Raw genomic sequence first — 115,343 nt, forward strand, 5'->3', positions numbered from 1 at the left:
CTCTCCCTTTGTAGCTCCATTCTGCCTGATGATAGTATCCTATCGCTTCAAGCTTTGTTACTACTTCAGGAAAAATTTCATAATCTTCTATTACAATATCAATATCTAATATTGGTTTTGCTGCAAGTCCTTTAATAGATGTACTCCCCACATGTTCAATGGATAAAATGCTGTCTTCCATTACATCGTTAATGAGAGTTTGTAACTTATTAAATTCACTTTCCCATTTGATGTTATACTCTTCGATAGTAATTCTCTGTTTCAAAGTATCCCTCTCCTCAAAAGCAACTATAACCTCTGAATATGAGTATCCTTAAAATCCGTCTCATATTTCAATCCATATCCAAACATTCGATCCATTCCAATATGTGCTATCCATATTAGGCCTATCATAATAACGGTATCTATCTTAAAATAAACACCAATGATAACAATTAATATCGATATGATATATGTGTGAAATAAATTATAAATGTTAGCCCCAACATGATTATTTATACCATACGCTAACATTGATAAATCCGGAGCTAAAAGGAACAGAAAAAATATTATCCAACTAAATTCATATAATGAATACGCATAAATCGCAGCTATGAAAACAACTAGCCCTTCAAAATGTACAATACGTTTTTGCATTCTTTATCATTCCTATTTTTCTATATTTACCGATAAAGTTTCATCACTGAAAGTATCCTTTGCATTTTTTGACCAGATGGTTGCTAAAATCGGTCCTGCAATGTTATGCCATACTGCAGCTAATACACTTGGGAGTGCGGCAGCTGGTCCAAAATGTGCAGTTGCTAGCGCAACACCTAAACCTGAATTTTGCATTCCTACTTCTATTGAAATAGCCCTTCTTGTCCCTTCGTCTAGTCTAAGTATGAATGCTGTTATATATCCGAGTAAAAAACCGAAAGCATTATGAAGCATAACGGCAATAAAGATAAGAAGGCCTGAAGAAGTAATGCTACTTACATTCGCTGAAACAACTGCAGAAACGATAATGATAATTGCTACAACCGATATGAAAGGGATAACGGTCATTCCTTTCGTAACAGTTTTAGGGAATAACTTCTTCACTACTAATCCTAAAATAATCGGTATGATAATGACTTGTACGATAGAAAGAAACATGGACATAGTATTCACTGGCATCCACTGCCCTGCAAGTAATAATAAAATAAGAGGTGTAGCAATTGGTGCTAGTAACGTTGATAATGACGTCATTGCAATAGACAACGCTAAGTTCCCTTTTGCTAAATAAACCATAACATTTGATGCAGTGCCACCCGGTACTGAACCGAGCAACACTAATCCAGCCGCTAATTCGGCTGGCAGATTCATAACGTAGGCTAGTACGTATGCGACAAGTGGCATAATAATAAACTGAGCACATACACCGATAATAACTGGTAATGGTTTTGTAGCTATGATTTTGAAATCAACAGCCTTCAATGTTAATCCCATCCCAAACATGACAACCCCAAGTAAAATCGTTATGTAACTAGTTAACCCCAGAAATGGAGCAGGAATAAAATATGCAATAGCTGCAATACAAATAACCCAAAATGCAAAATACTTTCCAGCTATATTACTTATCGCTTCTAGTACTTTCACCCCATCATCCCCTATCCTTTAACTGAAAAACTTTATTCGGATTCAAAATATTTTGCGGATCAAGAGCTTTCTTTATTTTTTCCATTACGAGTAATGCCGCCCCATGTTCTTCTTCCTGATACTTTCGTTTTCCAATACCAACGCCATGTTCCCCTGTACATGTTCCTCCTCGTTTAAGAGCATATAGAACGATACTTTCATTTATTTCATCTGCTTTTTCCACTTCTTCTTTATCGTTTGGATCAACCATTAAGAGCACGTGGAAATTCCCGTCTCCTACATGACCAAGAATACCACCAACAAGCCCAACCTTATCTAATGTATCTTTCGCATGTTGAATTGCCCCAGCCAATTCTGAAATTGGTACACATACGTCTGTACTCATAAGCTTTTTACCAGGATAGCTATGAACGTAAGCGTATGCTAGGTTATGCCGTGCATCCCATAATTTATTTCTCGCTGCAGTTTCCGTTTCAAATGCAACTTCTTTACATTTATGATCAAAAACAATTTCTTTCGTAAACTCAATATCTTGCTTTAGCCCTGCTTCATTACCGTGAAACTCTAAAAACAATGTAGGTTCTTCTCTGTAACTTGTTTCACTGTAATGATTGACTTGTTTCATAGATAGTTCATCAACGAGTTCAATTCTCGCAATCGGAATACCCGCTTGCAATATGTTAATAACAGCTTCTACTGCATCATTTATAGTTGGAAACGATGCTCTTGCAGCCATAACATGCTCTGGTATGCCGTATACTTTTAATGTTAACTCTGTAAAGCATCCAAGCGTACCTTCTGATCCTACGAAAACACCATTTAAATGGTAACCTGATGACGACTTCGCAGCTAAATTCCCAGTATGTATTACTTCTCCATCTGCAAGAACGACTTCTAAATCACGAACTTGATCACGCATTACTCCATACTTAACCGCTGTCGTTCCGCTTGCATTTGTAGCAGCCATTCCCCCTAACGTTGCATCTGCTCCTGGATCCACACTAAAAAACAATCCGTATTTCTTCAATTCTTTATTGAGCTGAGAACGAGTCACTCCTGGCTGGACTTTCACCAGAAAATCTTTCTCTCTTATTTCAAGAATTTTGTTCATTAATGAAAAATCAACCGTAATTCCTTTTTCATAAGGAATTACATGTCCTTCTAAACTAGAACCTACCCCAAACGGAACGACGGGTGTCCCGTGCTCACTCGCTATTTTCATTATCGTGCTAACCTCTTCGGTCGTTTTCGGAAAAACTACTACATCAGGTAAACTACTAGCATGATAAGATTCATCTTTACTATGTAACTCTCTTACTGTTGTATTAATTACTACTCGATCTTCGGGAAGTACACCCTTTAATTCATTTACTAAACGCTCTACCGTTATTTCCATCTTACACTCTCCTACTTTCTATAAATTTGAATTACAAAATATGTTAACTATTTTATACATAATAATCCGAAAAATTAAATAATTCAAGTTTTACATATACGAAATTCATTTCTTACTTTCGAATAAAAAAAGAACTTGCAACAATTACTGCAAGTTCTTTTCTATAAAACTATATTTTAAATGACTTCTTTATTAACAACATAAACCAAATTAAAGTAAATGCCATCAGCGAATGAGAAAACCCAACAATATAAGTTAACCCTTTAAAGTCCGCTCCATTTAACTGAAGAAGCCCTCTTGCTGCCAATGAACCTAACATTAATATTAATGCGATATTATGTACAACAAACCACTTATTAAAACTTTTCGCTTCATGAAACGCGAATACTTTTGCTAATCCTAAAGCAATTAAAAAGAAGAAAAAGCCGAGTACAAGTGTATGTGTATGTAAAAGGTTTAACAAAGTAGATCCTACAATCCCTTTATACTTTCCATACTCCCTAGCGAAAATCCCTGATAATAAACCGATAATCAAATACGTAAACGATGCATTATATAATTTCTTCATTATGTACCTCCTTGAGTAGAATGTGTAGTGTGTCATATTTAGTAATAATGATAGTTATATAGTAAAAACTCCTAGTCACCTAGGAGTCATTGTATAAGCATCTCACTCTTTACAATCAATTCTAATTATAAAATATCCCTTTATGCAAAACAAACGAACTTTATGTGAACAATCCGGGCTCTTGTAAAATATGTTGCGATTTTGTATTACACAATCCATACTAATGATTATAAATGTTAAAGGTGGTGCAGTAGATTGTGATAGTTCTTGAAACGGAACGACTCGTTCTTCGCTGGTTTCATCTAAAAGATGCTCCATTTATTCTCGAGTTAGTAAACGATCCTGCATGGATTCAGTATATCGGTGATAAAAGGATTAAAAACTTAGAAGATGCAAAAAAATACATCTTAAACGGACCCGTTGATATGTATAATAAAATGGGCTTCGGCCTTTACTTAGTAGAACGAAAAGAAGATCTCACTCCGCTCGGTATGTGTGGTCTTATTAAAAGAGATTCATTAGAAGATGTTGATATCGGCTTTGCCTTTTTAGAGAAATTCCGTTCGAAAGGATATGGCTACGAGTCAGCTTCTGCTGTAATCGAATACGGAGTACAAAAACTAGGTCTGAAACGAATTGTAGCCATTACTACTACTGATAACATCCAGTCAGGAAAGCTTTTAGAAAAAGTAGGATTGAAGTTCGAAGAGATCATTTCGAACTCAGGGGAAAATTTAAAATTATTCGGCTATAACGCGTAAAAAGATTTTGAAAGAAAAACCCTTGATTTGTCTACGCTAAGCAGAAAATCAAGGGTTTTATTTATGTTCTAAGAGGCGTAATGATCCAATAGAATGCTCTTCAATATGTAAATCTGTTTCGTGATGTAGTAAACCATCAATGACATGAACGGCATCCCTAGCATTCGGATTAATCACTTTTGTATGAAAGCTAGAGAATTGATCACTCATAAAGCGATAAAGTGAAACTTTAATTAGTGGGGGTTTTCTTCATCCCCCACTGATTATTAGCCTTCACTAATCGGACTTTAATGGTAGCACCTTTACCTGTTCCGTACTGTGGATTTGCGTCTGCATGTAAAGATGAAACCTCCATTTGCATGCCCATCCCATCTGAAGACGAAGTGGTACCATCTCCCCAATAAGAAGCTAAATCTAGTTGGTGCTGGTAATTTACTAATGTTGCTTGTGCCTTATTCATTGAATCTTCACCACTCGTTTTTTATCGGACTTCTTTTTACTGTACTTTTATTTTCTTTATGAGTTATTAGAAAAATAATTGTCTATATAAGTCTTTATTTTTTCAAAATCCTTTTCCATAAATAAGTTTGCTGGTACTTCAATTATTGGAAGATTATTTTCATTATCAAAAGGTGGACACGGTTTGGGAACTACCAAATAGTCAACTGAGTTTTTATCCCTAATATAATTAATCGAAACATCATAATACTCAGAAAAATATCCCTTCAAATCATCCTGATTCCTTAAAAATGGTAGAGAAAATATTGAACCATAATTTATACCAGCGTCGACAATTAATACAAAGCATATTTTTTTCATGATACACCCTCCTAGTATAATAAGTTTTAAGTTAATAACTGTTCCTTGAAAATTAAATAGTTTTTATCTTCAAGAGCTACATCAAAAAATGATGTATGGGTAAAATTTAGTCTTGGATACCAGGTGTTTCCCTAAATAATGGAAGTACAGAAATGGATCCATCGGCAATATGCTTACTCCTCCTGTAGTTCGAGCACGTTAAAAGACTGCGACCCAGACCAAAATGCACTGCATACGCACAAGCTGTATCGGTTTCCTTTTTCTTTATATTCAATTAAATTATATCATTATTTTACATAAATTTACAGAATTTATTTTTTTATTTTATTGGTAAACTTATGCTTAGCGTATAATTTCCGCGTTTCGTCGGCAGGACCCCTTATATGGAATCTTGTACAATACCGTATTGAAATTAAATATGCCTAAATGGACTGCACATATGGTAGCTACGTTATTTTCTCTTGGTAGTGCCTATCAAGCTTTTGTAAATTTTTTTGTATAACACGCAACAAAAAGGTCGCCACTTACGGCGACCTTTTTACTATTTCACTTCTACCGTATAATTCCCTGTTCCCCCGCCATACTGATACACATGTAAATAATATTTCCCTGGATACGTGTAGTAACTTCCTACTAACTTATTTCCTTCTTGCTGGGCATACGTAACATAATTATTTAAATCTGCTTCCGAATAAAGAACCCAGTTTACTCCAATATTATTTTCCTTCGTTACATTAATTTGCAGGTTTTTCGCCGTTTCCACATTTATTTCAAAGTAATCACTCGTATCACCGTTTCCTAAACTAGCACGTAAAATTTGATTTAGCTGCAGTTTATTTGCTGTCTGGAATGAGTTATTCGGCTCTTTTTCTACACTATTATCTTCTTTCTTTTGAACCGTTACATTCGTTGTAACAGTATTCGTTAATCCTTTGTCATCTGTTACTGTTAATTTCGCTGTATATGTTCCTTCTTTTGTATACACGTGAGTCGGATTTTGCTCATTACTTACTGCTCCATCACCAAACTCCCATTTATACGAAGTAATTTTCCCATCTTCATCTTTTGATCCATCGCTTTTAAACGAAATTGCTTCATTTACATTTCCACTATAGGGCCCATTTATAACCGCAACTGGCACTTTATTCACAGCGCCTTCTTCTGTATTAATACCGTGGAATACAACATCATACTCAAATTGTCCTGATGCATTCACACGATAATTCACGAAGTACGCTGTTACTGTTTTATAGCCTGTCCATTCTTTTGCACTTAAACGTTTTAACGTATCATTTACGTTTTGTGTAATTGATTTCCAGTCTTCATATTCTCCTTTTGCAGTCGTACCTGTATATGTTCCTTGTAGTGTAAATGTATGAAAGAACTGTGATTTGTTTTTCTTAACTGATACATTACTTAATTTTGCTTCTGCTGTAATTTCTGCTGCAATATCTGAAACTGGTTTCGGTGCGTGCGTCGCTAAATAATCATCTGATACTAATGGAACATTATATTTCTCACGGTTATCTACTAACATTTGCATATAGTCTTGATACTCTTTATTTAAATTCGCATCTTTACTTAAAGCAGAGCGGTATGCATCATATGCTGTTACATCATTTTTCCTAATAAGATCATGAATTTTGTCAAACATATCATATCCCTTATTGTACATGTACGATTGTAAAGCAAAGGAATAATTATAGAAATCCCACGTCCCATACTTTGCATTTAACGTTCTCTCTGCTGTATAACGTTCTGCTGGATTTGAAGATATGCCTCCTATAATACTCTTTCTCGGTACAACATTATCTGTTCTCGTTGCACCTGCAAAAAACTCCGCATTTCCTTCTTCAAACCAAGATAATCTCTCATTCTCATACATCTTCCCTTGTCCCCAAAGTCCTGGCACTTCATATCTACCTTGTAAATAATGCGTGAACTCATGTCGGAACAATTCTTCCAAACTATAAATGCTTTCTTCTGGCGTACGTTCATAAGTAAAGAACGTACCTGTTCCTTCTATATAAAGACCGCCGTTATTCGTTTCATACCCGTATAATTGACGGTTAAATTGATATTCAGCTGGGCTATTATAAATAACCATCGTTAATACATCATCAGGATTGCCTTTTTCTAACGGCTGGTCACTTTCAACCGTACGATGGAATTGTGCCTTCACTTCTTTTGCCGCCCAATATAGACGTTTTACTTTTTCCTCAGTCACCTTATCTCCAGCTTTTAACACAATTGCTCCATCATCGAACGTATACGTTTTCGGTAAATATTTTTTCTTACCATCTTCTCTTATTTGATCTAGATCAACCACTTTACCATTCGCATCTTTCCCGCCATAATTCGTCGCAATTTGCTCAGCAGCTACGAAATATTGCTCACCTAAATACGGATAGATTTTCATGGCATCTGTTACAACTTGTAATCCTTTCGTTTCTGTACTATGGAACGTACCAAGTCTACCTGTATAATAAATACCATTATTAATTAACCAACCATTTTTCGCTGTCACCGTTCCAATTAAGGCAGAACGACTTAATTCATTAATATAGCTATCAATTTTTTGATACCATATTGTATCTTTCGGTGCTTTTCTCGTATCGTACAAATACGATTGAATATCGTAATCAACACCTTGCATAATATCGTAAATCGCATTTCCAGCTGAAAGATTATCTACCAATGTAGAAAAATTATCATTATATTGTTTAAAAATCTTTGCAGCTGATGTGATCGTTTCCACATCACTTGAAGCATTTCCAATTAATTTTCCATATGATGAGACAACTCTATTTTGTTCTAATGTACCGAGTTTAAAATTCGGGTTATTCGCAATCGTTTTTAGTGCAGGTAAGCATTTATCATGATAGCTTCGCTCATTTAGTTTACTTAATTCTGTATGATAAAATCCTAAATAAAAACCAGATCGTAACACCTCTACTAAAGTCTCAATCCCTTTTGAATCATCTTTCGTATAAGCTTGTCCTTGCTGGTTCAATTTATCAATAATTGCCTGCATTCTACTATCATTTTGATAGAATGCAAGACTATCCTTATTAAACTGAAATAGCCCAGTAATTTGCTCCCAATCAATTGTTACAAGTAAGTCCACTAACTGCTGATTGCTCAATTGATTTAATTCAGCAATTGTATACGTTTTCGCTACAGCTAATTGCTTACTTTCCTTTTTCACTTCAGGCGGTCTTTGTGACAAATCAGCAAATTGTAGCCTTTTCTCAAAAGACTTATTTTCCAACACTTTTGATGAATGAGCTAATTCTTGCACTGGTAATTGTAAACCAATCGGCTCCATTTTGAGCACATTCCGATAGGAAACTTGCTCTCCCTTTGTACCTTCTGCCAATGCGTCCCCTTGAAAACTCCCTAACATGAAACTAGCAAAACTTACCCCTACTAACACTTTTTTTGAATAGCCTTTCATGCTCTCCCCTACCTTACATTTTTTAGTGTACCGCACCATTATTTTACTATTTTTACTTTTTATACTGTATTGAGAAAAAATAAGGTAACGTTCACACGTGTATCCATACCATACAAAATTAACACTTGACTTTATGTGCGTTTTATATCAAAAAAAGATAGATCATAGCGAAATTCCCGCTACATCTATCCTCGTTTTCAAAACTATGATTTTAACTTTATGAATGTAACTTCTGGTAATGTTTGCATATGCTGAATAAACTCATTCTTTTCTTCTGACGATATATTTTTCAGTTGCATCCCTACCTTATAAACAATTTCTATCCCTTGCTGTGAAGCTTCCACTTCATATGAAAGTATTGGAATGCCTTTCATATGAAGTGTTTCTAATATTTGTTGTACTGCTTCACGTTTATTTATACACATTTGCACCATTATATTTTGCGGAAATAAAAATTGCACCTTAAAAATACGACTTACAATCTCTAAACCAATTAAAACGAGAATCGTCGCTCCAATTCCTACTACATACATACCAGCACCAATTGCTAATCCAATTCCTGCTGTAGCCCATAAACCAGCTGCTGTCGTTAATCCTTTCACCGCCTGCTTTTGAATAATAATTGTACCTGCACCTAAAAAACCTACTCCACTAACAACTTGCGCTGCAATACGACTCGGATCTAGTGCCATATGATCTTCATTCATAATATCTGAAAAAGCATATTTCGAAACGACCATTATTAAAGCACTTCCTACCGCTACTAGGAAATGTGTTTTTAAGCCCGCTTCTTTTGATCGAATTTCCCTTTCAATACCGATTATTGCTCCTAACAAACCAGCAACACCGATTCGTATAATGAAATCAATATTTACACTCACGAGCCCTTCCCCCTTTCATTCATTATAGATAGATAAAATAAAAATTATCACACACATCCATGTATCAATATGAAGGAATTTTACTAAAATACACTTAATACCTAGGCCATTTTATGTTAACATTTTAAATATTAACATAAAATAAATAACTTCTAATTTTAAACATCCAATCATTTTCTTGAAAAACAAAGGTGGATAACATGAAATGAGGTTGAGAAAATTAAGAAAACGCTTTCGTTTTGTGTCGTAATTTTTTTATACATACTACATAAATAAAGGAGCTTATTAACAATGAACGTCTCTTTACTTACACCTACTACCGATTTACAAGAAGAATACTTAGATTTTTATAACGAATGGAAAGATAGCGGTGAAACGATGATTCCGTGGGTTATTACAAAGGATCCTTCTAACTTCCCCGCTATGGTACAAGAATTACTCGATGCACATAATGGAATAAATCTTCCTGACTCTTGGGTACCAGATTCTACGTATTGGCTCGTTACAGATCATAATAGGATCGTAGGAGCTGTTAATATACGTCATAGTTTAACCGAACATTTATTTAACGCTGGCGGTCATATCGGTTATGGCATTCGCCCTTCTGAAAGAAGAAAAGGTTATGCTACGAAATTACTAGCATTATCACTGGAAAAAGCGAAGCAATTAAACATCACGAAAGCACTTGTCGTTTGCGATGAAGTAAATACTGCTTCAGAAAAAACAATTTTACATAACGGCGGGCTTCGTGATGATGATTTCACTGAGGAAGATGGAAATGTAGTAAGGCGTTTTTGGATTGAGCTATGAAGAAGTCATCCAATGAACATAATCTTGTTATAGAGAGTTATAATAAAAGTAATGAATTAAAAGTAAAACAACTTATTGATTTATACAATGAAGAATCGTACGTATTTCACTTATTACGATATAATAAAACAAAATGTGCGTATGTTGCCTACTATAAAAAAGATGTAGTAGGCATCTTTTTCACCTGGGGCAGTAACTTCCATCCATACTGCACATACTTTCGAATATATGCGAATCCTTTCTATGCAGAGCTACACATTGAAGAATTTTTATTAAACGAGATTGAAAAGCGAGAAAACTTTAAACTCCCATTACAAACCTCTATATGGGAAACATCAGCTCATTTAAAAACGTTTTTTGAAGAACATAATTTTACGGAAATTCGAAGAACATATATGCCGATATTAGACTTACAAAAAATAGTTTCTATCGATATAGTCCCTAATTCAAATTATCATGGACAAACTTTATCGAACATCGTATCAAATAATAATTTATTAGAAAAACTAGCCTGCTTAGTAAAAGAAAATTATGAGCAAACCCACCTAGCAAATCCCGTTGCCTCATTCCCACTACAAACTTGGCAAGAGATGATTTTAGCTGATGACGTACTACTAGATGGGAGCTTTCTCATTATAGATGAAGAGCATCAAATTATGGCATACTCTTTCCTCCATACATCAGAAAAGGATAATACGGTAGAACTAGGATGGTGTGGGACTCACACTATAGACGATATATCTTTACTGAAATTGCTCGTTTTCAAACAAGCTATGTATGCAAGTAAACACGGTTATTCCTTCATTCAAGGTGAATTCGATTCAACAAGTATATATGCAATGGAGATATTAAAATCCGTTCCTTTCAATCCTTGTGCTACCTGGATTACGTATCAAAAAGAAGCCGGAAGGTAATTATACACCTTCCGACTTCTTTTATGCTGTTTCTATTTCAAACTGTACTGTAATACCACTCGGGTCTACTACAGTAAATCCAGTTAAAATCTCATTTATTCCATGTTGTTTTTCTATTAATCTTTCTTTCACTTCATCTAACGCTTCTTTATGCGGTAATACAATCGTATATACCTTAAGTCCAGTTGCATGTGCTGGTGAATGCGGGTTATTTACTCCGTTCCACGTATTTGCGCCTATATGGTGATGATATCCTCCTGCAGAAATGAATAAGCAGTCATCTTCACGTTGCTGCACTTCAAAGCCTACTGTATCTACATAAAAGTCATGTGACTCTTCTACATTAGCTATTCGTAAATGTACATGTCCAACGACAGTATTAGCAGGTAATCCATCGAACTCATAATCAACAAGCGTTGCTAGTTCTTTTAAATCCAGCGGGGTACTTCCTCCTGGCCCTTCTCCCCATTGATCACGCGGACGATCCGCATATATTTCAATACCATTTCCCTCTAAGTCTTGTAAATAAAACGCTTCGCTATACGTATGATCACTCGCACTATTAAACCTTGAAATTGGTAAAATTTCATTTGAATATGTATAACGCCCCTCTTGCTCAGTCGGACTATCAATTACATTCTTATTACGAATCACACCAAATAATGCCGACGCAAATGCCTCACGAGTCGGAACTAAAAAGGCTACATGATATATACCAGTCGTACGCGGCTCTTGCAGTACCCCGTCCTCTAACTTTTCAAGAACAAGTAATGTATTCTTTCCACCTTTTCCAGATAAATATGCTTTATTCCCCTCTTGCTTAATTACTTCTAAGCCTACAACATTCTCATAAAAGGCAATTTGACGTTCTAAATCTATCACCTTAAATTCAACATGACCAATACGTGTTTTCGGATGAATTTGTACCATGAATAACTTCATCTCCTTATCCCGATATATTTCTATTTCATATAACCGTTACTATGAAGGATACAACTAAAATCACCCTATGTAAATATGAAAAGTCAGAATTTATACACATTTTTATTTTCGTAATAAAAAAGCCACCTCTTCTAGCTTTTAGAAAAGGTGACTTTATAATTCTTATCGCATTTTATGTACTTCAGCAACTAACTTTCCGCCCTGAATGCCCATATAAAGTTTCACAGGTGCGTCGTTCGTGTTTTCAAACACTAAGTCTAAGTATGGATATGCAATTGTAGCATCTCTTCCTTGTGGAACGTAACCTACCGTTTTAGAATGTGTTGTTCTCTCTACCATTTTCAAACCAGCTTGATCTGCTGCATTGTATAATGTTGATGATGTTTGACAAACACCACCGCCATATCCATCTACTAATTTACCATCTACAATTTCTTTTCCTAATTGATATCCTTTATCTGGCGTTGTATCACCAATTAATGCATTGAAAGAGAAACGGTCTCCTTTTGCTAATACAACTCCATTTATGCTCGCTGCTGACAAACGAATATTTTCAATACGGCCACCTGTTGAGCCACCTAAATTCGTTTCATATCTACCAATTACCGTACCACTTCCTTGCGCATCACTTAATGTAGCGGTAGGTTTTTTCTCAACAATAGGTAATTGATAGGAAGAATCCCACATGCCTACGTTTAATAATTTATCTACTAATTCTTTTTCCATTAATTCATAAGAAGGTTTCCCTTCTTGCCAACTTCCATCAGATCCTAGACGTGAAGGGACCATCTTTTTGTCAACATTTTTTCCAACTTCCCTAGCAACCTTCTCAACTGATTTTTTAAATTTCGCTTCATCTTCAAAATAACCTAGACTCGACAAATCTAACTTTTTTACTTCCGTACCTGTACGCCCATCTACTAAACTAATAGAATCCTGTACTTCTGCTTTAGCCTCTACCGTGTGGCCACCAATATCACTTACTAATGCAACATCACTTACTTTTGTACCACAGCCACTCACTACAGCTACACATAAAACCCCAACTAATATACCCTTTACTTTACGGAACAATATACTCTCCCCTTTTCCCCAATACTACTTTTATGTATTATTTCATTTTTATGTATGTTTTGTTACAATCATTTTACAATATATTTATAAATTGTTACAAGTTATTTTTTACTCTATATAAATTACTCTTTTCTTTTCCAAATGTCTATATATATTTACATAAAAGTTTGAGTTTGATAAAATTGTAACCTTTACGTAACCTCTCCCTATTATCCAGTATATACCATAAAACGAACGAAATACAAATGTAAAACTCCATATTCGTATTTATAAAAAACATCCTGTGAACATAAATAGGTATTTGCCGTGCCACACTCCGCTTTTACACATACATTATGGTGAATTAACCTATTTTAAAGAAATGGAGGATGTTTTTATGTACCCCTACAATCCATACGATCCATATAACCAAACTGGTTATCAACCTCAATATGATTTACAAGCACAATACCAACAATATATAGATCCAGTAGAACAAGTTAATCCATATGATCAAACTCGGCAATTCCAACTTCCAATCTCTTTTCCTGGTGCTGGAAACCGTCAATTAGAAAGACGAGTAAATGAGCTTGAACAAAGAGTACGTCAATTAGAAAACACGGTTGAACGTCATACACGTAGATTAAACCGCTTAAACCAACGTTTACGTACAGTAGAAAACAGACTGAACATTCCATTTTCAGCATTAGAAGACGGATTTTAATTTCGGAAATAAAAAATATATGAAGGAAGGGGGCTTCCCCTTCCTTATATAAATTGACGAAAGTTTTTTCCATCTCTATACTGATAAGAGTTAATGAAATGAAACAAGGTGATAAATATGGATTTTGAAATAAATTATCTTTCCTTTTATGTTGTACAAGTAGAAGGAAAAGGTGAAGCTGTTGATAAACGCTACAAACATTTTCAAACATTAGACGCTGAAGAGTATGAAGATAGCTCCTTAAAAGAATTTTTAAATGGAGAATTATTAAAAATTTCAAAGAGAAAAGTAGAACGTCATGCGAAAACAGAACAAGCTCCGACAAAGATCGGTCGCTTTATTGTAGAAGAAGGGCACGAACTTGATTCAAATCCTCATTACAACTTATTTAATCGCATCCGCTTTGCAGAAACGAAGGAAAACTTCAAAGATATGAGCGAACCTCTCGTTTATACATATCTTGACACAAGTGCTGTACGCGGTGGTGTATTTTTAATTGCGCAAGCTAAACTACGCAAATACTTTGATGATCCATTCGTTTTCGTTATGAAATGTGACTTCGAGCCGAAAGTCGCTTCCATTTCCGATGAATCCACACTAATTCGTAACGTTGAAATGGCCATCACAACAAAAAATATGAAATCTATCCAATATCCGTACATGCCCGAAGAAGGTATGGTCGAAGTGGGCGAGCTAAAGATTCACCAAGCATCACACGCCCGTTACTTTGAAGACTTCTTAAAATTCGTCGAATACGAACGCTCTATGCCTGAAATTATGAAAACACAAGTAATGGACATGGTATACGACCAAATTGAAGATGTATTTGAAGAAGGTACGGAAGAGCGCGAACAGTTCGACCAAGCAATGGAAGTATGGGCTGCCAGTCCGAAACGCGAAATTATGGAACAATTTTCAACCGAAGAAGTAATGGAAGCTACCGCTCAAATCGTCGAGCATGCGCCTGAAGTGGAATTGAAGCTAAAAGCGGATCATATCTCTGTGAAAGCCCTACTTGCTGATTTCGGGGATCAAATACATATCGCAAAGGTAAATGACCGATACGTATTAATGATTGAGGCTGATACACTTACATTTGAGAAGGGCTTCTCTCCTATTGAATTTCTGAAGCCGGATGAATTGCAAGATGTGATTGAACGGATTGAGAATAAGCAGCAGTATTCTTATGATCCGAACGGGATTGAATAAACCATTCTATATCCCTATTTTTACAGAGCACTATTAACAAACGATCTTTTATTTGTGACATATTTGAAAGTTATGTAAAAAACCGATTCTACTAAGAATCGGTTTTTCTGCTTTATAATAAAATATGCTTATTTTTGATCCAAGAGGACATTTGTCACAGGATTCAGTAGATTTGTTTTTTGTTGTACAAGTGTATTTCGATTAGAGTAGTCACTATGTATATTGGTAAAATGAAATTTTCACTTTACTACCTCAAATTTATTGTACTCGTAAAAAGATAATTGAAAACGATATTTTGGATGCTCTCTCACCCAATCGTAAGCTTCTTCTAAAATATCCATTTTGTTTTGCAAGTCATTCAATTCACTACATTCGTTCCTTTTCTGTTTGCATAGCGGACAGAATCCATTCACTATTTCAATACCCGTCGCCCTAATCGTTTTACTTTCTAAATCAACTACTAAACGAAGAAGAAAAGAATGCTCTTCTTTTGTAGTCACCGTCATTTCAGCAATCCCATCCTCATTCCAAAAGACTCCGTTTAATTCCATCTGTACGTTGACGTCTTTAATATCTAAGTCTATCACTATCACACCCACCTTGTCTAAAACTCTTATCTTACTCTTCTATTTTAATCTTTAACACACCACGACTTAAAGATATATTAAGCCTTTTCCAATTCTTCTTCTGTGCTATGAAAGGAAGTGTAATAAACGCTAATAGTGCGGTAAATATTATCCCAAAAGCTAAAACGGTTAAAATGTTAAAGATTGCTTCCATTAAACTACACTCTTTTCTATGTACATTCATACTAAAAACAATAAAATATTCCATTACTAATATAGGACAAGCCGTGAATTTTCCAACTAAACTTCAGCAACTTAATCCTGAAGTCTAGTTGTACATATGAATAAAATAGATTACACTGCTAGCTTTCTTCTACTACTTTCTCCATCTCAGCCAAATACCTAATCTGCCTTTCCGCTTTTCGAACCGCCGTACGAAAATGTTTTTTCAGAAGTTCTATTGTTGGTTCACTTATATAATATCTTTCCGTTATACTTTCCCACGTGTCACTACTTTCAAATGTACTCCAAACGAAAGGACGCTCAGTATTTTTTCTCATTTCTTTAAATACCCATTTTCGCATCTTTTTTTTCGCTTTTTCTGTTAGTTTTCCGTCCTTTACAAGCTCGAGTTCACCATGTCTTTTATATCTTTTAGTAATATCTCTCTCACTATATGCTTTAAGAAGTATGTTCGCTGTATTCTCAGCATCCGCTAAAGCACGGTGCTGCTTCCCTTCCCATATTAAACCGAGCTGTTCTACTGCAGATTGTAAACTTGGTGTATGCTCAAACAATTCTTCATACGCTTGAAAAACAAATTTTTGTAAATCAATTCTTCTTTCTTTTTCCATACAAGGGCATTCTACAGCATGTAACGTACAATCATGAGATAGAAATCGATAATCTTCTTTTCCCCATGTAACAAATATAGAATCTTCTCCGATAAACTGAATAAATCTCTCTATAATTTGCGGAAATTTCTCTACATTCATTAAATCTTTCTTTGTAATTCCCGTTAATTTTGTCGTATGACGAGTAAGTCGTGCACCGGGTTTTACTAACTCCGAAAATTCTCCAATTATCTTCATTGTACTTGCTTCTATTTTTACAGCTCCGATATCAACTATCTCTGACGGATCTTCTGATTTATATGGCCTAAAATTTCTCTCTATATCAAACACAATAAAATGTGTAGCGTTTTCCAATTTATTTACCTCTTTCTACATTCCTTTTCACACACATACTTTATTTTCAGTATTTATTTATTCATACACTTTATGCATGTAATACTTCATCTAAAAAACGAAAATTCAATCTCATTATGCTATGTACATAGGAGGTTCTTCAATTAAAACACAAAAAAAAAGAAGGGCAAGCCCTTCTTTTTTCCACAATTACTTCTTGTTAACGTTTGTAGCTTGAGGTCCACGGTTACCTTGTTCTACTTCGAAAGTAACTTCTTGACCTTCTTCTAAAGTTTTGAAGCCTTCGCCTTGGATAGCTGAGAAATGTACGAATACGTCTTCTCCGCCTTCAACTTCGATGAATCCGAAACCTTTTTCTGAGTTAAACCATTTTACTTTACCGTTTTGCATGAAAAAAATCCTCCTACAATGTACCTATATGTACATATTCATTTTCAACCACTTTACAAAAATAAGTCAGACATTAAAAAAACTGCAACTCTGAGGAGATTTAACATTGCTATCCTCCTCGGAAGTTACAGCTCATTTAAATCTCTATATTATTAAAAGTAAAATGGTTTAAATATAATATATCATATCAATATAATAAAAGCAAAGTTTTTTTTACTATACAACTTTTTTCTTCCATTGCATTGCTTTTGATTCACCTGATCCAGCTACAACATAGCCTTCTTTTTCGTTCACGATGCGCCAACCATGCCCTTTAACTGAGTCACATACTGTAACAATTCCTTCTTCTAGAAGTACACGACAAACAGTACTAATCCCCGCCTTATTTTGCGTTGACGTTGTATATAGCACATGTTGATCTACACTTAAGTCTAAATAGCTACTTGCTTTTTGCTCACTTTGACATGTGTGCCAATATGTTTTTTCACTCTCTATACTTTCATCTATTTTACAAAAAGAAATATTACCGCTAATCCCCTTGCACGACCCACTGGCTGCTACTAAATAAGAATTGTGTAACGTCAACGCTGAAATCATCTGATTCATTACGATTTTAATCCTCTTTAATTTACGTGTCTCCAAATTAAAGAGCCAAACACCACCATATTTAGCATGTATTTTCGTACCGATAAATAAGTAATGTTTATATAAAAACAACGATCGAATAGATGGTGCTCCGCCACCATATTCAAGAAATGGATGAATGGTTTCCCATGTCGAACCAAAATCATTCGAATGATACAACGTTTTATCTCCATGAGCAATGACAGTTCCTTCTATATTACTACACACGTTCCAACTCGTTGCCTTTGTTGGAAAACGTTGAACCGTCCAATTCTCTCCACCATTCATACTACGAATAAAAATTCCTTCGTCACCTACACCATACACTACATTATCTTCGCTATGTAAATCCCTAATTCGTTTTTGAAAACCATTTAAAATTTGTTTCCATTCTCCGTCTTGTTCAATAAATAAACCATTATATGTAGTAGCTAACATAAGCTTTCCATCTCTTAACTTTGTAATAGCGGTCGCACTTAACATTGTCTCCACGTTGACACTCCCATTCTTAGAACTTCTCAGCAAATGCAATTGCAAAATTATTGCATTTTTCAACATCCTCTTCATCTTCTGGAGCTAGTTCGATTTTCAACCCTTCTTGTACAAGCTCTGCACCGCGCTCTACAAGTCTTTCTTCAAATATCGTTACCGCTTCACAAAATAGTTCATACGCCGTATCACCTGATCCGAATACCGCTACTTTCTTCCCTGATAAATCTATATTTTCTAAGTCATCATGGAAATCTTCCGCTTCAAATGGTAATTCCCCATCTCCCCACGTATAAGATCCTAAAATGATTCCATCATAAGCTAATAATTCTTCAGCATCCATGCCTTCCATTTCTTGCAATACTACTTCATGATCAAAAGCATCTAAACTAACTTTAATTAAATCAGCAATACTCTCTGTATTTCCTGACATACTTGCATAAGCTATTAAAATTTTTGCCACTTTGGCATCCCCCTCTTACAATAAATGATTCTCATTCTCATTATATTAATAATGAGAATCAATTTCAATTGTATTTTTTATTTTTATTTATTCCATATAAAAAAGCACAGATGACTATACAATCATCTGTGCTTTTTATTACTTTTTAAAAATACCAAACGGCTTTCCAACTGGTAAAACAACTTTACCAAAGTGTGTGTTTAACACTGCTGCTGCTGAACCATAGAAAGATAATAATGAAATAAGAAGTTCAGAATATGCTGCTAAATTATGCATTGCATGCGGCATAACACCTAAAGTACTTAATGAAAGACCGATAAATAAGAAATCAATAAGGACGAAAATCATAAATAATACTTTATGTGTTTCCATTGCACCAATTGTCATAAAGATTGTGAAAATTAAATATCCGATAAAGGCTACACCAAGCTGTTTTGAATCTGCAGCTTGTGCTAATTTTTCGCCAAATACTCCAAGTTGAATTAACCAAGTCATTCCAACACCTAGCCAAAATAGACCGTATGCACCGAATGCTGTTGTACCGAATGTATTGTTATGCTTTGCATCGTGAATGCAAGCAAAGATTTGTGCAAATCCTCCTAAAAAGATTGCCCATGGTAATACTAGTGAAACGCCATCTGTTAAGCCTAACTTTTGAGATGATGCTACAAGTGTTACCATCGCTAATCCAAATAGACCAATTCCAGATGGATCTGCTGTTGTCATTTTCACATGATGTGTAGTTGTTTGATTGCTCATATAAACCTCCTGATTATAAACATACTCGAATACAATACTTAAATCAGAAGACTATGTCAATGGTTTTTTTTGTATGTTGTCAGACCTTATATTTTATAATGTTCTAATATACTTTCAACCACTTCATACGGTTTTATATTCACTTTTTCCAACTCATATATCGGCAACCATAACGGAATATAAATCCCTCTATCTTTCATTTCGAATTCTTCAGCTTTACCACTTCCAAAAACTCCACCTACAATATCGGCATTAAAATAATACTCCGTACCCTTATACTCCACCTTTGCAATTAGATGCTCCACTTTTATATGTACCCCTAATTCTTCAAAAATTTCTCGCTTTGTTGCTTCTTCAGGTGTTTCTCCTTCTTCAATTCCTCCACCTGGAAAAACATAGTACGTTTCATCTTCTCGGATACGTTTTATAAGAGCAATTTTCCCTTCCTGCACAATGATAGCTGCGCCGCGATTTCTTGTCATTTTATTACCTCAATACCGATCGCAACTGTTCCCCACTTTTGTTCTTGTTCTTTCGTATATATTTTGTATGTACTTTCTAACATTTCCTCTAAACTATCATTTTCACAATCCAATAATTTTTTATCAATTTGTTCGTACATTGCTTGAAAGTTTTTATATCGTTTTATCTCCGTTACTTTTACAACCATCGTTGCTGCTGTCGTAAGGTTCGTAAATACAATATGATCGCCTTGTTTTATGAGTTGACGCTTTTTATCGTATAAGCGCACTTCATACACTTTTTTTCCTGATTGAATTGACTGAAAAGGTTTAGTATATAATCCCATTTCATATCTCATACATTCCACTCCCATTTATTTATTTTACCTATTAACACTGGTCACCTTACTACACCTTGCATATAATATTCCACGCTTATTTCTTGATTGAGAAAGAAGGTTGAAGAATCATGTTATATTTAAATCAAAAACCTGAATATAGTAAGTATGATATCGGTGATTATACTTATAGTAAAGTAGGTCCAACTATTTTTTCTTGGAATGATGAAACGAAATTAAAAATAGGTAAGTTTTGTTCATTAGGAGAAGAAGTTGTTTTCATACTTGGCGGAGAACATCGCGCGGACTGGATAACGACTTATCCATTTAACGCTCTTTTCAGCGAAGGAGCCCATATTACTGGTCACCCCTCTTCAAAAGGTGATATTGTAGTCGGCAATGATGTATGGATTGGTTATCAATCCTGCATTTTATCTGGTGTTACGATTGGTAACGGTGCCATTATTGGCGCAAAGAGTGTTGTTACAAAGGATGTACCGCCATATGCAATTGTAGCTGGTAATCCTGCAAAATTTGTTCGATATCGTTTCCCACAAGAAACAATTGACAAACTAGAAAATATCTCATGGTGGGACTGGGACATTTCTGTTATAAAAGGAGCTATTCCATTTCTACTCTCCGACAAAATTGATGAATTTTTCAGCTCACCCGAAAAAGAATCTACTTGATTCATACAGAAAGAGCATCCTTCTCTTACAGGATGCTCTTTCTGCATTTATTTTCTCTTTATTTGCAAGTGATCACACGGAGAACATTGAAAAGAAATTTTCCCTAAACAATTAAGATTCGTTTCGCAAATTTGTTCTATCGTTGGAACAAATGGAATAACAACTATATTACTTTCTACTATTTGTGTAACAGGTGGTAACACTGTGCCTACTTGATGTTCGAAACGAATACTTGCTTGATTTATATAATTCCCCGAACCACTTGGGGCACTCTGAACTACTACTTGGAACGAAACTGTTCGTGCTTCACCTGGATTTAAATTCCCTATAAGAAATCCTGATACCGGGCTTACATTTGGTACTAGTGTATTATCAACCGTTACACTTCCAAGGACAAATCGAACACTACTATCTAACATATCTTGAAAACGAATATTTTGTATGACAGTATCACCCGTATTTGTAATAACTGTCGTAAACGTAATGACATCTCCAATCGTTACTGCCTGTAAATCTGCTGTTTTTACGACTGTCGTTGAGACATTTTGAGAAATAAACGGGATAACAACTGTATTGCTATCACCTTCAACTAATACTGGCGGCTCATTCGGGTTTACAATTGCAAGCCCATTTGCTATAGCAGTATTTGTAACTAAATTATTTATTTGTCCTCCTGTTATTACAACTTGGAAATTAATAATGGCTGCATCATTTGGCTGAAAATCACCTAACGGAATACCAGTATTCGGATTGGCAAATGGAAGAGGTACATCATTTACCGTTACCGTGCCATTTATAAATAACGTATTCGGATCAATGATATCTGTTAAAACAATATTCGTCACAGGAACTGTACTGTCATTTATAACGGCAATTCCGTAAGTGACAACATCTCCTACCATTGCTACTTCAAAGTTTGCTCCTTTTGCAACAAATAAGATTGCAGTATTTACCGTTACAATAACTGTATTGCTCGTGTCTATCACTGTAACTGGCGACTCTCCTGGTACTAAAATATATTCTGCTAACGCTCCAGCAACGTTTACTACTGTTCCACCATCCGGAAAACTTGTAATCGTAGCTTTATATGTTACAAGTGCCGTCTCACCAACTGGTATATCTGGTATCGTAAATCCAATTTGCGGATTTCCCCCCGGCTGCAGAACCCCATTTATCGTTACACTATTTGGAACGAAATCAGCTTCCTGAGATAGCACATCGATAAATTGAACATTCATTGCATCAGCAGTACCAGTATTTAATATACGAACCGTATACGTTACCGTTTCTCCTACGCCAACAGTTGAATGGTCTACTTCTTTTAGCATATCTAAGCTACCTCTATTTACCGGCGTAACCGTCGTATTACTTGAATTTGTAATTGTAGACGGAGGTTCTCCTGGAATCAATTCGAAATCACCCGTTACTCTCGCTGTATTCATAATGCTACTAGAAGACGGAACCGAGATTACATTTACTTCAAATGTAATTAATACGCTATCCCCTACAGCAAGATCCGGTAATGAAAAGCCTACAAATGGATCTAATCCTACTTGCGGAATCCCATTTATTTGTACACTTCCAGGAACGAATTCTAAACTAGGTGACGGAACATCGATAAACTGAACATTCGTTGCTGTTACCGTTCCCGTATTTGTAACTTGCACACTATACGTTAACGTATCTCCTAAACGTGTCGCTTCTTTATTTACAGATTTTATAACGCTAAATCGTCCTCTATTCACTCTTGTTATCGTCGTATTACTCGGCTCTGTTACTACAACTGGTAGTTCTCCTGGCACTAAAGTAAAGCTTCCTGTTATATTTGCAACGTTCGTAATTGTTCCTGATGACGGGATGTTTGTAACTGTCGCTTGAAACGTCACTATAACCGTTTCACCAACTGGTATATCTCCAACTCCAAATCCAGTAATCGGATTTAAGTTTGGTTGCGGGGCTCCATTTATCGTTACACTATTTGGTACAAATGACGCTCCTGCTGAAATGGTATCAATAAACTGAACATCATTAGCTGTTACTGTTCCTGTATTCGTTATTTGCACTGTATACGTCAATACATCTCCAACTAGAGTAGCAGCTCTATTTACTTGTTTAATAACATTAAAGCGTCCTCTATTTACAGTTGTGAGTGTTGTATTACTTGGCTGATTTACTATAACTGGTGGTTCTCCTGGTACTAATACAAAACTTCCAGTTACATTTGCCGTATTGGCAATTGTTCCGTTTGACGGAACACTAACAACAGTTACTTGGAATGTGACTTCTACACTTTCACCTGGATTTATATCTGGAAGCGGGAATCCATTATTCGGATTGAATCCAGGTTGTAACACACCGTCTATCGTTACACTGTTCGGCACGAATGCTATAGAGGAAGGTAGTACATCACTATATTGAATATTCGTTGCTGGCACTGTCCCTGTATTTTGAACTACTGTTGTATATGTGATTGTATCGCCTACTGCAACAACCGGCTGACTTACTGATTTTAAAACATTCAAACCAGGCTCATTGATTTCTGTTAATGTCGTATTACTTGTCGTCGTCTCCGTAATCGGTGGTTCTGTTTCACTTACAGCGAATGTAGCTGTAACGTCTACAAAGTTAACAATTGTACCACCTTCTGGTATGCTCGTTACCATCTCTTGATAGGTGACACGTGCAAAATTATCTACATCTACAGGTATATCTGGAACTGTAAAACCGATGAAAGGATCTAATCCTGGTGCAGACACCCCGTTGATGCTCACACTTCCTGGTACAAATGCTACACCAGCAGAAGTCGTATCGATAAATTGAACATTGGTCGCTGGCACTGTTCCGAAATTAAATATCAATACATCATACGTTAATATTTCTCCTACAGTGGCTACTTCCTTATCTACTAGTTTTAACGGAAAAATAGACGCTATATTAATTGTCGTAACGACTAAATTCGTTAATATCGTTTCTGTAATCGGTGGTTCCTGCGGATTTGGTTGTGAAGTAAATGTAACATCTGCATCATTTAAGATGACTTCATTATCTGGAATTTCCGTAATGGTCACTTGGAACGTGACCTCAATACTTCCACCAGCGATTAATAATGGCGTAACTGTAAATCCTATTTCTGGATTTACACCAATTTGCTGCACTCCACCTATCGTTACACTACCTTCTACAAACGTTGTTCCTTCTGGTATGACATCTTGGAAGAACACATCTGTAACTGGTATAATTCCTACGTTTGAAATGAGCACGGTATACGTTAATACATCTCCAACCGCTCCAGTTGCAACGTCAACTGTTTTTGTTGCTGTTACTTCACCAGGAGGAGGTAATGGTATTGTAACTACCGTTGTATTACTTAAGTTCGTTGTTGTTACAGGTGGCTGTAAAGGATTTAATAAGAAAGTGGCTGTAGCAGATGCTGTATTTAATACTGCTCCACGTGTAGACGGTGCAACTACCGTAACTTGGAACGTTACTTTCACTGATGTTCCAGCTGCAATATTAGGAAGCGGAAAACCAACATTTGGGTCAAATCCTGGTTGTTGCGTTCCATTTATCGTTACACTATTTGCTACAAATGTTGTTTCTGGAGCAATTGGATCAAGGAAAGAGACATTCGTTGCTGTTACTGTACCGTTATTTCGAATGACAACAGAATACGTGTAAATTTCTCCAAGTGCTGCTTGTTGTACAGAAGAAGATTTTTGTATATTTAACTGTGCTGTGTTTACTTGCGTCACCACAAAATTACTATTTGTAACAGTCGTTATTGGAGGATTTGCTGGATTTATAAGAAAACTGGCAGTAACGTTCGATTGGTTTCTAACATTTCCACCGCTCGGAACACTCGTCACTGTAACTTGAAACGTAATCGTAGCCGTTTGCCCGACCGGAATATTTGGTACTGGGAAACCTGCCATAGGATTCGCGCCTTGCTGAACGACTCCATTTATCGTCACACTATTTGCTACAAACGCAGTACCGGACGGAATTGGATCTTGAAAAATAATATTCGTTGCAGGAACAGTTCCTGTATTTTGAATAAGAATCGTATACGTTAACGTATCCCCTACTCCTGCTTGTGGTGTATTTACACTCTTCATTATATTAAGTGATCCTACATTCACTCGCGTCACAACAGTATTACTAATCGTTACAATTGTAATTGGTGGCTGGAGAGGACTTACTTGGAAATCAGCAGTTACATTCGCATTATTCGGAAGAACTCTATTTGGTGGTACACTCGTGATTGTTACTTGGAAAGTAACTGTTACCATCCCTCCTACTGGAATATTAGCAAGTGGAAATCCAGTTGTCGGGTTCAAACCTGGTTGAGGTGTCCCATTTATTGTTACACTATTCGCTACAAAAGTAGTTCCAACTGGAATCGGATCAAGGAATGATACATTTGTCGCTACTACTGTTCCACTATTTTGTATACGAACTGTATACGTTAACGTATCTCCTACACCGGCTTCAGTAGCACTTACACTTTTCATTACATTTAACCCTGAAGAATTCACGACTGTCATAACAGTATTACTTGGTTCTGTTACAGTAATCGGTGGCTCTGTTGGATTTACAAGGAAATCTCCAGTTACATTCGCATTATTTACAACATTGTTTCCTTGAGGAATTTCATCAATTAACACTTCAAATGAAACAATTACATTCGCGCCAGTAGGCAAATCATTTAACGGGAATCCAAGTTCTGGATCTGCACCTTCTTGTAAAATACCATTAACCAATACACTGTTTTCAATAAATAATGTCCCTTGTGGAATTGAATCTTGGAAAAATACATTCGTAGCTGGCACACTACCTGCATTTATGATTTCAATTGTATATACTAAAACATCCCCTACAGTTGCAACATCTGTATTCACTGATTTCACAACTTCAAAGTTACCTGATTGTACAGTTGTATTCACAATGTTACTCGGAACATTGATTGTTACGGGTGGTTCACTCGGATTCACTTGAAAACTTGCTGTTACATTTGCTTGATTTAAAATATCTTCATTTTCTGGATCCTGTACAATTACTACATCAAATGTAACTACGACTGTTTGAGCCGCAGGGATATTAGGAAGAGAAAATCCTGTATTCGGATTCAATCCACTTTGTGGTACTCCATTAATTGTTACAGAATTTGCAACAAATGAAACAGCGGAAGAAATAGCGTCTTGGAAAAATACATTTGTTAACGAAACGTTTCCTGTATTTTGAACGGCAATTGTGTACGTTAAAGTGTCCCCTACTGCGGCTTGCGTTGTATTCACTTCTTTTATTACATTTAAACCGCCTGTATTAACTTGTGTCACAACTGTATTCGTTTGTCTATTAATCGTTATTGGTGGCTGATTTGGAATAACGACGAAATTAGCAGTTACATTTCCGCGATTCGCAATCGTGCCTCCTGATGGCGTCGATGTAACTCGTACTTGAAATGTAACAGTCCTACTTCCGCCGGGAGATATATTAGCTACTGTAAACCCAGTCGCTGGATTTGCTCCAGGTTGTGAAATCCCATCCACAGTCACACTATTTGCGATAAATGTCGTTCCAATTGGGATTGGATCTTGAAAAATAACGTTCGTTGCAAGTACATTTCCTGTATTTTGAATTGTTACCGTGTACGTAAGAACGTCGTTAACCGTTGCAAAAGCTTTATCCACTGTTTTTCTCGTTGTTATATCAGCTATATTAATTGTCGTAACTACAGTATTACTTGTCGCTTGCCCTGAAACTGGTTGTTGACCAGGCACTGGAGTAAAGGTAAATGTTGCACTTGCACGGTTCGGAATTGGATTGACAAGAGGGTTCGATGTTACTCGAACTTGAAAGCGCACTACGGTCGTTTGCGAAGCATTAATACTGCCTAGATTAATACTACTTGCTGGATTCGCTCCTGGACGTGCTACTCCGTTTACCGTAACGCTGTTTGCTACAAATGTTGTTCCTGCAGGAATACTATCAACAAAAATAACATTGTTTGCAGTAACGTTTCCATTATTCGTCACATTAACCGTGTACGTTAATACATCATTAAGCGTTGCCGTCTGTAGATCTACAGATTTTTGCATACTTATAGTTGCTTGATTCACTGTCGTTTGTACTGTATTCGAAGAAGACATACTAGTAATAAGTGGACTACCGACGAAAGGACGGAATTGATATGATACCATTGCACGATTTGGAATAGGATTGGGGTTCGGAAACGATGTTATTCGCACTTGAAAGGTAACAATTCTTTGCGTATTATTTGGGATTGTACCTAAATTAATTCCAGTAGCAGGGTTTGCATTCGGCTGCGTTACTCCCCCTATCGTTACACTACCTGCAACAAACGTCGTTCCGCTCGGAATACTATCACGTAATACAACGTTTTCTGCACTTCCTGTTCCTGTATTTGGGACCGTAATCGTATAAGTGAGAGTATCCCCTACCCCTGCGACTGTTCTATTGACCGATTTAACAGGATTAATAATTGGACCTGTTGCATCAATTTGAACACCAAAACCAGCTGCAGCGTATCCATCTCCATTTGTAACAAATCGAACAGTTGCTGACGTTTGATTGTTTACTAAAGATGCGGAGGCATCTACATTCGTAATATCCCACCCCTGTCTTCGGACAGCCAAAGCTACCCCTAACGGCTGATTTAAATCTCCAAATGTACCGCTCGTATCTAAATTTCCGCTGTCATTACAAATTTGAGACTGGAAGAAATTATTTGCAGGGTTTCTCGGCCCGAATAATGCAACTGTAGCACTCGCATTCGGTCCAAAGCGAAGTTGATCTCCAGAAATGTTAGAATCACCTTCTTGAGCAGTTACAAGTACCCTTCCTGTTACAGCTCCTGTAGCTGGCGTAGCAAATCCGGAAATAGTAGCATCAACTGGTGGTGATGAAGCATCAATAATTTCTTGACCTGCATATACTGACAAATTTCGAAGTGGTAAACTTGCATTTTGATACACAACCTCAAGCGTCCAGCCCGCTGAACGGCTAATTGTTGGGTCAGCTGAAGTTCTTGTAGCTGGCACAGCACCCGTTGTATATGTGCCTCCCCCACCTGCGCTAACAAGATTCGTTACATTGGCAGAGCGAGCATAATAAAACTGGTTTCCTACTGAACCTTGCTGCGCGGTAGCAGGATCTGGCGTAACAGAAAACGTCCCTGCTGGCGTTGTAAATGTAATGTTATCATTTAAAAATGGTAAAACATCTTCCGTATCAGTCCGGAAAGTACCAGCCCAAACTAATTCTGCATATAACACACTGCTTCCCGCTGGAAGATTTAAAATTGCACTAGAAGAATTCAATCGCCAGTCATCCGTTGTACCCGCTGGGAATCCTGGTACTTGCAGCGCTGTATTTACTGTCGTAAACACAGCAAGTGTACCAAAAATATTGCCTGGCGCAGGCGATGTAGGGCTAAGCCCTAACGTATTCCCCGTAAACGTGACAGCACCAGGTACTGTTGTCGTAAAACGATTTATAAAAGGCACACAATCATCTCATTTCAATTATAGTAAAAAGTGCTCTATACTATAAAATGTAGACAAACTATACTATGTACGTTGTCCAACAAAATTCCGCACATATGAGAGGGGTTTATAAAACTATGCGCTACGTTATTATAACAGGAACTTCACAAGGTTTAGGTGAGGCTATTGCCACACAATTGTTAGAAAAAAATACAACTGTCATCTCTATTTCTAGAAGAGAAAATAAAGAGCTTACGAAACTCGCAGAACAATATAATAGCAATTGTGTTTTCCACTCCTTAGATCTTCAAGATGTACATAATTTAGAAACGAACTTTAACAAAATCATTTCATCTATTCAAGAAGACAGTGTATCTTCTATTCATTTAATTAATAATGCGGGTACGGTTGCTCCTATGAAGCCAATTGAAAAAGCAGAAAGTGAACAATTCATTACGAACGTTCACATTAATTTACTTGCACCTATGATTCTCACCTCCACTTTCATGAAACATACGAAAGAATGGAAAGTAGATAAACGTGTTATAAACATTTCATCTGGTGCAGGAAAAAATCCTTACTTCGGATGGGGCGCTTATTGTACAACGAAAGCTGGCGTAAATATGTTTACACAGTGCGTAGCAACGGAAGAAGCAGCAAAAGAATTCCCAGTAAAAATCGTCGCTTTTGCACCTGGCGTTGTTGATACAAATATGCAAGCACAAATTCGGGAAACAAATAAAGAAGACTTCACAAATTTAGATCGATTCATCGCATTAAAAGAAGAAGGAAAGCTATTATCACCTGAATACGTTGCAAAAGCTATTCGTAACTTACTAGAAACCGAAGACTTCCCTCAAGGCGAGGTTATTAGAATTGATGAATAACAAAAAGGCGTGCTATTTTAGCACGCCTTTTTGTTCTACTTCTCTAAAAATATAAGCACAGACTCCGCAATTTGTTCATAACCAATTTCTTGATAAATTTTATTCGATGTTGGATTCGCTAAATCAGTATATAACGTAGTCGTCTTGTAACCTTCATCTAACATACGTTGACTAAGTGCCGCTACACAATTAGAGGCGTATCCCTTTTTCCTTGCTTCTTTAGGCGTATATACGAAATTAACTGTTATATTATTTTTAGTTGGACGTGTTTTTGCTGCTACAGAAACAAGTTTTCCATCTATTTCTAGACCAAATAAACGATGATTAGTAATTAATGTATGTGCCGTTTGTTTTGCTTCCTCTTTCGTAGTAGGAAGATTCACATCTTCGCAAAATTGGTATATCCACTGTTCTATTAATGTTAGCTCATCACTATTTACTTCTCGAAAGACTTCATCTCCGTTCCACTTTTTCTTCACTTGTTTTAATTCATATATACCTTGCTCCATCGCAACAGTAGTTTTCTTATTTTCTAACACTGCAATCTCTTCGGCTAATCTCTGTACAATTTTCTTATTACCGATTAATCCAGGAACATTTGGATATACTTCCGCTAATTTTTTGGCAAGTTCCACGATGTCCTCTTCCGCCATTTCAGACGTAGCAACAATAATTTGTTTCTTCTCTTCTGTTTGAAGAAATACAACCGCAATTTCTTCTCCTTGTTTCGCTATCCCCATAAATATCGGTTGGTGGACCATTTGTAATACGCCTAATATGAGATTATTTTCCTGCTCATTCTTTTCTAGAAATGGTGTAACCTCTTCTTTAAAATTAACAATCTCTTCATATACATGCAATTGAATCATCGACAATCTCTTCTCTCTATTTATAGTTTTATTAAGGTATTGGCGATTAATTCACTAAATCCCTCTTTTACGATTCAATACTATTCGAAGCTAACGTATTCAAATTATTTTCAGCTTGTAAAATTCTCTGTTTTTCCTTTTCAAATACCTCTTCTTCTTGTCGAAATAACTCTTTTCGATTGTTAATCATGCGCTCCATTTCTTTTTTACTCGGCCCACCGTATACATTTCTTTTTTGTATAAAAGCTTCTGGCGATATAATTTCTTTCCACTCTTTTTCTAATAAAGTTATATTAAATTTTTCTTGTAAGTACATATTCACATCTTTCAAATGTAATTCATGAAGCTCCTTTTTCTGCTCCAATAACATATTTGCAATAGCACTCGCTGCATGATGCGCATGCCGAAATGGAATGTCATAGTTTTTTGTTAAAGCATCTGCGAAATCAGTTATCGTAATTGCATGTTTATAGGAACGATTTTTCAACGTTTCTTCCTCAACCTTCATCGTTCGAATAACTGCATTCATAATAGAAAAAACACGAATAGTCTTTTCAATCCCTTTATATAAGTATGGCTGCAAGTCATCCTCTGTATCAACAATATCACCAAATGGTGTATTATGAATCATTTGAAATACTGTAAATGCTTCTCCTAAAGCACTACTCGTAATTGCACGGGCGTGTTCAATGGAAACTGGATTTCGCTTTTGCGGCATAATACTACTAATTTGCACATATGGCTTCGCCACAGTAATACCATCATATTCTTTCGTCGCTAATAGTAAGAAGTCATGGATCCATCTGCTCGTATTCGTCATCATTACCATAAGTAAAGAGCTAACTTCTAATAAATAATCCGCTCCAGCAACAGCATCATATGAGTTCTCAATTACATTTGTAAACCCAAGTAACTCGGCAACTCGCTCTCGTTTAATTGGGAAACTTGTTGTAGCTAGCGCAGCGGCTCCCATTGGGGACTGATTTAAAAGTTTGTACGTTTTTTTCATGCGTTCTAAATCTCTCTGCATCGTATCATAAATCGCTAACGTATAATGACCAAATGTCGTTGGCTGCGCTGGTTGTGTATGGGTATAAGCTGGCATAATCGTTTCCTTATGATCAGCAGCAAGTTGCAATATACTCTCTTGCAATAACAAATGATGTTCCATTAATCGTAATACATACCGTCTTAAACTCATGCGATACATCGTTACACCCATATCATTTCTACTTCTACCAATATGCATATTACTTACAAAATTGCTTTTTGCTTCTTGAGAAATTAAATGTTCCACTAAAAAAAAGAGATCTTCATGCTGCTCTGTATAGAGCAATTGCTCTTCTGGCATTCCCTCTACCTTTTTTAACGCGTGTAATATAACTTTAGCTTCTTCCTTTTTCATTAAATTTTCTTCCATCAGCATCGTAATATGCGCTTTATGCACTTGAAACATATCTTTCAATAAGTAATTTCGTTGAAAATTAAATACATGTTGTAATACACAATCCACATATGTTTTCCCAGGGAAATCAGCGCCTTCACTCTTTATAAACTCTTCTTTACTTTGTTTCATCACCTTTTCCCCTTTCACCTAAGTATTACTACCCATCATACCCAGAGATAGCAAAAAAGTGCTTGTACACAAAAATAAACTCGGTGCTCTCTGCACCGAGTTTATTTAATAAAAGTCGCATCATACTTATCACTTTGCAACACTTGGAAATGCAAGTTTGCTAAATGTTTCCGTATTTCTGCACTGTCGTCCTCATTTAAATTATTTGCTAAAAACACTATTTCTGTACAGTTCCCCCGTTTATCCATCGCATAAACTGCTTTTGTAACTGTCCATGGAGTATAGCCGTTTTTTTGCCCTGCATGTCTAAATGTTTTACGGTATTTCTTAGCGCTCATATCTGTTTCAACGATGTTAGCCCATACTTTTTCTTCTGCTTCTGTCAGTCCACCCTTATGATTTGCCTTTTGAAGCAGTACCATATAATCGTTTGCAGAAGCAGCTGGCAATCGATCTGACCAAATTTTATCGTAACGTTCCTCTAAATAAAGAGGAATTTCCTTCTGTAATAATGGTCCCTTCTTTTTTAAGCGCTCATGAATAATCATCGCATATTGACGATATTGCTCTTGAGACATTTCTTTTAACTTTTTCTCTATTTTATATTTCGGAACGTGTAGTTCTTTATGCAAATATCCTGGAATGTATAAAGATGAAACGATTGGAAATAGCGGCTGATGTGCTGGAAGCGATAAACTTTGTAAATTCCGATTAATATTATCTAATCCTAACACTTCCATTAAATATTCAGCATTCGCATTCGAACTAAACTTAACCATTCCTTTTGCCACTTCTTCTAAAGAAATCGCTCCTTCAGTTATCTTACCTGTCTTCTCCAAATACCTTTGCCATCTATCTTGCGCACCACCATCTGTATTCGGTACATAATAACGATTCACATCATTTATGGAAACAAAACTAGACGAATCAATTTTCCCTTCCGTAACTTGTTTCGTAAATTCAAGCGCCACAATTAATTTCATTGTACTAGCAACTGGCAATACAACATTCGGATTTACAGAATAAACGACTTTATCATTTCTTTTTACTAGAAGCGCGCTATTTTTTTCATCTTTATGTTCTTCAATAAAGGATGCGATATACTGCGCATCATCATTATTCGAACTCCAAACTTTTTCCACTAAAAAATTACCCGATATTAGCAAAACGAAAATACCCACAATCACTGCGCATACTATAGTTTTTTTCAAGTAAAATTCCTCTCCTATTGTGTAGCTCTTCTCTATCTATCTCTTACAAACAAAATAATGGAGATGATTATTTTAGTAATCATCTCCATTATTTTAACTTGTATTCTCCCATTATGTCTACGTCATAATTTTAACGAAATCTTCGAGGAATTTTTTATAGTGTAACGACCAACCAATTCGAACCCAATTCTTTAAAGCTTTTGCATCAGGTTGAGGACGAAAATCAGCAATACTCTCTCCTTTTGCAATCCCTACTGTATCTACATCGACACGGCGGTATACATAGTCCAAAATAGAGGGATTTGCCGCAACCATCATTGTAACGACGTCATGTACTGGACTCCCTGTTATTTTCGGATTTAATTTTCTATAAGCTTTATAATAATACGTAAAAATCGGTTCAATTAATTTATTAAAACTCGTTTTAGAATGTTTCGTAATGTACTTTACCATCTCTGGCGTAATTATAGCTTCAGATGTAACATTAAGCGGCACCAATGTCACATTCTTGGCATTTTGCATGACTAATTGTGACGCAATAGGATCACCATGAAAATTCGCTTCTGCGACTGGTGTCACATTGCCAGGCATTAAAAAAGCACCGCCCATTATATAATATTCCTTCACATACTTCATCAATGGTTTTTCTAAAATAAATGCTGTCGCAAGTGTCGTTGACCTACCAGCATCAACTATAATTAATTCTCCTTTATATTTTTCAAGTATGTCAAAAAACTCACAAAAAGGCTTTATATTTGGAGAAAGATTTTTTGGCGGTCGAATTGGTCCTAAACCTTCCGCCCCATGAATTTCTGGATAATACGTTGTAATATCTCCAGATAAAGGGATTTTCGCACCATTAATAACAGGTATGTCTTCCCGCCCTGCCAGTTGCAATAAATATGCCGCATTACTTGTCGCCTTTTCTTGCGTTACATTTCCATATCCAGTTACTACACCAACAATATCAATATCAGGATGTAACAATCCATACATAATTGCTAAAGAGTCATCAATTCCCGGGTCTCCTAAAAACAATACTTTTTTCATCACCCTCAACTCCATCCCCTCAATTGTTATTAATTTATGAATATTCACAGGATTACAGAATAAAAAGAACAAATTTATACGAAAAAACGCAGTCCTCTAAGGACTACGTTCTCTCACTAACCTATACTGTTTTCTTTACAGCGCTCATACTTCCAACGATATAAGCGATAAACGCAAAACAAATTGGGAAGACAACTGTATGTATACCGAACGGATTTGGATAGAAAAGATGGATACACATATATGAGCTTACCCCAACTAAAATAGATGCAAGCGCTCCTGTTGCATTTCCTTTCCTCCAATATAATCCTAATACGATTGGCCAAATGAATGCTGCTTCTAATCCACCGAAAGAAAATAAATTTAACCATATTAAAAAATCAGGTGGTTTAATTGCTGCTGCATAAACGAGCAGTCCTACGATAGCAGTAATCCATAAACTTCCTTTTCTAATCGTACTATCTGCCGCATCTTTATTTATGTAATTTACGTATATATCTTTAATGATTGATGAACTTACAAGTAGCAATAACGAGTTTACTGTAGACATAATCGCTGCCATTGGTGCAGCTAAGAAAACCCCAGCTAACCAAGGTGGCAACACTTCCATCGCGAGTAGCGGCATTACTTTATCTGGTACCGTTATACCTGGAAGTACGACTCGTGCGAACACACCCGTTAAATGCATACCAATCATAATTGTACCGACAACAATCGTACCAATTATTAACGCTTGATGCATCGCTTTTGAATTTTTATAAGACATGGCACGCACACTAATTTGCGGTAAACCGACAACGCCAATTCCAATTAAAATCCAAAATGATGTCACATATGATTTCGTTAAACTACCATCCGCTCCGAATGGTGTAATTAAATTCGGATTGATTTGAACAAGTTCCTGCATAATCTTTTCAATTCCACCACCGGCAACGACAGTAGCGATTAAAATGATTGTCGTTCCAACTAACATAATGATACCTAATAACGTATCTGATAAAGCAACTGCACGAAAGCCACCAATTAATACGTACACAAGTACAGAAAAAGTAAATAAAAATAGTGCTGTTGTATAAGAGAGACCCGTTAGCGACTCAATTAATCGGCCACCGCCGACCCACTGAGCTACTGTTGCTGAAAATAAAAAGATAATAATACATAACGCAGAAAGTATGACAACTGCTTTATTATTGTATCTTCCCTTTAAATAATCGATAAGAGTAATAGCTTCCATCTTCCTAGCAATAATGGCAAACTTTTTACCGATAACTGTTAAAACGATATACCCTGTTACAACTTGAATCGCAGATAACAATACCCATCCAAGCCCCATATTGTATGCTATACCAGGGCCACCAATGAAGCTACTAGCACTACCGTACGTAGCAATCATTGTCATTGCTAATAATAAACCACCGAGCTCACGCCCACCTAAAAAATATTCTTGCAAAAATTTATTATGGGCAGTCGCTTGTACACGTCTTGAAGCATATACACCAATTAAAAATACAACGATAAACGAAATTATCATTGGAATGATTACATACCAATTCATCTATTATTCCTCACTTTTTTCTTCCTCATCGAGTGAAATATCTTGAAATACAAAACGAACAACTAAACTAAGTAAAATAACCATAACGATAAATCCAACGATACAGCTATAAAAAAACCATGCTGGAAAACCAAATACATATGTATATTCACTTGGATTTTTACTACCAAGCCCATAAGCAAATCCGTACCATATTATAAAATTGATAATAGCAAGTCCAAGACCAATTAACGCTTCTCTATGGGCGATTCGAAAGCGTGGATCATCATGATAATTCTTCATTTTTCTCCCTCCTCTCACGATGTATTATTGTACCATTGTTCTTCTAGTTTTTCCTACTAGAAAGCAAAAACAAGCAGGATTTTTTATAATCATATAGAAGACTTTCTTACATTACATATTTTTTACAATTGTAACACAAATGAAATTTGAATTTTCAGTATTTGTTAATTATGATTTTAATTAGAGGCTTTCCATCTAGTTTCCACATCCTTGATTTCGGAATAAACGCCGTCTCGTACTGCGTTTACATTATATTTTCAAGGGGGTTATACAATGAGTCAACTAGCTGTAAATCTTCATGAAAAGGTAGAAAAGTTTCTTCAAGGTACAAAAAAGTTATATGTGAATGGATCCTTCATTGAAAGCGCTTCCGGTAAAACATTTAACACACCTAACCCAGCAACTGGCGAAACACTTGCCGTCGTTTCTGAAGCTGGTCGCGAAGATATTCATAAAGCTGTCGTTGCAGCTCGCATGGCTTTTGACGAAGGTCCTTGGTCTCGCATGAGCACTGCTGAGCGAAGCCGGCTTATGTACAAGTTAGCTGATTTAATGGAAGAACATAAAGAAGAGCTTGCACAGCTTGAAACGTTAGATAACGGAAAGCCAATCCGTGAAACAATGGCAGCAGACATACCACTTGCAATTGAGCATATGCGCTATTATGCTGGCTGGGCGACGAAAATCGTTGGTCAAACAATCCCTGTTTCCGGTGATTACTTTAACTATACACGTCATGAAGCTGTTGGTGTCGTTGGTCAAATTATCCCTTGGAACTTCCCACTTCTTATGGCAATGTGGAAAATGGGAGCAGCGCTTGCTACAGGATGTACAATCGTTTTAAAACCTGCAGAACAAACTCCACTATCTGCCTTATACTTAGCTGAATTAATTGAAGAAGCTGGATTCCCGAAAGGTGTTATTAATATCGTTCCTGGATTCGGTGAATCAGCTGGACAAGCTCTTGTTAATCATCCACTCGTTGATAAAATTGCATTTACTGGTTCTACTCCAGTCGGTAAGCAAATTATGCGCCAAGCATCTTGATAGTTATAGGTACGTTTTTTCTTGGTCACTTTTAATTTCCCCTTGTGCCTCATAGGTTATTTACATTTCGCCCAACACCTATTGGTCGAAATAGATTGTTAACCCCTTCTAAAACCTCTATTTTTAACTCACTTTTAAGTACAAATACACATATACTATTATTGGACTGGGCATCCTGTATTTCGTTGAGATGCTCCGCATATACTGTTACTGGGTGCATCCAGCATTTTGTTAGGAAACTCTTTACTGGTAACGCATATACTGTTACTGGGTGGAGTCCTGCATAACACTGAGACATTTTTTACTAGGAGGGACTTTTATGTTTGAAGAAAAAGAAAATGAAGAACAAGACGAGATAGAAGAACTTAAAACATTTACGATTTCAGACTATGTAAAACTACGGCGCGAACAACGAAAACAAGAACAAGCAGAGTTCGAAGCAAAACTAAAAGTCCTCCAAGAAAAAACAGATAGACTCAAACGAGAATTAGGATACAAAGATCGAAATCAAAAAACCTCCGAATGAAACTCTTCGAAGGCGTTTTGATTCTTTTTTATGTTATTTTCTAAACTTACTTGCAAACGAAGACTTTACTGGCTTCTTATCGATTGGAAGAACCTTCGGCCCTTCTTGTACCTCTTCCTTCTCTTTAAACCCCTCTAGGAAAGCCGTAGGCTGTTCAAATGCTGTTTTCATGGCATAGTCCACTTTTTGGTTTACTTCTTCGTTAGCATGTCCCATGAGCGTTCTATACAGTCTATATACCACACCTTGTAGCTTGTCCTTACTTTCTTTTTCTTTTTTCAGATTGTCTTTCAGCTCATTGTGACTTTCTTGCAGTTTAGACAAATCTTTCTGTAATTTCTTCTCTCTGTCTAATGACTCATGAAATTGCTTTTCCATGAAGAGTAAATGCTTTAACAGATCGTCTTTATCTTTATATCTTTTATTGACCAAATCTACTACATTTGGCACTTTTACTTCTTTTCCGTTGGACACAGTTATGGTTTCACTAAAAACCTCATTTGCTTTTTCTACTTCCATTCGACCGAGACGACCTTCTTTTCTCCAAAATGCATCAGAGGTAGAAGCTGATATGACTCCTTGTTCATGAAGTTCATTCGCATAACGGTGAATCTCTGAAAAGCTAATATTCCCCATACCTTGTACATTTTCTCTAAACATCAAGATTACTTTTCGCACTTCTTCCTCAGTTAATTTTGATTTACGCCCCACTCTTTTAGTCATGTAACATTCTCCCTTCTTCCATTCCCTCTAACTTAGAACCTAGTAATGCCATTTTGTATATGTCACTCTGAATTTTATTTGCTTTCGTTTTTATCTTCGTTAACATTTCTGGATTTCTTCTTGATAGTTCGTCTTGTAGAAATTGTTTATTTAGGTTTTGTAGTGCTACTGTCATTTCATTTACATTGCTTTTCAATTCAAATATTTCCTTTTGAATTGTTTCTTTCTTTTCTAGGTACTCCTCTAGTGTGATTCCCCAGTGTGAACAGAAATAACAACGCTTTGATTCACATTTTTGTTCTTCATCTTTACAAAACCCTATTTTCATTTTGCGTTTAAAAGATTCTTCACTTGCATAAGCTTTCAGCTTTATTTCATCAAGAACATTCCCCACTTGTTTATTTGAGAGACTAGTATTTTTCACTTTTTTCATTAGCTTAAACACTTCACAATCCACCCAGTACTCTTTATGATTACTGTAATGTAATTGCGTTTGGATTGTTTTGTGTCCCCCTAGACGCGCAATTTCAACAGGGCTATACCCTTGCATCATTAACGAGACGAATGCTATATGTCTTGTATCATTCGTTCTAAGGTAATGTTCTTTTTCTATTTTAAAACCATAAACTTGTTCAATTGTTCTATAAAATCTTGGAATCAATGTTTCTAGGTTTCGTATATTAAATTGACTTGAATTTCTTTTCATATATCCTCGATTGTCATTAACAACACTCAAAATTGAACGATATGAAATCAGAGTATCTGTTTTTCCATACTGATTCGTTAAATCGATATAACGATTAATCAATTGATGCATTTCTTCGTCTACCGATACTTTGTCCATAATTTGTACTCTTCTTGCATTCTGTTTAATTCGCGGCAATTGTATATAAAATTTATCTCCGTCTACAACCAAGCAATCTCGTCCAATTAAACAAAACTCTGAAGCACGAAGTGGAATTATCGTTGTTAACCTCCACCATATTACCAGTGGATACACCGTCAGTAATTCCTTATCAAAATTTTCTTGATCTACAAATCTTTCCATCAAGGCTTCAAAATGTTTTTCTAGATAATAAGAAAACGTTAATACATATTGTGAAGAAGGCAATTTTCTTATATTACTTTTAAGTTTAGGCATTTTGTCTTTTAATTCCACAAGTTGAGGAATATAATCATCACCTATCTCTAAGTCAGCATAATCAAAGAAATTACACAATACGTCTACAAAATCTCGTCTATAATTATGACTTAGTTCCCCAAATTCGATAAAATCTACTAAATTTTTTATTTCTGTTATTTGAAACCCTTTCGTCACTTCGAATCCATTGGAAAAATGAAGCAAACAATGAGTTGCTGTTTCTTTGTATTTATCAATAAGGTTGACAATCCAGCATTTCACAATCGTTTTAAATTCTTTTGGTAATTTATGATTAAATTGTGCAGAATCAAATTGACTAAAGTTATAACTGTTGTAACTTTCACTATATAAAAGTCTACTAACTACCCAATGATCGTCTTCAAATTCACCACGAAGCCAACGATTTTCTTTTTCTAATTTTTCTACAATTTCTTTAGCTTCAATAACGCTTCGTTTTAAATCAAATCCCTCGTCAGAAAAAACATCTATATCAAGTTCTATTTCTTTTACTGTATCCATTACAGACATAATAGTTCCCCCTGTACTACGATAAATATTTTGGATTGTATGTTAGATACATCTCAAAATCTTCACCCGTTTTTGTTTGTACTTCCCCAATCAAATCTACTAATTCGTTATATTCTTCTTTTCCTCTTTCAAAGAAATGAAATACTTCCTCTTCCCCAAACTTCTGCATGGCACGATGTAAATGGTCTAAATCCTTGTATAATACGTTCATAAGGCGTGTTTTTTCGCCTTCAAAGGTATTTGGGTCGAAATCTTTAACAAACTCCAAAATGGACGTTTTAAAACCTTCTACGAGAGAAGAGAGTGAATAAAAGTTTGGAATAGCGAATGGGCAATCCTTACAAGATTCCAAATGTGGTTTTTGACAGTTTGGAGAAACAAGACATTGGTAATTTTCTTCGTTACTTGTCAAGGCATTAACTTGCAAGTCAAACATTAAATCTGTGACCTCATCCAATCCCATACTGAAAATTTGATCCGCTACTTTTTTTCGTTCCGCTAAAGTCCTATTTATAAATCCAGCAGTTGCTTCTAGTTTATGAATACCACCAAACGTTGTTTGTAGTGCTACTATTTCTTGCGTCCTTTGATTTCTATCTTTGGTATCCCCAAGTAAAATATCAGCCATTAAATCAGGTATATAACCAAAACTTTTTCTGTCAAACAAACTCTCACTTAGTTCATCCAATTCATGTTGCGGAATCACAAGATAAATATTAGTAGTTTCAAAATTCTCGTGTGCTCTAAGTCGTTGAGCTATCTTTAACGCTGCGCTACCTTTCCCTTTTTTTACAAGAACCATATATATCAATACTAATATTGTACGATTCATTTTTCGGCTTTGAAATTGAAAATCTTTTATTTCAAAGTTTTCGAAGAAAGTATTATGTGCTTTTTTACTGAAAATATCATCTTTTATGCCAAAATCTATAATTTTTGTTTCAGTAATTTCTGACGTAATGACAAGACTTGTCCGTTTAGCAATAATCGAACAAATAACAGCCGCTGTTGCAAATGGAACAACTAACTCCTTTGGACAATTGAAACGATTAACTGCACCTGTTTTGTTTGTTGTTAAATTTTTTCGTTTGATTTGATTAATAACCGCATTCGCTTCTTCTTCTGTCAAATCTCTTGCTTTTAATGTTTCTAAAGATTCAATTCCAACCGAATTGAAATCAACCATTGGCATGTCCATTATATCTCCATGTCGCCAGGCATTGCCCAAATGAGCCAACACATATAGCCAAGCAGAAGCGTAATACGATATTCCCTTTTTAGACTTACCTGCTATAATCTTTTCTGCATCAATAATAGCTTTATGTTTATGTTCCTCTTTTTGGACATAATCATATACTTTTATGTACTCGTCATACTCATATACTTCTTTTGGTTGCTCCACAGCTTCATATTTATAAGGATTAATAATCCTATCCATATCAAATGTCTTTTTTCGTTCCTCTTTTTTCTTTAAATACACAACCAGCTTCGCATGAAACTCTTTTAAGAAACTATATAAATATTGTTGTGTTGCCACCCCTATTGAACTATTAAATAATTTAAGATTGATTTCATTTGAAGTGAACGAATATAATTCTTTTTCTAGCGTTAAGTTTGCTAAAAGTTCCGTACAATCAACATAAGTTCTTATTAAAGTTCTCCTAGACTTTTTAGTACTTGTGGATAGCGATAACTTTTCTTTGCAATATGAATACCATTCTCGTTCTGTATATGGACTATTTCCAGAAAAAGAAATTTCTCTCAATTCCAACCATTCCTCAAATGCTTTTATTGATGTTTTTTCCAAAAGAATTCTTTTTATTTTATCTTGCATATCAAGCTTGTTTTTATATTCTCGTACTTCTTCCACTGAGTAAACATATTCTGCTATCGTTCGAAAAACATACCTTATAAGGGCAGTTGTTTTTATTGGTGTGAATGTTTCCGTATGCTTTCTAACTTTCACACCACAAACTTCTTTAATTTTACTTGCAGAACAGTATTTTTCTTTGATTTCCTCCATCTTTTCAACAAGTCCATCAATAACCTTTTTGGAGTAATAAACCTTCTTACTACTTAATTTTAATGGTTCTATTCCTTCCTCATCAGCAATAGACCGAAATACATGCCCTGTCATTCCATGAACAGCCTGTGCTTCCTCTAACGTATAATAATCTTCTAGGTTCTCATTAAACATTTCAAAACATTTAACATCCTCTACTCGATAATACGAAACCTCTCTAGTAAGACGTATTTTTTTTAGATTGTACCGTCTATCTACGATATCAAATTGCATATGATTTATATTGTATTTTTTTGCTATTTCAGCGTTACTTATATGAGTTTCAACAAAATGAAGAAATTGCTCTTTATTCACATATAAAAAGGCTTTATTGAATCCTTTTTCTAAATATTTATACTGAATTTTTTCTGAATTACAAAGAGTAATTATTTGATTTATCTTTTTTCTACCCGCTTCACTATTCCCCGTAAGCGTTATTTTATATCCAAGTATTTTAGCAACTTCTTTTTCAGATAAATAATTTTTTTCCATGTCTTCTATTTTGGTCATCAAATTATCTAATTCACTTACATTAAAAAAAGTTGAATTCATTCCATTATCTGCTCTACCTTCTTTTGTAGTAAGGTGTCCTTCTTTAATCCAATGTTTGAAACCATGATTGTGTTTTGAAATCTTCCCATATTTTCCACATTTAATTGCTTTTGTTTTTGTAATCCATCCTTGTTCCACTAATTCCCCCGCCTTATAATTTTATAATTTTTTCTTCCATTTCTTCACTTGTTCATAATCAATAACCCCTAATTTTTCAGTAGGGTATTTTTTAAACTCATCTACAGCCTGTTGAATTTGTTCTGTTGTGAGCGTTTGGTCAATGTATGACATAGCAGAAGACAGATTTCGATCACCACGCGCAATCGCTAACTGTGTAGGGGTAAATCCCATATCAATTAGCATGTTTGTGAACACTCCTCGACCAATATGTGTTGACCAAAACGTATCCGCTAAAAGGTCATAATCTTTATGTCCCATTAACGATTCAAGAAATACCTTTTTCACTTTCTGAAAACGTCGATCATACACTTTTCCTGACATTGTTTCTCCGTCACCGTCAAGGAACAAAGCACTATGATTCTTACACTTCCCACTCTTAATCATGTAATCTAGTCTTTTTTGATGTTTTCGATATACTTCCCAAACAAGATCATTATCTAAAATCGTTTGCCGACACATATCTGTTTGTAAATAGTTCAATCTTTTTGGGTTCTCCGTTTTCGTGTCCTTTAGACGAGAAAAGAATTTGTTACGATTATCTTTGACTTGGACTTCCATTGATTCGCCTTCGCTTACAATCAAATCCCCTCTAGAAACATTAACAACTTCCCCTCTTCTCAATCCTCCAAAAAACTGAAAACACAGTCCTAAAGCTATATCTTCTGCAACGTCCATAGCTGTTTGAATGAAGTGGGTTGTTAATTGTTTTCGATCTTCTCCAAAATCCTTTAGCTTTGCCACTTTTCTTTTACTTGTTTCTCGTGAAGGAAATCTTGTTCCTAATGCTGGTTCTCTAAATATTGAACGATAAATAGTATCACCATTAAAATTCTTTTTCCCCTCTAAAGGAAAAGCTTCTTCTATCCAATTCATTTTTTTCAAAAACACATAAAATGCCGAAAGGTATTTCTCATAATATTCTACTGTTGTTTTTTGCAATCCCTCCAGGGAACAATGTGTCAGATATTGACTACCATGTTTGCGTTCTAATCCATTTATCCCCTTACCTTTCATATCCACAAACTCTTCATGTCCCTCTTCAATCTTTTGTAGACAAAAATTCAAGAAACGACATACTACCCTTGCAGGTGCATCAGAACTATTTAATGATCTTCCATAAAACTCGTACTGTCTTTTTATGAACTCTGTTATAGGATGTGGATATACAATACCTGTACTTTCTTCTAGCACACTTATTGTAATCACTTTTATATTTCTCATTTTCCCTCTAATCATTTCATTTACAGTAGTTTCTTTACTCACAAATTTATAATCCATTACTTCATTCACTTCCCCTTATTCATAAAAGAAATTCTCCCTATGTACTCTCTTTTATTTTTGTTTAATATGATTACTTTTACCACTTTCTTTTCTCTGAAATAACACCTAACTCTATCTTATTTTATTACTCCTATTTTGTCCAATAAAATGTATATTGGGCTATTTTAAAAATACCCCTTTATTCCTTTTATATCAATACTTCTTTTATCCTCTTTTAAATATATTTTGTATTGTGACCAATAACGTGTATATAAGAAACATTAAAGCGTGTTACACTTGAGTTAGGCGGTAAATCACCAAATATCATCTTGCCAGATGCTGATTTATCTCGCGCGATTCCTGGTGCACTTTCTGGTGTTATGTTTAACCAAGGACAAGTATGCTCTGCTGGATCACGTTTATTTGTTCCGAAGAAAATGTATGATAATGTCATGGCTGACCTTGTCCTTTACTCTAAAAAATTAAATCAAGGTGCTGGCTTAAGTCCAGAAACTACAATCGGTCCTCTCGTTTCCGAAGAACAACAAAAACGTGTAATGGGCTACATCGAAAAAGGGATTGAAGAAGGTGCTGAAGTACTTTGCGGAGGAAGTAATCCATTTGATCAAGGCTACTTCGTTTCTCCTACAGTATTCGCTGACGTAAATGATGAAATGACGATTGCAAAAGAAGAAATTTTCGGTCCAGTTATTTCTGCTATACCGTTTAACGATATTGATGAAGTAATTGAACGTGCAAATAAATCACAATTCGGCTTAGCAGCTGGTGTGTGGACAGAAAATGTTAAAACAGCACACTACGTTGCAAGTAAAGTACGTGCTGGTACAGTATGGGTAAACTGTTATAACGTCTTTGATGCAGCATCTCCATTTGGAGGATTTAAACAATCCGGTCTTGGTCGTGAAATGGGATCTTATGCATTAAATAACTATACAGAAGTGAAGAGCGTTTGGCTTAACTTAAATTAAAGAGAAAGAACCTGACCTATCCGGTCAGGTTCTTTTCATTATGTATGTCTTTAAACTTGCAGCCCCCCGCTCACATTTAATACTTCTCCTGTAATATAGGATGCGTATTCTGATGCTAAGAAGGCAGCTGCGTTCGCAATATCTTCTGGCGTTCCAATTCTACCAACCGGAATCGCGCCGACCATCTTTTCTTTCACTTTATCTGGTATCGTTTTTGTCATATCTGTATCCATAAATCCTGGGCAAATCGCATTACACGTAATACCGAAATTTCCAACTTCTTTCGCTGCCGTTTTCGTTAAACCTACAACGCCTGCCTTCGTAGCTGCATAGTTTGCTTGACCTATGTTTCCTTCTCTACTAATTGAAGATATATTAATAATACGTCCATACCCTTGTTGTCTCATGTAAAGCAGCGCTGGTTGCATACAATAAAAAACTCCAGTTAAGTTCACTTGTAATACTTGTTCCCAAGCAGACTTCTCCATTTTATGTAACATTGCATCCCTTGTAATCCCAGCGTTATTCACCAAAATATGTAATGTTCCGAATTTTTGAACCGCATATTCAATTAACGACTTTGCTTCATTTTGATTACTCACATCACATCGATATAAGCTCACTTCATATCCTTCATCCAAGAACTCACGTGTCGTTTTTTGTAATTTCTCTTCATTTACATCGCTAATTAATACTTTCGCCCCTAGTTTTGCATACACCCTTGCAATCTCTTTTCCAATTCCCTGTGCAGCTCCTGTTACAACAGCTGTTTTCCCGTTTAAAAACTCCATACCTATCCCCCATTTCTATTACTTATACTGTATATTTCGGCTTTTTACTTTCCAATTCCTCTTTGTATAAAAAAGTCTATTTGTGTCAAACTAACTTTGCAACGTCGCATAAAGTGAAACTTTAATCAGTGGGGATTTTCTTCATCCCCACTGATTATCAGCCCTCACCAATCGGACTTTTATGGGCAGCCCGCCCCCCTAACTTCTTTGCTTTCACTGAATTTTAAGGTGGGGGTCTTACTGCCCATTAAAGCGGGATAAAGTGCAAGGAGATTGTGTCGAATGAACAAAAAAAATTTCAAACAAAACAAAGCTACTGATGGCATTGATGTAGAGTTCTCTCGTGAACTTGCTGACCACAATGACTTAGAAGCAAACGCACGTGCAAATGCCGCTGATGCACGTCAAAAACGCCAGTCAACAGAAAAATAAGGAAGCACAACCTTATTCTTTTCAACAGGGACCTACTACCCAACAAAATAAACCGAGAGATATCTCTCGGTTTATTTTCTATATTTTTTTGTATAATGTGCCAAAGTAAGTAGGGGATATATATGAGCGTAGCTATGATATCTAATATAAAACGCACCTGGTAAACCTGTTCCAGTAGGATATCTTTCATTCACATAAGGATTCGCAAGCAAATATAAAATGCCTTTTCGAATAGCTGGCGTTTCTGTATCATAGTAAGAAATGAGAGCATCTAACGCCCATGCTGTTTGAGATGGTGTACTAAATGGTAAAGTAATGAACCTTTTCTCCATACTACTGTGGCAGGATTCTCCCCATCCACCATCTTCATGCTGTATATGTTCAAGCCATAAAGCTGCTCGTTTCAATGATGGATTGTTAGATGGAATTCCGAGTGACCGTAAACCTGTCATAACAGCCCACGTACCATATATATAACAAATCCCCCATTTCCCATACCATGATCCATTTTCCTCTTGTGCATTCATTAACCAATTTATCGCACTTTGTTTTTGTTTCTCAGGTAATTCATTTTGCGTATATGTCCCGAAAAGCTCTAACACTCTTCCTGTAATATCTGGTGTGGAAGGATCTGTAATCATATCACTTGCATTTTCGATTGGTAAATTTGCTAATAATTTGCTCGTCACACCTTTTTCAAACGCTCCCCAGCCCCCATCATTATTTTGTAATCCTTTAACCCAATCAATCCCTTTCTGCCAAGCATTATTTACCTTTTCATTCTCTCTACTTCTTGCCAACACTCTTAGTACAGCGGTTGTATCATCAACATCTGGAACTGTCGTATTTACATCCGAAAAACCCCAACCGCCAGGAGTAAGTGCGGGAGCATGTACGCTCCAATCAGCTTTTTTTGTATGCTGTTTTTTTAATAAATATGTTATTGTCTGTTGAATCATCTTGTGATCTTTCGGAACGTGTGCCTCTTGTAACGCATAGCTGAGTAAAGCCGTATCCCATACAGTTGAAGGAGAGTTTTGCAAGTGACTCCCTCTTTCCATCTTCCATATATAAGATGTTATACCAGCTATAGCCTTTTGAATCAGTGATGATTGAAGAGAATGCCCTAACGCAAGTAAAGCATAAATCATATAAAACGAGGCAGTTGCGTAACTATATAACGTTCCATTTTCATCAATACGCTCTTTCATGAAACGTTCGACTTCCTCATATCCTTTATGATGTAACGAAAGTGGATACGAGATAATTTGTTTTACATCACTTAATAACGTTTGAAACAAAGGAGACCGATCCTCCCGAAACCATTCTCCGCCCCCGCCCGCAATGTGATTTAAATTTGGCAATAACTTTTTCCCTACTCGAAATCTTTTATTTAAACACACCATCATCGGAATTAAATGGATACGTGCTGAGCTACTCAATTCAAATATACTGAGGGGGGAATCATTCTGTAGAAACATGATTGGTGTTGGTACATGAAAGAGTGAAGGATATTCATATTCTCCATGAATTGCTAATAAAAACTTTGTCATAAAATGAGCACGCGCCACGCCTCCGCGTTCCTTAATGAAATTTTCCGCTCGCTTCATATTCGCATCTTCTTTTGTATATTTTTGCGAAGCAAGTAAGGCGGCATAAGATTGAATGGTAGCTGATAAATTACCTCCCACTTCATCTTCATACAATTTCCACGTTCCTTCATTTGTTTGAAGTGATGCTAACCTTTTTACAAACGGTTCTATCTCTTTATCTCTACCTAATAATTTTAATAAAAAAATCATATGGCAATCTGTTAATGGAGCTCCTTCAAAACAAAATCGCCACGTACCATCTTGCCATTGCATTGTTTGAAGTGCAGTTGCTCTTCTCGCTATTTCTTCATGCACTTTTTCATATAATAACAAGTTACTCACCCACCCTTTCGAAATCCGTATAACGATATTCAAGAAAGTAGCTGAATATGTATGAATACAAAGAAAAGCAGAACATATAAGATGCTCTGCTTATAAACAATATCCTACTCCGACAATAATCCCTAATAAAGCACCAACTACTACTTCATACGGCGTATGCCCGACAAGTTCATTTAATTTCTTATATTCTGTTTGTCTACCGTGAAAAAACTCATTCAATATTTTCGCCTGTTTACTTACTGCAAGCCTTACTCCTGAAGCGTCATACATAACTATAATGGCAAAAATAGCAGCAATTGCAAATAAAGTACTTTCCACACCTTCCACAACGCCAACACCTGTCGCCAGTGCTGTAACAGTTGAAGCATGAGAACTTGGCATCCCACCTGAAGCGAAAAACTTTGCAAAATCAAATTCACCCGTTTTAAATAATTTAAAGACTACTTTCGTTAATTGTGCTAAAAACCATGAAATTACAGCGGCCATAAGCGGATCGTTATGTAAAATCGTTTCCACGTTCTCAGCTCCCTACTAGCTATAATGGAAATCCTATAGTATCAGTATAAAGAAAAATGCGTAGAAAATACTACGCATTACGATACTTTTGCTGATTTATTTTTTATAAATTTCGGTTGTTTCTGCACCAAGAACTTTGTTTTCGCTACCGAGAATACAACTAATGCAACCCATATACAGAAAAATGCAATCATATGAGTAGATGTGAAATGTTCACCAAATACGAATACACCTAAAATCAAACTAATTGTTGGTGCAATATATTGTAAAAACCCTACCATATAAAGCGGAATAAGTTGGGCTCCTTTTGCAAAATAAAAAAGTGGCAATGCTGTAACAATGCCCGCCCCTATTAATAGTAATGTCGATAACATTGAAATCGAGCCAAATGAGCCGAAACCATGTACTCCTGTCATTACTAAATAAATAATCGCAAACGGCGTCACTAACATCGTTTCCATCGTAAGTCCAATTGTCGCATCATAGTTTAACAATTTTTTCGTTAATCCATATAATCCAAATGAAAGGGCAAGTGATAAAGAAACCCACGGAATAGCCCCGAAACGTACTGTTAAAATGATAACCCCTACTCCAGCTAAACCAACTGCAACGTATTGCCAAAAGTTTAACTTTTCCTTTAAAACGACTGTACCAAGTAAAATACTAATAAGCGGATTAATATAATAGCCAAGACTTGCTTCAATGACATGATTATGATTAACGGCCCATATGTAGACAAACCAGTTTCCGCTAATCAAGACTGAAGCTATTGTTAACGACATTAATAATTTAGGTCGTTTAAAAAGATTCACGAACTCTCCAATAAACTGACGAAATCTCTTCGTAACACCTAATACGATTAACATAAACACGAATGCCCAAACGATGCGGTGTGCTAATATTTCATCTGCTGGGACTTCCTCAACCCATTTCCAATAGATTGGTAGTATTCCCCACATCGTATACGCACCAGCCGCATATATAATCCCTCTTTTTTGCTCTGCTGATTGACTCCCCATCTTCCTTTTTCTCCTCTTCTCATTTTTTCTCCATTATACGTTCCCACGTGCTCACTTTACCAATAATCAATCTGCATTTCTTTCGACATTTCTCATACAACGAATAATAAACATACCGTTATTACAACAAGTAACGGTATGCCGAAAACAAATTTCTTTTTATGAGTTTTATGATGAAACATATACATACCAATCCAAGCTCCAACTGCTCCCCCAGCTGCTGCTAATAAAAACAACGTACTTTCTGGCGTTCTCCACTGTTTCTTCTTCGCTTTCCGTTTATCAAGCCCCATAAGGCTAAAAGCTATAACATTAATAAGAATAAAATAAATCCATTTCATCGCTTTCTCTCCCTATGAAAAATTCGCTTAATGGTAACATGAAAAAACGATGGAAACAACTGAAGAACACTTTTTATTAATTCGTTACCTTCATATTTACATAGCCAATCAAAAGACTAATTATAGCTATTAAATAGAAAGATGTTATGGGCAAGATCCTTATATTTCATTCCCTTCACCCACGACCATATCATCGAAAAAACTTCTCTCAATCACTTTTTCATCAAAGTGAAGAACTACAATTAGCCCTACATATAAAGAAACGAAATGTAAAAACCATTCCCCATTATCATCCTTATTAGCTAAACATTTAAATATCTCTTGAAATTGCATACGCTCGTCTATAGCAACAACCGGTCGCACACCAAAATATTTCAATACGAAATGTAAATCAAGCTGCACGGATAAGGATAAAATATATTTTAATAACTCCGTATAATGAGCAACATTTTTTTGACTATATAGCTTCACGAGCTTTTGATGTAAATGAGCAATCGATAATTCTTCATCAGTCATTTTTGTTGCTTCTATCGTTTCAATCATCTTCTTCATATTCATTACATTTACCCCTCCTGTTACAAAACAAAAGCCAAAGCTTATTTATTTTATAATCAGCAATAATTGAGTATTTCTCGTCTCTCTTTCTTCTTCACTAACTAAGTCATACTTTTTTAGAAGATGAAAGACATCATTTAATATTTCTTGTGAGTGATTACCGTGCAAAAAATTTTTTAATCCTTTAAAAATCTCTTCAGATAAAAAACTCTTTTGACTTTCAAGTTTATTCATTACATCTTCAATAGAATGATCGATATTACACACCATAAAAATCCCTCCTCTATCTTTTATAAATAATATCTTCTGCTAACGATGTAAACACTTCTCCAACAAGAGAATCTTCATCATATACAGATGAACCGCTATTTTCTTCACGTTTTGCAAAAGGTACTTGTGCGATTACTTCTGTTTGCAATTGTTCTGCTAACATTTCCCCGCCGCCTTTTCCGAACAGATAATTTTTCGATCCATCTTGTTCTTCATAATAAGCCATGTTTTCCACAATACCTAAAATCTCGTGTTTCGTATGTTTTGCCATTACGCCTACTCTAGATGCTACGAATGAAGCTACATTATGTGGTGTTGTAACGATAATTTCTTTCGCCTGCGGAATCATTGCTGCAACATCAATAGCAACATCTCCTGTACCAGGTGGTAAATCAAGAAGTAAATAATCTAATTCTCCCCAGTGCGTATTCGCAAGGAAATTTTGAATCCATTTATTTAACATCGGTCCGCGCCACATAACCGGATTATTTCCTTCTGTAAAAAATCCCATAGACATAATTTTAACACCGTGACTAATAACTGGAATTGCTGTTTGATCAATCATCGTTGGTTTTTGATTCGTTTCCATCATAGCTGGAATGCTAAAACCATATATATCTGCATCTAATATCCCCACTTTTTTGCCCATACGAGCTAAAGCTGTTGCAAGATTAATTGTTACAGTTGATTTTCCGACCCCACCTTTTCCGCTCGTTACAGTAAGAAATTGTACTCCTGAATCAGGACGAAGCATGCTTGGCATACCAGTTTCTGTTCTAGTATTTTTCTTTAACTTCTCTGTTAAGACTGCACGTTCTTCTTTTGTCATAGAACCGAATGTTAAATCTACTTTTGATGCACCAATTGCGTAAAGTGATTCTTCAATATCTTGTTGAATTTTTGCTTTTAACGGACACCCTTGAATCGTTAGCACTACTTCAAGTTTAACCTCTGTTCCATTCATTTGTATATTTCTAACCATGTTTAACTCCACAATACTTTTGTGTAATTCTGGATCCTCTACATGTTTTAACGCATTCATTATTTGTTCTTGAGTAAGCATAGAACTCATCCCTTCTCGTATTCGAATTTATATATAGCATCTTCTTATCGTTTCAAGAAACGCTTATTATCCACCACTAACAGGCGGGATGAATGCGACAATATCTCCAGCTCGTATCATCTCTTCATTCGTTACAAACTCTTCATTAACAGCCACCATCACTCTATCAAGCGATTGTAAACTATAGTTTGCTTTGAGCCATTCTTTTAATTGCTGCACAGTCATTTCTTGTTTTTCGAAAATTACGAATCGATCTAACCCGACTTCCTCACGCAAATTTGCAAACAGTAAAATTGTAATCATTTTCTCATTCTTCCTTCTTCGGTTTTCCTGCTGGATATGGTGTATTTTCAAGTTGATCGCCAATCCACATCGTCCCATCTTCCCAAAATTCTTTTTTCCATATTGGGACGATTCGCTTTATACGTTCAATTGCGTATTCATTCGCTTCATAAGCTACTTTGCGATGCGGTGATGAAACTGCGATGACTACCGCAATATCCATTATTTCTAGCCGTCCTACTCGGTGCGTAATTGCTATTTTTGCGTCCGGCCATCTTTCACTAATTTCTTCACCAATTCTCATAAGTTGTTTTACTGCCATCGTTTCATATGCTTCATACTCTAAATGCAGTGTTCGTTTTCCTTTTGTTAATTCTCTCACTGTACCAATAAAAGTTGTAATCGCACCTGCGTCTCTTCTTGCAACCTTATTTGTTACTTCTTCAACTACAATCGGTCTATCTACAATTTCAAATAGCACTTGCCCCATTAGAATCACCTCTCACTTTATAAAATGTCCAAGGCCATTCACTACCTTCGTTATCTTCCAACAAGAGCACATCTACGAACATATCTTTTTTATAACCTCTCGTACCACCTGGAAGTACAATAAATATATTTGTCTCCGCTAGAGAGGAAACTGAGCTAGATTTATCAAACCCTGACGGATAAGCGATTAACTGCCCTTCGTTATATGTTAGTTTTCCTCGTACAAACCTTGTAAATGGATTTGGCTTTAAAAAGTCTTCTCCTAATAACGCTTTTTCTCTTTTTACATGTGCTTTTTCACTAAACATATACGTCCGAATACAAGGTCTTACAAACAATTCAAACCCTACGTAACAAGCAGATGGATTTCCTGATAAACCAAATAATAACTTTCCATTTAATTGCGCTACAGTCGTTACACTTCCTGGCCGCATTGCAACTTTATTGAAAAGAACTGATGCACCTAATTTTTCATATATAGCTGGCAAATAATCGTAATCCCCTACTGATACACCACCTGTTGTAATGAGCATATCTACTTGGCTTAATGCTTCTTTTACAGCCGTAAAACACGTATAAAAATCATCGCTAAACTTCCCAAAATATTTTACTCTTCCGCCTGCTCTTCGGATTTGAGACAATATCATATACGTATTACTATTTCGGATTTTCCCTGGCTGTAATGAATCGTTTACATCCAGTAATTCACTGCCAGTCGCTAATAGTCCAACTACAGGCTTTCTCGCAACTGGCACCTCGCTATACCCGAACGTAGCAAGAAGAGCTGAAATACCTGGATTAATGTATGTTCCTTTCTTTGCAAGAACCGTTCCTTTACGAGCATCTTCACCTTGAAAAGAAATATTATCGCCCGTTTTGAATGACCGTTTCAATTCCATATACTTACTGCCAGCCTCCTCATATTGACGAGTCAGCTCTAGCATAACAACTGCATCACATCCACTCGGAATCTGTGCTCCCGTCATAATTCGAACTGCTTGAAACGGACCTACTTTCTCATCGAATAGCGATCCTGCACCAATTTCACCCACTACTTCAAATACAATTGGCGTTTCATAACTGGCTAAATTCGTATCTTCTGCTCTAATAGCAAACCCGTCATACGGTGAACGATTAAATGACGGCACATCATGGTCAGCTACTAAATCCTCTGCTAATATACGTCCGTAAGCTAATTCAATAGGTAGTAGCTCCTTTAAGCCGTTATGAGCAAATCCCATCACTTTACGAACAGCCTCTTCAACTGTGATTGGTACTCTTCTTTCCATTGTTGACAACCCTTTCTATTAGCCGAATACGCGATAATATAGTTGTTTCGCTTTCGAAATATCATTTGTGCCATGAATAAAAACACGACCATCCCGAAAAACAACGATGCGGTACTCATCTAATTGGCAAGATAGTAAATACGGATTCCGATTTACTTCCCCCACTTTTTTTAATACTTTTTCTATATCATCAAAATTGTATTTTCTATTGTCTACTGGTCTAATTTGAACTGTATTTCTTCCGCATAAAGCAGCTACCTTCGTTTGATTTTCGTATAATAAATAAGGATAAATGCGATTCAAACCGCATGAAGAGCAATTGTCTGTCTTGATTTTCCCTAGTTTTATAAAATGGTTTTGATTACTCCATATATCAAATATACAAAATGTTTTTCTAATTGCTGCAAAATCTTCTACTAAAATTTTGAGTGCTTCCGCCACTTGATATGCTGCGACGATTTGTACAGTCGGGCTAATAATTCCAGCTGTATCACACGTCACACCTGTAACTGGAACGTTCTTCAGCACACAATGTAAACAAGGTGTCTCTTGCGGAATAATTGTACAACTCATACCGTACGAGCCAACGCAAGAACCATATACCCACGGGATATTATGTTTTTGTGATAAGTCATTTATTATAAATCGGATATCGAAATTATCTGTTGCATCAATGATTACATCGACATTTTCTAATAGCCCTTCCAAGTTTTCTACACACGCATCCATTACGAAAGCATGTATTTGTACTTCCGAATTAAGTTTTTCTAGCCGATTTTTAGCAGCGATTGCTTTTGGCAATTTCTCTCTTGCATCTTGTTCAGAGTACAATTGTTGCCTTTGTAAATTACTCCATTCAACGTAATCACGATCTATGATCGTCAACTTGCCAATACCTGCACGTACGAAACTTTCGGCACTTGCACTTCCTAATGCGCCTACTCCTACAATTAACACATGTTTATTTCGAATTTTTTCTTGCCCTCTACTCCCAATTGGTTTAAACAAATGTTGTCGTGAATACCGCTCAGCCATTACATACCCTTCCTCTCACGAACTCTATTTCATATTAGAATGTTGTTTTTGATAACAAGCAAAGTACGCAAATCCAACAAAACCAGCCCCGCCAATTACATTTCCGATAAAGACAGGAACAAAATTTTTAGCAAGATCCATCCATGTGAGATGACCTGCAAAAATAACTGCTGAGATGACAAACATATTTGCTACCACTTGCTGAAATCCAATCACTACAAATGCCATAATGGGAATCCAAATTCCGATTATTTTTCCGACAAAATCACTCGTCCCATAAGCGAGCCAAAGCGCCAAACAAACGAGCCAATTACACCCAATTGCTAAAATTAAAGTTCTTCCAAATGATTCGTGTAACTTGCCTTCCGCTATCGCTACTGTTTTATTTAAATAATCCCCTTCTGTTAATCCGCCAAGATGCCCGAAACAATACGCTACGAAAATAGCTCCTATAAAATTCATGAAAGTAATCCAAATCCAGTTATTCAGCACACTTACGAATGTAATTTTCTTTGCATAAAGCGCCATAGACATTGACATCATATTTCCGGTAATTAATTCTCCTCCTGCTAATACGACGAGCATGAGTCCAACAGGAAAAACCGCGCCTCCTAAAACATTTACTAAACTCCCCCAGCGCTCAGGTAAATTACCTAAAACGCGAATGTTAAGTAAAAAACCGAGCGAAATAAATGCTCCTCCTAAAAAACCGAGAATAAGCATTGCTGGCAAGGTCTGACTTACTTTTTGAACACCGGCCTCAATAACAAGCTCAGCAATTTGTTCCGGTTTATGAAATGACATTACCAATTCCTCCATTTTCTCCAAATAAAAAAGCAGCTTCAAAAAACCTCTTCAAAATAAAGGTTTTTGAATGCTGCTTAATTTCTCTGCACATCTTTTACAGAGAGATCAATCATCACTTTTACTATAAAATAGAAAATCTACAATTCTTGTACACCTTCCATTTTTCACTTTTATGTCAACTTTATATTAACCACCGATATGTGACATTTCAATTTTAGGCATAGCTTTTTTATTACTATTACTTAACCGTTCATCTGAATAACGATCTTCTCGGTTGTTCCATATGTCCCGTACGACATCTGTTATTTCCTCGTCAGTGTAGTCAGATCGAAGCAGGTCTCTCAAGTCATTTCCTTTAGAAGCGAATAAACAAGTATATAATTTTCCTTCTGCAGAAATACGAGCTCTCGTACATGAAGAGCAGAAAGAATCTGTTACTGATGAAATAACACCTATTTCTTCATTACTTCCAATATAACGATAGCGAGTCGCAACCTCACCTGCATAATTCGCTTCTATCCGTTCTAATGGCATAACTTGATGAATCATATCTACTATTTCTTGTTTAGATACGACCTCTTTTAACTCCCAACCATTATAATTTCCAACGTCCATATACTCAATAAAACGAAGAATATGTTTGTTTTCCTTAAAGTATTGTGCCATCTGCAAGATGTCCTGTTCGTTTTTCCCCTTTTGAACGACCATGTTTATTTTAATTTTCATTCCAACTTCAGCTGCAGCTTGTATGCCTTCCAGAACCCTTTGTACTTTGCTTCTATTACCATTTAAATAGAAAAACCGCTCTTCTTCTAAGGAATCTAAACTAACTGTCACACGTGATAAACCCGCCTTATATAAATCAGGAGCAAACTTTTTAAGTAACGATCCATTGGTTGTTAAGCCGATATCCTCTACACCATCTATTTTATTAAGACGCTCAATAAGCCGCGGAAGACCTCTTCGAAGTAACGGTTCTCCGCCTGTAATCCGTAATTTTCTAACACCTAAAGAAACGAAAATACGCGTTATCCTTTCAATTTCATCAAAAGATAAAATTTTATCATTAGACAAAAACGAGTAATCCGGACCAAATATTTCTTCTGGCATACAATATCGACAGCGAAAATTACAGCGATCAGTAACTGAAATACGTAAATCCTTTAACGGACGTTGTAGTTTGTCTAATGTGACAGATTTCATATTTATTGCCTCGCTTTTACTTATTTTATATTTAAAACACGCTCTGGGTGCGTATATACATTTAAGGATTGATTCCGAATAAATCCTATCGTAGTAATACCTAATTCTTTTGCTAGCTGCAAAGCTAACTCAGTTGGAGCTGATTTTGACAATATAATTTCACAACCAATTTTTGCAACTTTCAATAATATTTCCGAAGAAATACGACCGCTAAAAACAATGATTTTATCTCTTATAGAAATATTATTTTTTAAACAATAACCGTAAATTTTATCTAACGCATTATGCCTTCCGATATCCATTCGACTTAAAATAATACCATTCACATTGCACAAAGATGCATTATGAACGCCCCCTGTATGACGAAATGTCTCCGCAGATTGCTGCATTTCTTTCATTAATCGAAAACAGTCTTCTGCAGTAACCTGTACATGGACGCCATTCATTTTCTTTGCGCTTAGTGCATCATTTGCAAAAACAAACCCTTGTCTACTCATACCACAGCATGAAGTAATATAACGTTTATTTTGCATTTGTTCGTAATACGGATTTACTTTTGCCGTCGTGACATGTACAAATCCTTCTTTCTCTTGTACCCATATGTCATCAATATCTTCATACTTCCGAATGATTCCTTCAGATGCTAAGAAGCCTATTACCATATCTTCTATATATTCTGGAGTACTAACCATTGTAACAAACTCCTGTCCGTTCATTTTAATCGTGACTGGAAACTCTGTTACAATGCTGTCCTCTATATGTTTAAACGCCTCTTGTTCATAACGAAAGATTTCTCTTTCTACCTGTATCGGTTTCACGATCAGTATCCTTCTCTCACGTTATATTTTTATCAAAAACAAATACCGAAACTGCAATATCTTCTTCTACTTTCATATCTGAAAACAAATTCACTAATTTCGCTCCAACAAGTTCCTCCAAATGTTCACGGGAATTTGCAGCATACACTTCTTGAATCATTTTCGTTCTAGCCATATGAACCATTTCCGCACCGTCCATCGTACTTGAAATGAATTTTTCAGTAGGTGTTAAGTTTCCGTAAAGAGTCGCAATCGCCATATTTTCAGCGAAAACAGTATGAATTCGTTCTGGCCCTTTTCCGAAAAGTTCCTTTCGAAGTTTTCGAATCATATCATTAAATTCATGTACTTTTTTTGACATACAATTATACCTCCCAAAAAACCTCATTTTACTTTATTATATATTTTACCAAAATGAGCCTTCCGCCCAAACTATTTCGTACAAACATTTGGGCGAAAAGGTTCACTTCATGAAGTTTATTCTTCTTTTAATCCTTTTCCCATACCTTTTAAGAAATGAAGCCCAAACCCGATAGCACGGTTAATATCGGGGTCTTTCAATACTTTCATAAGATCGAATACCCCTACTTTTTTATTACTCTCTAGATGTTCATTACCTTTTTCTAGCCCTACTAATAAGCTACCTATAAGCTTTTTCGTAAGCTCCGGATCAAGTTCTGTTAAAGCACCCGCAGCCCCCATCATATTATTAATTAAATTTGTAACGGGCTCACGAGTCACTTGACCAAGAACAATCTTTGCGATTGGTTCTTTCGCCTTTAGCATAGAATTTGCTGCTTCTAGCATGCCAATATCATTCAATTCCCCTACTATATTAAACATTTGATTTAGAGCGTCTTCATTATTAGCTAGAAGCTCTTTTAAATCATCTAATTTTTTCTGTTTTATTTCTTCTTCAGTTAATTCTTGTTTTTGAATCATTTTTATAGGTGCAGCCATATTTTTCTCCTCCTACTTATCCGTTAAATGCACATACCCTGGACGTGTCCACTTACGATGTACCTCAATACCAGATTGAGGATGACGTTTTTTATTACGCGGGTTCGCTTTTGGCATCGGATTTTCGCCATCAACTTCCAGCACTTCCATACGCACTTTCGTCTGTTTATAAGCAGGTGTGTTCGTACGCGTATCAACGGCAGGACCTGTTAAGAAATTAATTGCTGTTTCATTATCTGTAGAGTTCATCGGTAAATATAACTCATTCGCTTTTACACGATCTGTTACAAGTGCACGTAATTTTAACGCTCCAAACGGAGAGACAAGACGGACTAATGAACCAGTTTTTACTCCACGTTCTTTTGCAAGTGCTGGAGAAACTTCAACGAAAACGCCAGGCACTTTCGTTTGAATACCTGTTGATTTATTTGTCATATTCCCTTCATGGAAATGCTCAAGCATACGACCGTTATTAATGTGAAGATCAAACTCCGCTGGGAATTCAGCTGGGCGTACCCAGTCAGCAATCGCAAAACGAGCTTTTTTATCTGGGAAGTTAAATCCATCTTGGAAAAGGAGCGGTGTATTCGTTCCATCAAAACTTCCCCAATGGAAACTATTCCATCCTTCAAGCACTTCATAGTTTGCTTGTGAGAATAGTGGTGATAAACTTGCCATTTCAGCAAAAATTTCACTTGGATGACTATAATTCCAGTTTGCACCTAATTTATTCGCAATCGCCTGCACAATCCACCAGTCTGGTTTTGCATCTCCAAGCGTAGGAAGCACTTGATATAGTCTTTGAACACGACGCTCTGTATTTGTGAACGTACCTTCTTTCTCAAGAGACGGCGCTGCTGGTAATACAACATCTGCATATTGAGCCGTTTTAGATAAGAAAACATCTTGCACAACGAAGAAATCAAGGCTCGATAACACCTCATGTACATGGTTCGCATTCGAGTCTACAAGAGCCATATCCTCTCCGACAAGATACATAGCTTTCATTTTCCCTTCGTCAATTGCGTGCAGCATTTCAATATTATTAAGACCTGGTTCACTATTAATTTTCACTCCATAAGCCATTTCAAATTTCGCACGTTCCATATCATTCGTAACGTGCTGATATCCTGGGAGCCATCCTGGTAAAGTACCCATATCACAAGCACCTTGTACGTTATTATGACCTCGAAGCGGATATGCACCAGCGCCTGGACGACGATAATTACCTGTTGCAAGTAGTAAGTTTGAAATCGCAGCGGAAGTATCAGATCCACCTGTATTTTGCGTTACCCCCATTCCCCAAAGGATACATGTACCATCTGCATCACGAATCATTTCAGCCATTTGAATCAGTGTTTCTTTTGAAATACCAGTCATTTCTTCTGCATATTCAAGTGTATATGCTGTAAGGCTCTCTTTGAAATCTTCAAAGAAATTTACATTCTCATCAATAAATCGTTGATCGTGCCAGCCTTGATCAATCATATATTTCGTAACAGCCATTAGCCATACTTGATCTGTTCCTTGTTTTGGACTAATAAAGACATCTGAACGCTCTGCCATTTCTGTTTTACGAAGATCAGCCACAATTAATTTTTGTCCGTGTAATTTATGTGCACGTTTAATACGTGTAGCTAAAACAGGATGACCTTCTGTCGGATTACAACCTACAATAATAACAAGACCAGATTGTGCAATATCTTTAATCGTTCCAGCATCTCCGCCCATACCAATTGTACGGAATAATCCGTCTGTCGCTGGTGATTGACAATAACGTGAGCAGTTATCAATATTATTCGTTTCAAATACTTGTCGAGCTAATTTTTGAATCACATAATTATCTTCATTCGTAATTTTAGATGAAGAAATAAAACCGATAGCATCTTTACCGTACTCTTCTTTAATCGATCCTAATTTACTTGCAACTACATTCAACGCTTCTTCCCATGTAGATTCAACAAACGTTCCATTTTTACGAATTAAAGGTTTCGTAATTCGTTCTTTAGAATTTACGAAGTCCCAACCAAATTTTCCTTTTACACAAGTAGAAATTGCGTTAACTGGCGCATCAGAAGAAGGTTGTACTTTAAGAATTTTACGCCCTTTCGTCCACACTTCAAATGAACAACCTACACCACAAAATGTACATACTGTTTTCGTTTTCTTCGTACGAGTATCACGCATGGCCGCTTCCACTTCTGATACCGCAAAAATACCGCTATATCCAGGCTCTACTTCTTTAATTAAATCTACCATCGGCTCAAGAATATCTGGCTTTAGTCCCGTCATAAATCCAGCTTCACCGAGCATCGTTTTCTCCATTAAAGCGTTACAAGGACAAATCGTTACACATTGACCACAGCTCACGCATGAAGAATCATTAATATTTACTCCTTCATCCCAAATCACTCGCGGGCGTTCCGCTTCCCAGTCTATTGATAACGTTTCATTTACTTGTAAGTTTTGACACACCTCAACGCATTGACCACATGCAATACATTGGTTAGGATCATAACGATAAAACGGATGTGTCATATCCACTTCACTTACATCTACTTTCGGTTCATAAGGATATTTTTGATGTTCAATTTCCATTAATTCTGCTGTATTATGCAGTTTACAGTTCCCATTGTTGTTGTCACATACTGTACAGTATAATAAATGATTTTCTAATAACCGATCCATCGCCTCTGTTTGTGCTTCTTTCGCACGAGTAGAGTTACGTTCAATGTTCATACCTTCTGTCGCTACTGTCGAACAAGAGCGCATTAACTTTCCGTCAACTTCTACAATACAAGTGTCACATGTTTGAATAGGATCTACTTCTGGCACGTAACAAATTTGCGGATGTTCAATCCCGTTCTCATTTATCACACCCAATATCGTTGAACCGGGCTCCGCTGTATACTTTTTTCCGTCAATTGTAATATGAACCATGTTGTTATTCATGGTCTTTCCCCCTTTTTGAGAATAAAAAAACTCCACCACGAAAATATACGCACCACATTTCGGCACGTTATTATCATGGTGGAGTAGTTTATTAGCACATCTTGCTAAAATACCAATCCATTTATTCATAAATAAAACGATAGAGTCATAACAGGTCATATCACGATTCCATCTTTAACACTATAATTATAGCGTTAAAGTTAAAAATATACAATATAAAATTTAAACTACGCATATGTCCGTATGGAACTATCCATAATAACCCATATAAAGTGAAACTTTAATCAGCCCTCACCAATCGGGATAAAACATAACAAGGAGTAAGCAAACAAATGGGGTCTTTTAATAAATGGATTCGTGGTGAAAAATCTTTTTCTAACCAAGAGCAAGCTGATCACACATTAAATAAATCTATTTCTTCTTCTCTTTCCCTTAATTTAAAGCACTTGTCCAAACTGTTTAGCGGTATTCCAGAATTAATAACACGCAATTTTCCATTAAAAAACGGACAGGAAGCTGCACTTATATATATGGAAGGACTTGTAGACAAAACTGTTATTAACGTAAACATCCTTCGTCCTCTCTTATTTAAAGAGTGGAATGAAGACGATTTTTGGGAAGCCTCTGTTTCTATCGGAAATATTAAAAAGATTGAGCAGTGGACAGACATTGAACAATCTCTTTTACACGGCAAAAGTATTTTATTTATAAACGGGCAATTATCCGCTTTAGAGCTTGATACGCAAGCGGCACCAAAAAGGAGCATTGAAGAGCCTACAACAGAGAGCTCCATAAAAAGCTCACACGAAGGATTTAATGAAGTAGCGAGCGACAGCCTTGCACTTATTCGTCGATATATTCCAAATCGCGAATTGAAAGTGAAGGAATTCACTGTTGGTGAACGAGCTACTTCAAAGGTTTTTTTGCTTTATCTAGCAGATGTTGCGGACGAAGATGTCGTAAAAGAAATGGCATCCCGTATCGAATCAGTAAAAGTGGATGCGATTCTTACTACCGGAGAATTAGAAGGATTTGTTGAAGATAATTCCTATACTCTCTTTCCGCAATTATCAATAACTGAACGTCCTGACACAACAGCACATCATATTCTAGATGGGCGAATTGCTGTTGTTGTAGATCGTTCACCAGGCGTATTAATAGGACCAATGACTTTTTCAGCTTTTTTTCAGACGATAGATGATTACAGCTTCAGACCAATGATTCCATCTTTTATACGATTACTTCGTTTCACTGGATTATTTATTGCAATTTTTGCTCCTGCTCTTTATATTGCTATGATTTCCTTTCATTATGAAGTGATTCCACTTAAATTATTGTTAACGATTGGAGAATCTCGAGCTAAAATTCCTTTTCCTCCTATATTAGAAGCACTTTTGATGGAATTAGTACTTGAAATGCTCCGCGAAGCTGCAGTTCGGCTTCCGGGTCCCGTTGGACAAACCATTGGCGTCGTAGGAGGGATTGTCATCGGACAAGCTGCAGTTCAAGCAGGAATAGTAAGTAATGTCATGGTTATCGTCGTATCTATTACTGCAGTCGCTTCTTTCATCATCCCTAATCTAGAAATGTCTGCAGGAATTCGACTTCTTCGCTTCCCAATGATGATAATTGCCTCTTTATTTGGTGTCATTGGCATTATGGTTGGGATGGCAATCATTATTATTCATATACTTTCTATGGAATCTCTCGGTGTTCCTTATGGTAGTCCTTTTTCTCCGTTATTTGCTTCGGATTTAAAAGATATTCTTATACGTTTACCATGGAAAATAATGAAGAAGCGCCCACTATCCCTTAACTTAAAACAAGAGAATCGACAACGCGATATAGAAGGAACGGAGGAAGAGAAGTGACAAAGCGTGCAAAGAGGGAGATTAGTTTATTTCAATACATTTTAACGATTAGTGGTGTTCAAGTAGGATTCGGTGTCCTTACACTTCCTCGTGAAGTTGCACAAGGGGCGAATACAGATGGATGGATTTCTATTATTATTGGATGCGCTATCACTACTTTAGTCAGTCTATGTATTGTAAAAATTATGGAAAAGCATCCTGGGTATACTTTACTTGATGTGCTGACTCGTTATCTTGGGAAGTGGCTAGGAAAATTCGCTATGCTTCTTTGGATTTTATACGCTATACTTGCTGCGGTCTCCTTAATCTTTTCTCTTTTATATGTCATTCACATTTGGATTTTACCTAGAACTCCAATGTTTTTAATTATGATTTTGCTTTCTATTCCAATGCTTATGCTTGCATGTAAAGGTGTACTTATTATTAGTCGCTTTGCCGTTTTCACTGTGCTTTTTACCCTCTGGATACCATTACTATTGTTTATCCCTCTTAAAGATGGTCATTGGATATATCTTCTTCCCTTTCTAAAGGAAGGATGGCTACCAGTTGTAACCACAGTGAAATCAACTATCATTGCGTCTCTCGGATTCGAGTTTGCATTCGTCCTTTATCCCTATCTAACTAACAAATCAGCTGCAAAAAAAGGCATCGTTCTTGCAAATATGATTACGTTATTCGTCTACCTACAAGTTACGTTCGTTTCTTTCGTTTATTTTAGCCCAGATGGTATAACTAAGTTTTTATGGCCGACTCTTTCTCTTATTACACCATTTCACTTTTCATTTCTGGAACGGTTTGAAATTATCTTTTTGTCATTTTACCTCTTCATTATTTTCGATTCGTGCATTCCTTATATTTTTACCGCTTCAGATGGAATCAATCAATTACTTAACAAAAAAGGGAGTCCGTTACCTGTTTGGATTTTATTATTCGGATGCATTTTCGTTCTATTCTTTTATATCCCTTCCTCTTACCAAATAAGTGCGTTGCGAGAATTTTGGGGAACTGCCAGTTATTTTATCGTTTTTCTATTTCCAGTCGTATTTCTCTTATACATGACACTATATCAGTATTGGGAAAGGAGAAGAGTTTAAATGAGGCGCTTTATTCATTTCACTATACTTTGCTTTCTCATAACCTTTTTAACAGGCTGTGGAGATCGTCTAGACTTAGAAAAACAATCGATTTCATTAATTTACGGCTTTGACGCAAAAGCAAAAGGTAAATTAATTGTGTACCACGTAAACCCTATTTTTAATGAAGATGTGGAGAAAAAGTACGAAACTCATGAAGCGAAAGTACGTACACCCCGAGAAGCAAAAGCAACGTTTAATAGTTCAAGTAGCGGTTTAGTGTCTACAGAAAAGTTACAGCTCATTTTATTTAGCACGAAATTTTTAAAACAAGAAGGTGCTATGCCTTACCTTGATGTTTGGTACCGCGATCCTAAAAATACCGGAAACATGCGCATGGTTGCAGTAGACGGGCCAATTTCTTCTGTTATATATAATAACTTTAAAGATAAACCTGCTCTTCCTGAGTATTTAACAGATTTAATTAATACAAATAAATTATACAATCGGACAGTTTTCACACCATTTCATGAGTTTCATAGGCAAACTTTTAATAAAGGTATAACACCTGCTATTTCAGAAATAAAAAAAGGAAAAAAAGATGTTATCGTTACAGGCTCTGCACTTTTAACTTCTCGCGGAATTTATAAGATGTCTTTAAATCGCTATGAAAGTGCCCTTCTGCTCATGTTGCAAAAAAAAGCTAATATACCTGTTTCACTTACAATGAAAATCCCTTCGCATTCAGTTGAAAGTAATAGTCATCTAAAAGATACAGAAGGTGAAGATTTCGTATCAATAAACGTTCTTAGCATGAATCGTGATATCCGTACAGGCTATAGCGATAACCACTTCAAATTTAATGTTAAAATGGATTTAAAAATTGCCGTATCTGAACTTACATTCAATATGGATATAGATAAAGATAGGAAGAAATTAACTTCTCTTATTACAAAACAACTAAACAAAGATTTGAACAATTTAATCCACAAAATTCAAAAACAACAACTCGATCCATTCGGATTTGGTGATTATGCGAGAGCGTTTCAATATGAAGAATGGAAAAAAGTTGAAAACGCTTGGCCGAGTGTCTTTTCAAAAGCTAACGTGAAAGTAACACCTACGATTAAAATTTTAGAAAATGGGATTATTAAATAGCAAAAAAACACGCTACTTGCTCTTATACGTTTAAAGAGTAAGTAGCGTGTTATCATTTTTATTTTGAAGCTTCTTATACAGTTACACTTCTGTTTCTTGTTCTTCACTTTCCGCTTGTTCCAATCTTTGCTGCTCCGCAATTTCAGCTGAAATCATCCCATAATAAATTTCTGGATACAATCCAAATATTTGATATACACTTCCTAAAAACGGCATCGGAATCCCTCTTTTCTAAAGTTGTATTGCCACTTTTAAGGATTCCCTATTCATTCATTATACATTCGTTTTTGGCGTTTCCTCTTCATCATGAACGCTTAATAAATTTTGCCACTTTTTATAAGGCGCACTATTTGGATCTACATAACCTTTCGCGTACGAACGATCCCACAATTGTTTAATAAACATTTCTTTCTCTTTCTTTGCAACCATATCGGCACCTGTACCGTAATAGTTTTGGAAATATAACTCAATTTCATCAAGGAATAACCTTAATAATTCATCAGAAGTTTCTTCTAACGTTGGGTCATACTTTGCTTCACGGTCATACATTAAAATCATATCTAAAATATTATGGACATGCTCTTTACGAAGCCATCTAATATCTTGCGCACCTAATACAAATGGATGTGTATATAAATGTCCACCTTGTATCATCGCCTTTTCTTGTTCTTCTTCAAATCTGGATAAGATGTTTTCATAAATGAACGGATTATGAAGCAACGCTCTATGCAATTTGTAACTTTCGCTTGAAATATTTTTCCCCATCGACTGAATTAAGAAACTACGTCCAACGCCGTTATATTGATACACGAATTGACCATCAACAGCAACTAAACTAATCCAGCGATATATATACGCGTATAGAAGAGCTCGATTACATTTATCATAATCTAACTTCGTTTGCGTTGCATTTAAGTCTGGCATGAATGCTGGTAAGTGCCAATACTTATCTAAATGCGGCGTTAAACTAGATTTTTTACTATTCAACTTGTTTACACGGCGATAGTACGACTGAAAATAATCACCTTTATCATTCATAAATCCATTTGCAATATGTCCAGACGAAAGCTTAGGAAAGTCTTGCAATGATAAACCGTAATGTGCACGATAACAAATGACCTCAAATGGTGAAAAAGCTTCATTTACTGTATCTTTTTCTTTAAACATTTCTTGCATTAATTCTTCTTGCAGTTCTTTCTTTAAAGATGGATGTATGCCCCAATATTGTAATTCCCTATGATGAGAAACTTTCGGCACGAATGGACTTGCTAAATGGAACAAGTCTTCAATTTTTTCACGAACATATTCATCACGATCACGATTCTTATAATCCGCTTCTTTTCGTAATGCTTCAACGATGTTCAGCTCTAATTTATCGCGATAGCGTATTTGTAATTCATCGTAACAATAACTTAGTATGTGCTCACGATAAAAGTCTTCTACCTTTTTCGATTGAATTTCTTCTGTTTTCGCATCCCGGCAATATTCCCCGTATAAGCTCATATAAATTTCTGCTGATATATCTTTCGGTAATACACCTAAATTTAAATGTTGTTGCATATCTTGCCATATCTTTTCTTGTAACTTCTCTTCCGCTAATACGTATACATTCGTTGGGTTTGTTTTCCCTTCAAATTCTTTGCTTCGTTTTTGAATTTCGAACAATAAATTTTCACGTGTTTCATGTAAATTATCAAAAAACCTTTCCCAATATTGAATCATTTTATTAACCGCTTGATATAACGATTGATACACGAGTTCTAATAGCATTTCTTTACGGTATTCGTTTAATTTGTGTACGTACTGCGTTACAATATCTTCAAATTCCTTTTTAAATAAACGCTGCTGGTTATTAATCATTTTTCCGAACCAACCTTGTTGTTGCGCAATTTCTACTCGGCGTACAGCTGTTACCGTTCCATCAATGTTACTCACATTAAATTTCTTATCGTAATTTTGAATTAAATTACGCTTTTGTTCATTATTTTCATGTAGTCGATTCATTTTTTCCACTAACTGCTTTCGAATTTCATACAACATAAAACGAGCTGCTACTGGATGAACTGGATCTGTTTTCTTTAAAAACCATGTATTTAATTGATATGACTGGCCTTCAGAACCACTTGGTGAAAAACGGTCTGATTCAATCATGTCATATAAAAGTGTCGTTACATGTTCATGTACACGGCTCGGAATCGCATACGCATATAAACGAACCGCATGGTCTACCCTTGCTACTTCACCTTTCATTTGTTCCGTCATTTTTAGCTTCGCAGCTGAAATTTTACACTCATGCTGCAGACGATTTAATTCCTCGTCTTTTTGTACCGTACGCTGTACATAACTCTCTACAGCTTCTAAAAACAGTTTAGATTTCGCAACACCAACCTTGCCGCCTTCTGCTCCTTCACGCGTTTCATTGTACATTTGTCTATAGAAAATATGAGCCTGCTCTGGACGAGTAGCAAGATGTTCTAAATCTTCTAAATAACTTTTCCCGCGCTCTGGCTTTTCACGCTGCATACCACGTTTTACATCTTGGTCATATCTATGCTTCTTCTCTTGAAACAATTGATCTAAATGAAGCCACGATTCATCTAAACCTTGCACGGCCCATTTTAAAGCACAATATTTTAACACATGCTCATATGGATAAATAATCTTTGCCGTTCCGGCCCCGCAATATCGCCCTTTCCCGCTTGATTCTGCTAATTGCTGAATTTGATTATCTTCCTGTGCAAAATGATTTGCAGACATCGGACTAAATAATTGTAAATAAATCGTATTTGCCATTTGCTCCATATAATCTGATAAATTATGCAGATGGTGTCCATGTAAATTTTCGTAATCGTATAAAAAACAATAATTGTACGGTAAATGGTGTTGTTTAATCGTGTGATTTGTTCTCCCATCCTCATCTACTTGATCCGGTCGATACTCTAATTCAATCGTAACCCCGCCGCGTTTGGATAGTTCTCCTGTAGAACCGAGCGTAATGGCATGTAATTCTTTTAACGAGGCATAGCCGTTTGCTTGCACCGTTTCAAACTCTTTCGCACTAACTGTTCTCGTCTTCACTAACACATCCGGCATTAGAAACGCACCACGTATTAAAATGTTGTGATGTTGCAGTTTTTTTCGAAGCATTTCACGTAAATATAATGCAATTTGTAGAAACATTCCTGAACCTGTTCCGCCCGCTAGTGATGTTACGATAATGACACGTACTCCATATTCCGTTTGATCGCTTGTAACTGGAAAAATCTTCTCGATTTCTTGCCAAAAGGACGTTAATTTATCTTCTTTCATCGCAGCACGTAACGCTAAACGGGAAATGACGCGTAACTGTCCTGCTCCTTCTGTTAATGGTTTATCAAGTATAGTCGGGTCCATCGGAAACCACTCTGGAATCGTCGGATCTCCTGCAATATACTCCCTAGGTGTTTTGCTCGAACTCGTTTGCGTCTTAAACTTTCGAATATGATCAAATTTACTTAATGTATTCACATCTGTATCAAATACGTGCATTGCTACTTTTTTCCGGCGCTCCTCAGGTAGTCTTTCATATATTTGATGTGTCACAGTACTACCGATTCCACCTAAACCAATTAATATTGTTGGAACTTGTAACGTCATGTGAACCACCTTCCTATTCTTGCTTGTTTGAAAAAAGGAGGGAAAAATAATACTCTCCTCTTTTCCCCATCTACTATTCACACTCGTATTTGTAAATCTCCTTACCATATCCTCTATCAATTACTAAAAGTTCATTTGGATATAGTGTCTTATGTTCCATTCCAACCTCATCCTCTGTTATAAACATCCCATCAATAATCATTCCTACTACTTGTGACTCTTTCGCTACAAATATCGATTTCGATCCTTTCTTTGCTATAAACGTAACGGATTGCACAGTCTTTCTTTCTGCTCTATACGGAATACCAAAATAATGTTTCCACCATTTATTTTTGAGTAACTCTGGCTCAGATTGATATAACCAATCTTTCGCTACCTCTTGATCCCATTCGTAATACAATAATGCTTTCCGGTGAAATCTTGGACGGACAATCCATCCTAAAACGATTATTCCTACTATTAACAGTAATAAAGTGATAGGAATAACAAACTTAAAAATAAGCGCATACTTTTCATAAAACGGCGCATTTTGAATATGGAGTGTTATATCTTTCTTTACTTTTGGTAATTTTGAATCCTGCACTACGATGGTAGCTTCTACGGTGCCGGTATCTGTAAAATTGAACGTGTCGGAGTAATGCGGTCGAGGATAAATGTAAATTTGATTACCATGCTGTTTTATTTCATAGTTGATTGATTGTTTAGATGTGACACCAGTAGATTTTAATAGTTTTTTTACAGCCTCTTCTGTCATCGGCTTATCATCTAACTGTGGTTGTATAATAAATGGTTTACTATTCTCTAAATTTGTTACTTTTTCTTCATAATCTTTCGTGACAGTTTGAAGTGATAATTTAGGCTTTTTCGTTGTTTCGATTTTAAATTCTTTCATCTGTCTGTAAAACCCCTTTATGTTCATATGAACTTTCCCACGTACTAATCCTTTAGTAAGCTTCGTTTCGTAATAAAATACATGTCTTTTATCGTCCCACTTCATCGCATATTGCTTCCCGTCTATTTCTACTTCTGCCTGAAAGTAAGAAGACTGAACTGGCAACTCAGTAGGTTTTGCTTCAATAACAGCTGTCACATCTTCATACATTTCCTCAACATTTTTTCTATCCTTATCCTCTTTGTCATAAGTAGAAACAGTATAATTAAGTGCCGGTTCGACTAGTACTTGTAATCCTTCTTTCTCAATATCTCGGTCCACTTCTATCGTATACGTTCCTGGTTTAATAACTTCTTCATTTTCCGTACTGATATGAACTATATTTCCGAACAATTTCGCTTCACCTGGTGCATGTATGGAAAAAGAAGATTGTAATTGTAATGGTTTAGAAATTTGTGTGACCTGATAATCGGGCAGAGAAGGCGATTGTCGCACAAGCGTCATACGCTTTAACGGAAATGGTGTTGTAATCTCTACTTTCTTCCCTACTACTTTCGTTTTTACAATCGATTCCACAGAGGAGAATGGATCACGATTTGCAACTAATGCCGCCACTTGATTGACGCTTTTTACAATCCCATCCTCTCCACTAGATGGCATCGTAACTCCATTTATCTCTTTCTTCCATATTTCTTTAAACGTATTTAGTTGTGCCTTTTCTTGCTGTCCTAAATCCTCTTCCATCGTAATTAAAATTGGATGTAACGATATCTTTTTTGCATCCATTTCTTTCTTAAACTGTGCTAGCTTCTGCAAAATTTGTTCTTTTCCGCCAATCTTATCTTTCTCTAAATCATTAAATGCCCCGTCAGTTAAGACAATAAGCCAAAATTCACGTTTCCCATCTATATCTGCTTCCTTTTTTATAGATTGCATCGCCGTTTCTACTGCGCTAAACGGAGTATTTAAATACGTTTTCCACGCTCCAATCCCCTCAATTTCCGTTTGTCTCTTATCCTTCGTTAACGAAATGTTTAATGGATCATTCGGCTTGCTCATTGGAACGTAAGAAAATGTATCTTTTTCATCTAATAGCGCAACTAAACTTTGCAAAGCATAATTGGCATATTTCCAGCGATCGTTATTTCTCATGCTGCCCGAATCATCATATACAAGTGAAACGACCCTTTCCTTTGCCTCCTCTCCTTTTGCAAAAGTCCAAAAAGGATGTAACCATATAAATAGAAACAACATGAATGTGGCACAAATTCGAATTTTCATGATGAGGCTTCGCCACCTTTGTAGACAAATTCCTATGTTTAAATTTATGAGAGGATACAAGATATATGACTTGTATTTTAGGACAACGAACGCAGCATAACTTTATTATGTAAACAGTTATAAAAACTGAATATGATTCCTTCTAGCGTTTTCTATCCGATCATATAAGTAAAAAAGCCTGTTTAAGCTCTACACTTAAAACAGACTTTTCCTACTTTTTATTTTAAAAACACATAACAAAAAGTTTGATTTTTGACTTAACACATCACTTCTATTGTAAATCCACCAGGTGCTTCAACGTAAAACGTATACGCATGTGCACGTTTAGGAGCTTCAACCAAAAATCCATCTTCCTTCAATCTTTGATTTATCTTATTTACTTGTTCTTCACTTTCTTGTGGAAATCCTACATGAAATGTTTTTGGATACTGAACTTCTTTTCCTTTCATTAAAGTTAGTATAAATTCATCATTATCACGCATAACTGCAAAGCCATTTCCCCTTGTTCCGCTACAAGTTAAGCCAAAATACTTTTCTAAAAACTCTCTCGCAGCTACTACATCTGCAACTGTTAAATTAAGATGTTTAATTTTCAAACCATCACCATCTTTCTTAATTTTCTAACATTTTACCATATAAAGTGAAACTTTAATAAGTGGGGGGTCACCTCCCGCTTATTATTAGTTGAACCAATCGGGCTTTTACGGACAATTGATCCCCTGCCTCCCTTCTTTGCTTCCGCTGAATTTTGAGATGGGGATTTTACTGTCCGTTAATGCGGGACAAATAAAAAACACGCCTTCACAGCGTGTTTCATTTCTTCACATACACTTCAACAATCGGATTATCTTTATGATCCGCATGTAAGCGTATATTCTCTTCACTTGTACGATAAATGCTAGCTAATAACATAATCGTTAACACATTAGGAGTTTTTGCATCGCTCCCGTATTTTCTTTCCAGCGCTTCCTTGTATTCAAAATCCAAATCCCCCTGCACATATGTATACACTTCAAAACCATCTTCTAAATTGCAAACTACTGTATCAATAATGTCTGCCCCTACTTGCTTCTTCATTTCCTCTCGCAATGCTTCAATAAACTCTTCCCACGGTACTTCGTATGTCTGAAACTGATCTGTAGATTTCATGACTTTTCCTCCTTATATATCCTCTTCCTATATTTCCCCTTTCCTATAACAATTATGATAGTTAGGACATTCGTACAAGCCGCACTTGTCCCCATTACATATCGTATTACTGTAATGGGGAAGGAGGAATGAATATGCATAGACAAAAATGTTATGATACATGCCGACGTTACTTCGGAAAAGTGGTTCGGATTGAAGACCGTGATGGCCGTATACATTTAGGTAAAATAATCGATGTGACACAAAGCTCTGTATGGATTGAACCGGTGCAACAGCGCTCATCTTTTGATTCAGGATTCGGATACTATGACGCTTATGCAAATGGTGGTTGCGACCTTTGCGGCGGCCTTAGCAGATGTGATAGTTGCGGATTTGGTTGTGGTGGTGGATTCAGCGGCTGTGGATGTGGCGGTCGTGGTTGCAGTAATTGTGGTGGCGGCGGCTGGGGTGGCGGCGGTTGTGGCTGGGGTGTTGAACTCGGATTTGGTTTCATCTTCGGAATTACATTAGCTGCATTATTTTTCATTTAACATAAGTAAAGAGTTGACTATCTTTAGCCAACTCTTTTTCTTTATTTTTCACATATAAAAATACGATGACCTAAAATATGTTGATACATAAGTCGTACATTTTCATGTTGCACCCATGCCTCATATAACTCATTCGGAATAAATTGTGATACATTCCATTCTGGCTCTTCTATATAGCTAGAGATTGTTTCTGCAATTGTGCCACCGCCAGCAATTGTAACCCGCCTAAAGTTTGCTTTCTGAAATAATTGTATCCACTCACTCTCAGTTAATAGTTCTTTCATCCCGTATAATTGAGCGATTTTTTCTTCCTCTCCCTTATCAATGTGCCTATCAATAATCATTTCAATGACAACAAGCTTACCGTCTTTCTGTAATACACGATAGCACTCCGAGATAACCCTTGCTTTCTCTGTAAAAGCAAGTATCGATTCTCCGAGTACGAATTCAAATGAGTCATGCAAACAAGGTAATTGCTCTGCCTTTCCTTCAATTAATTGAATATCTATTCCTTCAAACGACCATCTATCTTTCGCCTTTTGAATCATAATCTCATTCTGTTCAACCGCTGTTACTCTATAACCATATTCTTTTGTCATATACGCTGCTGTTTTCCCCGTACCGCAGCCGAGTTCAAGGACATTTGCTCCATATCTAAAAGGCAATTGTGCTAACAGTTGTTTTGTTAACGTAAAACCACCAGGATGAGCACTCCCTATTCCATAATAAGCTAGGAAATCGATGTATGTGTTTCGTTTCATAAAATTCTCCTTTAAATTTTCTATAATACATATATTCACCCATCCATAATTAGTGCACATAAAAAAGCATTCCCAAGTGCGATACCGCAACTTGAAAATGCTCTTCTCTTTTTTATTTCTCTTCAATATACGCCCATTTAAAGCTATATTCCGGACTAATATTATGTTTCACAATTCCCTTTACATTCGGTTTCATAACATATGATTTAGCACTTTGATATAAAGGTACAAGTGCTACATCTTCCTCAAGTAACAATTTCTCTGCCTTCCCTAATTCTGCCCAACGTTTTTTTGCGTCAGCCATCCATTCCGTCTTACTTTTATTAATAATGTCATCATATTTTGAATTTGAGTAACTCATCTGGTTTTGCGAATTTTTTGTCTCAAACATATCAAGATATGTCATCGGATCCGCATAATCCGGATTCCAACCACCATATGAAAAATCATAATCTTGGTCTGATTCTAATTTTAGTTTTTGCTTAAATGGTTGTAGTTTAATATTTACCGTCACGCCTTTTAGATTTTTTTCAACTTGGTCTTTTACATACTCCCCAACTTTTTTCGCATTACCAGTATCATAATTTAAAAGTTCAATTGTCACTTGATCTTTTCCAAGTTCTTTTTTCGCTTCTTCCCAAGCTGCCGCTGCCTTTTTGGAGTCTTGTTTTAAACCATTCTTGAACGTTTCTGCGAAATCTTTACCGTCTGGTCCACTCGCCAAACCTTTTGCTACTAAATAATCCACTGGTTTTGAACCATCATTTAAAATGACATTCGTTAAAGCTTTTTTGTCAATTGATAATGCAATTGCTTCACGTAATTTTTTGCTCTTTAACGGTGTATCTTGCCCACCACGTTTTTGATTTAAGCGTAAGTAAAACGTACTTGTTTCCGAATATGCTCCAAATTCCTCTTTATTATTTCTATACTTATCAACGAATTCTCCTGATAATAGTGCGAAATCAATTGCACCTGTATCATATAAATTCACCCTAGTAGCTGGTTCTTTTACTACACTATAGTTGATTTCTTCTAGTTTGACAGTCTTTTTGTCCCAATACTGCTCATTTTTCTTTAATTTCCAGCCTTGCTCATGTTTCCAGTCTGTAAGCACGAATGGTCCATTATAAAGTGTTGTGTCAGACTCTAAACCGAATTTATTTCCTTTTTCTTTTACGAACTTTTCATTTAATGGATAGTATGACGCAAATGCCATTAAGTTCAAGAAATATGGTACAGGTCTTTCTAGTTCTACTTCCAGCGTATAATCATCTACCGCTTTTACACCTAATGTCGAAACTTCTCCTTTTCCTTGATTAATCGCTTCTGCATTTTTAAGATAGTAAGCAATAAATGCATACTCAGCAGCTGTTTTTGGATCTACTAGACGTTGCCATGCAAATACGAAATCTTTCGCTGTTACTGGATCACCGTTTGACCATTTTGCATCTTTACGTAGTTTAAATGTATATTTTTTGCCATCCTCGCTTTTTGTGCTAGATTCTGCTACAGCTGGGATTGGCTTATTATCTTTATCCAGGCGATATAAACCTTCCATTGTATTTCCTAAAATTTGTGATCCAAGTGTATCTGTATTTTTTGAAGTATCCATCGTCGGAATTTCATTCGTTTCTGTACGATTTAACACTTGCTTTGCCGCATATTTAATATCAGACTTCTTCTCTTCCCCACCATTATTAGACGTTGTAGTCGATTTCTTCTCCCCACCAGAAGATCCAGAACACGCTGTTAAAGCCATACTCATTGCCAAAACTGGTGCTACAACTGCCGTGAATTTTTTCATCTTTTTCTTCATTCTTGTACCCTCCCCAATTATATGTACGAAACTAACTTTGAGAGATTTTCTACGAACATAATCATTAATACTTTTTCACCAATTAACACGCTATTAATTACCCTCATTTTTAAAGTTTTTATTATCTTATTTTTATAGTAACTATGTATTTTACTATTATTACTATACGAATTCTCCCCCATCTACTATATGTCAGTACCACATTTCTTATTCTTCTCTATTTAATTGAATATAAAAAGAGCGTGTTAAAAATAACTTATCTACTTTTAAACACGCTCTTTTTATTATTTACCTTCCGTTACATAAGCCCACTTAAAGCTATATTCTGGACTAATGTTGTGTTTCACAATTCCTTTTACATTCGGTTTCATTACATACGCTCTTCCTGTTTGATATAAAGGAACTAATCCTGCATCTTCTTCAAGGAATAATTTCTCTGCTTTTCCTAACGTTTCCCAACGCTTCTTCGGATCAGACAGTAATTCATTACCTGCTTTCGCTACCATTTCATCATATTTTGGATTCGAATAACTCATTTGGTTATATGGGCTCTTCGATTCAAACATATCAATAAATGTCATTGGATCCGAATAATCTGGGCTCCAACCTGCAAACGAAACTTCATAATCTTGTGCTGACTCTAATTTTAGTTTTTGTTTGAACGGTTGAATTTTCGTGTTAACCGTTACACCTTTTAAATTTTTCTCAATTTGATCTTTAAAGTAGTCAGCAATTTTTTTCGCAGTTCCATCATCATAGCTTAGTAATTCGATTGTCACTTGATCTTTACCAAGTTCTTTTTTCGCTGCTTCCCAAGCTGCTGCACCTTTTTTCGGATCATATTTTAGACCATTTTTAAACGTATCTTGGTAGTCTTTACCGTCTGGTCCTGTCGCAAGCCCTTTTGGTACTAATTGATCTGTTGCTTTTGAACCGTTATTTAAAATAACGTTTGCTAATCCTTTTTTATCAATTGATAATGCGATCGCTTCACGAAGTTTTTTGCTCTTTAACGGTGTATCTTGTCCGTTACGCTTTTGATTTAAACGTAAGAAGAATGTACTTGCTTCCGAATACTCGCCGTACTCTTCTTTGTTCGATTTATATTTATCAACGAATTCTCCTGATAATAACGTGAAATCAATTGATCCTGTATCATATAAGTTTACTTTCGTCGCAACTTCTTTTACTACACTATAGTTAATTTCTTCTAATTTTACAGTCTTATTATCCCAGTACTTATCATTTTTCTTTAGTTGCCATCCTTGTTCATGTTTCCATGAAGCCATAACGAACGGTCCGTTATACAACGTTGTATCTGCTTCTAAACCGAATTTATCTCCTTTTTCTTTTACGAACTTTTCATTTAATGGATAGTAAGATGGGAATGCCATTAAATTCAAGAAATATGGTACTGGTTTCTCTAATTCTACTTCTAGCGTATAATCATCTACCGCTTTTGCTCCTAAATCTGTTAGTGGCTTTTCACCTTTATTAATTGCCTCTGCGTTTTTAATATAGAAGGCAATAAACGCATATTCTGCAGCTGTATTTTTATCAAGTAAGCGCTGCCATGCGTATACGAAATCTTTCGCTGTTACTGGATCACCATTTGACCATTTTGCATCTTTACGTAATTTAAATGTATATTTTTTGCCATCCTCGCTTTTCGTACTAGATTCTGCTGCAGCTGGGATTGGCTTATTATCTTTATCTAATCGATATAAACCTTCCATCGTGTTCCCTAAAATTTGAGAACCTAATGTATCAGTAGATTTTGAAACATCCATCGTCGGAATCTCTTGATTCTCTGTACGATTTAACACTTGTTTTGCTGCGTATTTAATTTCAGACTTTTTCTCTTCTCCACCACCACTAGACGTCGTAGTTGATTTCTTCTCCCCACCAGATCCAGAACAAGCTGTCAACGCCATACTCATCGCTAAAACTGGCGCTACAACCGCCGTGAACTTTTTCATCTTTTTCTTCATTTTTGTACCCTCCCCAATTATATGTACGAAACTATTTTTGAGAGATTTTCTAATAACTAGTTATCAGAAAATTCTTATTAATTAATATTCTACTAATTTTTCCGGTTTTGTAAAGTTATTTTTAAAATATTCCAAAAATTATTTTTTTGTGATAGTAACGAGTATTCTTTACAATTATCACGATACAAGTTCTTTCCTACATCTATCTATTTATTCGCATGTCTTCTCATAATAAAAGAGCATTCCAAAAGTAAATAGTCTACTTTTAGAATGCTCTATCATTTTATCTTTCTATAGTGGATAATGAGATTCTCACTACAAAATAAGCTAAGAAACCTATATACATCCACTTAAATATAGCCTCACTGCTTAAAAATTATTTTCCATCTTTTTCAGTCATGTACGCCCACTTGAAGCTATACTCTGGGCTAATGTTATGGTGAACGATGCCTTTTGCATTTGGTTTTTGAACGTATGCATCACCACGTTGGTATAAAGGTACAAGTGCTACATCTTGCTCAAGAAGTAATTTCTCAGCTTTTCCTAGCTCTTCCCAACGTTTCTTCGCATCACCCATTAATTCTCCGCCAGCTTTTTTGATCATATCATCATACTTAGGATCAGCGAAGCTCATTTGGTTATGAGAATGATTAGACTGGAACATATCTAAGAATGTCATTGGGTCAGCGTAGTCAGGTCCCCAACCAGCATATGATAAATCATAATCTTGCTCTGTTTCTAATTTCAGCTTTTGTTTGAATGGCTGAAGTTTAATATTAACAGTTACACCTTTTAAGTTTTTCTCAATTTGATCTTTTACATATTCCCCAACTTTTTTCGCATTACCAGTGTCATAGTTTAATAGCTCAATTGTAACTTGGTCTTTTCCAAGTTCTTTTTTCGCTTCATCCCATGCAGCTGCTGCTTTTTTTGCATCTGGTTTAATACCGTTTTTAAATGTTTCTTGGAAATCTTTACCGTCTGGTCCAGTTGCTAATCCTTTCGGTACTAAGAAGTCCGCAGGTTTAGATCCATCATTCAAAATAACGTTTGATAGATTTTTCTTATCGATTGAAAGTGCGATGGCTTCACGTAATTTTTGGCTCTTTAACGGTGTATCTTGTCCGCCACGTTTTTGGTTCATACGTAAGAAGTAAGTACTTACTTGTGAGTATGTACCAAACTCTTCTTTATTATTTCTATACTTATCAACGAATTCACCTGATAATAACGCAAAATCAATTGCATTTGTATCATATAAGTTTACTCTTGTAGCTACTTCTTTTACTACACTATAGTTAATTTCATCTAGTTTTACAGTCTTTTTATCCCAATATTGATCGTTTTTCTTTAGTTTCCAGCCTTGCTCATGCTTCCAATCAGTAAGTACGAACGGTCCGTTATATACTGTTGTGTCAGACTCTAAACCGAATTTATCTCCTTTTTCTTTTACGAATTTCTCATTTAACGGATAGTACGATGGGAATGCTACTAAGTTTAAGAAATATGGTACTGCTTGTTCTAATTCAACTTCTAAAGTAAGGTCGTCTACTGCCTTTACTCCTAATTCTGCTACAGGTTTTTCACCTTTATTAACCGCTTCTGCATTTTTAATTGGGAATGCGATAAATGCATACTCGGCAGCTGTTTTTGGATCTAATAGACGTTGCCAAGCATATACGAAATCTTTTGCTGTTACAGGATCACCATTTGACCATTTTGCATCTTTACGTAGTTTAAATGTATATTTTTTACCATCCTCACTCTTCGTGCTTGATTCTGCCGCAGCTGGGATTGGTTTGTTATCTTTATCTAATCGATATAAACCTTCCATTGTGTTCCCTAAAATTTGAGAACCTAATGTATCTGTATTTTTAGAAGTATCCATCGTTGGAATCTCATTTGTTTCAGTACGATTTAGTACTTGTTTCGCTGCTAATTTTTCTTCTGATTTGCTATCTCCGCCAGAGCTAGAATTTGTGCTTGTCTTCTTATCTCCACCTGATGTAGAACATGCTGTTAATGCCATACTCATTGCTAAAACTGGTGCTACAACTGCTGTTAGTTTTTTCATTTTTTTCTTTTTCACTTTCTGTACCCTCCCTAATTCTTAACGCTCTCATTTAAGAATTTTCTGATAATTCTGTTTTTCTTTATATATTTATCAGAAGATTCTTATTAACTATTATTCTACTAATTTTTTGAGTTTTGTAAAGTGTTATTATTGAAAATTTTTAAAAAATTATTTTATTACAGTAATATTCATAAAAATTCCATAATCTTTCGAAACACTATATCTTATTGAATCTTATGTATTGATTTAATAGTCTTTATATCCTTCCACTATAAAAAACCTGTAAATTATTGTTAATAAATAATGTATATCGTAACAAACCTCTTTTCTACAAAAATAAAAAAGTCAGCAAAGCTGACTTTTTATCCGGCCATTTTCTCTTTTTTCATTTCCTCTATTACTCTCGTATACTTCTCTTCATCAAATTCATTTTCACTTTTTGCAACAACTACAGTCGCAATACCGTTACCAATTAAATTAACGATAGCACGTGCTTCTGACATGAAACGATCTACACCAAGTAATAGCGCTAACCCTTCTAATGGAATAACATTCATCGCAGATAAAGTAGACGCTAGTACAATAAAGCCTCCACCTGTTACTGCCGCTGCTCCTTTAGATGTAACTAATAAAATAGCTATTATAGTTAATTGTTGACCTAGTGAAAGATCGACGTGAAAGACTTGTGCTAAAAATATAGTAGCCATCGATAAATAAATTGTTGTTCCATCTAAATTAAAAGAGTACCCCGTCGGAATGACTAAACCTACTACCGGCTTCGAACATCCGAAGTCTTCCATCTTTGTCATCATTCGCGGCAATACTGATTCTGATGATGATGTCCCAAGAACAATAAGTAATTCTTCTTTAATATGCGCTAAATATTTCCACAAACTAAATTTGTAAAATTTACAAATGAAATTTAAAACAATAAAAACAAATAATGCCATTGTTACATATACACAAATCATTAATTTACCAAGTGGAATAAGTGTACTTAAACCATATTTGCCAATTGTAAACGCCATCCCGCCGAATGCTCCAACCGGTGCTAATTTCATTACAATTGATAAAATGTTAAAAAATACTTTCGATAATCTTTCAAAAAAGTCGATTACCGGTTGTCCATTCTTCCCTAACATCGTTAACCCTGCACCGAATAAAATGGAGAAGAACAAAACTTGTAAAATATCACCTTTTGCAAATGCTTCAAACATGTTAGACGGCACAATATGTAAAAAGAAATCCATCCATTTCATTTCTTGCCCGCTTTGTACATATTGTGAAACATCTCCGCCCTTTAGTTTTGAAGGGTCTAATCCGTCTCCTGGACGCACAACATTCGCTACAATGATACCAATTATTAAAGCCGCTGTTGTAACAATTTCAAAATATAATAGTGCCTTCCCGCCAACACGGCCTACCTTTTTCATACTTCCCATACTTGCAATACCAAGCACAATTGTTAAAAAGATAATCGGTGCAATAACCATTTTAATCATATTGATGAACGTTTCACCAATTGGCTTCATCTCTTGTCCAACACTCGGCCAAATTGCTCCTACTGCAATACCACAAATAATGGCCACAATAACTTGAAATGTTAAATTCTTTACAATTCTCATTTTTAACACTCCCTTATTTTTCCATTTCTCCCAAACTATTTTCATCAATAACATTTATTCTATGTGATGGCCCTCTGTTATGTAACTTAAACCTTAAATTTATGTTACACTATTATATTAATTTTGAAAACAGTATATAACATTTGTATATAAACGACATACTATTTAACGTAATAAAAAAGCAGACATTACATCTGCTTTAATTCTCCTCAATCTGCTTTTCACTTAATCCTAGATGTGTTCTAAGAGTATTGCTCAAACCCTGTAGATCTTTTTTATTAGGATTATAATAATATACACGTTGGCCGTTTGGGCCATTAGGTAAGTATAAATCATCACCAGCTAATTGTATTTTTTCAACTGAACTGTTTAAACCGTATTTATAAAAAGATAAAATATCATCCATTACTAAATTTGTTTTAAAATCACCGTCAACCGCCTCAACTATTTTTTCTAGCTTCGTAATCGATCCTACACTTTTTAATTTACTTAAAATCGCTTCCATAACAAGTTGTTGGCGCTGTCCTCTCATTGCATCACTATCAATATGACGCGTTCTTGCTAAGGCAAGTGCCTCTTCCCCTGTTAATTTTTGTAGTCCTTTTTTCAAATGGATCGCGTCAGGTTCATCTTTACTATTTTGCTCCGTAAATTCAACTGGGACATCTACTTCAATCCCATCTAATCCATCAACAATTTTAGTAAATGAATTAAAATTAAACTTTACAAAATAATCAACAGGCACTTGTAATAACTTTTCTACCGCTTCCACTGAAGCTTGCGGCCCTCCATCTTTACCATTTTTAACGAAACCACTTCCATATGCATGCGTTATTTTATCTTTTTTCTTATCAACCGGAACATATGTGTATGTATCACGTGGTATGCTCGTTAATTTCACAGTCTTATCATCTTTATTAAAAGTAGCTAACAGTAGTGCATCTGTATGAAATGCACCATTATACTCCTTTTGTCGCTCTTGATTTTCATCAATTCCCATAATTAAAAGTGAAACATTATTCGTAATCGGTTTTACCGTTTCCTCACGTAAATTTGATTTTTCACCACGTGCTAAATTAACATTTGATTTTTGTACGAGATTAGAAGTTTTCATATATACGTAAGTACCATATCCAAATCCGCCAAATAGTAATATCGCTAACAATACACTTATTATCGTTGTCTTTTTATATTTTCGTTTATTTTTCTTTTCTCTTGAAGAAGAGTGATTCTCCATATAGTTTCCTCCGTTTTCTATTCATCTAATATATTTTTCACTTTCTCATAATTATCGCTTTCCTTTTGAAATGTATTCTCTTTCAATCCTTTGTTTATTTGTATCCATTCAGTTGTAATCGAATATTGAATCATACCTTCGTGGAAACTAAGGAATTTCAGCATAACCCCTGTATTTTTCTCTACAACCATTTCAAATTTCCCTCTTAAATCTTCAGATGTACTTACAGGCATTTCTATATGTATTGTCCCTTCTATTTTGTAGCAATCCAGTCCAAGATACTTCGTTTCTTTATAATTCCAATCTTTATATCGAATTAATAGATCAGTAAATTCGGATTGAATACTATACTTAGCGAATCCCACATATTCATCATCATATCTTTTTTTCTCACCTGATTTTCTCAATACCCTTTCCGTAGGATTTAATTTTAATAATTCATTGTTTCTTTCTTTTTGGTTCCATTTTGTCTCTTTGTATGTATACTTCTCGTCATCAAACTCTTTTTTCTTGCCCTCGTTATATATAATGGTTCGTTTTTTCGCTAGTTTATCTTCTTTCGAAGAGATACCTCTTTGTTTCTCCGTATCAATCGCATACCTGTATGTTGTAGCAATTCTTGACGAACTAGAATATTCCTCAAATTGTCCTGAAATATTTTTAAAATGATCAATGGAATCTAGCATCTTTTCATGAATCTTTTCCTTATCTGGATAATTTACATTTGATTTTATTTCCTCTTCATTTTCATAATCAGAAAATGCCTTTTTCTTTACATATTCAAATACTCCTCCGTTTTGAGCAAAAATTTGATCAGAAAACTCCGACATAGACACAATTGAAAGTGCTAGAACAGCAGCACTTATAGCCATCATATAAACTCTGTAACCTTTCTTTTTTACGGGAAGATTATGTAGTGTACGATTAATCGTTTCATTTAACTCTGGCGGCACTATAACATTCTCTTCTTTTATTCTCTTTTTTAATTTCTCATCAAATAATTTTTCACCATCCATCCTTTGCACCCCCTATTCCATCTTTAATCGTTTCTGTAGTTGTTCCCTCGCACGTGACAATCTCGATTTCACTGTTCCTTTTGGTATTTCTAAAAGCTTCGCTATACTCTCTTGATTCATATCTTCATAATAATAAAGCACCGTAACAGCTCTTAACTCTTCATGTAACGATTGAATCGCATTACACAAATCTATATCTTCATACTGATCGCACGCACTCATATTGTAATCATTCTCTTCTGTCACAATTACCTTTTTATACGTTCTAATAATGTTGTTACATTCATTCATTAAAATTCGAATTAACCAAGTTTGAAAAAACTCTTCCTTCTTTAATTTTTTTATATTTTCATAGGCTTTTAAAATTGTTGTTTGTATCGCATCCTCTATATTTGTCTCATCACGTAACATAGCCTTTGCAATACGATACATCTTCACTTTTTCTGTATGTATAAGAGTCATAAAAGCTTCATGATCATCTTTTTTCGCTAAGGAAACATCTGTTTCTTCTTTTACCAACATTTTATATAAAGGGATTACTTTCACAATTGCTCCTCCTGTTTCATCCTCGCTTCAAATTTAACTTTACATGTATTAGACGTATGAGCCTAGAAAAAGGTTCATTTTTTTGAATATTTTCATAAAAAAAGGTAAACATTTTTCATGTTTACCTTTACTTAGATGTAATTCTAAGGAAATACCCATCTGGATCCACAATTTTAAATCCTCTCATCTCCCATGGATAAATTTGAATTTCTTCTTGTATTGTGCACCGATTCTCTTTACAACGTTCATATACTTCTTCAATCCGATTGACAACAATAATTAGTTCAAAGCCATTCCCCTTCATCTCTTTTCGATTGTAAAAATAGTGATTTTCATTCAATCTTGAATCACTAACTAGTAATAAAGAAAACTGGTCGAAATTAAAACGTGCTGCATGCATATTTCGTTTATACAACTTTAAACCAATTACTTCTTCATAGAACAATAATGACTTTTCTATATCATTTACATATAGCTGCACCCGGAATAAATGATCCACTAGTTTCCTCCTCATCAAAAAAAGTCCACTCATATAGTGGACTTTCTACTCTACAACGGTAAATCCCTCTTCTTAAACAATACAATCGCTACTATAAAAATACAAAGCGCTCCCGCAGCTAAACCTATACTTACCGGCCATATATTATACGTTCCTTCCGCAATTTCTTTTGGACGAAACAGTTTAAATAACGATAGACTTTTCATCCACTCTAACTTATCACTTAATTTACCTACCATATTTAGTACAAAAAATAAAATAGTTAAACTTGCTGAGTAGCTAAGTGCTTTTCTTTCATCATTACATATACAAGAAAAGAAAAATGAATATGCACTAACGACTAAAAATATGAGCCCTCCTACTATATTTATCTTTAGGAATAATTCTTTATTTAAGTTATTATCACTTAAAAACCATTCTGCACCTACTATGCCCGCTACATACGTAACAACTACAATAATTAGTAGTCCTAATATGAGAACAGAGGCTTGCGTGATTGCAATTTTCATTCGAGATACAGGTGTCGCTAATAAATATGCCATCGCCCCTTTATCTACATGCCGGGCAATTAAATGTGTTGCAACTGTAACGCAAAAAATTGTTAATATGATAATAAACAATAGACTATAGTACTCACCAGCTAAAAAATCCATTACGTTTTGAATCGGACTTTCCATGCCAACAATTTTTTTCACACTATCAGGCATAGCGCTTATTAATTCATTTAAACCTTTCGCTGATACCATTGAAGGGAATATCCAAATTAACAACCATAAATATAGGGCTGCACCAGTTGCGTAACTCAAAATACTTTTTTGCGTCTCTTTCAAACTAGCTAAAAACAATTGCTTATTCATGCTTTACCCCTTCTTTCTTATCGTAATAATGCATAAATAAATGTTCTAAATCCATTGCTCTCGTTTGAAGTGCCGTTACATTATAGTTTGAAAGTATTTGTAAAACAGTTTGATAGTTTCCTTGTACGATAATCGATGCCTCTCTACCTTTTACCGCTTCAAATTGCAAATTACATTGCGTAAGAGATTTAATCTCTTCCTCTGATGATACGGTTACATCTATCACTTGTCGTCTCATACTTTGTAAATCATGAATATTTTCAACCGTTACAAGGCGCCTATCTTTAATAATCGCTACTCGGTCACATGTACGCTCAATTTCAGTGAAAATATGTGAAGACATAAGAATCGTTTTTCCCCTTTGCTTTTCCTCTACTATTAAATCTATAAACACTTGCTGCATAAGTGGATCGAGCCCTGAAGTCGGTTCATCTAAAATTAACACTTCTGGATCATGCATAAAAGCAGCAACAATCCCTACTTTTTGTTTCATTCCTTTAGACATTTTTCGAATCGGTGTTTTCACATCGAATTGTAGACGTTCTATTAATTCATCTCGTCTTTTCGTATCCTTTAGCCCACGCATTCCTTGCATTAACTTCAGAAATTCTAATCCGTTCATTCCTTCAATAAAAGAAATTTCACCCGGCAAATAACCAACTTCCCTTTGAATTTTCGCTGCTTCATTCCAACAATCCAATCCAAAAATGGAAGATTTTCCAGATGTCGATTTTATAAATCCCATTAAATTACGAATCGTCGTTGATTTACCTGCACCATTCGGTCCTAAGTAACCGAACACTTCTCCTTCTTTTACATCAAATGTAATATGAAACAAACCTTTTCCGTTCGAAAATTGTTTTGTAACATTTTGAACTGAAATCATAAATCCACCTCATTTTTTGAAATATTTAATATGTGATATTTCAAAATTATTGTACTCCTCATCTTTCATATTCGCAACAACTTTTTGAAATATTTATATGTCTATATTTCAAAATTATTGTTTTTCATTATTTTTTCTTGTATATTTTAATTGAGGTGATTGCATTGAACGGCTTTGAAAAAGTGAAAGAAAAGAAAAAACGTGCTATTAAAGAGGCAGCCTTCTTATTATTTTCAGAACGCGGATTTAATGAAGTGAAAATAGAACATATTGCAAAAGAAGCAAACGTTTCTCAAGTTACCATTTATAATCATTTCGGAAGTAAAGATGCGTTATTTCGAGAGCTTATACAAGAATTTATTATATCTGAATTTCAATATTATAAAGATCTTGCAGCGGAAAAATTACCTTTTCATGATATGATGCAAAAAATGATTGTAAGAAAAATGAATACTGGCGGATTATTTCAGCCTGACATGTTACTACAAATGATGCAAAGAGATGAAGCGCTCCGAGATTTTATTTATAGTTATCAAAACGAAAAAATCCTGCCTTGGTATTTAGAAATATTAGAACAAGCACAGCAAAAAAATGAAATTAACCCTCACCTTACTAAAGAAATGATGTTACTTTACATTCAAATGTTTACAAAATTAGGTGATGATTTTGGGGCACAGCTTCTTGAAGGAGATCGCGAAAAACATATTCAAGATATTGTCACTATGTTTTTCTATGGTCTTTCTGTTCCACAAAAATAAAAAGACACGAAATTCGTGTCTTTTTTATTTTACAGTGATAACTCTACCTGTTTCACTACTTTCAACCGCTAATTGAATCAGCTTAATAACTTCTAAACCTTCTTGTGCTGTTACAGGTAATTTCTCACCACTTATAATACTATCTCTTACACCTTTATAGTACATGTCATAACAGCCGACTTCTGTTGGAATACGTACTGACTCTTCTTCTGTTTCTAGAGTAGCAAAATTCTCTTCAATGTCTACTCCATAACCGTTATCGCCTGGCTTCATTCCATTTTTTAATTGTTCTTCCTGTGAATCCATACCGTATTTCACGATAGAGCCTTTATCTCCATGCAGTGTAAAGTGTGGACCTGCCTTTTTCACATAACTGCTACTACGTAAAATGACACGTTTAACTCCGTAATGAAGTACTATGTGGAAATAATCATCAATTTCTGCACCTGGTCGTTGTTTGATTACATCTGCACTGATTGCATTTGGTTTCCCAAATAATGATAATGCTTGGTCAATTAAATGCGAGCCTAAGTCATATAATATACCTGATCCTGGTAAGTTCTTTTCTCTCCATCGATCACGTACATGTGGACGGAAACGATCAAAATGCGCTTCATACGCGTATAGGTTCCCTATTCTATTTTCTTCTAATAATTTCTTAATTGTTAAGAAATCATTATCAAAACGACGATTATGATATACACTTAATACGACATTATGCTGCTCTGCTAATGAAATAAGCTCTTCTCCTTCTTCAATTGAAACAACAAATGGTTTCTCTACAACAACATGCTTACCGTTTAATATTGCTTCTTTTACATATGGAAAATGAGTTGTATTTGGTGAAGTAATAACAACTAAGTCAATATCAGCTCGCTTCACCAATTCATCAATTGTACTCACGACGTTAGCATTCGGTAATGTTTCTTTTACTACCTCTTCTTTTGAAGATAATACGGCACGAATATCGTATTCTTCTATCGTTTGTAATAATGGGATGTGAAATGTTGTACTAGAAAATCCAAACCCTACAATCCCTACACCTATTTTTTTCATGTTGCCCCTCCATTTATCCCGCTATTTGTGGGTAGTAAGTCCACTTCATGAGAACGATTTCATTCAGTTATTATAACAAGATTATTATTATTTACATAATAAGTTGCCTAGAAAAAAGCATCTTGCCATTATTCATGACAAGATGCTTTTTTTATTCCGGTCGTTTTTTCGTCCACGTTTCAATAACTTCACCAGTATCATTAACATCTAGTACTAAACTACCGTTACTATACCTGTCCTTATTTCGATACGCTTTCGGATCAATTTCTTCTACGATGTGTTTCTCTGTCTTCATGTAAACTAGTTCATCGTCTCTAACGATTTCAATACCGACAATGCGGTATGGATTACGTTTTAACTCTTTGAAAATAACAAGACCTCGCTTTGCCCTCGTTGATTTCTCAATTTCTGATGCTTTTAGGCGTTTTACAGCACCGCGCTGCGTTACGAGAATAAGTTGATCTTTATCAGCATTTAATGGTTTACCAGAAGCGACATAGTCATCTTCTTTTAAATTAATTGCTTTCACACCAGCGGCTCTTACACCGACTGGACTTACTTCATCTTCATGGAAAATAAGTGCATATGCACCATGTGTAGCAAGAACGATATCACTCGTTCCATCTGTCGCAAATATATCAACAACTTCATCATCTTTTTTCAAGTTTACAGCAACGAATGCTCTAGAGTAACGTTGTACTTTATATTGGTTTAATTCTGTCTTCTTAATCATACCGTTCTTCGTTACAAATACGATAAATCGCTTTTCTTCCTCAAAGTTCGGTACGACAGTTGCCCAAATAATGGTTTCATCCCGGTCAAGTGAAACGATATTAGCAACGTGCTGTCCTAAATCTTTCCAACGAATATCTGGCATTTCGTATACTGGCAGATATATATAGTTTCCTTTATTCGTAAATAAGAGGACTGTCTCTGTCGTATTCGTATCGAATCGTTCAAGTAAGATGTCACCCTCTTTCATACCGAAGTCTTTGCCATTTGAGGCATTATGTGAGCGCCATCCAGTACGTTTCACATATCCTTCTTTCGTTACAGTAACGATGACATCTTCTTGTGGGATCATCACTTCTACATCGATTTTAATTTCCTCGATTTGATCTTCAATAATCGCGCGTCGATCATCACTATATGTTTTCTTAACTCTCTTTAAATCTGTTTTAATAACTTGAAGTAACCTTTTTTCACTTTGTAAAATTGCCTGTAGCTCAATAATTTTCTTATTAAGCTCATCTGCCTCTTGTTGTAGCGCTGTAATATCTGTATTCGTTAAACGATATAATTGCAAGGATACAATTGCTTCCGCTTGCGCTTCTGTAAAACCAAATTTCGCACTTAAATTATCTTTTGCATTACGCTTATCTTTTGAAGCACGAATCGTTTCAATAACTTGGTCTAAAATCGATAATGCTTTCTTTAAACCTTCTACAATATGTTGACGATTTTCTGCCTTTCGTAATTCATATTGTGAACGTCTCGTAACAACTTCTTTTTGATGGCCAATATATGCATCTAAAATTTTCGGTAATGTCATAAGCGTTGGACGACGATTATTAATCGCTACCATATTAAAGTTATATGGAATTTGTAAATCTGTATTTTTATATAAATAATTTAAAATACCTTCAGAATTTGCTTCTTTTTTTAATTCTACGACAATGCGAAGACCTGTACGATCTGTCTCATCACGTACTTCAGCAATGCCATCTAATTTTTTATCTAGGCGTAACTCATCCATTTTCTTAACAAGGTTTGCTTTATTTACTTCGTATGGAATTTCAGTAATTACGATTTGCTGTTTCCCGCCACGAACCGTTTCAACTTCTGCTTTCCCGCGAATGATAATTTTACCTTTACCTGTTTCATACGCCTTTTTAATACCATCAATCCCTTGAATAATACCACCTGTTGGGAAATCTGGTCCTTTCATAACTGTTAATAAATCATCAACAGTAGTATTCGGTTTATCAATACGCATCATTGTAGCGTCAATAACTTCTCCAAGATGATGCGGAGGAATTTCTGTTGCATAACCTGCGGAAATTCCTGTAGATCCGTTCACTAATAAGTTCGGGAACGCTGCTGGTAAAACAACCGGTTCCTCACTCGTATCATCAAAGTTTGATACGAATTCTACTGTTTCTTTATCAAGATCACGTAATAACTCAGATGCAATTGGTGATAATCGTGCTTCCGTATAACGCATTGCTGCTGCCGGATCCCCATCAACACTGCCGTTATTACCATGCATTTCAACTAAAACATTACGTACTTTCCAAGTTTGGCTTAAACGTACCATCGCCTCATATACAGAGGAATCACCATGCGGATGATAATTACCAATAACGTTACCGACTGTTTTAGCTGACTTACGGAACGCTTTATCGTGCACGTTTCCTTCTACATACATAGAATATAAAATACGTCTTTGTACTGGTTTTAAGCCGTCACGCGCATCTGGAAGTGCGCGATCTTGAATAATATATTTACTATAACGTGCAAAGCGATCACCTAACACGTCTTCAAGCGGGAGGTCATGAAACTTCTCTGCTTGCATGTTATTCCACCTCCGTCTCCATAATCATTTCATTTTCTAAAATATTTCCTTCTTCTTGCATACCAAACTGTACATTACGCTCAATCCATTTACGGCGCGGTTCTACTTTATCGCCCATTAATGTTGTTACGCGGCGCTCTGCTCTTGCTGCATCATCAATTTTCACGCGAATTAATGTACGCGTTTCAGGATTCATCGTTGTTTCCCATAATTGATCCGCATTCATTTCGCCAAGTCCTTTATAACGCTGTAACATGTAACCTTTTCCAACTTTTTTCGTTACTTCATCTAATTCATCATCTGACCATGCGTATTCAATTACTTCACTTTTTCCTTTTCCTTTACTTACTTTGTATAAAGGAGGAAGTGCGATAAACACTTTACCAGCTTCGATAAGTGGTTTCATATATCTGTAGAAGAATGTTAATAACAATACTTGAATATGCGCCCCGTCTGTATCGGCATCGGTCATAATGACAACTTTATCGTAGTTAATATCTTCCACATCGAATTCATTGCCTACACCGCCGCCAATCGCATAAATAATTGTATTAATCTCTTCATTTTTAAAGATATCAGCAAGCTTTGCTTTTTCTGTATTAATTACTTTACCACGTAACGGTAATACCGCTTGGAAGCGTCGATCTCGCCCTTGTTTTGCAGAACCACCGGCAGAGTCACCCTCTACTAGGTATAGTTCATTTTTCTGCGGGTTACGTGATTGTGCAGGTGTTAACTTACCACTTAATGTACCTTCTGATTTCTTTTTCTTTTTACCAGTACGCGCTTCCTCTCTCGCTTTACGAGCGGCTTCACGTGCTTGCGCTGCTTTAATTGCTTTTCTCACAAGAAGTGTGGCTACGTCCGGGTTTTCTTCTAAAAAGTAAGCTAAATGCTCTGATACAATGGCATCAATTGAAGAACGAGCTTCACTTGTACCTAGTTTCCCTTTTGTTTGTCCTTCAAACTGAAGTACTTCTTCTGGTACACGTACAGAAACGATAGCCGCTACACCTTCACGAATATCTGTACCTTCTAAGTTTTTATCTTTTTCTTTTAATAGTGAAACTTTGCGAGCATACTCATTGAACACACGCGTCATCGCTGTCTTAAATCCAGCTTCATGTGTTCCACCATCTTTTGTACGTACATTATTTACAAACGAAAGAATATTTTCTGAGTAGCCATCGTTAAATTGAAATGCTAGTTCTGCTTCAATCCCATTTTGTTCACCAGTGAAGTATACAACTGGGTGAATTGAATCTTTTTCTTCGTTTAAATAGGAAACGAAAGCTTCAATTCCTGTTTCATAATGAAAGACATCTTCTAAATCATTTCTTTCATCTTTTATTGAGATTTTCATCCCTTTTAATAAGAATGCAGATTCACGTAATCTCTCACATAATGTTTCATAATTGTAATTTGTTGTGCTGAAAATCGTTGTATCTGGTTTGAAATGCATTGTCGTACCAGATTCTTTCGTCTTTCCGATTTTCTCAAGCGTCGTTACAGGAACACCGCCATTTTCAAAGCGTTGTTCATAAATATTTCCGTCACGCTTAATCGTTACGACTAACCATTCAGATAAGGCGTTTACAACTGATGCCCCAACACCGTGTAAACCACCACTCGTTTTGTAACCACCTTGACCAAACTTACCACCGGCATGAAGTACAGTTAAAATAACTTCTGGTGTAGGTTTTCCAAGCTTATGCATTCCCGTAGGCATTCCTCGCCCTTTATCTATAACGCTAATACTATTATCTTTATGTATTATGACAGAAATTTCGTCGCCAAATCCCGCTAACGCTTCATCAACGGAGTTATCTACTATTTCGTATACTAAATGATGCAATCCACGGCTGTCCGTGCTCCCGATATACATACCCGGGCGTTTTCGAACGGCTTCAAGTCCTTCTAACACTTGAATCGCATCTTCATTATATTGGAACTGATGCTTCGCCAAACTCCTTGCCCCTTTCCTAATCCAAAATCAGAACATATGTTTCTATTATAGAATAACGCCTCGACTATAGTTTTGGCAAGTTATCTTATCTCTTTTATATACCATTTTCAATAGAAAAATCCTTGTTTTTTCACAAGGATTCCTCTAGGCTACTATTTCAGAAAAATAATCGTTTGTCAACGAGAAATGGATATGTATGCCAAGATTACACATTCCAAACCTTTATTATGATCCAAATGATCAATATCCAAAACGGGATTACAAGTAACAATCCCCAAAAACAGCCTTTAAAAAATCTCATGATGAACACCTCGTTCATCGGCCCTACTTATTATCATGAGGGCTGAAGCAATCTTCCTACCTTTACAATCTATACTATTTTGTCATCGCATGTTCTACTTTTATACAACGATCCATTATTACAGTATAGTCTTTTTCTTTTAAAAGTTTGTATGTATCTTCATCTTGTACTCCTAATTGTGCCCAAAAAACATCTGCATCAATCTCTACAAATTCTTTTGCAACATCCATTAAAAACTCTGAGCGACGAAATACATTTACAATGTCAACGTGTTCCTTAATATCCTTTAGTGAAGCAACTGCCTTTTCTCCAAGCACCTCATCTACTGTTGGGTTAACTGGAATAATGCGGTATCCAGCATCTTGCATTGCTTTTGAAACCATATACGATGTACGCTCTGGCTTATCCGATAAACCAACAACTGCAATCGTTTTGCTTTTCTTTAATACTTCACCAATTTCCGTACGAGTTGGGTTTTCAATTGTCATAAATTATCCCTCCTATTCCTTTAGTATAGCCGATAAAGAAAGTCTCTTTCAATATGAAAGAGACTTTCTTTTATTCCGATTATTGATTCTTTGTAGCTGAGTTATCTGCTAAAGTAGCTGTTTTCGTCATTTTTTGACCGTTACGATAGAATGTAACTTCTACCTTCTCTCCTACTTTTTTCTTTTCATATAAATATTTACGGAATTGAAGTGAATTTTCTACTTTTTGATTATCTAATGCTACTACAATATCATATTGCTCTAAACCTGCTTTTTCAGCCGGTGATATTGGGTAAATTTTACCTAATACAACACCGTTTGTTACTTCTTTCGGTACTTTCAATTGATTGACTGCATAAGCTTGCACATCTTCTAATGAAACGACACCTACTCCAAGCGCTGGACGTTTTACTACTCCATCTTTTTCAAGAGATTCAATAACTGGTTTTGCGATATTAATTGGAATAGCAAATCCAATTCCTTCAACTTCTTGTTGTGCAATTTTACTTGAATTAATCCCAATTATTTCTCCGTTTTGGTTAAATAACGCACCACCACTATTACCAGGGTTAATTGCTGCATCTGTTTGAATAACTTGAGCATTCCAATCTGCACGTTTATCGCCATCAATATCAACCGGAATTTCGCGTTCTTTACTACTGATTATACCTTCCGTTACACTTCCGTCAAATCCTAATGGGTTACCGATTGCAATTGCTTTTTCACCCGCACGGATTTTACTAGAATCACCTAAAGTGGCAACTTTATTTACATTAGCACCATCAATTTCAACAACAGCTAAATCTAACCAAGGGTCTTTCCCTACAAGCTTCGCATCTACCTTCTTGCCATCACTCAGTTTTACAGCAAGTTTATTTGCACCATCTACTACATGATTGTTCGTTACAATATATGCTTTATTTCCTGCCTTTTTATAAATAACACCTGATCCTGAACCAGCTTGTTGTTCTTGACCCGTCGGTTGCATTGCAAATGGATCAATACTTTGTTGCATATTAATAACACCTACAACAACATCTTTCGCGCCTTCAATCATACCAGGTAAGTCCGTTTCATTTTTTGCTTTATTGATAACAGGAACTACAGTACCTTCAACTTTTGAATCTGAACTAAAAGATGATACAGTCGCTCCATTATTTTGAGCCCATGGCATATATGGTGCCGCAAAACTAATTGAAACAGCCCCAACTACAGCTCCGACTAAACCTGTGAAAAAATAGCCTTTTTTACTGCCCGATTTTCTCACTTCTCTCGTTTCACTATGCTCTTCATTTAAATTTGGTCCGTCGTAATATCCCATGTTTACTTCCCCTCTCTGGTGAATTCGTATTTTTAGTATAGTCACGTTTTGTGTCCTTCTTGTGAACTCATCGTGAAATCCAATTAAAAAAATACACTTATTTAACATTGTAGACAAAAAAAGCATTTTTTGTACATTCCACCTGCAAAAGAGGATATAAAATTGTTATTTTCCTAGACTGAAGCACACAATACGTTCCAAGTTATTCTTCAAATTTATAACCAACACGAATAACAGTACCGATATGCTTCGCTTTATCTCCTAGCTTATTTCGTAGTTTTTTAATATGAGTATCAACAGTTCGGTCATCACCGTAATAGTCATATCCCCATAACTGATCTAATAAATGTTGACGTGACAACACAATTCCTTTGTTCTCCATTAAATAAACGAGAAGTTCAAATTCTTTATGTGTTAATATAATTTCTTCTCCATCTACTAAAACAGTTCTAGATAGACGATTCACTTCTATTCCAGCTAAAGACATAGCATTTTCTTCAGCTACTCCTACCACGCCATCCGCACGCTTCAATAAAGTCTTTGCGCGAGCTACTAACACTTTCGGGCTGAAAGGTTTCGTTACATACTCATCTGCACCTAATTCGAAACCTAGTAATGTATCATCCTCATCCGAACGTGCTGTCAACATAATAATTGGTACTGCTGATTCTTTTCTAATTCTTCTACAAACAGACCATCCATCTATTTCTGGTAACATAATATCTAACATAATTAAATCAATTTCATGCTCTGCAAATAATTCTAACGCTTTTTTTCCGTCTTCTGCTTCGATTACTTCAAAGCCTTCATTGCGAAAATAATCGCTAACAATTTCACGTAATCTTCTTTCATCTTCAACAAGTAATACTGTTTTATTCATAATAATCTATCCCGCCTTTTTACTCTTTCAATCGAATAATACGTTGATTGGAGCTTCCGCGAAATGGAAGTGTTAAATCTTTTTTCTCGATTTCAAATCTTCCATCGACTAAAACATCCCCATAATGTAACAACTCTATCATATCATTATTTTGAGAACTCTGTATCTCTTCTAACGTATAACCTGTATACATCCATAGATTTTTTTTCAAATCTTTCACAGCTTTTGCTACTTTTTTCACTTCAGCCGCTTGGAAAAATGGATCTCCACCTGAAAATGTTACATCAGTTAATGGATTACTTGCAATCTCTTTCACAATTTCTTCTACTGTCATTTCAGTTCCATTACAAATATTCCACGATTTCGGATTATGGCAACCGAAACAACGATGCGGACAGCCCGCAAAAAACACGACTGTCCGCAACCCTTCTCCGTCTACTACACTATCATGAATGATGTTCATCACTTTCATTTATGTTTCACCCGATCCATCTCTTCACTACGTTTCGCACTATTCCACTTCGACATATCTCCTACAAGATAACCTGTTATACGGCGAATTCTTTCTATTTTAGCCTCATCTTCATTTCCGCAGCTCGGACATTCATTTCCAATAACTCCGTGATAACTACAGCACTTACAACGGTCAACAGGGTGATTAATTGAACCGTATCCAACGCCATGTTCTGCCATCGCTTGTACAATTTGTTTTAATGCCTTTTTGTTATGCATTGCTGCTCCATCTAGTTCAATATACGTAATATGTCCCCCGTTACATAGAGCGTGGAACGGGCCTTCTAAACGAATTTTATTTATCGCTTGCATGTTATAATAAACTGGAATATGGAATGAATTCGTATAGTAATTATGATTTGTTATACCGCTAATCATGCCAAATTCTTCTCTATCTTTTTTCACAAACTTCCCTGATAATCCTTCTGCCGGAGTTGCAATTACCGAGAAATTCAGTTCATGTTCTTCTGTCGCTTTATCCATTCTATCCCTCATAAAGGAAATAATTTCATACCCGAGTTTCCATGATTCTTCATCTTCTCCATGATGCTTTCCTGTTAAAGCTACTAAACACTCCGCAAGACCGATAAAACCAAGACTTAACGTCCCTTGCTTTAAAATGGATGCTACAGAATCTTCAGGCTGTAACTTTTCTCCACCGCGCCATACACCTTGTGAATATAAAAATCGGAAATCTCTTGCTCGTTTCGTACATTGATACTCAAATCGCTCTAATAATTGCTTAATTCCTAAATCTAAATAATAATTTAACGCTTCAAAAAACGCTTCTTTTGAACCACTAATTAATGCTAATTTCACTAAGTTAATAGATGTAAATGATAAATTCCCTCTTCCAATCGCCGTTTCTTCTCCATGTATGTTCGACATAACACGAGTACGACATCCCATGTAACATACTTCACTTTCCGGTCGTCCATCATAATGCACGGCATTAAATGGCGCATCTAAAAATGAAAAGTTAGGGAATAATCGTTCAGCTGTTGTCTCTAACGCTAATTCAAATAAATCATAGTTCGGATCACTTTCTTCAAAATTCACACCTTTTTTCATTTTAAAAATTTGAATAGGAAAAATTGGTGTTTCCCCTTTACCAAGACCAGCTTGTGTTGCTTTTAAAAGTTGTTTAATTAAAAGTCTTCCTTCTTTCGATGTGTCTGTTCCATAATTAATAGAAATAAACGGTACTTGTCCTCCGCCCCGACTATGCATACTATTTGAATTATGAATGAAAGCTTCACAAGCCTGATACGTATCATTTTCTGTTTCTTTCCACGCAAATTCTTCTATTTGTTCTTTCGTAAGCGGATATGACTGTAATCGTTTCTTATGTCTCTCTACTGTTTTTCTCACATATGGAGCTAAATCAACATCAAAGAGTGCAAACGATTGACCACCGTGCTGCATATTTTGATTCGCTTGAAAAATAATAGACGAAAGAGCCAATGCACTTTTAATGTCTTGCGGTTGTCTCATATGTCCATGTCCGGTATGAAAACCGTTCGCAAGCATTTGCGCTAACGGAATTTGCGAACACGTCGTCGTTCCAGTCGCATAAAAATCTAAGTCATGCGGATATAATATATTTTCATTTATCGCTTTTTTCACTTGATCTGACAATAAATTTTCCACAGCATAATATTTTGCACTCTCAGATGCGAACGTTCCCATTACTCCCATTGGAGAGCGGCCGTCTACATTTGCATTTTCTTGCATTAAATCTTGTTCATTGCCGTGGACAATCGTCTCAAACACTCTCATTAATTCTTCTCCACGTGTATTTTTTTGTAACATTTATAACCCTCCACCAATATGTTGTTGTCTTTTGATTAAAATGTTACTACATATAGTCTTATTGTTTCTGTGAGAAATGTAACATTCCTGTGAAATTTTTTGCACGAAATAATGAATTTTTCATTTACAAAAAAGAAATGTGCTCTTTACAAATGTATGGTACAATATACGGGAAAAACTCTTTTTACCCTTTATCAACACATTTGAATAAAGGAGACTGAACTTATGGTTACTACATATCTTTTATTTATCGTTGCCTACTTACTTGGCTCGATTCCATTTGCACTAGTCGTTGGAAAGATTGGTTATGGAATTGACATTCGTGAGCACGGAAGCGGTAATTTAGGCGGAACAAATACATTCCGCACATTAGGGAAAAAAGCAGGTTTTATCGTTACAATTGCTGACATTTTAAAAGGTACATTAGCAACGAGTCTACCGATTATTTTCGCGTTAGATGTTCATCCACTATGGTTCGGATTAGCAGCTGTTCTTGGACATGTGTATCCGATTTTCGCGAAATTCCGTGGTGGTAAAGCAGTTGCAACTTCTGCTGGCGTGCTATTATGCTACTCACCAGTTGTTTTTGCAATTTTAGCTGTTGTCTTTTTCAGCCTTTTATTTACAACAAGATACGTATCACTTTCTTCTATGGTAACAGCTGTCGTTGCCGTTATCGCATCAATTGTTAGCGGGGATAAAATCTTCATTATTGCGATGTGTTTATTAGCAGGTATGGTTATTTATAAACACCGTGCAAATATTGGACGAATTATAAATAAAACTGAACCGAAAGCAAACTTTTCAAAAAAGCAAAAATAAGATCGTAACCCACATAACGCAAAAAGAAAACGTGAAGCATATTAATAGCGTCTTTTTGCGTTATTTTTTATACTAAAGAAAAAGCAACATAATTTGGAGGAACTATACATGAATCTTTCCGTAACAAAAGAAGCAGCACAATGGTATAAAAACGAATTAAACTTACAATCAGGTGAAACACTACGCTTTTTCGTACAATACGGTGGTTGCAGTACTGTGCAAAAAGGACTTTCTTTAGGTATTCGTAAAGATGATCCTGCACATCCTGCTGTGCAAATTCAAGAAGAAGATATTAACTTCTTTATTGAAAGCGATGATGAGTGGTTCTTCGATGGACATAATTTAGTTGTTACATTTAACGACGGTGATGATTTCCCGCAATTTAATTATGAAAAATAAAAAAACGTGGCTTCCGCCACGCTTTTTTATTTTTTCTTAATTTCCTCATATTTCGCATACCACTCTGGATAGAACTTTTTAAATGATACAGGGCGGAACCCTTCTTTTTTTGCACAAATATTCGTTGTACTTGCAGTAATACAAAGTTCGCCATCACCATTATAAATTTCATATCCATATACAACGCGAAGCGGGCTCACTGTATCAACCCACGTTTTTACAATTGCTTTTTCCCCGTAGCGCATCGCTTTACGATAAGAAATTTGCAAATCTAAAACAGGAGAAATAATTCCTTCCTTCTCCATTTCAACATATGAAAACCCTAAATCTTGTATAAGTTTCGTGCGACCTAGTTCAAGCCACACTAAATAGTTTGAATGGTAAACAACACCCATTTGATCTGTTTCCGCATAACGGATTTCAACTTCATGTTCTGCTACAAACATATGTATTCGCCTTCTTTCACTTCTGCTACCTTGCATACATTTAATCATAATACAGTGACATCAAAAATAAAATAAAAATAGTGAATCTTTTACCGAAAGGAGCAAGCATATGATTCAAATTGTAACGGTTCGTAGCGGTGATAGCGTATATAGCTTGGCATCAAAATATGGATCAACACCTGACGAGATAGTAAAAGACAATGGATTAAATCCAGCTGAAACACTCGTTGTTGGTCAGGCACTAATTGTGAATACGAAAGGAAATAATTATTATGTACAGCCTGGCGATAGCTTATATCGAATCTCTCAAACATATAACGTTCCTCTCGCTAGTTTAGCTAAAGTGAATAATTTATCTTTAAAATCCATTCTCCATGTTGGCCAGCAATTATATATTCCAAAAGGGACGAAACGAGCAGTAGAATCCATCGCTTATTTACAACCTTCAACTATCCCCATTAAAGAAAGTTTAGTTAATTCTACACGTGCTATTAATCCATTTTTAACATACTTAGCCTACTTCAGTTTCGAGGCAAAAAGAGATGGTACGTTAAAAGAACCAACTGAAACAGCTAAAATTGCTAATATTGCAACGCAAGGAAACACCATTCCTATGCTCGTTATTACAAATATTGAAAATGGAAACTTTAGTGCCGATCTAACATCCGTTATTTTACGTGATGCAACGATTCAAAATAAATTTATTACAAACATTTTGCAAACAGCTGAGAAGTACGGTATGCGAGACATTCATTTTGATTTCGAGAGCGTGGCACCTGAAGATCGCGAAGCGTATAATCGTTTTTTACGAAATGTGAAAACACGCTTACCTAATGGGTACACACTAAGTACAACACTTGTACCGAAAACAAGTTCAAATCAAAAGGGAAAATTTTTCGAAGCTCATGATTATAAAGCACAAGGTCAAATTGTTGATTTCGTCGTCATTATGACATACGACTGGGGTTGGCAGGGCGGACCACCGATGGCTATTTCTCCTATCGGTCCTGTAAAAGAAGTACTTCAATACGCAAAATCTCAAATGCCTCCGCAAAAAATTATGATGGGACAAAATTTATACGGATTCGATTGGAAACTTCCATTCAAAGAAGGAAATCCGCCTGCAAAAGCAATTAGCTCTGTCGCAGCTGTTGCACTAGCTCGTAAATACAATGTTCCGATCCGCTATGATTTCACAGCACAGGCTCCTCATTTTAATTATTTCGATGAAAATGGTGTACAACACGAAGTTTGGTTTGAAGATTCACGGTCTGTTCAAAGTAAGTTTAATTTAATGAAAGAACAAGGTATAGGTGGTATTAGTTATTGGAAGATTGGTTTACCATTCCCGCAAAATTGGCGTTTACTTGTTGAAAACTTTACGATTACGAAAAAGGGCTGACAAAAGTCAGCCCTTTTTTACTATTAAAAACTCGTCACAAAAAGAAGAATGATAACATTCTCCCTTTTTAACCGTTATCAACAATCGGTTGTTTACCCGTTTGGTCTTGCATTTGCTTTCCTTTATTGCCACCAGCTTTTTTTGATTGTGTTCCAATATGATTCGGTACAAAGTCTTTTGAATTCTTTTTCGGATTACCCATTACTATCGCCTCCTTAACAGTAGTATCGTACTAGTGTTAAGAATTATTCAGCTTGCTTAAAAAGTTTCATTTCATAACGTTTTTCAATACGCTCTTCAATGCGATCGATTGCATCGCGATCGCTTAATAATTGTTGTTTATTTTCTTTCACAAGCTCGTCAAATGATTTGCGACGACTTCTTCTCATGCTGTTCACCCTCTCTCCTTCTCATTCTTACTATACATAGTATGAGCAAAGGAAAAACTCTTTAATCAGATTTGCAAGAAAATTTTATGTTTTAATACTCCTAAAAAAACTCCGTGTACAATAAAATGTACACGGAGTTTTTCATACCATAATATTTAAATACTCTTTTAACTTTTCATCTGCATTCATTTCACTTTGTTTATAATCATGCAGCGCTTGCAGTACGAAATCATACTGTTCTAAAATATAACTTTCTAATTTCAGGACGTCCTCTAAGCAATTCAGCATAATTCTCGTATTACCAACTTCACTTTTTAATGCCGGTTCACAGGCTAAACTCGTACATATTTCTTTCACATCATCTTCTAATATGTCTGTTAATACGTATTTCTTTCGCCCTTTTACCTTTAATCTCATAACTGGATAAAAAGCTTTTATATCTAAATAGCTTCCTACATTCATGCAACGAATCCATTCGATATCACGTTTATTTCGTACAAGTATCTCTTTTACCGCTTCATATACTGCTGTCTCATCAAGTACTTCTGTATTCGATTTCCTTTTCGCCTCTTCTTCAATAGAGGCACATTTTTGATAAACTGCTGCACAAGTAATACAATCATCAAATGCATTATGAGAACTCAAACGAATTCCAAGCATTCGCTTTAACGTTTCAAGTTTATGATTAGGAGCGTGCTTCATATATTTCTTCGCTAAAAATACAGTATCAATCACTTTATTTTTCGGTTCCGGCAACCCCAGCATATTCACATTACTTTTCAAAAAGCGCATATCAAAAGATGCATTATGAGCGACAATTACATTCGTATGTAAAAATGCTAAAAATAAAGGTAACACTTCTTCAATCGTCGGTGCATCTGAAACACGATAATTTGTAATACCCGTTAAACTCGTTATTCGGTCTGGAATTGGACGCTCTGGATTCACATAGGAAACAAATTGATCTACTAGTTCATGATTACGATATTTCACTGCTGCCACTTGAATAATTTTATCATTATAAGGGTTAAATCCTGTTGTTTCAAAGTCAATTACAACATAATCTAACGGTAAGGATATATTCCCCACTCCAAATACACTCCTTTATCTCTCAACGTTTATATTTCTTTTATCATATCATGAAGCTTTCACTACGTGAAAAAGAAAAGGCAGAAATGATTATATTCCATCTCTACCTTTTCACTGTTATTTTAATTTAGCAATTCGTTTCTCCATCTCTTTTTGCGTCATCGGTCCAATAAACTTATCTTGAATGACACCTTTCGTATCTATAAAATACGAAGTTGGGATTGTAATGACTTTATACGCTGTTGTCACATCAATATTCTTGTCCAATAAAATAGGAAAAGTAATTCCTTTCTCCTTAGCAAAATTACTCACCTTTTCTATCCCTCCGCCTTTTTCTGAAGGCGTATAATTTATTGCTAAAATTTCTACATTTTCTTTATGTTCTTTATAGAAAGCCTCCATATCTGGCATTTCTTGCTGACAAGGTCCACACCACGTTGCCCAAAAATTTACAATCACTTTCTTTCCTTTTAAATCCGATAATTTTACATTCGTTCCATCTAACTTCGTTAATTCAAAGTCTGGCGCACTCTTTCCTATTTCAATACCGTTACTTGCAATCATCTCTTTCATAGCAGCTTTACTTTTTTCTTGCTCTCCTTGGGCCGCCTGATCGCTTTTACCAAACTGTTCATAAGCTGCATATCCTGCTAAACAAAGTAATACTACAATAATCGTAAGCTTCCGCCACATTTTATATCACCCTAACGTGTTTGTCTTCTAACATATTCACCAAAATGCTATATACCTTATTTTAGCTTATACGGACAAGCTTGGAAATATTCACAGTCGAAATAATTAGAATATTCTTATTTAAAGTGCATTTTTTCCTTTTTATCATATAATTAGAAAAACAAATGAAGTATTACCTATCTTCTTCTAGACCCATTCACCTTTTATTTTCATGGTTATATAACCTTCAACAAAAGGGGGATTGTTTATGAATTCATTCGAAAAAATAACATTATATATTCTTAGTTTTCTTTTATATCCAATCGGTATTATTACATGGATCATTTCACTCTTTAATAAAGATATTGAAAAAAAGAAAGTAGGGCGTATTTGTCTTTACATCTCTCTAGTCTCATTCGTCCTTTTCTTAATTCTTGGAATTACAACTTTCCTTATGACTGCTACTTTTAATGTTGATCTGAATCATTCCGAATCTATCGAGTATCAAATAAATGACGCTGAATAAAGATAAGAACAATGCTCTTATCTTTATTCACATCCCTTAAAAAAACAAATGACTATTTATTAATTTTTCAGGACTTCCACATGCTACAATACTTCCTTCTTTCATGATGACAACGCGATCTGCTAGTATCACTTTCTCTACATCATGCGTTGCTACAATTCTCGTTACATCGCTTCCTAGTCCTTCTATCATATTCCAAACAAATTCTTGATTGCCCGGATCTAATCCCGCAGTCGGTTCATCTAAAATAATAAAATTCGGATTTGAACCAATTGCTCGCAATAATGCAAGCCGTTTTCTTTCTCCTCCCGAAAACTCTTCACCGCTTTTATGTAGTACAGTTTGAAGACCTTCAGGTAACCCCCTAATAATCGGCGTTACATTTACAAGTTCAGCACTTTTTTCTAACTCGTTTTCTAAGCCCACTTCCCCGAAATACATATTCTCTTTTACTGTCGTCCGAAAGAATCGAGGTTCTTGCCACACTGTAGTCAATCGAGCCTCATTTCCATAATAAGCAATACTACCGTTAGATGGTTGATACAAACCTGTCATTAATTTTAAAAGCGTTGTTTTTCCTGCACCACTTTCTCCCACAATCATAACGAGTTCGCCAGGATTAATTTGCAAATCAATATTCTTAATTCTGCATTTCTCTTCACCATTCTCCTGAAATGAAACATTTGTTATTGTCATCCCCATCGCTTTTTCTACATTACTATTTGCCACTCGTTTATCTAAAAAGGAAAAAACTCTACTTGCCGAAGCAGCTGCAACTTGTGTCATCATTAATAAATCCCCCACATAACGGACAGGGAAAAAGAGCATCTCAATTGTCGCTAACACTGCAACAAGTGAACCAACCTCCATTTCGCCCTGCATTATTTTTTGCGCACCTATAATAAGAACAACGATATATGCTCCTGTTTCAATCACTGTTCCAACTACTCCAATGTAATGCTGCATCATCGTCTTCTTTACTTCTGTTTTATAAGATTGTGCCGTTACTCCTTTAAATAAGCCAATAGCCCATTTTTCTTTTTGCAAACTACGTAAATCTTGCGCTCCTTTTACAAACTGTGACACCATCTCTACAACAGTTGATTGATTTTTTTGAGCAATACTAGCAATATTTCTTACCTTCTTCCCTAAAAGCATCGGAACCATTGCACTTAAAAATAAAAACGGAGTTATCCACAATATGAACTGTATATCTATATGTTGTAGTGCTATGAACGCACCTATAAATTGCGCAATGGCGTGTATATATTCTATTAATATAGAACCATATAACCTGACCCAGTTCGGAATATCAGACACGACTAACGTTTCTAGCTCTCCTTGTTTAATTTTCTCACTCTCTTCAAACGGTAATAAGAAAAAATGACGTAATACATCTATACGCTTCTCTCGTAATATTCGCTGACTCACTTTTGAACTTACATAATCAAATGAAAGATTGTTCACCCACATCAATAAGCGGGTAACTGTAAACAAAGTAATGTAAAAATACGCTCCCTTCAGCTCTCGTTGAATTAGGTTATCTACAATTAGTCCCATGAATAGTGGACGGGATAGATTTAAAATAGCTGCAAAAACCCCACTGCATACAGCTGCTATTACTAATATTTTTTCTTTCTGTAACGGTAACAAAATTCTTTTATATTCTTTCATAGTATTCCCTCCATTTTTATAGTAAAAAGAAAGGGATGAAACCAAATGGTTTCATCCCTTTCCATAAAATAAGGAAGCTAACAGTTGTTAGCTTCCTTATCGTTCATTTTAATTATTTAGTTCGACACTTTAGACTCTTCGATTTTCTCACGAAGAACCATTTGCAGAATACCACCGTGACGGTAGTAGTCAATTTCTACTTCACTATCGAAACGAGCTACTACTTCAAATTGTTTTTCGTTGCCATCTAAATCAGTTGCAACTACTTTTACAAGATCTCGTGGTCTAACTGTTTTGTCGATTTGAATTTCAAATGACTCGTTACCAACAAGACCTAATGTTTCAGCACTTTCGCCATCTTTAAATTGAAGTGGTAATACACCCATTAACACTAAGTTACTGCGGTGAATACGCTCGAAGCTTTCTGCGATTACTGCTTTAATACCTAATAAGTTTGTACCTTTTGCAGCCCAGTCACGAGAACTTCCCATACCGTAATCCTTACCAGCAACAACTAGAAGGCCTGTGCCATCTTCTTTATATTTCATAGCAGCATCATAGATTGATGTTACTTCACCAGTCGGCCAGTATGTTGTATATCCGCCTTCTGTTCCTGGTGCGATTTGGTTTTTAATACGGATGTTCGCGAATGTACCACGCATCATAACTTCATGGTTACCACGACGAGAACCGTAAGAGTTAAAGTCAACTGGTTGTACGCCGTTTTCTAATAAGTAGCGTCCAGCTGGTGTATGCTTACCGATTGAACCTGCTGGTGAAATGTGGTCTGTCGTTACAGAGTCACCAAATTTACCAACTACGCGTAAGCCTGATAACGTTTCAACTTCACCTGGTTCTTTAGATAAACCTTCAAAGAATGGTGGGTTTTGAATGTATGTTGAATCATTATCCCAAGTATATAAAGCTTCGTTTGAAGTTTGGATTTCATTCCAACGCTCATTGCTATTAAATACTTGTGCATATTCTTTCTTGAACAGCTCAGATGTAACAACGCTTTGAACTACATCTTCAATTTCTTTAGCTGATGGCCAAATATCGTTGAAGTATACAGCATTACCATTTGCATCTTTACCAATTTCATCATTTTTCAGGTCAATATCAACAGTACCTGCAAGTGCATATGCCACAACAAGTGGTGGTGATGCTAAATAGTTCGCTTTTACAAGTGGATGAATACGACCTTCAAAGTTACGGTTACCAGATAAAACAGATGTTACTAATAAGTCGTTTGCTGCGATTGCTTCTTCTAATTCTGGCGCTAATGGACCAGAGTTACCGATACAAGTCGTACAGCCGTAACCAACTGTTTGGAAACCTAATTGATCTAAATATGTTGTTAAACCAGACTTATCTAAGTACTCTGTAACAACTTTAGATCCTGGTGCTAATGATGTTTTTACGTACTCAGGTACTACAAGGCCTTTTTCAATTGCTTTTTTCGCAACTAAACCTGCTCCAATTAATACGTATGGGTTTGATGTATTTGTACAGCTTGTAATTGCAGCGATTGCAATTGCACCTGTTTTCATCGTTACTTCTTTATCTTCTAATGTAACCTTCACTTCTTTATCGAACTCTTGCTCATTAAATCCAAGTCCTTGTGTTCCAACTGGTGCTACAACAGCTTTGTGGAACGCATCTTTCATATCTGAAAGTGGAATTAAATCTTGTGGGCGTTTCGGTCCAGAAAGGTTAGATTCAATTGTATTTAAATCAATTTCAACAAGATCAGTGTAAATTGGATCTTTGCTGTCTGCTGTATAGAATAAGCCGTTCGCTTTACAGTATTCTTCAACAACGCGAATTTGCTCTTCATCTCTACCTGTTAAACGTAAGTATTCTAATGAAATATCATCGATTGGGAAGAATCCACAAGTTGCGCCATATTCTGGTGCCATGTTTGAAATTGTTGCACGGTCAGCTAAAGGCATGCTCTTTAGTCCATTACCGAAGAACTCAACGAACTTACCAACTACACCTTTTTGGCGTAATACTTGCGTTACTTTTAATGCAACGTCAGTTGCTGTAGTACCACTTGGAAGTGTACCAGTTAATTTCACTCCGATTACTTCAGGTACTGGGAAGTATGAAGGCTGTCCAAGCATTCCTGCTTCTGCTTCAATACCACCAACGCCCCATCCAAGAACACCGATACCATTAATCATTGTTGTATGTGAGTCTGTTCCAACTAACGAATCTGGGTATGCAACTAAGTCACCTTCAGCATTTTTCACAGCATGAACAACTGGTGCTAAATATTCAAGGTTTACTTGGTGTACAATACCTGTAGCTGGTGGAACTGCACGGTAGTTATCAAATGACTTTTGTGCCCAGCTTAAAAATTTATAACGTTCTTCATTACGTTTAAACTCTAAGTCCATGTTGAATGCAAGCGCGTCTGCCGTACCCGCTCTATCAACCTGTACAGAGTGATCAATTACAAGGTCTACAGTAATTTCCGGATTAATTTTATCAGGATCCCCACCCATGTCTGCCATTGCTTTACGAAGCGAAGCCAAATCAACAACAGCTGGAACACCAGTGAAATCTTGTAAAATTACACGAGATGGTTTAAATGGAACATCGATATCTTGCACATCTTTCGTTCCCCATTTCGCTAAATTTGTAACATGCTCTTCTGTAATTACACGTCCGTCCACTTGACGAAGTACTGATTCAAGTAAAACTTTCACGGAATATGGTAATTGAGATACGTTGCCAACCCCTGCATTTTCAAGCGCTTTCAAATCATAATAATGATACGTTTTTCCATCTACTTCAAAAGTTGCACGTGATTGAAATGGATTATGTTTGACCATTATGTTTCCCCCCTGTTAAACGTGACTAAGTTGTCTGAATATAAAATGTAGACAAACTTTTCAATACCTTACGATAATATCTTATTACAACTTTCTAAATAAGTAAATAATAAGAAACTTATAGATTATCATAAGTTTTCTTTATGTTTCTAAATTTGAATAGTGTTCATGTTCCTTATGAATACTATTACCATAAAGTAAAGTGCTCTATTAGCGCTTTCTTTACAGTTCATACATACTATGAACTGCTCATCATGCAACTTACAAAAAAAGTTATAGAGGTGAAATAAAATGGGTAAAAGAAAAGCAAATCATACTATTTCAGGAATGAATGCAGCATCTGCACAAGGACAAGGTGCTGGTTATAACGAAGAGTTTGCAAATGAAAACTTAACTGCTGCAGAACGACAAAATAATAAGAAACGCAAAAAGAACCAGTAACGAAAAATCCCAAAAGGAACATTCACCTTTTGGGATTTTTTCTAATGTTTATAACGTAACAATTCAGAAACCGTTACAAATCGATAGCCCTGCTTTTTCAGTTCAGGTAATATTTTTGCTAGTGCTGCTACTGTTTGACTACGATTATTTCCTCCATCATGTAGCAATACTATATCGCCACTTTTAGCATGTTTCACTACATGATTTACAATGGATTCAACCCCTGGATTTGCCCAATCACGTGGATCTTGATGCCACGACCATAGAACCGTTTGATAACCAGCTTCTTTCGCTGTTTTAAATACAGCATCGTTAATATAACCGCCAGGAGGACGGAATAGCAAAGGCTCTTTCACCCATTTTTCGAAAAATTTCTTTCCATCTAAAATATCATTTTCTAATTTTTCATCCGATGAATTACTTGCATACAAATGGTTCATCGTATGATTTCCAATTTCATGCCCCTCTTTTAACACTTGTTTCACTAAATATGGATTACGCTGAACTCGAAATCCAATCATAAAAAATGTCGCTTCTGCTTTATATTGGCGCAATAAATTTAAAATTTGTGGTGTATAAGTTGGATCCGGTCCATCATCAAATGTAATAGCAATAATCTTTTCATTATTAGGTACTTCCCATGTTACATAGCCAGTTGGTTCTAGCTCTTTTCTGAGCAACATTTTCGCTTCCACTTTTTCAACTTGAAATATATGTACTGCACATAATAAAGAAAAAATGAGTAGAAAAACTTTCTGTTTTCGCATAATATTCGTTAAAGTAAGAGGTTGTCGAATACACAACAACCTCATTTACTTTTCTAATTGATCTACATGCTGCATAATATTTTGAAGATTATTTTCGTATTGCTCAAGTTGTGGGCGTTGTGTTTCCGAAGCTACTTCTAGTGCATTTTGAATCTGTTCATAGGCTTCCTGAACCTCTTGGCGTAATTCTTTTAAATCATGACCGTAGTTTGGATCATTTTTTACAATGTTGTTAAATGCATTTTCTGCTTGTGTAACACCTTGCTGCGCCGCTTGAAAAGCTTGTTGTTTATCTTTATGATATGGCATTATACAATCCCCTTTCCATAATAGTTAGTCCCAATTATCTTTACCTTTTTTTCTAAAAACATTCTCGTATAAATTTGCAAACTTCTCTCATTCTAAAGAGAAAGAGGAGGTGTCACATACAATGGGAAAAAACAATCGTGAAGCGAAAGAGAAAAAGGGACAACCTGAACCGTTAAGCGGATCTCATAAAGTAAAAAATCGTAACCATTCACGCCAAAAACATCATGCGCATCATGATATGTAACACAAAAAGTGCACACTAGCTACCTTTTCCACATACAATATTTATATTTTTCCATTTATTCTTCACCCCTACTTCATTCATGCATAACATAGTATGAATTGAGATTTTACGGAGGGTGTCTTACATGGGCAAGAAAAAGAAGGATTGTCTTTTTCATGTTGATGGTTTCGAAGAATGGATGGATCAGTTTTGTTCTGATTCTTGTAGCAACTTTAGTTTCCCAAATCAAATTCATATTGACCTTTGTGAAACGGAACAAGAATACATTTTGGAAACAGATGTACCAAATGTGACAGAACAAAATGTAGTCATTAAAAAGATGAAGACAGGCCTAAACATTTGCATACTTCATAAAAATATTTCTTTGCAGAGGATCATTCCTTTACCCGATAATATTATTTATAAAAAGATGCTAGCCTGCTTAGAGAATGGATATTTAGCCATTCATATTTCCAAAAACGAAGTAGCTCATAAACATGAGGAAAAAGTTCTTTTTCAAATTGAGAATTAAAATAAATACAAAAATAAGCCCCAGTCGTCTACTGGGGCTTATTTTATTTCGCATGTACTTCCATATTAGAATTTCTATCATATCTTTTTTTCAATAAACCTTTTGTAACTAAAAGTACAGGAAATGCTACAGTTGAAAATATAGCTAGCGCTGAAAAGACACTAAATCCATTTTGGTACCCGTAGTAATCGAGAAGTACGCCCCCAAACCATGGACCAATTACTGCTCCAATTCCTGAAAAGCCCATTGCTCCAAAGTACGTTCCTTTTAGATGCGCAACAGCTATATCATCAATAAATACATCCGTCATCGAAAACATTAAGACTTCTCCAATTGTAAAAATAATTGTGCAAATAGCAGCACCTAGCATAGATTCTACTATTCCAAATCCAAATAATCCCCCGCTCACAAATAAAGTTCCAACCATAATGGATGCTAATGGTGTATACTTTTTACACATTTGAATAACAGGATATTGAATTACGACTACAACAATCGCATTTAATACTAACATATATGAAAATAATTTCACTCCATCCTGGAATATATGTGCATTTGCAAAATATTGTGATACTGTCGTCGTTAAGTGAGAAAAACCACAATTACTCAAAATAATACCAACTAACGCAACTAAAAATACGACATCCTTTCGTAATATACGCAGCGCATTTAGCATTGTAACAGGCTTTTCTTTATTGATTTTCTTTTGTTCCACTGGATATTTCTTAAATTGGAACGCTAGTATAACTGTATATAGAATATATACTCCAGCTGCTACTAAAAAAGGAATTGTTGATTTTGCGCTTCCAATCTGTAATCCGACAAGTGGCCCAATCGCTACTCCAACATTGATTGCACCGTAACGCAAATTATATACGAGTAAACGATACTCTGGTTTCGTTAAATCTGATAATAACGCTCTTGACGTCGGTTCAAAAAAGGACCTACATAATCCATTTAAAGCATTTAATAAAAAGAAACTTAAAACATGATCTGCAAGTGAAAATCCTATGAATACAAATACCCAAACGATCATGGACCATATTAGAATCATATTTCGACCGAATCGATCAGATAAATTCCCTCCGATAAAACTAGCAAACACTCCAACAAGTGCACTCGTTCCAATAATAGCACCCGTCATTCCAGCTGATACGCCTTTAACAGTCGTTAAATAAATTGCTAAAAAAGGAATACTCATTGACGTGGCGAACCTCGCAAATAAAGTCCCGATTATAATTGTCATTCCTAACGGATGAATATTTTGTAACTTCCCCTTCATCTTAAAAACCTACTCTCCCTGTTATCACATAAAAAAAGAAAGCAAAGGATCTGCTTTCTTTTCCCTTTTTATACTTGAGCTGTTGATACCCGCGTTGTTCTCGTTATATCCATATCTATGCCATATGTAAACTGTAATTCTTTACAAACATCTTTAATTAAAATTGCGACATTATACTTTTCATTAAATTGTAAAACGATGTTTTCTACTTCTTCATATGTATACTTATATTCCCCTGTAATGACACTTTTTAAATCAAAGCATTCATTTATACAAAGTTGCACAAGTAGCTGGTCATATTTCTCTATTACATCTTCTTTCTTCCACAGTAACTCTTTTACATATAACCGATCAAACTTCACACTTTCGCGGTTACAATCCGTTAAAATCCGGGTCATTTCGTTTAACTCTCGATACAATTCAGAAATATTTTTGCTTAAACTAAGCAATTTATCTACGCCGTTTTCATACAACATATTCATTCCACCCCCGCATTTTCTTTTTCTTATTATAGCAAGAAAATTCTAAAAAAGGCTTCTTTCTTCTGAAATATTAGGAAACGAATTTCAATTGCTTTACAATGAAACTAGTTAATGCGAGAGGAGAAAGAAAATTGGAGCAAAAATTATATTACACTGACGCTTATAAGCAAGACTTTACTACAAAAGTTATAAAGCAAGATTATGATAAAGACGGTAACTTATACGTTATTTTAAACGAAACGGCATTTTACCCAACAGGTGGCGGGCAACCCCATGATACTGGAACTTTAAATGGCATTGCTGTACTTGGTGTTGAAGAAGTCGACGAAGAAATCCACCACTTCATTGCAGAACAATTACATACAGAAGAAGTAGAAGGTAAAATTAATTGGGAGCGTCGTTTTGATCATATGCAGCAACATGCAGCTCAGCACATTTTATCTGCTGCTTTTTGGGATTATTTTAACATACCTACTATTGGATTCCATCTTGGAAAAGAAATAGTAACAATCGATTTAGAAGCGGAAAATCTCCCTAATGAAACGGTTGAAAAAGCAGTGCAAATTGCGAACAATATTGTTTTTGAAAACCATCCAATTCTTATTAAATGGATGAACTTAGAAGAAGCGAAAACATTACCACTTCGCAAAGAACCGACTATGACAGAAAATATACGCGTTGTTATGATCGAAAACTTTGATTATAACGGCTGTGGTGGAACTCATCCGAAACGCACAGGTGAAGTAGGTCCTATTCAAGTACTAGGATGGGAACGCAATAGAGGTGGAATACGACTAACGTTTATCGCTGGCTGGCGCACACTTAAATTAATGGGACAACAACAACAAATTATGAAGGATGTTTCTAAACAATTAAACAGTAGCGAAGCTGATATTCCAGTAAAGGTAGCACAGCTTCTAACTTCTCAAAAAGAAACCGAAAAAGCTATGCAAACAATGAATGAAAAATTATTATATGCAGAGGCAAACGAACTACTTCAACAACCTACCAAAATACATGCTGGCATACTTATTTCTAAAGTGTTTACAAATCGTTCTATGCAAGAAATCGCAAAGCTATCCGCTATTATTACAGAACAACAAGAGCATGCCATTACATATTTCGTTATTGAAAACGAGGACAAATTACAATGTATTCTTGCTTGTGGAAAAACAGTCACGCTTGATATGAATGCTCTTTTAAAAGATGCACTTCCTGCAATTGAAGGAAAAGGTGGCGGAAATAAAAAAAGTGCTCGTGGCGGTGGGAAAGCGATTATGACTGGGGATGAGTTTTTAAATCAACTTGTTTCTTCTTTACAGTCAGCAGTGTAAAACATGTTATGAAGGATAGCGAACGGCTATCCTTCCACTATATTTACAGACCTATATTTTGTTTCAAACCTTGATAACTCCCTGCATTTACAAAACCTTCACTTATAAGATTGATAAAAGTTTCCGAAAAACCATAATAGCTTAAATCTTTAATTGGCACCATTTGCACATCATGAATCGGATTATGATCAAACTCGTTAGAAGGTAGCATAATTTCACCTTCAATCCTTTCAAGCAAAAACGTTATATGTAATAAAGACGGGCGTGCATCTGGTTTATCACAAACATAGAGTAGCTTCTGAATGTTAACTTCTAACCCTGTCTCTTCTCTCATTTCTCGAATCATTGCTTCCTCTAACATTTCACCATTCTCCACTCTTCCTCCAGGTAAAGACCAATTCCGATTAGCAATTTTTTGCTTTACTAGCAATACTTTTTCATCTTCAATTAAAATTCCAGTAACACGAACTTGCATTACATTTTCCATATGTAATCTCCTCTTCCCATTATATTTACAAATTAATCCTTCCATAAAAAGAACGTACGTTTTATAATTAAAGAAAAATATGGAAGAAAGAAGTTGTTACATTCATGCGTCCACCTTTAACAAAGTCTATATCACTTGAAGATTTCCAAAACTATTATTGGTTAAAAGAAGAACTGCAAACATTTTGTCGTGAGCATGGGTTGCCAGCTAGTGGCTCTAAGATTGAAATAGCCAATCGTATCTCCCATTATTTACATACTGGTAAAATATTAAAAAACAGCTCTGGTCCAAAAGCGAGTAAAACTTCCCTCTCTTATAAAGACCTTTCTCTTCAAACGATTATTACTAACAATCACCGCTGTAGCGAAGATGTTCGTGCTTTTTTTAAAGAAAAAATCGGAACAAAATTCCGCTTTACAGTAGCTCTTCAAAAGTTTTTTAAAGAGAATATTGGAAAAACATATGAAGATGCGATAACGTTTTGGTATGAAGAAAACGAACGAAAAAAAGACCCTACATATAAAACAACTATCAGCGCGCAGTTTGAATACAATCGTTTCACTCGCGACTTTTTCGAAGATCCAAATAACAAAGGAAAATCAAAAGCTGATGCGATCGCTGCTTGGAATGAAATAAAAGCAAAACCTGGTAGCAATGCTTATGTTCCTCAAAAAGTAGAAAACTAATAGCACTACTATCAAGACCTAAATCTAAAAAACTTTAAAAGATAATTAAATATTGAATAAGAATTATTTGTTATTCAAGTATGTAATCACCGATATTAAGCATTTATCTCTTATTTTGAATTTACATTTGTAT

107 protein-coding genes and 3 pseudogenes (1 of these 110 cut by a window edge) are annotated in these 115,343 nt (G+C 35.8%); 25 read left to right on the top strand and 85 right to left on the bottom strand.

Annotated features, from left to right (window positions below; translation table 11 throughout):
* From ACTFNE_RS10865 to ACTFNE_RS10885, 5 genes are all read right to left on the bottom strand, one after another.
* Positions 1-265, bottom strand: partial view of a GrpB family protein gene (locus tag ACTFNE_RS10865; protein WP_270705017.1) — the 5' portion only. Its footprint begins 263 nt before the window's first position; only the first 265 of its 528 coding nucleotides appear in the window; its start codon is at positions 263-265; its stop codon lies beyond the left edge, outside the window.
* A gap of 23 nt (positions 266-288) precedes the next feature.
* Positions 289-636 (bottom strand): DUF4260 domain-containing protein, encoded by a 348-nt coding sequence (locus tag ACTFNE_RS10870; RefSeq protein ID WP_270705016.1) that lies wholly within the window; start codon positions 634-636, stop codon positions 289-291.
* A 12-nt stretch (positions 637-648) separates the two neighbouring features.
* Complete coding sequence (locus ACTFNE_RS10875) at positions 649-1,617, bottom strand: bile acid:sodium symporter family protein (protein ID WP_270705015.1); 969 nt, start codon at positions 1,615-1,617, stop codon at positions 649-651.
* Positions 1,618-1,621: 4 nt separating this feature from the next.
* A complete protein-coding gene (locus ACTFNE_RS10880; protein ID WP_270705014.1) occupies positions 1,622-3,013 on the bottom strand; it encodes an FAD-binding oxidoreductase in 1,392 nt (463 codons plus the stop codon).
* Between the two features lie 169 nt (positions 3,014-3,182).
* On the bottom strand, positions 3,183-3,581 hold the full coding sequence (locus tag ACTFNE_RS10885; RefSeq protein WP_000737903.1) for a DUF2871 family protein: 399 nt from the start codon (positions 3,579-3,581) through the stop codon (positions 3,183-3,185).
* A gap of 257 nt (positions 3,582-3,838) precedes the next feature.
* Between ACTFNE_RS10885 and ACTFNE_RS10890 the strand changes: the two genes are divergently transcribed.
* Positions 3,839-4,342, top strand: coding sequence for a GNAT family N-acetyltransferase (locus ACTFNE_RS10890; RefSeq protein ID WP_046198302.1), 504 nt, complete (start codon positions 3,839-3,841; stop codon positions 4,340-4,342).
* 93 nt (positions 4,343-4,435) lie between these two features.
* On the opposite strand, the pseudogene ACTFNE_RS10895 reads toward ACTFNE_RS10890, so the two are convergent.
* The 4 genes and pseudogenes from ACTFNE_RS10895 to ACTFNE_RS10910 form a co-directional block, all read right to left on the bottom strand.
* Positions 4,436-4,811, bottom strand: a pseudogene (locus tag ACTFNE_RS10895) (Tn3 family transposase); the annotation flags it as partial.
* 47 nt (positions 4,812-4,858) lie between these two features.
* Positions 4,859-5,161, bottom strand: a complete 303-nt coding sequence (locus ACTFNE_RS10900) for a hypothetical protein (protein WP_000717617.1) — start codon at positions 5,159-5,161, stop codon at positions 4,859-4,861.
* Between the two features lie 541 nt (positions 5,162-5,702).
* On the bottom strand, positions 5,703-8,618 hold the full coding sequence (gene colA / locus ACTFNE_RS10905; protein WP_270705013.1) for a collagenase ColA: 2,916 nt from the start codon (positions 8,616-8,618) through the stop codon (positions 5,703-5,705).
* A 203-nt stretch (positions 8,619-8,821) separates the two neighbouring features.
* Positions 8,822-9,499: an MgtC/SapB family protein gene (locus ACTFNE_RS10910; RefSeq protein WP_000115697.1), complete on the bottom strand. Its 678-nt coding sequence runs from the start codon at positions 9,497-9,499 to the stop codon at positions 8,822-8,824.
* 291 nt (positions 9,500-9,790) lie between these two features.
* On the opposite strand from ACTFNE_RS10910, the gene ACTFNE_RS10915 reads away from it, so the two are divergent.
* A complete protein-coding gene (locus ACTFNE_RS10915; RefSeq protein WP_270705012.1) occupies positions 9,791-10,309 on the top strand; it encodes a GNAT family N-acetyltransferase in 519 nt (172 codons plus the stop codon).
* Entirely contained in the window at positions 10,306-11,223 is a 918-nt protein-coding gene (locus ACTFNE_RS10920) for a GNAT family acetyltransferase (protein WP_270705011.1), read from the top strand. The genes ACTFNE_RS10915 and ACTFNE_RS10920 overlap by 4 nt, the downstream gene beginning before the upstream one ends.
* 21 nt (positions 11,224-11,244) lie before the next feature.
* Here ACTFNE_RS10920 and ACTFNE_RS10925 read toward each other — a convergent pair whose 3' ends face one another.
* Positions 11,245-12,153, bottom strand: coding sequence for a VOC family protein (locus ACTFNE_RS10925; RefSeq protein ID WP_046198297.1), 909 nt, complete (start codon positions 12,151-12,153; stop codon positions 11,245-11,247).
* 174 nt (positions 12,154-12,327) lie between these two features.
* Positions 12,328-13,239, bottom strand: coding sequence for a VanW family protein (locus ACTFNE_RS10930; protein ID WP_000488988.1), 912 nt, complete (start codon positions 13,237-13,239; stop codon positions 12,328-12,330).
* 361 nt (positions 13,240-13,600) lie between these two features.
* Between ACTFNE_RS10930 and ACTFNE_RS10935 the strand changes: the two genes are divergently transcribed.
* Positions 13,601-13,942: a hypothetical protein gene (locus tag ACTFNE_RS10935; RefSeq protein ID WP_001997954.1), complete on the top strand. Its 342-nt coding sequence runs from the start codon at positions 13,601-13,603 to the stop codon at positions 13,940-13,942.
* Between the two features lie 117 nt (positions 13,943-14,059).
* Positions 14,060-15,151, top strand: a complete 1,092-nt coding sequence (locus ACTFNE_RS10940) for a DUF3900 domain-containing protein (protein WP_000345047.1) — start codon at positions 14,060-14,062, stop codon at positions 15,149-15,151.
* Between the two features lie 239 nt (positions 15,152-15,390).
* Here ACTFNE_RS10940 and ACTFNE_RS10945 read toward each other — a convergent pair whose 3' ends face one another.
* From ACTFNE_RS10945 to ACTFNE_RS10985, 9 genes are all read right to left on the bottom strand, one after another.
* Positions 15,391-15,738 (bottom strand): hypothetical protein, encoded by a 348-nt coding sequence (locus ACTFNE_RS10945; protein ID WP_046198296.1) that lies wholly within the window; start codon positions 15,736-15,738, stop codon positions 15,391-15,393.
* Positions 15,739-15,769: 31 nt separating this feature from the next.
* The gene (locus ACTFNE_RS10950; RefSeq protein ID WP_141108640.1) at positions 15,770-15,961 is read right to left on the bottom strand and encodes a hypothetical protein; all 192 of its coding nucleotides are present in this window, start codon (positions 15,959-15,961) and stop codon (positions 15,770-15,772) included.
* 118 nt (positions 15,962-16,079) lie between these two features.
* Complete coding sequence (locus tag ACTFNE_RS10955; protein WP_046198295.1) at positions 16,080-16,925, bottom strand: exonuclease; 846 nt, start codon at positions 16,923-16,925, stop codon at positions 16,080-16,082.
* Between the two features lie 189 nt (positions 16,926-17,114).
* The gene (gene cspB, locus ACTFNE_RS10960) at positions 17,115-17,315 is read right to left on the bottom strand and encodes a cold shock-like protein CspB (protein ID WP_001179150.1); all 201 of its coding nucleotides are present in this window, start codon (positions 17,313-17,315) and stop codon (positions 17,115-17,117) included.
* Between the two features lie 216 nt (positions 17,316-17,531).
* A complete protein-coding gene (locus tag ACTFNE_RS10965) occupies positions 17,532-18,431 on the bottom strand; it encodes a WD40/YVTN/BNR-like repeat-containing protein (RefSeq protein WP_000449509.1) in 900 nt (299 codons plus the stop codon).
* 16 nt (positions 18,432-18,447) lie between these two features.
* The gene (locus ACTFNE_RS10970) at positions 18,448-18,891 is read right to left on the bottom strand and encodes a flavodoxin (protein ID WP_046198294.1); all 444 of its coding nucleotides are present in this window, start codon (positions 18,889-18,891) and stop codon (positions 18,448-18,450) included.
* Positions 18,892-19,029: 138 nt separating this feature from the next.
* Positions 19,030-19,650: an acetate uptake transporter gene (locus tag ACTFNE_RS10975; RefSeq protein ID WP_000070938.1), complete on the bottom strand. Its 621-nt coding sequence runs from the start codon at positions 19,648-19,650 to the stop codon at positions 19,030-19,032.
* 86 nt (positions 19,651-19,736) lie between these two features.
* On the bottom strand, positions 19,737-20,132 hold the full coding sequence (locus ACTFNE_RS10980) for an NUDIX hydrolase (protein ID WP_000197781.1): 396 nt from the start codon (positions 20,130-20,132) through the stop codon (positions 19,737-19,739).
* Positions 20,129-20,470, bottom strand: a complete 342-nt coding sequence (locus ACTFNE_RS10985) for an ASCH domain-containing protein (protein ID WP_046198293.1) — start codon at positions 20,468-20,470, stop codon at positions 20,129-20,131. Before ACTFNE_RS10985 ends, ACTFNE_RS10980 begins: the two co-directional genes overlap by 4 nt.
* A gap of 110 nt (positions 20,471-20,580) precedes the next feature.
* Here ACTFNE_RS10985 and ACTFNE_RS10990 point away from each other — a divergent pair, with 110 nt between their 5' ends.
* The gene (locus ACTFNE_RS10990) at positions 20,581-21,138 is read left to right on the top strand and encodes a CatB-related O-acetyltransferase (RefSeq protein WP_000966320.1); all 558 of its coding nucleotides are present in this window, start codon (positions 20,581-20,583) and stop codon (positions 21,136-21,138) included.
* Between the two features lie 47 nt (positions 21,139-21,185).
* Here ACTFNE_RS10990 and ACTFNE_RS10995 read toward each other — a convergent pair whose 3' ends face one another.
* Entirely contained in the window at positions 21,186-28,664 is a 7,479-nt protein-coding gene (locus ACTFNE_RS10995; protein WP_270705008.1) for a DUF7507 domain-containing protein, read from the bottom strand.
* 116 nt (positions 28,665-28,780) lie between these two features.
* Between ACTFNE_RS10995 and ACTFNE_RS11000 the strand changes: the two genes are divergently transcribed.
* Positions 28,781-29,530: a (S)-benzoin forming benzil reductase gene (locus ACTFNE_RS11000; RefSeq protein ID WP_001271062.1), complete on the top strand. Its 750-nt coding sequence runs from the start codon at positions 28,781-28,783 to the stop codon at positions 29,528-29,530.
* 35 nt (positions 29,531-29,565) lie between these two features.
* Here ACTFNE_RS11000 and ACTFNE_RS11005 read toward each other — a convergent pair whose 3' ends face one another.
* The 6 genes from ACTFNE_RS11005 to ACTFNE_RS11030 form a co-directional block, all read right to left on the bottom strand.
* Positions 29,566-30,399, bottom strand: a complete 834-nt coding sequence (locus tag ACTFNE_RS11005; protein WP_270705007.1) for a GNAT family N-acetyltransferase — start codon at positions 30,397-30,399, stop codon at positions 29,566-29,568.
* A gap of 67 nt (positions 30,400-30,466) precedes the next feature.
* Positions 30,467-31,975 carry an argininosuccinate lyase gene (gene argH / locus ACTFNE_RS11010; protein WP_270705006.1) on the bottom strand — a complete coding sequence of 503 codons (1,509 nt, stop codon included), beginning with the start codon at positions 31,973-31,975 and terminating at the stop codon, positions 30,467-30,469.
* Between the two features lie 101 nt (positions 31,976-32,076).
* Positions 32,077-33,186, bottom strand: a complete 1,110-nt coding sequence (locus ACTFNE_RS11015) for a serine hydrolase (RefSeq protein WP_270705005.1) — start codon at positions 33,184-33,186, stop codon at positions 32,077-32,079.
* 117 nt (positions 33,187-33,303) lie between these two features.
* Complete coding sequence (locus ACTFNE_RS11020; RefSeq protein WP_155005152.1) at positions 33,304-34,251, bottom strand: nucleoside hydrolase; 948 nt, start codon at positions 34,249-34,251, stop codon at positions 33,304-33,306.
* 106 nt (positions 34,252-34,357) lie between these two features.
* A complete protein-coding gene (gene panF / locus ACTFNE_RS11025) occupies positions 34,358-35,791 on the bottom strand; it encodes a sodium/pantothenate symporter (RefSeq protein ID WP_001104829.1) in 1,434 nt (477 codons plus the stop codon).
* A 3-nt stretch (positions 35,792-35,794) separates the two neighbouring features.
* Positions 35,795-36,073: a YhdT family protein gene (locus ACTFNE_RS11030; protein WP_000800722.1), complete on the bottom strand. Its 279-nt coding sequence runs from the start codon at positions 36,071-36,073 to the stop codon at positions 35,795-35,797.
* A 273-nt stretch (positions 36,074-36,346) separates the two neighbouring features.
* Between ACTFNE_RS11030 and dhaS (ACTFNE_RS11035) the strand changes: the two are divergent.
* Both dhaS (ACTFNE_RS11035) and ACTFNE_RS11040 read left to right on the top strand, forming a co-directional pair.
* A pseudogene (gene dhaS / locus ACTFNE_RS11035) lies at positions 36,347-37,117 on the top strand (aldehyde dehydrogenase DhaS); the annotation flags it as partial.
* Between the two features lie 322 nt (positions 37,118-37,439).
* A complete protein-coding gene (locus tag ACTFNE_RS11040; protein ID WP_061157477.1) occupies positions 37,440-37,646 on the top strand; it encodes a hypothetical protein in 207 nt (68 codons plus the stop codon).
* Positions 37,647-37,679: 33 nt separating this feature from the next.
* On the opposite strand, the gene ACTFNE_RS11045 is transcribed toward ACTFNE_RS11040, so the two are convergent.
* From ACTFNE_RS11045 to ACTFNE_RS11060, 4 genes are read right to left on the bottom strand one after another with little or no spacing between them, the layout of a single operon-like run.
* A complete protein-coding gene (locus ACTFNE_RS11045) occupies positions 37,680-38,369 on the bottom strand; it encodes a hypothetical protein (RefSeq protein WP_061157476.1) in 690 nt (229 codons plus the stop codon).
* Entirely contained in the window at positions 38,362-40,038 is a 1,677-nt protein-coding gene (locus ACTFNE_RS11050; RefSeq protein WP_061157475.1) for a tyrosine-type recombinase/integrase, read from the bottom strand. The genes ACTFNE_RS11045 and ACTFNE_RS11050 overlap by 8 nt, the downstream gene beginning before the upstream one ends.
* Before the next feature lie 16 nt (positions 40,039-40,054).
* Positions 40,055-42,790: a hypothetical protein gene (locus ACTFNE_RS11055; RefSeq protein ID WP_061157474.1), complete on the bottom strand. Its 2,736-nt coding sequence runs from the start codon at positions 42,788-42,790 to the stop codon at positions 40,055-40,057.
* Positions 42,791-42,811: 21 nt separating this feature from the next.
* Positions 42,812-44,110, bottom strand: a complete 1,299-nt coding sequence (locus tag ACTFNE_RS11060; RefSeq protein WP_061157473.1) for a hypothetical protein — start codon at positions 44,108-44,110, stop codon at positions 42,812-42,814.
* 257 nt (positions 44,111-44,367) lie between these two features.
* On the opposite strand from ACTFNE_RS11060, the pseudogene dhaS (ACTFNE_RS11065) reads away from it, so the two are divergent.
* A pseudogene (dhaS, locus tag ACTFNE_RS11065) lies at positions 44,368-45,081 on the top strand (aldehyde dehydrogenase DhaS); the annotation flags it as partial.
* Between the two features lie 50 nt (positions 45,082-45,131).
* On the opposite strand, the gene fabG reads toward dhaS (ACTFNE_RS11065), so the two are convergent.
* Positions 45,132-45,872, bottom strand: coding sequence for a 3-oxoacyl-ACP reductase FabG (gene fabG, locus ACTFNE_RS11070; RefSeq protein ID WP_000395021.1), 741 nt, complete (start codon positions 45,870-45,872; stop codon positions 45,132-45,134).
* 282 nt (positions 45,873-46,154) lie between these two features.
* On the opposite strand from fabG, the gene ACTFNE_RS11075 reads away from it, so the two are divergent.
* Entirely contained in the window at positions 46,155-46,304 is a 150-nt protein-coding gene (locus ACTFNE_RS11075; protein WP_001035808.1) for a YfhD family protein, read from the top strand.
* Positions 46,305-46,375: 71 nt separating this feature from the next.
* Here the strand turns inward: ACTFNE_RS11075 and ACTFNE_RS11080 are convergent, their stop codons facing one another.
* From ACTFNE_RS11080 to fdhF, 17 genes are all read right to left on the bottom strand, one after another.
* Positions 46,376-48,229, bottom strand: a complete 1,854-nt coding sequence (locus ACTFNE_RS11080; RefSeq protein ID WP_046198288.1) for a terpene cyclase/mutase family protein — start codon at positions 48,227-48,229, stop codon at positions 46,376-46,378.
* A gap of 99 nt (positions 48,230-48,328) precedes the next feature.
* Positions 48,329-48,754 (bottom strand): divergent PAP2 family protein, encoded by a 426-nt coding sequence (locus tag ACTFNE_RS11085; RefSeq protein ID WP_000447815.1) that lies wholly within the window; start codon positions 48,752-48,754, stop codon positions 48,329-48,331.
* A 77-nt stretch (positions 48,755-48,831) separates the two neighbouring features.
* Positions 48,832-49,773: an EamA family transporter RarD gene (gene rarD, locus ACTFNE_RS11090; protein WP_046198287.1), complete on the bottom strand. Its 942-nt coding sequence runs from the start codon at positions 49,771-49,773 to the stop codon at positions 48,832-48,834.
* Positions 49,774-49,865: 92 nt separating this feature from the next.
* On the bottom strand, positions 49,866-50,114 hold the full coding sequence (locus ACTFNE_RS11095; protein WP_046198286.1) for a DUF1294 domain-containing protein: 249 nt from the start codon (positions 50,112-50,114) through the stop codon (positions 49,866-49,868).
* 159 nt (positions 50,115-50,273) lie between these two features.
* The gene (locus ACTFNE_RS11100) at positions 50,274-50,672 is read right to left on the bottom strand and encodes a hypothetical protein (protein ID WP_046198285.1); all 399 of its coding nucleotides are present in this window, start codon (positions 50,670-50,672) and stop codon (positions 50,274-50,276) included.
* Positions 50,673-50,714: 42 nt separating this feature from the next.
* Entirely contained in the window at positions 50,715-50,939 is a 225-nt protein-coding gene (locus ACTFNE_RS11105; protein ID WP_046198284.1) for a hypothetical protein, read from the bottom strand.
* Between the two features lie 13 nt (positions 50,940-50,952).
* The gene (locus tag ACTFNE_RS11110) at positions 50,953-52,002 is read right to left on the bottom strand and encodes a P-loop NTPase (protein ID WP_046198283.1); all 1,050 of its coding nucleotides are present in this window, start codon (positions 52,000-52,002) and stop codon (positions 50,953-50,955) included.
* A 66-nt stretch (positions 52,003-52,068) separates the two neighbouring features.
* Positions 52,069-52,305 (bottom strand): molybdopterin converting factor subunit 1, encoded by a 237-nt coding sequence (moaD, locus tag ACTFNE_RS11115; protein WP_046198282.1) that lies wholly within the window; start codon positions 52,303-52,305, stop codon positions 52,069-52,071.
* A 4-nt stretch (positions 52,306-52,309) separates the two neighbouring features.
* Positions 52,310-52,774 carry a molybdopterin synthase catalytic subunit MoaE gene (gene moaE / locus ACTFNE_RS11120; protein WP_046198281.1) on the bottom strand — a complete coding sequence of 155 codons (465 nt, stop codon included), beginning with the start codon at positions 52,772-52,774 and terminating at the stop codon, positions 52,310-52,312.
* Positions 52,755-54,062, bottom strand: a complete 1,308-nt coding sequence (moeA, locus tag ACTFNE_RS11125) for a molybdopterin molybdotransferase MoeA (RefSeq protein WP_270705004.1) — start codon at positions 54,060-54,062, stop codon at positions 52,755-52,757. The genes moaE and moeA overlap by 20 nt, the downstream gene beginning before the upstream one ends.
* Before the next feature lie 18 nt (positions 54,063-54,080).
* Entirely contained in the window at positions 54,081-55,097 is a 1,017-nt protein-coding gene (locus ACTFNE_RS11130) for a molybdopterin-synthase adenylyltransferase MoeB (protein WP_046198279.1), read from the bottom strand.
* 24 nt (positions 55,098-55,121) lie between these two features.
* A complete protein-coding gene (locus ACTFNE_RS11135) occupies positions 55,122-55,901 on the bottom strand; it encodes a formate/nitrite transporter family protein (RefSeq protein ID WP_046198278.1) in 780 nt (259 codons plus the stop codon).
* 189 nt (positions 55,902-56,090) lie between these two features.
* On the bottom strand, positions 56,091-57,107 hold the full coding sequence (moaA, locus tag ACTFNE_RS11140) for a GTP 3',8-cyclase MoaA (RefSeq protein WP_046198277.1): 1,017 nt from the start codon (positions 57,105-57,107) through the stop codon (positions 56,091-56,093).
* A 20-nt stretch (positions 57,108-57,127) separates the two neighbouring features.
* Positions 57,128-57,925, bottom strand: coding sequence for a formate dehydrogenase accessory sulfurtransferase FdhD (fdhD, locus tag ACTFNE_RS11145; RefSeq protein ID WP_046198276.1), 798 nt, complete (start codon positions 57,923-57,925; stop codon positions 57,128-57,130).
* Between the two features lie 16 nt (positions 57,926-57,941).
* Complete coding sequence (locus ACTFNE_RS11150) at positions 57,942-58,286, bottom strand: DUF2294 domain-containing protein (protein ID WP_000039582.1); 345 nt, start codon at positions 58,284-58,286, stop codon at positions 57,942-57,944.
* Between the two features lie 116 nt (positions 58,287-58,402).
* Positions 58,403-58,885, bottom strand: coding sequence for a DUF1641 domain-containing protein (locus ACTFNE_RS11155; protein ID WP_000729889.1), 483 nt, complete (start codon positions 58,883-58,885; stop codon positions 58,403-58,405).
* Between the two features lie 12 nt (positions 58,886-58,897).
* Positions 58,898-61,837, bottom strand: coding sequence for a formate dehydrogenase subunit alpha (gene fdhF / locus ACTFNE_RS11160; RefSeq protein WP_270705001.1), 2,940 nt, complete (start codon positions 61,835-61,837; stop codon positions 58,898-58,900).
* 332 nt (positions 61,838-62,169) lie between these two features.
* Here fdhF and gerSA point away from each other — a divergent pair, with 332 nt between their 5' ends.
* Genes gerSA through gerSC form a run of 3 tightly spaced genes read left to right on the top strand, consistent with a single transcriptional unit; the run spans position 62,170 to position 65,939 of the window.
* Complete coding sequence (gerSA, locus tag ACTFNE_RS11165) at positions 62,170-63,708, top strand: spore germination protein GerSA (protein ID WP_046198274.1); 1,539 nt, start codon at positions 62,170-62,172, stop codon at positions 63,706-63,708.
* Complete coding sequence (locus tag ACTFNE_RS11170; protein ID WP_046198273.1) at positions 63,705-64,802, top strand: endospore germination permease; 1,098 nt, start codon at positions 63,705-63,707, stop codon at positions 64,800-64,802. The genes gerSA and ACTFNE_RS11170 overlap by 4 nt, the downstream gene beginning before the upstream one ends.
* Entirely contained in the window at positions 64,803-65,939 is a 1,137-nt protein-coding gene (gene gerSC / locus ACTFNE_RS11175) for a spore germination protein GerSC (RefSeq protein ID WP_046198272.1), read from the top strand.
* Positions 65,940-66,020: 81 nt separating this feature from the next.
* Here gerSC and ACTFNE_RS11180 read toward each other — a convergent pair whose 3' ends face one another.
* From ACTFNE_RS11180 to ACTFNE_RS11200, 5 genes are all read right to left on the bottom strand, one after another.
* Positions 66,021-66,155, bottom strand: coding sequence for a hypothetical protein (locus tag ACTFNE_RS11180; protein WP_001116173.1), 135 nt, complete (start codon positions 66,153-66,155; stop codon positions 66,021-66,023).
* A 57-nt stretch (positions 66,156-66,212) separates the two neighbouring features.
* Positions 66,213-69,575, bottom strand: a complete 3,363-nt coding sequence (locus ACTFNE_RS11185; RefSeq protein ID WP_000175141.1) for a tubulin-like doman-containing protein — start codon at positions 69,573-69,575, stop codon at positions 66,213-66,215.
* A 73-nt stretch (positions 69,576-69,648) separates the two neighbouring features.
* Positions 69,649-71,748, bottom strand: coding sequence for a vWA domain-containing protein (locus tag ACTFNE_RS11190; RefSeq protein WP_439998006.1), 2,100 nt, complete (start codon positions 71,746-71,748; stop codon positions 69,649-69,651).
* Between the two features lie 257 nt (positions 71,749-72,005).
* The gene (locus tag ACTFNE_RS11195) at positions 72,006-72,344 is read right to left on the bottom strand and encodes a VOC family protein (protein WP_270704997.1); all 339 of its coding nucleotides are present in this window, start codon (positions 72,342-72,344) and stop codon (positions 72,006-72,008) included.
* A 217-nt stretch (positions 72,345-72,561) separates the two neighbouring features.
* On the bottom strand, positions 72,562-72,897 hold the full coding sequence (locus ACTFNE_RS11200; protein ID WP_002194753.1) for a hypothetical protein: 336 nt from the start codon (positions 72,895-72,897) through the stop codon (positions 72,562-72,564).
* A gap of 134 nt (positions 72,898-73,031) precedes the next feature.
* Between ACTFNE_RS11200 and ACTFNE_RS11205 the strand changes: the two genes are divergently transcribed.
* A complete protein-coding gene (locus ACTFNE_RS11205; protein ID WP_000554990.1) occupies positions 73,032-73,427 on the top strand; it encodes a hypothetical protein in 396 nt (131 codons plus the stop codon).
* 41 nt (positions 73,428-73,468) lie between these two features.
* Here the strand turns inward: ACTFNE_RS11205 and ACTFNE_RS11210 are convergent, their stop codons facing one another.
* The 11 genes from ACTFNE_RS11210 to ACTFNE_RS11260 all read right to left on the bottom strand — a co-directional run bounded on the left by ACTFNE_RS11210 (position 73,469) and on the right by ACTFNE_RS11260 (position 86,738).
* The gene (locus tag ACTFNE_RS11210) at positions 73,469-74,188 is read right to left on the bottom strand and encodes a class I SAM-dependent methyltransferase (protein WP_270704995.1); all 720 of its coding nucleotides are present in this window, start codon (positions 74,186-74,188) and stop codon (positions 73,469-73,471) included.
* A 112-nt stretch (positions 74,189-74,300) separates the two neighbouring features.
* Positions 74,301-76,007, bottom strand: a complete 1,707-nt coding sequence (locus tag ACTFNE_RS11215) for a peptide ABC transporter substrate-binding protein (protein ID WP_046198267.1) — start codon at positions 76,005-76,007, stop codon at positions 74,301-74,303.
* A gap of 284 nt (positions 76,008-76,291) precedes the next feature.
* Positions 76,292-77,998 carry a peptide ABC transporter substrate-binding protein gene (locus ACTFNE_RS11220; RefSeq protein WP_000728445.1) on the bottom strand — a complete coding sequence of 569 codons (1,707 nt, stop codon included), beginning with the start codon at positions 77,996-77,998 and terminating at the stop codon, positions 76,292-76,294.
* A gap of 376 nt (positions 77,999-78,374) precedes the next feature.
* Positions 78,375-80,087, bottom strand: coding sequence for a peptide ABC transporter substrate-binding protein (locus ACTFNE_RS11225; RefSeq protein WP_000727520.1), 1,713 nt, complete (start codon positions 80,085-80,087; stop codon positions 78,375-78,377).
* 347 nt (positions 80,088-80,434) lie between these two features.
* The gene (locus ACTFNE_RS11230) at positions 80,435-81,697 is read right to left on the bottom strand and encodes a dicarboxylate/amino acid:cation symporter (RefSeq protein ID WP_270704994.1); all 1,263 of its coding nucleotides are present in this window, start codon (positions 81,695-81,697) and stop codon (positions 80,435-80,437) included.
* A gap of 199 nt (positions 81,698-81,896) precedes the next feature.
* Entirely contained in the window at positions 81,897-82,934 is a 1,038-nt protein-coding gene (locus ACTFNE_RS11235; RefSeq protein ID WP_270704993.1) for an LCP family protein, read from the bottom strand.
* Positions 82,935-82,951: 17 nt separating this feature from the next.
* Positions 82,952-83,950 carry an anti-sigma factor gene (locus ACTFNE_RS11240; protein ID WP_270704992.1) on the bottom strand — a complete coding sequence of 333 codons (999 nt, stop codon included), beginning with the start codon at positions 83,948-83,950 and terminating at the stop codon, positions 82,952-82,954.
* Between the two features lie 12 nt (positions 83,951-83,962).
* On the bottom strand, positions 83,963-84,496 hold the full coding sequence (locus tag ACTFNE_RS11245) for an RNA polymerase sigma factor (protein ID WP_046199645.1): 534 nt from the start codon (positions 84,494-84,496) through the stop codon (positions 83,963-83,965).
* A gap of 127 nt (positions 84,497-84,623) precedes the next feature.
* Positions 84,624-84,995: a VOC family protein gene (locus ACTFNE_RS11250; RefSeq protein ID WP_231587831.1), complete on the bottom strand. Its 372-nt coding sequence runs from the start codon at positions 84,993-84,995 to the stop codon at positions 84,624-84,626.
* 50 nt (positions 84,996-85,045) lie between these two features.
* Positions 85,046-85,852: an ABC transporter permease subunit gene (locus ACTFNE_RS11255; RefSeq protein WP_270704991.1), complete on the bottom strand. Its 807-nt coding sequence runs from the start codon at positions 85,850-85,852 to the stop codon at positions 85,046-85,048.
* A complete protein-coding gene (locus ACTFNE_RS11260) occupies positions 85,845-86,738 on the bottom strand; it encodes an ABC transporter ATP-binding protein (protein WP_270704990.1) in 894 nt (297 codons plus the stop codon). The genes ACTFNE_RS11255 and ACTFNE_RS11260 overlap by 8 nt, the downstream gene beginning before the upstream one ends.
* Positions 86,739-86,893: 155 nt before the next feature.
* Here ACTFNE_RS11260 and ACTFNE_RS11265 point away from each other — a divergent pair, with 155 nt between their 5' ends.
* Entirely contained in the window at positions 86,894-87,496 is a 603-nt protein-coding gene (locus ACTFNE_RS11265) for a TetR/AcrR family transcriptional regulator (protein ID WP_175543877.1), read from the top strand.
* 24 nt (positions 87,497-87,520) lie between these two features.
* Here the strand turns inward: ACTFNE_RS11265 and ACTFNE_RS11270 are convergent, their stop codons facing one another.
* The 8 genes from ACTFNE_RS11270 to ACTFNE_RS11305 all read right to left on the bottom strand — a co-directional run bounded on the left by ACTFNE_RS11270 (position 87,521) and on the right by ACTFNE_RS11305 (position 98,408).
* Positions 87,521-88,552 (bottom strand): oxidoreductase, encoded by a 1,032-nt coding sequence (locus ACTFNE_RS11270; protein WP_270704989.1) that lies wholly within the window; start codon positions 88,550-88,552, stop codon positions 87,521-87,523.
* 151 nt (positions 88,553-88,703) lie between these two features.
* Positions 88,704-91,127 (bottom strand): DNA topoisomerase IV subunit A, encoded by a 2,424-nt coding sequence (gene parC / locus ACTFNE_RS11275; RefSeq protein ID WP_270704988.1) that lies wholly within the window; start codon positions 91,125-91,127, stop codon positions 88,704-88,706.
* 1 nt (position 91,128) lies between these two features.
* Positions 91,129-93,093: a DNA topoisomerase IV subunit B gene (gene parE, locus ACTFNE_RS11280; RefSeq protein ID WP_270704987.1), complete on the bottom strand. Its 1,965-nt coding sequence runs from the start codon at positions 93,091-93,093 to the stop codon at positions 91,129-91,131.
* Positions 93,094-93,468: 375 nt separating this feature from the next.
* Positions 93,469-93,882 (bottom strand): CoA-binding protein, encoded by a 414-nt coding sequence (locus ACTFNE_RS11285; RefSeq protein WP_000151382.1) that lies wholly within the window; start codon positions 93,880-93,882, stop codon positions 93,469-93,471.
* Positions 93,883-93,961: 79 nt separating this feature from the next.
* On the bottom strand, positions 93,962-95,203 hold the full coding sequence (locus ACTFNE_RS11290) for a S1C family serine protease (RefSeq protein ID WP_270704986.1): 1,242 nt from the start codon (positions 95,201-95,203) through the stop codon (positions 93,962-93,964).
* A gap of 202 nt (positions 95,204-95,405) precedes the next feature.
* The gene (locus ACTFNE_RS11295; RefSeq protein ID WP_001044683.1) at positions 95,406-96,083 is read right to left on the bottom strand and encodes a response regulator transcription factor; all 678 of its coding nucleotides are present in this window, start codon (positions 96,081-96,083) and stop codon (positions 95,406-95,408) included.
* A 19-nt stretch (positions 96,084-96,102) separates the two neighbouring features.
* Complete coding sequence (nrdG, locus tag ACTFNE_RS11300; protein WP_000867061.1) at positions 96,103-96,555, bottom strand: anaerobic ribonucleoside-triphosphate reductase activating protein; 453 nt, start codon at positions 96,553-96,555, stop codon at positions 96,103-96,105.
* Positions 96,552-98,408 carry an anaerobic ribonucleoside triphosphate reductase gene (locus ACTFNE_RS11305; protein WP_270704984.1) on the bottom strand — a complete coding sequence of 619 codons (1,857 nt, stop codon included), beginning with the start codon at positions 98,406-98,408 and terminating at the stop codon, positions 96,552-96,554. Before ACTFNE_RS11305 ends, nrdG begins: the two co-directional genes overlap by 4 nt.
* A gap of 225 nt (positions 98,409-98,633) precedes the next feature.
* Between ACTFNE_RS11305 and plsY the strand changes: the two genes are divergently transcribed.
* A complete protein-coding gene (gene plsY / locus ACTFNE_RS11310) occupies positions 98,634-99,230 on the top strand; it encodes a glycerol-3-phosphate 1-O-acyltransferase PlsY (protein ID WP_000258966.1) in 597 nt (198 codons plus the stop codon).
* Positions 99,231-99,338: 108 nt separating this feature from the next.
* Positions 99,339-99,629: a HesB/YadR/YfhF family protein gene (locus ACTFNE_RS11315; RefSeq protein ID WP_001054442.1), complete on the top strand. Its 291-nt coding sequence runs from the start codon at positions 99,339-99,341 to the stop codon at positions 99,627-99,629.
* A 26-nt stretch (positions 99,630-99,655) separates the two neighbouring features.
* On the opposite strand, the gene ACTFNE_RS11320 is transcribed toward ACTFNE_RS11315, so the two are convergent.
* Positions 99,656-100,075 (bottom strand): acyl-CoA thioesterase, encoded by a 420-nt coding sequence (locus ACTFNE_RS11320; RefSeq protein WP_000495810.1) that lies wholly within the window; start codon positions 100,073-100,075, stop codon positions 99,656-99,658.
* 109 nt (positions 100,076-100,184) lie between these two features.
* Here ACTFNE_RS11320 and ACTFNE_RS11325 point away from each other — a divergent pair, with 109 nt between their 5' ends.
* On the top strand, positions 100,185-101,477 hold the full coding sequence (locus ACTFNE_RS11325; RefSeq protein WP_000614849.1) for a glycosyl hydrolase family 18 protein: 1,293 nt from the start codon (positions 100,185-100,187) through the stop codon (positions 101,475-101,477).
* 67 nt (positions 101,478-101,544) lie between these two features.
* Here ACTFNE_RS11325 and sspN read toward each other — a convergent pair whose 3' ends face one another.
* From sspN to ACTFNE_RS11345, 4 genes are all read right to left on the bottom strand, one after another.
* The gene (sspN, locus tag ACTFNE_RS11330; protein WP_000527989.1) at positions 101,545-101,679 is read right to left on the bottom strand and encodes an acid-soluble spore protein SspN; all 135 of its coding nucleotides are present in this window, start codon (positions 101,677-101,679) and stop codon (positions 101,545-101,547) included.
* Between the two features lie 43 nt (positions 101,680-101,722).
* On the bottom strand, positions 101,723-101,866 hold the full coding sequence (locus ACTFNE_RS11335) for an FbpB family small basic protein (RefSeq protein ID WP_001254697.1): 144 nt from the start codon (positions 101,864-101,866) through the stop codon (positions 101,723-101,725).
* Between the two features lie 141 nt (positions 101,867-102,007).
* Positions 102,008-102,955, bottom strand: a complete 948-nt coding sequence (locus ACTFNE_RS11340) for a 3'-5' exonuclease (protein WP_000526906.1) — start codon at positions 102,953-102,955, stop codon at positions 102,008-102,010.
* Between the two features lie 117 nt (positions 102,956-103,072).
* Entirely contained in the window at positions 103,073-103,648 is a 576-nt protein-coding gene (locus ACTFNE_RS11345) for a TlpA family protein disulfide reductase (protein ID WP_000269075.1), read from the bottom strand.
* 247 nt (positions 103,649-103,895) lie between these two features.
* Between ACTFNE_RS11345 and ACTFNE_RS11350 the strand changes: the two genes are divergently transcribed.
* The gene (locus ACTFNE_RS11350) at positions 103,896-104,153 is read left to right on the top strand and encodes a hypothetical protein (protein WP_001083868.1); all 258 of its coding nucleotides are present in this window, start codon (positions 103,896-103,898) and stop codon (positions 104,151-104,153) included.
* A 36-nt stretch (positions 104,154-104,189) separates the two neighbouring features.
* Here the strand turns inward: ACTFNE_RS11350 and ACTFNE_RS11355 are convergent, their stop codons facing one another.
* Both ACTFNE_RS11355 and acnA read right to left on the bottom strand, forming a co-directional pair.
* On the bottom strand, positions 104,190-105,827 hold the full coding sequence (locus tag ACTFNE_RS11355; protein ID WP_270704982.1) for an ABC transporter ATP-binding protein: 1,638 nt from the start codon (positions 105,825-105,827) through the stop codon (positions 104,190-104,192).
* 116 nt (positions 105,828-105,943) lie between these two features.
* On the bottom strand, positions 105,944-108,667 hold the full coding sequence (gene acnA / locus ACTFNE_RS11360; protein ID WP_000238566.1) for an aconitate hydratase AcnA: 2,724 nt from the start codon (positions 108,665-108,667) through the stop codon (positions 105,944-105,946).
* Positions 108,668-108,958: 291 nt separating this feature from the next.
* Here acnA and sspO point away from each other — a divergent pair, with 291 nt between their 5' ends.
* A complete protein-coding gene (gene sspO, locus ACTFNE_RS11365) occupies positions 108,959-109,108 on the top strand; it encodes an acid-soluble spore protein SspO (protein ID WP_000518051.1) in 150 nt (49 codons plus the stop codon).
* A 41-nt stretch (positions 109,109-109,149) separates the two neighbouring features.
* On the opposite strand, the gene pdaB is transcribed toward sspO, so the two are convergent.
* Entirely contained in the window at positions 109,150-109,875 is a 726-nt protein-coding gene (gene pdaB, locus ACTFNE_RS11370; RefSeq protein ID WP_046199008.1) for a polysaccharide deacetylase family sporulation protein PdaB, read from the bottom strand.
* Between the two features lie 45 nt (positions 109,876-109,920).
* The gene (locus ACTFNE_RS11375; protein ID WP_001146294.1) at positions 109,921-110,184 is read right to left on the bottom strand and encodes a hypothetical protein; all 264 of its coding nucleotides are present in this window, start codon (positions 110,182-110,184) and stop codon (positions 109,921-109,923) included.
* Between the two features lie 121 nt (positions 110,185-110,305).
* On the opposite strand from ACTFNE_RS11375, the gene ACTFNE_RS11380 reads away from it, so the two are divergent.
* The gene (locus ACTFNE_RS11380) at positions 110,306-110,428 is read left to right on the top strand and encodes a small acid-soluble spore protein P (protein WP_000517649.1); all 123 of its coding nucleotides are present in this window, start codon (positions 110,306-110,308) and stop codon (positions 110,426-110,428) included.
* Between the two features lie 124 nt (positions 110,429-110,552).
* Positions 110,553-110,939 (top strand): Hsp20/alpha crystallin family protein, encoded by a 387-nt coding sequence (locus ACTFNE_RS11385; protein WP_000516745.1) that lies wholly within the window; start codon positions 110,553-110,555, stop codon positions 110,937-110,939.
* Between the two features lie 43 nt (positions 110,940-110,982).
* On the opposite strand, the gene ACTFNE_RS11390 is transcribed toward ACTFNE_RS11385, so the two are convergent.
* Both ACTFNE_RS11390 and ACTFNE_RS11395 read right to left on the bottom strand, forming a co-directional pair.
* A complete protein-coding gene (locus ACTFNE_RS11390; protein ID WP_270704980.1) occupies positions 110,983-112,221 on the bottom strand; it encodes an MDR family MFS transporter in 1,239 nt (412 codons plus the stop codon).
* A 68-nt stretch (positions 112,222-112,289) separates the two neighbouring features.
* Positions 112,290-112,697 carry a hypothetical protein gene (locus tag ACTFNE_RS11395; protein ID WP_000965134.1) on the bottom strand — a complete coding sequence of 136 codons (408 nt, stop codon included), beginning with the start codon at positions 112,695-112,697 and terminating at the stop codon, positions 112,290-112,292.
* 137 nt (positions 112,698-112,834) lie between these two features.
* Between ACTFNE_RS11395 and ACTFNE_RS11400 the strand changes: the two genes are divergently transcribed.
* On the top strand, positions 112,835-114,037 hold the full coding sequence (locus ACTFNE_RS11400) for an alanyl-tRNA editing protein (protein WP_270704979.1): 1,203 nt from the start codon (positions 112,835-112,837) through the stop codon (positions 114,035-114,037).
* Between the two features lie 43 nt (positions 114,038-114,080).
* Here the strand turns inward: ACTFNE_RS11400 and ACTFNE_RS11405 are convergent, their stop codons facing one another.
* Positions 114,081-114,524 carry an NUDIX hydrolase gene (locus ACTFNE_RS11405; RefSeq protein WP_000432557.1) on the bottom strand — a complete coding sequence of 148 codons (444 nt, stop codon included), beginning with the start codon at positions 114,522-114,524 and terminating at the stop codon, positions 114,081-114,083.
* Between the two features lie 104 nt (positions 114,525-114,628).
* Between ACTFNE_RS11405 and ACTFNE_RS11410 the strand changes: the two genes are divergently transcribed.
* A complete protein-coding gene (locus ACTFNE_RS11410) occupies positions 114,629-115,210 on the top strand; it encodes a DUF6434 domain-containing protein (protein ID WP_001247754.1) in 582 nt (193 codons plus the stop codon).
* Positions 115,211-115,343 lie beyond the last annotated feature (133 nt).

Origin of the sequence: Bacillus cereus group sp. MYBKT111-2 (assembly GCF_051915205.1) — a bacterium.
Lineage (GTDB): Bacteria > Bacillota > Bacilli > Bacillales > Bacillaceae_G > Bacillus_A > Bacillus_A paranthracis.

Bases quoted from the DNA above. Each gene is read 5' to 3' on its own strand.
- ACTFNE_RS11105 (WP_046198284.1), bottom strand. From the start codon at position 50,939: ATGGTGTGTAATATCGATCATTCTATTGAAGATGTAATGAATAAACTT.
- colA (WP_270705013.1), bottom strand. From the start codon at position 8,618: ATGAAAGGCTATTCAAAAAAAGTGTTAGTAGGGGTAAGTTTTGCTAGT.
- fdhF (WP_270705001.1), bottom strand. From the start codon at position 61,837: ATGAATAACAACATGGTTCATATTACAATTGACGGAAAAAAGTATACA.
- ACTFNE_RS10885 (WP_000737903.1), bottom strand. From the start codon at position 3,581: ATGAAGAAATTATATAATGCATCGTTTACGTATTTGATTATCGGTTTA.
- ACTFNE_RS11210 (WP_270704995.1), bottom strand. From the start codon at position 74,188: ATGAAACGAAACACATACATCGATTTCCTAGCTTATTATGGAATAGGG.
- ACTFNE_RS11220 (WP_000728445.1), bottom strand. From the start codon at position 77,998: ATGAAGAAAAAGATGAAAAAGTTCACGGCGGTTGTAGCGCCAGTTTTA.
- ACTFNE_RS11305 (WP_270704984.1), bottom strand. From the start codon at position 98,408: ATGTTACAAAAAAATACACGTGGAGAAGAATTAATGAGAGTGTTTGAG.
- ACTFNE_RS11190 (WP_439998006.1), bottom strand. From the start codon at position 71,748: ATGAAAATTCGAATTTGTGCCACATTCATGTTGTTTCTATTTATATGG.
- acnA (WP_000238566.1), bottom strand. From the start codon at position 108,667: ATGGTCAAACATAATCCATTTCAATCACGTGCAACTTTTGAAGTAGAT.
- ACTFNE_RS11100 (WP_046198285.1), bottom strand. From the start codon at position 50,672: ATGAATATGAAGAAGATGATTGAAACGATAGAAGCAACAAAAATGACT.
- ACTFNE_RS11075 (WP_001035808.1), top strand. From the start codon at position 46,155: ATGAACAAAAAAAATTTCAAACAAAACAAAGCTACTGATGGCATTGAT.
- ACTFNE_RS11030 (WP_000800722.1), bottom strand. From the start codon at position 36,073: ATGAAGAATTATCATGATGATCCACGCTTTCGAATCGCCCATAGAGAA.
- ACTFNE_RS11335 (WP_001254697.1), bottom strand. From the start codon at position 101,866: ATGAGAAGAAGTCGTCGCAAATCATTTGACGAGCTTGTGAAAGAAAAT.
- ACTFNE_RS11235 (WP_270704993.1), bottom strand. From the start codon at position 82,934: ATGGAGAATCACTCTTCTTCAAGAGAAAAGAAAAATAAACGAAAATAT.
- ACTFNE_RS10935 (WP_001997954.1), top strand. From the start codon at position 13,601: ATGGAGGATGTTTTTATGTACCCCTACAATCCATACGATCCATATAAC.
- ACTFNE_RS11355 (WP_270704982.1), bottom strand. From the start codon at position 105,827: ATGAAAGAATATAAAAGAATTTTGTTACCGTTACAGAAAGAAAAAATA.
- ACTFNE_RS11270 (WP_270704989.1), bottom strand. From the start codon at position 88,552: ATGAAAAAAATAGGTGTAGGGATTGTAGGGTTTGGATTTTCTAGTACA.
- ACTFNE_RS11215 (WP_046198267.1), bottom strand. From the start codon at position 76,007: ATGAAGAAAAAGATGAAAAAATTCACGGCAGTTGTAGCACCAGTTTTG.
- sspO (WP_000518051.1), top strand. From the start codon at position 108,959: ATGGGTAAAAGAAAAGCAAATCATACTATTTCAGGAATGAATGCAGCA.
- ACTFNE_RS10980 (WP_000197781.1), bottom strand. From the start codon at position 20,132: ATGACAAGAAATCGCGGCGCAGCTATCATTGTGCAGGAAGGGAAAATT.
- moaE (WP_046198281.1), bottom strand. From the start codon at position 52,774: ATGGGGCAAGTGCTATTTGAAATTGTAGATAGACCGATTGTAGTTGAA.
- ACTFNE_RS11350 (WP_001083868.1), top strand. From the start codon at position 103,896: ATGAATTCATTCGAAAAAATAACATTATATATTCTTAGTTTTCTTTTA.
- ACTFNE_RS11405 (WP_000432557.1), bottom strand. From the start codon at position 114,524: ATGGAAAATGTAATGCAAGTTCGTGTTACTGGAATTTTAATTGAAGAT.
- gerSA (WP_046198274.1), top strand. From the start codon at position 62,170: ATGGGGTCTTTTAATAAATGGATTCGTGGTGAAAAATCTTTTTCTAAC.
- moeA (WP_270705004.1), bottom strand. From the start codon at position 54,062: ATGGAAAGAAGAGTACCAATCACAGTTGAAGAGGCTGTTCGTAAAGTG.
- ACTFNE_RS11095 (WP_046198286.1), bottom strand. From the start codon at position 50,114: ATGAAATGGATTTATTTTATTCTTATTAATGTTATAGCTTTTAGCCTT.
- ACTFNE_RS11205 (WP_000554990.1), top strand. From the start codon at position 73,032: ATGCATAGACAAAAATGTTATGATACATGCCGACGTTACTTCGGAAAA.
- ACTFNE_RS11040 (WP_061157477.1), top strand. From the start codon at position 37,440: ATGTTTGAAGAAAAAGAAAATGAAGAACAAGACGAGATAGAAGAACTT.
- ACTFNE_RS10880 (WP_270705014.1), bottom strand. From the start codon at position 3,013: ATGGAAATAACGGTAGAGCGTTTAGTAAATGAATTAAAGGGTGTACTT.
- ACTFNE_RS11390 (WP_270704980.1), bottom strand. From the start codon at position 112,221: ATGAAGGGGAAGTTACAAAATATTCATCCGTTAGGAATGACAATTATA.
- ACTFNE_RS11005 (WP_270705007.1), bottom strand. From the start codon at position 30,399: ATGATTCAATTGCATGTATATGAAGAGATTGTTAATTTTAAAGAAGAG.
- fabG (WP_000395021.1), bottom strand. From the start codon at position 45,872: ATGGAGTTTTTAAACGGGAAAACAGCTGTTGTAACAGGAGCTGCACAG.
- ACTFNE_RS10915 (WP_270705012.1), top strand. From the start codon at position 9,791: ATGAACGTCTCTTTACTTACACCTACTACCGATTTACAAGAAGAATAC.
- cspB (WP_001179150.1), bottom strand. From the start codon at position 17,315: ATGCAAAACGGTAAAGTAAAATGGTTTAACTCAGAAAAAGGTTTCGGA.
- pdaB (WP_046199008.1), bottom strand. From the start codon at position 109,875: ATGCGAAAACAGAAAGTTTTTCTACTCATTTTTTCTTTATTATGTGCA.
- ACTFNE_RS11375 (WP_001146294.1), bottom strand. From the start codon at position 110,184: ATGCCATATCATAAAGATAAACAACAAGCTTTTCAAGCGGCGCAGCAA.
- ACTFNE_RS10900 (WP_000717617.1), bottom strand. From the start codon at position 5,161: ATGAAAAAAATATGCTTTGTATTAATTGTCGACGCTGGTATAAATTAT.
- ACTFNE_RS11290 (WP_270704986.1), bottom strand. From the start codon at position 95,203: ATGGGATATTACGACGGACCAAATTTAAATGAAGAGCATAGTGAAACG.
- ACTFNE_RS11320 (WP_000495810.1), bottom strand. From the start codon at position 100,075: ATGTTTGTAGCAGAACATGAAGTTGAAATCCGTTATGCGGAAACAGAT.
- ACTFNE_RS11200 (WP_002194753.1), bottom strand. From the start codon at position 72,897: ATGAAATCTACAGATCAGTTTCAGACATACGAAGTACCGTGGGAAGAG.
- rarD (WP_046198287.1), bottom strand. From the start codon at position 49,773: ATGGGGAGTCAATCAGCAGAGCAAAAAAGAGGGATTATATATGCGGCT.
- argH (WP_270705006.1), bottom strand. From the start codon at position 31,975: ATGAAACAAAGTAAAGAAGAGTTTATAAAGAGTGAAGGCGCTGATTTC.
- ACTFNE_RS11255 (WP_270704991.1), bottom strand. From the start codon at position 85,852: ATGAATAAGCAATTGTTTTTAGCTAGTTTGAAAGAGACGCAAAAAAGT.
- ACTFNE_RS10925 (WP_046198297.1), bottom strand. From the start codon at position 12,153: ATGGTACAAATTCATCCGAAAACACGTATTGGTCATGTTGAATTTAAG.
- ACTFNE_RS11020 (WP_155005152.1), bottom strand. From the start codon at position 34,251: ATGGAGTTGAGGGTGATGAAAAAAGTATTGTTTTTAGGAGACCCGGGA.
- moaD (WP_046198282.1), bottom strand. From the start codon at position 52,305: ATGATTACAATTTTACTGTTTGCAAATTTGCGTGAGGAAGTCGGGTTA.
- ACTFNE_RS11045 (WP_061157476.1), bottom strand. From the start codon at position 38,369: ATGACTAAAAGAGTGGGGCGTAAATCAAAATTAACTGAGGAAGAAGTG.
- ACTFNE_RS11325 (WP_000614849.1), top strand. From the start codon at position 100,185: ATGATTCAAATTGTAACGGTTCGTAGCGGTGATAGCGTATATAGCTTG.
- ACTFNE_RS10940 (WP_000345047.1), top strand. From the start codon at position 14,060: ATGGATTTTGAAATAAATTATCTTTCCTTTTATGTTGTACAAGTAGAA.
- ACTFNE_RS11110 (WP_046198283.1), bottom strand. From the start codon at position 52,002: ATGCTTACTCAAGAACAAATAATGAATGCGTTAAAACATGTAGAGGAT.
- ACTFNE_RS11315 (WP_001054442.1), top strand. From the start codon at position 99,339: ATGAATCTTTCCGTAACAAAAGAAGCAGCACAATGGTATAAAAACGAA.
- ACTFNE_RS11345 (WP_000269075.1), bottom strand. From the start codon at position 103,648: ATGTGGCGGAAGCTTACGATTATTGTAGTATTACTTTGTTTAGCAGGA.
- ACTFNE_RS10870 (WP_270705016.1), bottom strand. From the start codon at position 636: ATGCAAAAACGTATTGTACATTTTGAAGGGCTAGTTGTTTTCATAGCT.
- ACTFNE_RS11410 (WP_001247754.1), top strand. From the start codon at position 114,629: ATGCGTCCACCTTTAACAAAGTCTATATCACTTGAAGATTTCCAAAAC.
- plsY (WP_000258966.1), top strand. From the start codon at position 98,634: ATGGTTACTACATATCTTTTATTTATCGTTGCCTACTTACTTGGCTCG.
- nrdG (WP_000867061.1), bottom strand. From the start codon at position 96,555: ATGAAAGTGATGAACATCATTCATGATAGTGTAGTAGACGGAGAAGGG.
- ACTFNE_RS11135 (WP_046198278.1), bottom strand. From the start codon at position 55,901: ATGTCATTTCATAAACCGGAACAAATTGCTGAGCTTGTTATTGAGGCC.
- ACTFNE_RS11180 (WP_001116173.1), bottom strand. From the start codon at position 66,155: ATGCCGTTTTTAGGAAGTGTATATCAAATATTTGGATTGTATCCAGAA.
- ACTFNE_RS11155 (WP_000729889.1), bottom strand. From the start codon at position 58,885: ATGGCTGCACCTATAAAAATGATTCAAAAACAAGAATTAACTGAAGAA.
- ACTFNE_RS10975 (WP_000070938.1), bottom strand. From the start codon at position 19,650: ATGAGCAATCAAACAACTACACATCATGTGAAAATGACAACAGCAGAT.
- sspN (WP_000527989.1), bottom strand. From the start codon at position 101,679: ATGGGTAATCCGAAAAAGAATTCAAAAGACTTTGTACCGAATCATATT.
- ACTFNE_RS11060 (WP_061157473.1), bottom strand. From the start codon at position 44,110: ATGGATTATAAATTTGTGAGTAAAGAAACTACTGTAAATGAAATGATT.
- ACTFNE_RS11000 (WP_001271062.1), top strand. From the start codon at position 28,781: ATGCGCTACGTTATTATAACAGGAACTTCACAAGGTTTAGGTGAGGCT.
- ACTFNE_RS10950 (WP_141108640.1), bottom strand. From the start codon at position 15,961: ATGAATGTACATAGAAAAGAGTGTAGTTTAATGGAAGCAATCTTTAAC.
- ACTFNE_RS11285 (WP_000151382.1), bottom strand. From the start codon at position 93,882: ATGACAATTGAAAACCCAACTCGTACGGAAATTGGTGAAGTATTAAAG.
- ACTFNE_RS10920 (WP_270705011.1), top strand. From the start codon at position 10,306: ATGAAGAAGTCATCCAATGAACATAATCTTGTTATAGAGAGTTATAAT.
- ACTFNE_RS11295 (WP_001044683.1), bottom strand. From the start codon at position 96,083: ATGAATAAAACAGTATTACTTGTTGAAGATGAAAGAAGATTACGTGAA.
- ACTFNE_RS11240 (WP_270704992.1), bottom strand. From the start codon at position 83,950: ATGGATGGTGAAAAATTATTTGATGAGAAATTAAAAAAGAGAATAAAA.
- moaA (WP_046198277.1), bottom strand. From the start codon at position 57,107: ATGAAATCTGTCACATTAGACAAACTACAACGTCCGTTAAAGGATTTA.
- parC (WP_270704988.1), bottom strand. From the start codon at position 91,127: ATGCAAGCAGAGAAGTTTCATGACCTCCCGCTTGAAGACGTGTTAGGT.
- ACTFNE_RS11260 (WP_270704990.1), bottom strand. From the start codon at position 86,738: ATGATTTCAGTTCAAAATGTTACAAAACAATTTTCGAACGGAAAAGGT.
- ACTFNE_RS11385 (WP_000516745.1), top strand. From the start codon at position 110,553: ATGGGCAAGAAAAAGAAGGATTGTCTTTTTCATGTTGATGGTTTCGAA.
- ACTFNE_RS11130 (WP_046198279.1), bottom strand. From the start codon at position 55,097: ATGGCTGAGCGGTATTCACGACAACATTTGTTTAAACCAATTGGGAGT.
- ACTFNE_RS10985 (WP_046198293.1), bottom strand. From the start codon at position 20,470: ATGAGATATGAAATGGGATTATATACTAAACCTTTTCAGTCAATTCAA.
- ACTFNE_RS11230 (WP_270704994.1), bottom strand. From the start codon at position 81,697: ATGAGAATTGTAAAGAATTTAACATTTCAAGTTATTGTGGCCATTATT.
- gerSC (WP_046198272.1), top strand. From the start codon at position 64,803: ATGAGGCGCTTTATTCATTTCACTATACTTTGCTTTCTCATAACCTTT.
- ACTFNE_RS11185 (WP_000175141.1), bottom strand. From the start codon at position 69,575: ATGACGTTACAAGTTCCAACAATATTAATTGGTTTAGGTGGAATCGGT.
- ACTFNE_RS11050 (WP_061157475.1), bottom strand. From the start codon at position 40,038: ATGTCTGTAATGGATACAGTAAAAGAAATAGAACTTGATATAGATGTT.
- panF (WP_001104829.1), bottom strand. From the start codon at position 35,791: ATGAATTGGTATGTAATCATTCCAATGATAATTTCGTTTATCGTTGTA.
- ACTFNE_RS11395 (WP_000965134.1), bottom strand. From the start codon at position 112,697: ATGTTGTATGAAAACGGCGTAGATAAATTGCTTAGTTTAAGCAAAAAT.
- ACTFNE_RS11150 (WP_000039582.1), bottom strand. From the start codon at position 58,286: ATGTCAAAAAAAGTACATGAATTTAATGATATGATTCGAAAACTTCGA.
- ACTFNE_RS11380 (WP_000517649.1), top strand. From the start codon at position 110,306: ATGGGAAAAAACAATCGTGAAGCGAAAGAGAAAAAGGGACAACCTGAA.
- ACTFNE_RS10990 (WP_000966320.1), top strand. From the start codon at position 20,581: ATGTTATATTTAAATCAAAAACCTGAATATAGTAAGTATGATATCGGT.